General features: G+C 71.2%; 97 protein-coding genes and 3 pseudogenes. 50 read left to right on the top strand and 50 right to left on the bottom strand.

The window, feature by feature from the left end:
- Nucleotides 1–124 precede the first annotated feature (124 nt).
- Both ABE488_RS11385 and ABE488_RS11390 read right to left on the bottom strand, forming a co-directional pair.
- On the bottom strand, nucleotides 125–1,150 hold the full coding sequence (locus tag ABE488_RS11385) for an NADP-dependent oxidoreductase (RefSeq protein ID WP_346444493.1): 1,026 nt from the start codon (nucleotides 1,148–1,150) through the stop codon (nucleotides 125–127).
- 75 nt (nucleotides 1,151–1,225) lie between these two features.
- A complete protein-coding gene (locus tag ABE488_RS11390) occupies nucleotides 1,226–2,176 on the bottom strand; it encodes an aldo/keto reductase (protein WP_346448451.1) in 951 nt (316 codons plus the stop codon).
- A 167-nt stretch (nucleotides 2,177–2,343) separates the two neighbouring features.
- Between ABE488_RS11390 and ABE488_RS11395 the strand changes: the two genes are divergently transcribed.
- From ABE488_RS11395 to ABE488_RS11405, 3 genes are all read left to right on the top strand, one after another.
- Nucleotides 2,344–3,195, top strand: a complete 852-nt coding sequence (locus ABE488_RS11395) for a methyltransferase (protein ID WP_346448453.1) — start codon at nucleotides 2,344–2,346, stop codon at nucleotides 3,193–3,195.
- A gap of 101 nt (nucleotides 3,196–3,296) precedes the next feature.
- The gene (locus ABE488_RS11400; RefSeq protein ID WP_346444497.1) at nucleotides 3,297–3,839 is read left to right on the top strand and encodes a pseudouridine synthase; all 543 of its coding nucleotides are present in this window, start codon (nucleotides 3,297–3,299) and stop codon (nucleotides 3,837–3,839) included.
- A gap of 118 nt (nucleotides 3,840–3,957) precedes the next feature.
- Nucleotides 3,958–5,109, top strand: coding sequence for a HAMP domain-containing sensor histidine kinase (locus ABE488_RS11405; RefSeq protein ID WP_346448455.1), 1,152 nt, complete (start codon nucleotides 3,958–3,960; stop codon nucleotides 5,107–5,109).
- Between the two features lie 69 nt (nucleotides 5,110–5,178).
- On the opposite strand, the gene ABE488_RS11410 is transcribed toward ABE488_RS11405, so the two are convergent.
- Entirely contained in the window at nucleotides 5,179–6,852 is a 1,674-nt protein-coding gene (locus tag ABE488_RS11410; protein ID WP_346448457.1) for a M28 family peptidase, read from the bottom strand.
- A 90-nt stretch (nucleotides 6,853–6,942) separates the two neighbouring features.
- On the opposite strand from ABE488_RS11410, the gene ABE488_RS11415 reads away from it, so the two are divergent.
- Complete coding sequence (locus tag ABE488_RS11415; protein ID WP_346444502.1) at nucleotides 6,943–7,683, top strand: ABC transporter ATP-binding protein; 741 nt, start codon at nucleotides 6,943–6,945, stop codon at nucleotides 7,681–7,683.
- A gap of 23 nt (nucleotides 7,684–7,706) precedes the next feature.
- Nucleotides 7,707–9,164, top strand: coding sequence for a glycine betaine ABC transporter substrate-binding protein (locus tag ABE488_RS11420; protein ID WP_346448554.1), 1,458 nt, complete (start codon nucleotides 7,707–7,709; stop codon nucleotides 9,162–9,164).
- 3 nt (nucleotides 9,165–9,167) lie between these two features.
- Here ABE488_RS11420 and ABE488_RS11425 read toward each other — a convergent pair whose 3' ends face one another.
- Nucleotides 9,168–9,767 (bottom strand): hypothetical protein, encoded by a 600-nt coding sequence (locus tag ABE488_RS11425; protein ID WP_346448459.1) that lies wholly within the window; start codon nucleotides 9,765–9,767, stop codon nucleotides 9,168–9,170.
- A 43-nt stretch (nucleotides 9,768–9,810) separates the two neighbouring features.
- Nucleotides 9,811–10,425 (bottom strand): hypothetical protein, encoded by a 615-nt coding sequence (locus tag ABE488_RS11430; RefSeq protein WP_346448460.1) that lies wholly within the window; start codon nucleotides 10,423–10,425, stop codon nucleotides 9,811–9,813.
- 358 nt (nucleotides 10,426–10,783) lie between these two features.
- Between ABE488_RS11430 and ABE488_RS11435 the strand changes: the two genes are divergently transcribed.
- Together ABE488_RS11435 and ABE488_RS11440 are read left to right on the top strand one after the other, a co-directional pair.
- On the top strand, nucleotides 10,784–12,079 hold the full coding sequence (locus ABE488_RS11435) for a HipA domain-containing protein (RefSeq protein ID WP_346448462.1): 1,296 nt from the start codon (nucleotides 10,784–10,786) through the stop codon (nucleotides 12,077–12,079).
- Entirely contained in the window at nucleotides 12,060–12,386 is a 327-nt protein-coding gene (locus tag ABE488_RS11440; RefSeq protein ID WP_346448463.1) for a helix-turn-helix transcriptional regulator, read from the top strand. Before ABE488_RS11435 ends, ABE488_RS11440 begins: the two co-directional genes overlap by 20 nt.
- 22 nt (nucleotides 12,387–12,408) lie before the next feature.
- Here the strand turns inward: ABE488_RS11440 and ABE488_RS11445 are convergent, their stop codons facing one another.
- From ABE488_RS11445 to ABE488_RS11455, 3 genes are all read right to left on the bottom strand, one after another.
- The gene (locus ABE488_RS11445) at nucleotides 12,409–13,215 is read right to left on the bottom strand and encodes a rhomboid family intramembrane serine protease (RefSeq protein ID WP_346446298.1); all 807 of its coding nucleotides are present in this window, start codon (nucleotides 13,213–13,215) and stop codon (nucleotides 12,409–12,411) included.
- 723 nt (nucleotides 13,216–13,938) lie between these two features.
- A complete protein-coding gene (mnmG, locus tag ABE488_RS11450; RefSeq protein ID WP_346448465.1) occupies nucleotides 13,939–15,837 on the bottom strand; it encodes a tRNA uridine-5-carboxymethylaminomethyl(34) synthesis enzyme MnmG in 1,899 nt (632 codons plus the stop codon).
- A 552-nt stretch (nucleotides 15,838–16,389) separates the two neighbouring features.
- A complete protein-coding gene (locus tag ABE488_RS11455; RefSeq protein ID WP_346448466.1) occupies nucleotides 16,390–17,049 on the bottom strand; it encodes a hypothetical protein in 660 nt (219 codons plus the stop codon).
- Nucleotides 17,050–17,182: 133 nt separating this feature from the next.
- On the opposite strand from ABE488_RS11455, the gene ABE488_RS11460 reads away from it, so the two are divergent.
- The 4 genes from ABE488_RS11460 to ABE488_RS11475 all read left to right on the top strand — a co-directional run bounded on the left by ABE488_RS11460 (nucleotide 17,183) and on the right by ABE488_RS11475 (nucleotide 20,264).
- A complete protein-coding gene (locus ABE488_RS11460) occupies nucleotides 17,183–18,163 on the top strand; it encodes a pyridoxal-phosphate dependent enzyme (protein WP_346448468.1) in 981 nt (326 codons plus the stop codon).
- Nucleotides 18,160–18,783: a YdcF family protein gene (locus ABE488_RS11465; RefSeq protein WP_346441889.1), complete on the top strand. Its 624-nt coding sequence runs from the start codon at nucleotides 18,160–18,162 to the stop codon at nucleotides 18,781–18,783. Before ABE488_RS11460 ends, ABE488_RS11465 begins: the two co-directional genes overlap by 4 nt.
- Before the next feature lie 267 nt (nucleotides 18,784–19,050).
- Nucleotides 19,051–19,662 carry a TetR/AcrR family transcriptional regulator gene (locus ABE488_RS11470; protein ID WP_346448470.1) on the top strand — a complete coding sequence of 204 codons (612 nt, stop codon included), beginning with the start codon at nucleotides 19,051–19,053 and terminating at the stop codon, nucleotides 19,660–19,662.
- Nucleotides 19,662–20,264, top strand: coding sequence for a cytochrome b (locus ABE488_RS11475; protein ID WP_346441891.1), 603 nt, complete (start codon nucleotides 19,662–19,664; stop codon nucleotides 20,262–20,264). Before ABE488_RS11470 ends, ABE488_RS11475 begins: the two co-directional genes overlap by 1 nt.
- Nucleotides 20,265–20,317: 53 nt before the next feature.
- On the opposite strand, the gene ABE488_RS11480 is transcribed toward ABE488_RS11475, so the two are convergent.
- Nucleotides 20,318–20,923: a hypothetical protein gene (locus ABE488_RS11480; RefSeq protein ID WP_346448472.1), complete on the bottom strand. Its 606-nt coding sequence runs from the start codon at nucleotides 20,921–20,923 to the stop codon at nucleotides 20,318–20,320.
- Between the two features lie 72 nt (nucleotides 20,924–20,995).
- Nucleotides 20,996–21,628 carry a YitT family protein gene (locus ABE488_RS11485; RefSeq protein ID WP_346448556.1) on the bottom strand — a complete coding sequence of 211 codons (633 nt, stop codon included), beginning with the start codon at nucleotides 21,626–21,628 and terminating at the stop codon, nucleotides 20,996–20,998.
- Between the two features lie 151 nt (nucleotides 21,629–21,779).
- Between ABE488_RS11485 and ABE488_RS11490 the strand changes: the two genes are divergently transcribed.
- The gene (locus ABE488_RS11490) at nucleotides 21,780–22,145 is read left to right on the top strand and encodes an SDR family NAD(P)-dependent oxidoreductase (RefSeq protein WP_346448474.1); all 366 of its coding nucleotides are present in this window, start codon (nucleotides 21,780–21,782) and stop codon (nucleotides 22,143–22,145) included.
- Between the two features lie 21 nt (nucleotides 22,146–22,166).
- Here the strand turns inward: ABE488_RS11490 and bioC are convergent, their stop codons facing one another.
- From bioC to bioB, 5 genes are all read right to left on the bottom strand, one after another.
- Nucleotides 22,167–23,066: a malonyl-ACP O-methyltransferase BioC gene (gene bioC, locus ABE488_RS11495; RefSeq protein ID WP_346448476.1), complete on the bottom strand. Its 900-nt coding sequence runs from the start codon at nucleotides 23,064–23,066 to the stop codon at nucleotides 22,167–22,169.
- Nucleotides 23,067–23,102: 36 nt separating this feature from the next.
- Nucleotides 23,103–23,870, bottom strand: a complete 768-nt coding sequence (bioH, locus tag ABE488_RS11500; protein WP_346448558.1) for a pimeloyl-ACP methyl ester esterase BioH — start codon at nucleotides 23,868–23,870, stop codon at nucleotides 23,103–23,105.
- Between the two features lie 68 nt (nucleotides 23,871–23,938).
- Nucleotides 23,939–24,943, bottom strand: coding sequence for a multidrug resistance efflux transporter family protein (locus ABE488_RS11505; RefSeq protein WP_346441896.1), 1,005 nt, complete (start codon nucleotides 24,941–24,943; stop codon nucleotides 23,939–23,941).
- Entirely contained in the window at nucleotides 24,940–26,148 is a 1,209-nt protein-coding gene (bioF, locus tag ABE488_RS11510; protein WP_346448478.1) for an 8-amino-7-oxononanoate synthase, read from the bottom strand. Before bioF ends, ABE488_RS11505 begins: the two co-directional genes overlap by 4 nt.
- Before the next feature lie 27 nt (nucleotides 26,149–26,175).
- Nucleotides 26,176–27,249, bottom strand: a complete 1,074-nt coding sequence (gene bioB / locus ABE488_RS11515; RefSeq protein WP_346441898.1) for a biotin synthase BioB — start codon at nucleotides 27,247–27,249, stop codon at nucleotides 26,176–26,178.
- Between the two features lie 49 nt (nucleotides 27,250–27,298).
- Between bioB and ABE488_RS11520 the strand changes: the two genes are divergently transcribed.
- Together ABE488_RS11520 and ABE488_RS11525 are read left to right on the top strand one after the other, a co-directional pair.
- A complete protein-coding gene (locus ABE488_RS11520; RefSeq protein ID WP_346448480.1) occupies nucleotides 27,299–28,030 on the top strand; it encodes a double zinc ribbon domain-containing protein in 732 nt (243 codons plus the stop codon).
- A 44-nt stretch (nucleotides 28,031–28,074) separates the two neighbouring features.
- A complete protein-coding gene (locus ABE488_RS11525) occupies nucleotides 28,075–28,563 on the top strand; it encodes a hypothetical protein (RefSeq protein ID WP_346441900.1) in 489 nt (162 codons plus the stop codon).
- Nucleotides 28,564–28,750: 187 nt separating this feature from the next.
- Here ABE488_RS11525 and fghA read toward each other — a convergent pair whose 3' ends face one another.
- From fghA to frmR, 4 genes are read right to left on the bottom strand one after another with little or no spacing between them, the layout of a single operon-like run.
- A complete protein-coding gene (gene fghA / locus ABE488_RS11530; RefSeq protein WP_346448481.1) occupies nucleotides 28,751–29,581 on the bottom strand; it encodes an S-formylglutathione hydrolase in 831 nt (276 codons plus the stop codon).
- Between the two features lie 23 nt (nucleotides 29,582–29,604).
- Nucleotides 29,605–29,949 (bottom strand): YqcC family protein, encoded by a 345-nt coding sequence (locus ABE488_RS11535; protein WP_346448483.1) that lies wholly within the window; start codon nucleotides 29,947–29,949, stop codon nucleotides 29,605–29,607.
- A gap of 9 nt (nucleotides 29,950–29,958) precedes the next feature.
- The gene (locus ABE488_RS11540; RefSeq protein WP_346448485.1) at nucleotides 29,959–31,068 is read right to left on the bottom strand and encodes an S-(hydroxymethyl)glutathione dehydrogenase/class III alcohol dehydrogenase; all 1,110 of its coding nucleotides are present in this window, start codon (nucleotides 31,066–31,068) and stop codon (nucleotides 29,959–29,961) included.
- 51 nt (nucleotides 31,069–31,119) lie between these two features.
- Entirely contained in the window at nucleotides 31,120–31,392 is a 273-nt protein-coding gene (frmR, locus tag ABE488_RS11545; RefSeq protein WP_183424976.1) for a formaldehyde-responsive transcriptional repressor FrmR, read from the bottom strand.
- A gap of 246 nt (nucleotides 31,393–31,638) precedes the next feature.
- Between frmR and ABE488_RS11550 the strand changes: the two genes are divergently transcribed.
- Entirely contained in the window at nucleotides 31,639–32,154 is a 516-nt protein-coding gene (locus ABE488_RS11550) for a nucleotidyltransferase domain-containing protein (RefSeq protein WP_346448487.1), read from the top strand.
- The gene (locus ABE488_RS11555; protein ID WP_346448488.1) at nucleotides 32,144–32,581 is read left to right on the top strand and encodes a DUF86 domain-containing protein; all 438 of its coding nucleotides are present in this window, start codon (nucleotides 32,144–32,146) and stop codon (nucleotides 32,579–32,581) included. The genes ABE488_RS11550 and ABE488_RS11555 overlap by 11 nt, the downstream gene beginning before the upstream one ends.
- Nucleotides 32,582–32,614: 33 nt before the next feature.
- Here the strand turns inward: ABE488_RS11555 and ppc are convergent, their stop codons facing one another.
- Together ppc and ABE488_RS11565 are read right to left on the bottom strand one after the other, a co-directional pair.
- On the bottom strand, nucleotides 32,615–35,344 hold the full coding sequence (gene ppc, locus ABE488_RS11560) for a phosphoenolpyruvate carboxylase (RefSeq protein ID WP_346448490.1): 2,730 nt from the start codon (nucleotides 35,342–35,344) through the stop codon (nucleotides 32,615–32,617).
- Between the two features lie 47 nt (nucleotides 35,345–35,391).
- Nucleotides 35,392–36,756 carry a glutamate--cysteine ligase gene (locus ABE488_RS11565; protein ID WP_346441905.1) on the bottom strand — a complete coding sequence of 455 codons (1,365 nt, stop codon included), beginning with the start codon at nucleotides 36,754–36,756 and terminating at the stop codon, nucleotides 35,392–35,394.
- Nucleotides 36,757–37,315: 559 nt separating this feature from the next.
- Between ABE488_RS11565 and ABE488_RS11570 the strand changes: the two genes are divergently transcribed.
- Nucleotides 37,316–38,305 carry a trypsin-like serine protease gene (locus ABE488_RS11570; protein WP_346448491.1) on the top strand — a complete coding sequence of 330 codons (990 nt, stop codon included), beginning with the start codon at nucleotides 37,316–37,318 and terminating at the stop codon, nucleotides 38,303–38,305.
- An 89-nt stretch (nucleotides 38,306–38,394) separates the two neighbouring features.
- Complete coding sequence (locus ABE488_RS11575) at nucleotides 38,395–38,688, top strand: hypothetical protein (RefSeq protein ID WP_346441907.1); 294 nt, start codon at nucleotides 38,395–38,397, stop codon at nucleotides 38,686–38,688.
- Between the two features lie 36 nt (nucleotides 38,689–38,724).
- On the opposite strand, the gene yihA is transcribed toward ABE488_RS11575, so the two are convergent.
- Entirely contained in the window at nucleotides 38,725–39,354 is a 630-nt protein-coding gene (gene yihA, locus ABE488_RS11580) for a ribosome biogenesis GTP-binding protein YihA/YsxC (protein WP_346448493.1), read from the bottom strand.
- 132 nt (nucleotides 39,355–39,486) lie between these two features.
- On the opposite strand from yihA, the pseudogene ABE488_RS11585 reads away from it, so the two are divergent.
- The 6 genes and pseudogenes from ABE488_RS11585 to ABE488_RS11610 form a co-directional block, all read left to right on the top strand.
- Nucleotides 39,487–40,257: pseudogene (locus ABE488_RS11585) on the top strand (cytochrome c4); the annotation flags it as partial.
- A gap of 346 nt (nucleotides 40,258–40,603) precedes the next feature.
- Nucleotides 40,604–41,263, top strand: a complete 660-nt coding sequence (locus ABE488_RS11590) for a thiol:disulfide interchange protein DsbA/DsbL (RefSeq protein WP_346448495.1) — start codon at nucleotides 40,604–40,606, stop codon at nucleotides 41,261–41,263.
- 67 nt (nucleotides 41,264–41,330) lie between these two features.
- The gene (locus ABE488_RS11595) at nucleotides 41,331–42,131 is read left to right on the top strand and encodes a thiol:disulfide interchange protein DsbA/DsbL (protein WP_346441910.1); all 801 of its coding nucleotides are present in this window, start codon (nucleotides 41,331–41,333) and stop codon (nucleotides 42,129–42,131) included.
- Nucleotides 42,132–42,136: 5 nt separating this feature from the next.
- Nucleotides 42,137–42,934, top strand: a complete 798-nt coding sequence (locus ABE488_RS11600) for an endonuclease/exonuclease/phosphatase family protein (protein WP_346448497.1) — start codon at nucleotides 42,137–42,139, stop codon at nucleotides 42,932–42,934.
- Between the two features lie 54 nt (nucleotides 42,935–42,988).
- The gene (locus ABE488_RS11605) at nucleotides 42,989–44,161 is read left to right on the top strand and encodes a class I SAM-dependent rRNA methyltransferase (protein WP_346448499.1); all 1,173 of its coding nucleotides are present in this window, start codon (nucleotides 42,989–42,991) and stop codon (nucleotides 44,159–44,161) included.
- Nucleotide 44,162: 1 nt separating this feature from the next.
- Nucleotides 44,163–46,256 carry an SMP-30/gluconolactonase/LRE family protein gene (locus tag ABE488_RS11610; RefSeq protein ID WP_346448501.1) on the top strand — a complete coding sequence of 698 codons (2,094 nt, stop codon included), beginning with the start codon at nucleotides 44,163–44,165 and terminating at the stop codon, nucleotides 46,254–46,256.
- A 19-nt stretch (nucleotides 46,257–46,275) separates the two neighbouring features.
- Here ABE488_RS11610 and ABE488_RS11615 read toward each other — a convergent pair whose 3' ends face one another.
- Nucleotides 46,276–46,767, bottom strand: a complete 492-nt coding sequence (locus ABE488_RS11615) for an Lrp/AsnC family transcriptional regulator (RefSeq protein ID WP_346441914.1) — start codon at nucleotides 46,765–46,767, stop codon at nucleotides 46,276–46,278.
- A 302-nt stretch (nucleotides 46,768–47,069) separates the two neighbouring features.
- Between ABE488_RS11615 and ABE488_RS11620 the strand changes: the two genes are divergently transcribed.
- The 6 genes from ABE488_RS11620 (at nucleotide 47,070) to ABE488_RS11645 (ending at nucleotide 55,684) form a co-directional block, all read left to right on the top strand.
- A complete protein-coding gene (locus tag ABE488_RS11620) occupies nucleotides 47,070–49,316 on the top strand; it encodes a TonB-dependent receptor (protein WP_346448502.1) in 2,247 nt (748 codons plus the stop codon).
- A gap of 78 nt (nucleotides 49,317–49,394) precedes the next feature.
- Nucleotides 49,395–50,849 carry an amidase family protein gene (locus ABE488_RS11625; RefSeq protein WP_346448504.1) on the top strand — a complete coding sequence of 485 codons (1,455 nt, stop codon included), beginning with the start codon at nucleotides 49,395–49,397 and terminating at the stop codon, nucleotides 50,847–50,849.
- Nucleotides 50,849–51,481 carry an FMN-binding negative transcriptional regulator gene (locus tag ABE488_RS11630; RefSeq protein ID WP_346448506.1) on the top strand — a complete coding sequence of 211 codons (633 nt, stop codon included), beginning with the start codon at nucleotides 50,849–50,851 and terminating at the stop codon, nucleotides 51,479–51,481. Before ABE488_RS11625 ends, ABE488_RS11630 begins: the two co-directional genes overlap by 1 nt.
- A complete protein-coding gene (locus ABE488_RS11635) occupies nucleotides 51,478–52,458 on the top strand; it encodes an alpha/beta hydrolase fold domain-containing protein (RefSeq protein ID WP_346448508.1) in 981 nt (326 codons plus the stop codon). Before ABE488_RS11630 ends, ABE488_RS11635 begins: the two co-directional genes overlap by 4 nt.
- Nucleotides 52,455–54,419: a S9 family peptidase gene (locus tag ABE488_RS11640; protein ID WP_346448509.1), complete on the top strand. Its 1,965-nt coding sequence runs from the start codon at nucleotides 52,455–52,457 to the stop codon at nucleotides 54,417–54,419. Before ABE488_RS11635 ends, ABE488_RS11640 begins: the two co-directional genes overlap by 4 nt.
- A 116-nt stretch (nucleotides 54,420–54,535) precedes the next feature.
- Complete coding sequence (locus ABE488_RS11645) at nucleotides 54,536–55,684, top strand: aldo/keto reductase (protein WP_346448511.1); 1,149 nt, start codon at nucleotides 54,536–54,538, stop codon at nucleotides 55,682–55,684.
- Nucleotides 55,685–55,702: 18 nt separating this feature from the next.
- On the opposite strand, the gene ABE488_RS11650 is transcribed toward ABE488_RS11645, so the two are convergent.
- Entirely contained in the window at nucleotides 55,703–55,843 is a 141-nt protein-coding gene (locus ABE488_RS11650; RefSeq protein WP_346448512.1) for a hypothetical protein, read from the bottom strand.
- A gap of 135 nt (nucleotides 55,844–55,978) precedes the next feature.
- Here ABE488_RS11650 and rmuC point away from each other — a divergent pair, with 135 nt between their 5' ends.
- Nucleotides 55,979–57,415: a DNA recombination protein RmuC gene (gene rmuC / locus ABE488_RS11655; RefSeq protein WP_346441921.1), complete on the top strand. Its 1,437-nt coding sequence runs from the start codon at nucleotides 55,979–55,981 to the stop codon at nucleotides 57,413–57,415.
- Nucleotides 57,416–57,491: 76 nt separating this feature from the next.
- On the top strand, nucleotides 57,492–58,037 hold the full coding sequence (locus ABE488_RS11660; RefSeq protein WP_346448514.1) for a glutathione peroxidase: 546 nt from the start codon (nucleotides 57,492–57,494) through the stop codon (nucleotides 58,035–58,037).
- A 57-nt stretch (nucleotides 58,038–58,094) separates the two neighbouring features.
- Here the strand turns inward: ABE488_RS11660 and ABE488_RS11665 are convergent, their stop codons facing one another.
- The 8 genes from ABE488_RS11665 to ABE488_RS11700 form a co-directional block, all read right to left on the bottom strand.
- Nucleotides 58,095–59,177, bottom strand: coding sequence for an MlaA family lipoprotein (locus tag ABE488_RS11665; RefSeq protein ID WP_346448516.1), 1,083 nt, complete (start codon nucleotides 59,175–59,177; stop codon nucleotides 58,095–58,097).
- Nucleotides 59,178–59,358: 181 nt separating this feature from the next.
- Nucleotides 59,359–59,649: an STAS domain-containing protein gene (locus ABE488_RS11670; RefSeq protein ID WP_346441924.1), complete on the bottom strand. Its 291-nt coding sequence runs from the start codon at nucleotides 59,647–59,649 to the stop codon at nucleotides 59,359–59,361.
- The gene (locus ABE488_RS11675) at nucleotides 59,646–60,311 is read right to left on the bottom strand and encodes an ABC transporter substrate-binding protein (protein WP_346448559.1); all 666 of its coding nucleotides are present in this window, start codon (nucleotides 60,309–60,311) and stop codon (nucleotides 59,646–59,648) included. Before ABE488_RS11675 ends, ABE488_RS11670 begins: the two co-directional genes overlap by 4 nt.
- A gap of 5 nt (nucleotides 60,312–60,316) precedes the next feature.
- On the bottom strand, nucleotides 60,317–60,862 hold the full coding sequence (gene mlaD / locus ABE488_RS11680; RefSeq protein ID WP_346441925.1) for an outer membrane lipid asymmetry maintenance protein MlaD: 546 nt from the start codon (nucleotides 60,860–60,862) through the stop codon (nucleotides 60,317–60,319).
- A 67-nt stretch (nucleotides 60,863–60,929) separates the two neighbouring features.
- Complete coding sequence (locus ABE488_RS11685; RefSeq protein ID WP_346441926.1) at nucleotides 60,930–61,673, bottom strand: MlaE family lipid ABC transporter permease subunit; 744 nt, start codon at nucleotides 61,671–61,673, stop codon at nucleotides 60,930–60,932.
- Between the two features lie 52 nt (nucleotides 61,674–61,725).
- Nucleotides 61,726–62,502, bottom strand: coding sequence for an ATP-binding cassette domain-containing protein (locus tag ABE488_RS11690; RefSeq protein ID WP_346442081.1), 777 nt, complete (start codon nucleotides 62,500–62,502; stop codon nucleotides 61,726–61,728).
- Between the two features lie 265 nt (nucleotides 62,503–62,767).
- Nucleotides 62,768–64,780 (bottom strand): alpha/beta fold hydrolase, encoded by a 2,013-nt coding sequence (locus ABE488_RS11695; protein WP_346448518.1) that lies wholly within the window; start codon nucleotides 64,778–64,780, stop codon nucleotides 62,768–62,770.
- Nucleotides 64,777–65,766 (bottom strand): DUF4105 domain-containing protein, encoded by a 990-nt coding sequence (locus ABE488_RS11700; protein WP_346448520.1) that lies wholly within the window; start codon nucleotides 65,764–65,766, stop codon nucleotides 64,777–64,779. Before ABE488_RS11700 ends, ABE488_RS11695 begins: the two co-directional genes overlap by 4 nt.
- 355 nt (nucleotides 65,767–66,121) lie before the next feature.
- Here ABE488_RS11700 and ABE488_RS11705 point away from each other — a divergent pair, with 355 nt between their 5' ends.
- The gene (locus tag ABE488_RS11705; protein ID WP_346448522.1) at nucleotides 66,122–66,433 is read left to right on the top strand and encodes a hypothetical protein; all 312 of its coding nucleotides are present in this window, start codon (nucleotides 66,122–66,124) and stop codon (nucleotides 66,431–66,433) included.
- Between the two features lie 181 nt (nucleotides 66,434–66,614).
- Here the strand turns inward: ABE488_RS11705 and ABE488_RS11710 are convergent, their stop codons facing one another.
- Nucleotides 66,615–68,336: a M28 family metallopeptidase gene (locus tag ABE488_RS11710; RefSeq protein ID WP_346448523.1), complete on the bottom strand. Its 1,722-nt coding sequence runs from the start codon at nucleotides 68,334–68,336 to the stop codon at nucleotides 66,615–66,617.
- 103 nt (nucleotides 68,337–68,439) lie between these two features.
- On the opposite strand from ABE488_RS11710, the gene ABE488_RS11715 reads away from it, so the two are divergent.
- Nucleotides 68,440–68,859, top strand: coding sequence for an I78 family peptidase inhibitor (locus ABE488_RS11715; RefSeq protein ID WP_346441931.1), 420 nt, complete (start codon nucleotides 68,440–68,442; stop codon nucleotides 68,857–68,859).
- 51 nt (nucleotides 68,860–68,910) lie between these two features.
- Here ABE488_RS11715 and ABE488_RS11720 read toward each other — a convergent pair whose 3' ends face one another.
- The 4 genes from ABE488_RS11720 to ABE488_RS11735 all read right to left on the bottom strand — a co-directional run bounded on the left by ABE488_RS11720 (nucleotide 68,911) and on the right by ABE488_RS11735 (nucleotide 74,309).
- Nucleotides 68,911–71,988: an efflux RND transporter permease subunit gene (locus ABE488_RS11720; protein ID WP_346441933.1), complete on the bottom strand. Its 3,078-nt coding sequence runs from the start codon at nucleotides 71,986–71,988 to the stop codon at nucleotides 68,911–68,913.
- A complete protein-coding gene (locus ABE488_RS11725) occupies nucleotides 71,985–73,079 on the bottom strand; it encodes an efflux RND transporter periplasmic adaptor subunit (protein WP_346448525.1) in 1,095 nt (364 codons plus the stop codon). Before ABE488_RS11725 ends, ABE488_RS11720 begins: the two co-directional genes overlap by 4 nt.
- A 61-nt stretch (nucleotides 73,080–73,140) precedes the next feature.
- Nucleotides 73,141–73,773, bottom strand: a complete 633-nt coding sequence (locus tag ABE488_RS11730; protein WP_346441935.1) for a TetR/AcrR family transcriptional regulator C-terminal domain-containing protein — start codon at nucleotides 73,771–73,773, stop codon at nucleotides 73,141–73,143.
- Nucleotides 73,774–74,084: 311 nt separating this feature from the next.
- Nucleotides 74,085–74,309: a hypothetical protein gene (locus ABE488_RS11735; protein ID WP_346448527.1), complete on the bottom strand. Its 225-nt coding sequence runs from the start codon at nucleotides 74,307–74,309 to the stop codon at nucleotides 74,085–74,087.
- Between the two features lie 254 nt (nucleotides 74,310–74,563).
- Between ABE488_RS11735 and ABE488_RS11740 the strand changes: the two genes are divergently transcribed.
- Complete coding sequence (locus ABE488_RS11740) at nucleotides 74,564–75,649, top strand: LysM peptidoglycan-binding domain-containing protein (RefSeq protein ID WP_346448528.1); 1,086 nt, start codon at nucleotides 74,564–74,566, stop codon at nucleotides 75,647–75,649.
- 61 nt (nucleotides 75,650–75,710) lie between these two features.
- Nucleotides 75,711–76,256, top strand: coding sequence for a hypothetical protein (locus ABE488_RS11745; RefSeq protein ID WP_346448529.1), 546 nt, complete (start codon nucleotides 75,711–75,713; stop codon nucleotides 76,254–76,256).
- Nucleotides 76,257–76,315: 59 nt separating this feature from the next.
- Here ABE488_RS11745 and ABE488_RS11750 read toward each other — a convergent pair whose 3' ends face one another.
- The 3 genes from ABE488_RS11750 to radC all read right to left on the bottom strand — a co-directional run bounded on the left by ABE488_RS11750 (nucleotide 76,316) and on the right by radC (nucleotide 78,804).
- Complete coding sequence (locus tag ABE488_RS11750) at nucleotides 76,316–77,539, bottom strand: lytic murein transglycosylase (protein ID WP_346448531.1); 1,224 nt, start codon at nucleotides 77,537–77,539, stop codon at nucleotides 76,316–76,318.
- A 139-nt stretch (nucleotides 77,540–77,678) separates the two neighbouring features.
- A complete protein-coding gene (locus tag ABE488_RS11755) occupies nucleotides 77,679–78,077 on the bottom strand; it encodes a YchJ family metal-binding protein (RefSeq protein WP_346441942.1) in 399 nt (132 codons plus the stop codon).
- Nucleotides 78,078–78,129: 52 nt separating this feature from the next.
- Nucleotides 78,130–78,804 carry a DNA repair protein RadC gene (gene radC, locus ABE488_RS11760; RefSeq protein WP_346441943.1) on the bottom strand — a complete coding sequence of 225 codons (675 nt, stop codon included), beginning with the start codon at nucleotides 78,802–78,804 and terminating at the stop codon, nucleotides 78,130–78,132.
- A gap of 177 nt (nucleotides 78,805–78,981) precedes the next feature.
- Between radC and coaBC the strand changes: the two are divergent.
- The 4 genes and pseudogenes from coaBC (at nucleotide 78,982) to ABE488_RS11780 (ending at nucleotide 84,068) form a co-directional block, all read left to right on the top strand.
- Nucleotides 78,982–80,198 (top strand): annotated as a pseudogene (gene coaBC, locus ABE488_RS11765) (bifunctional phosphopantothenoylcysteine decarboxylase/phosphopantothenate--cysteine ligase CoaBC).
- Nucleotides 80,195–80,653 (top strand): dUTP diphosphatase, encoded by a 459-nt coding sequence (gene dut, locus ABE488_RS11770; RefSeq protein WP_337243592.1) that lies wholly within the window; start codon nucleotides 80,195–80,197, stop codon nucleotides 80,651–80,653. Before coaBC ends, dut begins: the two are co-directional and overlap by 4 nt.
- Nucleotides 80,654–80,664: 11 nt before the next feature.
- Nucleotides 80,665–82,968, top strand: coding sequence for a phosphomannomutase/phosphoglucomutase (locus tag ABE488_RS11775; protein WP_346448533.1), 2,304 nt, complete (start codon nucleotides 80,665–80,667; stop codon nucleotides 82,966–82,968).
- Nucleotides 82,969–83,159: 191 nt separating this feature from the next.
- Nucleotides 83,160–84,068, top strand: a complete 909-nt coding sequence (locus ABE488_RS11780; RefSeq protein WP_346441945.1) for a DNA ligase — start codon at nucleotides 83,160–83,162, stop codon at nucleotides 84,066–84,068.
- Nucleotides 84,069–84,139: 71 nt separating this feature from the next.
- Here ABE488_RS11780 and ABE488_RS11785 read toward each other — a convergent pair whose 3' ends face one another.
- The 4 genes from ABE488_RS11785 to hrpB form a co-directional block, all read right to left on the bottom strand.
- Entirely contained in the window at nucleotides 84,140–85,762 is a 1,623-nt protein-coding gene (locus ABE488_RS11785) for a mechanosensitive ion channel (protein ID WP_346441946.1), read from the bottom strand.
- Between the two features lie 345 nt (nucleotides 85,763–86,107).
- Nucleotides 86,108–87,157, bottom strand: coding sequence for a patatin-like phospholipase family protein (locus tag ABE488_RS11790; RefSeq protein WP_346441947.1), 1,050 nt, complete (start codon nucleotides 87,155–87,157; stop codon nucleotides 86,108–86,110).
- 201 nt (nucleotides 87,158–87,358) lie between these two features.
- Complete coding sequence (locus tag ABE488_RS11795) at nucleotides 87,359–87,724, bottom strand: hypothetical protein (protein ID WP_346441948.1); 366 nt, start codon at nucleotides 87,722–87,724, stop codon at nucleotides 87,359–87,361.
- 230 nt (nucleotides 87,725–87,954) lie between these two features.
- Nucleotides 87,955–90,588 (bottom strand): ATP-dependent helicase HrpB, encoded by a 2,634-nt coding sequence (gene hrpB, locus ABE488_RS11800; RefSeq protein ID WP_346448534.1) that lies wholly within the window; start codon nucleotides 90,586–90,588, stop codon nucleotides 87,955–87,957.
- A gap of 43 nt (nucleotides 90,589–90,631) precedes the next feature.
- Here hrpB and ABE488_RS11805 point away from each other — a divergent pair, with 43 nt between their 5' ends.
- From ABE488_RS11805 to ABE488_RS11815, 3 genes are all read left to right on the top strand, one after another.
- Nucleotides 90,632–92,398, top strand: coding sequence for an endonuclease (locus ABE488_RS11805; protein WP_346448536.1), 1,767 nt, complete (start codon nucleotides 90,632–90,634; stop codon nucleotides 92,396–92,398).
- Between the two features lie 105 nt (nucleotides 92,399–92,503).
- On the top strand, nucleotides 92,504–93,313 hold the full coding sequence (locus ABE488_RS11810) for a TatD family hydrolase (protein ID WP_346448538.1): 810 nt from the start codon (nucleotides 92,504–92,506) through the stop codon (nucleotides 93,311–93,313).
- 127 nt (nucleotides 93,314–93,440) lie between these two features.
- On the top strand, nucleotides 93,441–94,337 hold the full coding sequence (locus tag ABE488_RS11815; RefSeq protein WP_346448540.1) for a pirin family protein: 897 nt from the start codon (nucleotides 93,441–93,443) through the stop codon (nucleotides 94,335–94,337).
- Nucleotides 94,338–94,371: 34 nt separating this feature from the next.
- Here ABE488_RS11815 and ubiB read toward each other — a convergent pair whose 3' ends face one another.
- From ubiB to oleD, 4 genes are all read right to left on the bottom strand, one after another.
- Nucleotides 94,372–96,054 (bottom strand): ubiquinone biosynthesis regulatory protein kinase UbiB, encoded by a 1,683-nt coding sequence (ubiB, locus tag ABE488_RS11820; protein ID WP_346448541.1) that lies wholly within the window; start codon nucleotides 96,052–96,054, stop codon nucleotides 94,372–94,374.
- Nucleotides 96,051–96,695, bottom strand: a complete 645-nt coding sequence (locus tag ABE488_RS11825) for an SCP2 sterol-binding domain-containing protein (protein WP_346448543.1) — start codon at nucleotides 96,693–96,695, stop codon at nucleotides 96,051–96,053. Before ABE488_RS11825 ends, ubiB begins: the two co-directional genes overlap by 4 nt.
- A gap of 107 nt (nucleotides 96,696–96,802) precedes the next feature.
- Nucleotides 96,803–96,961 (bottom strand): DUF1328 domain-containing protein, encoded by a 159-nt coding sequence (locus ABE488_RS11830; protein ID WP_047137175.1) that lies wholly within the window; start codon nucleotides 96,959–96,961, stop codon nucleotides 96,803–96,805.
- 68 nt (nucleotides 96,962–97,029) lie between these two features.
- Nucleotides 97,030–98,037: a 2-alkyl-3-oxoalkanoate reductase gene (oleD, locus tag ABE488_RS11835; protein ID WP_346448545.1), complete on the bottom strand. Its 1,008-nt coding sequence runs from the start codon at nucleotides 98,035–98,037 to the stop codon at nucleotides 97,030–97,032.
- A gap of 358 nt (nucleotides 98,038–98,395) precedes the next feature.
- On the opposite strand from oleD, the pseudogene ABE488_RS11840 reads away from it, so the two are divergent.
- Nucleotides 98,396–99,313 (top strand): annotated as a pseudogene (locus ABE488_RS11840) (serine hydrolase).
- Here ABE488_RS11840 and ABE488_RS11845 read toward each other — a convergent pair.
- On the bottom strand, nucleotides 99,297–100,889 hold the full coding sequence (locus tag ABE488_RS11845) for a winged helix-turn-helix domain-containing protein (RefSeq protein ID WP_346448547.1): 1,593 nt from the start codon (nucleotides 100,887–100,889) through the stop codon (nucleotides 99,297–99,299). The pseudogene ABE488_RS11840 and the gene ABE488_RS11845 overlap by 17 nt on opposite strands.
- A complete protein-coding gene (gene oleC / locus ABE488_RS11850) occupies nucleotides 100,882–102,549 on the bottom strand; it encodes an olefin beta-lactone synthetase (protein WP_346441958.1) in 1,668 nt (555 codons plus the stop codon). The genes ABE488_RS11845 and oleC overlap by 8 nt, the downstream gene beginning before the upstream one ends.
- 85 nt (nucleotides 102,550–102,634) lie before the next feature.
- Here oleC and ABE488_RS11855 point away from each other — a divergent pair, with 85 nt between their 5' ends.
- The 6 genes from ABE488_RS11855 to ABE488_RS11880 all read left to right on the top strand — a co-directional run bounded on the left by ABE488_RS11855 (nucleotide 102,635) and on the right by ABE488_RS11880 (nucleotide 106,082).
- Nucleotides 102,635–103,066 carry a hypothetical protein gene (locus tag ABE488_RS11855; RefSeq protein WP_346441959.1) on the top strand — a complete coding sequence of 144 codons (432 nt, stop codon included), beginning with the start codon at nucleotides 102,635–102,637 and terminating at the stop codon, nucleotides 103,064–103,066.
- A gap of 100 nt (nucleotides 103,067–103,166) precedes the next feature.
- Nucleotides 103,167–103,604 carry a rhodanese-like domain-containing protein gene (locus tag ABE488_RS11860; RefSeq protein WP_346441960.1) on the top strand — a complete coding sequence of 146 codons (438 nt, stop codon included), beginning with the start codon at nucleotides 103,167–103,169 and terminating at the stop codon, nucleotides 103,602–103,604.
- A gap of 71 nt (nucleotides 103,605–103,675) precedes the next feature.
- The gene (secB, locus tag ABE488_RS11865) at nucleotides 103,676–104,206 is read left to right on the top strand and encodes a protein-export chaperone SecB (RefSeq protein ID WP_346441961.1); all 531 of its coding nucleotides are present in this window, start codon (nucleotides 103,676–103,678) and stop codon (nucleotides 104,204–104,206) included.
- Nucleotides 104,207–104,208: 2 nt separating this feature from the next.
- Nucleotides 104,209–105,231, top strand: coding sequence for an NAD(P)H-dependent glycerol-3-phosphate dehydrogenase (locus ABE488_RS11870; protein ID WP_346448548.1), 1,023 nt, complete (start codon nucleotides 104,209–104,211; stop codon nucleotides 105,229–105,231).
- Between the two features lie 32 nt (nucleotides 105,232–105,263).
- Nucleotides 105,264–105,632 carry a hypothetical protein gene (locus ABE488_RS11875; protein ID WP_346448550.1) on the top strand — a complete coding sequence of 123 codons (369 nt, stop codon included), beginning with the start codon at nucleotides 105,264–105,266 and terminating at the stop codon, nucleotides 105,630–105,632.
- A 159-nt stretch (nucleotides 105,633–105,791) separates the two neighbouring features.
- Nucleotides 105,792–106,082 (top strand): hypothetical protein, encoded by a 291-nt coding sequence (locus ABE488_RS11880; RefSeq protein WP_346448552.1) that lies wholly within the window; start codon nucleotides 105,792–105,794, stop codon nucleotides 106,080–106,082.
- Nucleotides 106,083–106,353 lie beyond the last annotated feature (271 nt).

A 106,353-nucleotide genomic window follows, 5' to 3' on the forward strand; every position in this document is an offset into this window, starting at 1 on the left:
GCCCTCCCCCGCAGGCGGGGGAGGGAGAAAAGCGCAGGCCGCTGCTCGGAATGGGGCTGTCATTGGCCCCACCTCGCGCGCGCGGGGGGAACTTCGGCGCGCGTGGGGGCGGTCAGACGCAGCCTCAGTCGGTGAGCTTCACGACGAGCTTGCCGAAGTTGCGGCCTTCGAGCATGCCGATGAAGGCGTCGGGCGCGTTCTCCAGGCCGTCGACGACGTCCTCGCGCCAGCGGATGCGACCGTCGCGCAGCCAGCCGCCCATCTCGCGCAGAAACTCCGGGTACAACGCGATGAAATCGCGCTGGACGAAGCCGCGCACGGTCAGGTGTCGCGACAGGATCAGGCTCATCAACTGCGAAAGGCGATCGGGGCCGGGCGGTGGCGTGCTGTCGTTGTAGTGCGCCACGAGGCCGCAGACCGGCACGCGGGCGAAGTCGTTGAGCAGCGGCAGCACGGCGTCGAGCACCTTGCCGCCCACGTTCTCGAAGTAGACGTCGATGCCGTCCGGGCACGCCGCCTGCAACTGCGCGGCGAAGTCGTCGGCGCGGTGGTCGAGGGCGACGTCGAAGCCCAGGTCGTCGCGCACATGCGCGACCTTGTCGGGGCCACCGGCGATGCCGACCACGCGGGCGCCCTGGAGCTTGGCGATCTGCCCGACGGTTGCACCGACCGGGCCGCTGGCTGCGGCCACGACCAGGGTCTCACCATTCGCCGGCTTGCCGATCTCGCGCAGGCCGGCGTAGGCGGTGAAGCCCGGCATGCCGTAGACGCCCAGCGCCAGCGACGGCGCCGGGCCGTCCCGGTCGATCTTGCGGCGCAGGCCCTCGCCGTCGACCACGGCATGGGTCTGCCAGCCGGCGTGCGCGAGCACCAGGTCGCCGGGCGACCAGGCCGGATGCAGCGACTCGACCACTTCCGAGACGGTGCCGCCATCCATGACCTCGCCGACTTCGATCGGGGCGACATAGGAGCGGCCGGCATTCATGCGGCCACGCATGTAGGGGTCGAGCGAGAGCCAGCGGTTGCGCAGCAGCACCTGGCCGTTGCGCGGGGCCGGCAGTGGGGCCTGCTCGATGCGGAAGTTGGCAGCGGTCGGCGCGCCTTCGGGGCGCGCGGCCAGAACGATGCGGGTGGTGGTGGTGGGCTTCATCGGCGCATACCTCTGGATGGAAGGGGGTGTCATACCGCATCGGGGCGGTATGCCCCGTCGAGACGATGGAACGGCTCAGCCGGCGCTGGCGCCGTCGAGTGCAGCGATGTCGGCCTTGGACAGCAGCAACGTGCGCGCGGCCGCCAGTTCGCGCAGTTGCGCGAGGCTGGTGGCGCTGACGATCGGTGCGGTGATGCCAGGGCGCGCGATCAGCCAAGCCAGGGCGACCTGGGCGACGGTCGCCGCATGGCGGCAGGCGACATCGTCGAGCGCGCCGAGGATGCGCTTGCCGCGCGGGTTGAGGTACTGCTGGACCACCTGCACGCCGCGCGCGCTGGACTTGGCGGCGTCGGCCTCGCTGCGGTACTTGCCGCTGAGGAAGCCGCTGGCCAATGCGTAGTAGCTGATCACGCCCAGGCCGTGCTCGCGCACCAGCGGCTCGAGCTCGCGCTCGTAGCCGGCGCGATCGACCAGGTTGTACTGCGGTTGCAGCGTCTCGTAGCGCGGCAGCCCGTGCCGGCGCGAGATCGCCAGCGCTTCGGCCAGACGCGGCGCGGTGTAGTTCGAGGCGCCGATCGCGCGCACCTTGCCCTGCTCGATCAGCCGCGAGAACGCGCCGAGGGTGTCCTCCAGCGGCACCGTGGGGTCGTCCTCGTGGGCCTGGTAGAGGTCGATGACGTCGGTGCCGAGCCGGCGCAGCGAGTCGTCGCACGCGGCCTGGATGTTGGCCGGCGACAGGCCCGGGCGCTGCGCCCACTTGGCGACCTTGGTCGCGATGGTCACCGCCTGGCGTTTGCCGCTGCGCTGCAGCCACTTGCCGATCAGCGTTTCCGATTCGCCGCCGGCGTTACCCTCGGCCCAAGCGGAGTAGACGTCGGCGGTGTCGATCAGGTCGATCCCCAGCGCGACGCATTCGTCGAGCAATGCGAACGAGGTCGCCTCGTCCGCGCTCCAGCCGAACACATTGCCGCCGAACGCCAGCGGCGAAATGCGCAGTCCGGACTGTCCGAGTTCGCGTTCGGCCATGGTCGAATTTCATCCAGAGAAGAGGTTGCCAGCATAGGCAGCGCGCGGCGACGTGCGCGTCCATGCGCTGCAAAGCAGTGTTCCGGCCACGTGTGTCCGGACCGTGCGGGCCCGCAGCGGCGCGGCTTGTGGCACGCTGGCGGCACCTGTCCACCGGAGTTCCACCCATGCAACGCAGCTTGTCGTTGTGCGCCGCCGTCCTGCTCGCGCTGACTGCCTGCGGCGGTGCGCAGATCCGGGCCGATACCTCGGCCGACCTCGACGCCGCCAACGTGGCGCGCTTGGACGCGGCGATCGCCGGCGACGGGCGCACGCCCGAGAACGCCGCGCGCGATGGCGCCCGCCACCCGCGCGAGACGCTGCAGTTTTTCGGTGTCCGTCCGGGCCAGACCGTGATCGAGATCACGCCCGGCAGCGGCGCCTGGTACAGCGAGATCCTGGCGCCGTACCTGCGCGGCAGCGGCCGCTATGTCGCGGCGATGGTCGACCCGGCGGCGGTGCCCGCCGGCCGCGGGCGCGACTACCAGCAGGCCCAGCGCGACGGCCTGCAGGCACGCTTCGCGCGTGATCCGGCGCACTTCGACCGGGCGCAGATCGTGAGCTACGACCCGGCGGCGCCGCAGCTGGGGCCGTCCGGCTCGGCCGACGTCGTGCTGACGTTCCGCAACGTCCACAACTGGCGCAGCAGCGGCCAGGCCGAGGGCATGTTCAAGGCGTTCTTCGATGTATTGCGCCCCGGCGGCGTGCTGGGTGTGGTCGAGCATCGCGCGGCCGGCGATGTGCCCACCGACGACCGCAGCGGCTACGTCGGCCAGGCGCAGGTCATCGCGCTGGCCCAGGCGGCCGGCTTCCGGGTCGACGGCAGCAGCGAGATCAACGCCAACCCGCGCGACACCCGCGACCATCCCGACGGCGTGTGGACCCTGCCTCCGACCAACCGCCACGAGCCGGGCGATGCGGCCCGCTATACGGCGATCGGCGAAAGCGACCGGATGACGCTGCGCTTCGTGAAGCCCTGATCGACCGGGATTGAGGCTCGGCATTGACATTAGGGATGCGTAGCCGCGCGTCCCGCCGTCCGCCTGCCGTGCCCCCGCCCAAGTTCCGACCCTTCGTTTCCATGCTGATCGCCTTCAACAAGCCTTTCAACGTGCTGTGCCAGTTCACCGACCGCAGCGTGCCGCCGCGGGCGACGCTGGCCGGGTTCGGGTTGCCGGCCGGGGTGTATCCGGCCGGGAGGCTGGACCACGACAGCGAAGGTCTGCTGCTGTTGACCGACGACGGGCCGCTGGCGCACCGGATCACCGACCCGCGGCACAAGCTGCCCAAGACCTACCGGGTGCAGGTCGAAGGCGCGCCGACGGCCGCGCAACTGCAGGCGCTGCGCGACGGCGTGACGCTCAAGGACGGGCCCACCCGGCCGGCGCAGGTGGCCTTGCTCGATCCACCGCCCGCACTGTGGCCGCGCGATCCGCCGGTGCGCTTCCGCAAGTCCGTGCCCGACGCCTGGCTGGAGTTGACGATCCGCGAGGGACGAAACCGCCAGGTCCGTCGGATGACCGCTGCGGTCGGGCTGCCGACGCTGCGGCTGGTGCGCGTCGCGATCGGTCCCTGGCAACTGGCCGAGCTGCCTCCGGGCGGATGGCGAGCGGAAGCGGGCTGAACGACGCCGCCCCTGTACCGGCGCCCATCACGTCACCTGCATTTCTGTTAACGTCTGGGTCGTTTTCGGCGTGAACTTGCACGCGTCCCCGACCCGCCAGGCTTTTCCACGGAGCTCCATGCCGTACTCCAGTCCCGTCAGCGGCCGCATCCTGGTGGTCGACGATCAGCCGGCGAACCTGCGCGTGGTCAGTTCGTTGCTGAGCCGTCACGGCTACGAGGTGACGACCGCGGCCGATGGGGCCGAAGCGCTGGCGCTGCTGTCGGACCTGCGTCCGGACCTGCTGCTGCTTGACATGCTGATGCCGAACATGGACGGCTTCGCGCTGCTGGGCGAGATCAAGCAGATCCCCGAGTTGCTGCGGCTGCCGGTGGTGTTTCTGACCGTCGCCCAGGACCGCGACCTGTTGTTGCGCGCATTCGATGCCGGCGCGGTGGACTACGTCACCAAGCCGTTCATGCCCGAGGAACTGTTGGCGCGCGTGAATGCCCACGTCGGCCTGAAGCAGACCCGCGACCGGCTCGAGCGCATCGCCCGCGAACGCCAGGAGCTGGTGAACCTGGTCGCGCACGACCTGAAGAACCCGTTGTCGAGCATCTGGTTCGCCAGCGACATGCTGCTCAAGGGCGAAACCAAGCCCGAGCGCGTGCCGCGCTACCACCGGATGATCCACGACAGCGCCGAGGACGCGCTGGGCTACATCCGGCGTTACCTCGAGACCCAGGACACCTCGCGCAAGGGTGAGGCGGCCGACAGTGCCACCGCACTGCGCGAGGTCGTCGACTGGCTGGTCGACCGCTACGCGCTGCAGTTCGAGGACCGCGGGGTGTCCTTGCAGACCCGGCTGCCGTCGGCCTCGCCGATGGTCGCGGTCGATACGCTGGTGCTGCGCCAGGTGGCCGAGAACCTGATCACCAACGCGATCAAGTACGCGCCCTCGAGCAGCGTCGACATCTCGCTGCGCGGCGGCGGTCCGGGGTTCTGGCAACTGTTGATCGAAGACCGCGGGCCGGGCATCGCCCGCGACCTGCAGCACGCGCTGTTCCGGCCGTTCCAGCGGCTGGCCCACGCGGGCAAGGACGACGGGCGCTCCAGCGGGTTGGGGCTATCGCTGGCCAAGCAGATCATCGTCAACCTCGGCGGGCAGCTGTGGTACGAGGACCGCGAAGGCGGCGGTGCGCGCTTCATCATCGAGCTACCCGAAGTCGCCGCCGAGCGCGCGCTGCCGAGCGCCGCCAACGACGACGCGCCGTCGCGCACGCGCGGCTGAGGCCCTCGCACAAACCGGGGTCAGAGTGCAATTTCGCCTTGCGAAATTGCACTCTGACCCCGGTTTTGTTCATTTTTCATCCCCACGCGATGTCGCAAAACGCGTACCGAACACATCGCCCTCGTTCCACCGCGGCGGCGTGTCGTCGTCGCCGATCAGGCGCGTGATCGCGGCGCTCACCCGCGCCAGGCGGGCGGCATCGCCGTACTGGATCGGCAGGTCGACGTTGTCGCAGGGCCGGTGATAGCAGTTGCGCAGGAACCAGGTCGCCGCGACCCGCGGGTCCTGGCCCGCACTGGCCGACGTGACGCCGCCGTCGAGGTACAGCGCCGGCACGCCGGCGCGCACGAAGGCGTACTGGTCGCTGCGCACGAACGTCGCCTCCTCCGGGAACGGATCGGGCGACAGCGTGACGCCGACCTCCGCCGCCGCGCGCTCGGCCGCTGCCTTCAGGCTCGAATGCTCGACGCCGATGGCCACGATGTCGCGCGTGGGCGCGGTGAGGATCGGCATGTCGATGTTGAGATTGGCGACCGCACGGCCGGCAGCCGGCGGCGGTCGGCGCGCCAGCCAGGTGGCGCCAAGCAGGCCCTGCTCCTCACCGGTCACCGCGGCGAACACGGTCGAGCGCCGTGGCGGCCGGCCGTTGTGCGCCAGTTCGTGCGCGGCCTCGAGCATGATCGCAACCCCCAGTGCGTTGTCGAGCGCGCCGTTGTGGATGCCCTCGCCGTCCGCGCTGGCTCCCAGGTGATCGAGGTGCGCGGTGTGTACGACGCTCTCGCCGGCCAGCGCCGGATCGCGGCCCGGCAGCCGACCGACGACGTTGTGGCCCTCGCGCGTGTCGATGCGCGTGCGCGCGGCCAAGGTCAGCGTGCCGGGCAATGCGAACGGCGTCGCGGTGCCGGCGCGCGCGGCGTCGGCCAGTTCGGCCGCGGTGCGCGGGCCGTCGGCGAACACCAGGTCGGCGGCGGCCGCGGACACCACCGCCATCGCACGCAGTGGCGGGCCGTCGTCGAAGGCGCGGCCGTCGTCGCCGCGCAAGCGCATCGCCGGCTGCAGCCCGCGCTCGAGCGTGCGCGCCCAGGGCGTGCCGGCCTCGTCGGCGGCGGTGTGCACCAGCACCAGCGCGATCGCGCCGTGGGCGGCGACCGCCTCGACCTTGCTGCGCAGGCTGCCGTAATGCGCGGCCTGGGTGCCCGGGAAGCGGGCGGGCGCGCCGCCGAATGCGACTGCGATGCGCCCGCGCAGGTCGACGCCGCGAAAGTCGTCGTGGTCGAGCTCGGGGGCGTCGATCGCCTGGCCGACGAAGACCGCCGGCGCGCTGGCTTCGCTGCGCGGCGCGGCGAAATCGGGCAGCGGCAGGAACTGCTCGAACGGCCGCAGCGCGATGCGCCGCCCGCTGCGCTCGACCTCGAGCCGCGCACCGTCGCGCTCGACGCTGGCGCGCAGCAACGGCACGCGTTGCTGCCAACCACCGTCGTCTCCCGCCGGTTCCAGGCCAATCTGGGCAAAGCGCGCGGCGACATGCTCGGCAGCCCGCGCATAGCCCGCGCTGCCGGTGAAGCGGCCTTCCATGCGGTCGTCGGCCAGGATGCGCACGTCGGCCTCGATGCGCTGGCCGGCCGGCGTGTCGTTGGCGACCGCGGCGGTGGCGGGCATCGCCTCGGCCGAGGCCGGGGCCGGCTCGCGTCCGCAGCCGGGCAGCAGTGCGAGCAGGCAGACGAGCAGCGCGAAACGGGGCATGACACGGGTCCGAGCGGGCGAGGCCGGACCGTAGCACAGGCCGCCGGCGCGGCCGCGAGGCCTGCACATCGGGCTTGCTAGCCTGCCGCGATGTACGACCTCGATCAGGTACACCGGCGCTACGGCGCGACCACCGCGCTCGACGGCGTCGACCTGCAGATCGCGCCCGGCGCGACCACCGCGCTGATCGGGCCCAGCGGCGCGGGCAAGTCGACGCTGCTGCGGATGCTCGTCGGCCTGGAATGGCCCGATGCGGGCGAGGTGCGTTTCGACGGCGCGCCGCTGCGCCGCGACACGTTGCCGGCGCTGCGCCGACGGATCGGCTACGTGATCCAGGAGGGCGGGCTGTTCCCGCATCTCGATGCCGCCGGCAACGTCGCACTGCTGGCGCGCACGCTGGGCTGGTCGCGGGCGCGGATCGAGGCGCGCATGACCGAGCTCGCCGCGCTGTGCCAGCTGCCGGCCGATGCGCTGCGACGCTATCCGGCGGAGCTGTCGGGCGGGCAGCGCCAGCGTGTGGGGCTGATCCGTGCGCTGATGCTCGATCCCGACGTGCTGCTGCTCGACGAACCGCTGGGCGCGCTCGACCCGATCGTGCGCCACGACCTGCAGGCGCAGATGCGCGCGCTGTTCGCGCGCCTGGGCAAGACCGTGGTGCTGGTGACCCACGACATCGCCGAGGCGGTGTGGTTCGCCGACACGGTGGTGCTGCTGCGTGCCGGCCGCATCGTGCAGCAGGGCCCGCCGCGCGCATTGCTCGACGCGCCCGCGGACGATTTCGTGCAGGCCTTCATGCGCGCCCAGCGCAGCGTCGACGAGGCGGCACGGTGAGCGCGCGGCGCACGCTGTTCGCGATGCTGGCACTGCTGGTCGGTCTGTTGCTGCCGATCGTGGCCGCCGCGCAGGCCGCCACGATCGGCTCGAAGAACTTCACCGAAGGCGTCGTGCTGGGCGAGATCGCCACGCTGGCGGCGCGGCAGGCCGGCGCCGAGGTCACCCATCGCCGTCAGCTCGGCGGGAGCCGGATCCTGTGGCGCGCGCTGCTCGAAGGCGAGATCGACGCCTACGCCGAGTACACCGGCACGCTGGCCGACGAACTGCTGCGCATGCCGCGTGCGCAGCGCGCCGAATTGGACGCCGCGCTGGCCGAACGCGGACTGGCGATGACCGCGCCGCTGGGGTTCGACAACAGCTACGCGATCGGCATGCGCCGGCAGCAGGCCGCGCAATTGGGGATTGCGCGGCTGTCGGACCTGGCCGGGCACCCGCAGTTGCGGCTGGGCCTGAGCAACGAGTTCATGTCGCGCGGCGACGGCTGGCCGGGGCTGCGCACCGCCTACGCGCTGCCCCAACGCCCCGATGGGCTCGACCATGATCTTGCGTATCGGGCGCTGGCCAGCGGGGCGATCGACGCCACCGACCTGTACGCGACCGACGCCGAGATTCCGCACTACGACCTGGTCGTGCTCGACGACGACCGCGACTACTTTCCGTCGTATGCCGCGGTCTATCTGTACCGGGCGGACCTGGGCACGCGCGCACCGGCGGTGCTGGCCGCGCTGCGCGGGCTGGAAGGTCGGATCGATGCGGCGACGATGCAACGGCTCAATGCGCGGGTGAAGCTCGACGGCGTGCGCGAGGCGATGGTCGCGGCCGACTGGCTCGGGGTTGCGCCGAGCGCGGGCGACGGCCGCGTGGCGCGCATCGCCCAGCGCACCGGCGAGCATCTGGCGCTGGTCGGCATCTCGCTGGGCGCGGCGCTACTGGTCGCACTGCCGCTGGGCGTGGTCGCCGCGCGGCGGCCGCGGCTGGGCCAGGGCGTGCTGGCACTGACCGGCGTGCTGCAGACGCTGCCGTCGCTGGCGGTGTTCGTGTTCATGATCCCGCTGTTTGGCATCGGCGCGGGGCCGGCGATCGCCGCGCTGTTCCTCTACAGCCTGCTGCCAATCGTGCGCAACACGCACGCCGGACTGACCGGCATCGCGCGCGAGTTGCGCGAGACCGCGGCGGCGATCGGGCTGCCACCGGCGACCCGGCTGCTGCGGGTGGAACTGCCGCTGGCCTTGCCGACGATCCTGGCCGGCATCAAGACCGCGGCGGTGATCAATGTCGGCACCGCGACGCTCGGTGCCCTGATCGGCGCGGGCGGCTACGGCCAGCCGATCCTCACCGGCATCCGGCTCGACGACCTGGGCTTGATCCTCGAAGGCGCGGTGCCCGCTGCGTTGCTGGCACTGGCGGTGCAGGGCGTGTTCGAACTGGCCGAGCGCGCGCTGGTGCCGCGCGGCCTGCGGCTGGCCGCGCGGCGCTGAGCCTCAACCCGCGCGCAGGCGGAAGACGATGACAGTCGCGATCGCGACCACCGACACGCCGCCCACGATCCAGAGCAGGTTGTAGAGCGTGAAGCGCCGGTTGCGCAGCGCCTGCGGGTCGCCGCAGGCGGCGTTGGCGGCCAGTTGCAGCCGGACCAGGCTGGCGCAGGCCAGCGGCATCAGCGCGATCCCCGACCAGTCCATCCACGGCGTCGTCGCCGGCCAGCGCTCGGCCACCGACGGACCGACGAACGCGGTGCCCCAGGACACCGCCTCGCACAGCGCAAACACACTCGCCACCGCCATCGGCCACCAGCGCCGCGCACTGCCCGACGCGCGCAGCGCCTCGTCGATCCGACGCGCCAGCGCATGCACGGTCAGCCACGCGAACAACGCGCGCACGACCGGGCGCAGCTTGACGCGATGCACGGCCTGCCAGCGGCTCCAGTGCCGGTAGAACCAGTACATCTGGTAGAGCCCGAACGTCGCGACGTAGAGCACCACCAGTTTCAGCGGCGAGACCACGTAGAACGCATCGCCCGTCACTGCGGGTGCGCGCACGTCGGACTGCGGCGGGGCGAACGGATCGTCCGGCGCGTGCATGCCGGTCAGCCGCCGCCGGCGCGCGTCGCGCGCAGCATCGGGTTCATTGCGACAGATCCACGACGAAGGCCGGCAGCAGGATCGCCGCGCCGGCCAAGGCCCAGATCAGGCCGAAGATCACGATCCACGCCCCGTTGGCCCAGGTGAAGCGCCGGTTGCCCGCGCCGTCGGGATCGCCGCAGGCGGCATTCGCGGCGCGCTGCATCGCCAACATCGACAGCGCGATCGGCACCAGCGCCAGCAGCGAGATGTAATCGGTGATCGGCACGCCGATCCCGCCATCGGCCAATAGCGAGGTCACCGTGCTGCCGATCTGACACACGACGTAAACGGTCGCCGCCAGCGCCGGCGACCAGGCGCGCACGATGCCGAGCGCGCGCAGGCGCTGATCGATGCGCCGGGCCAGCGCATGGGCAAAGAAGATCGAGAACAGCGCGCGCGCCACCGGCCACACGGTCTCGTTGTGGGCGCGTCCCCACCGGCGCCAGTGGACGTAGAACCAGTACAGGACGTAGAGGCCGAAGGTGACGAAGAACAGCACGCAGAACTTCGTCGCCGAGACGACGTAGAACGGTTGCGCGTCGGCGGCGGTGGCCGGCATCGGCGCCACGTCCGCGGTGGGGGGCGCGTACAGATTGTCCGCAGATGCATCCTGCATCGGTGATGTCCTGTTTCGAGGCGTCGCGCATGGTAACGCGAGCACCTGAGGACGCTGTCCGCCGCGAGGGCTCGGCAGCGCACTCGGGCTGGCACCCATAGCGGGTCGGGGGGCGGACGCGCGCTGGGTGTGGCGCCGCGTCCCTTCGAGGCGCCCGGGTACGACACCTGGCGCGATCTACCGGTGCGACCCCATGCGCAGTCGACAACTGGCCGGTCAGGCGCGAGCTGGGCGGAAAGGCTGGTCGAGGCTATGACGCCACATCAAGGCGCACCATTGAGCAATTTGGACTACTTAGATGTTCCATTTACTGCCAAACTAGCTTGAAATGTCTACTTTGATAGACCATTATCGACCGATGGACAGCGCCATCGAGCTCTATATCAACGGCACATGGCACTGCGCTGCCCGTATCGCGGTGAACGAACGCGCCGTGCGCTTTGAGTACCTGCCCGACTATGTCTTCGGCCACCTTGAGCACGCGCCGCCCGTGGCGCTTTCGCTCCCGGTCAGTATGGAGATCCACACCTGGTCGGGCGCTTCGCAGACGCCTCTGGCCTTCCTGTGGGATCTGGTGCCGCAAGGGCGCGGCCGCGAGCACCTGGCCGGCCTGCTGGGGGTTTCGGCCCAGGACGCCACACAGGATTTTTTCCTGGCCCAACACGGCGCCTTTGCGCCCATTGGACGTCTTCGTCTCGACACCGCCGTCGAGTTCTACCAGCGTCAGACCGGCGGCGCTCCGGCGGAGGGCTTCACGACGCGAGACATCAGCGAACGAACCGATGCATTTCTTGCGCAGCTCGCGTTGCACAACATGCTTGCGGCCGGCACACCCGGCGTGCAGGGCGTGGCCCCGAAGTTTCTGCTGACTCAGGACGAAGAAGGGCGTTGGTATCCCGATGCAGCGCTGCCCGATGCGCGGGCACGTGAGCACTGGATCATCAAGCTGCCGCGAGGCCGGGACCCGAGCGATCAGCGGATTCTTCGCCACGAATCCATCTATCTGCAGGCCGTTGGCGCCTGTGGCCTGCGTACGATCGACACGCCCGTCTTCAAGGACGGCATGCTGTTCCTTCGCCGGTTCGACCGACAGGTCGGCCCCGATGGTGTCGTCCATCGTCTCCATCAGGAGACGCTGTCGGCACTGGCCGGGTTACCGGGCTTCGGCCGCAACGCATCGCTCTTTGCGCTCACCGAACGATTGGCGGACATGGCGTCGAATCCGGCCCAGGCCGTCGCGGAATTCCTGTGCCGGGACGTCCTCAACCGGGCGCTGCGCAACCCGGACAACCACGTGCGCAACACCTCCGTGCAGCAATGTCCGGACGGGACCGTGCAACTGACCCCGCTGTACGACATCGGCCCGATGTATCTCGATCGCGAGCTGATCACCCGCACCTGCGACTGGCGTCTGCCCGAGGGCAGGATCACCGACGATTGGAACGTGATCCTGGAGCGATTGGCGCTGCACGACGACGTCAAAGTGAAAGTCGCCATCGCGCTCAAGACCTTCGGCGAGGAACACCTGCCGAAACTCGCCCAGGAACTGCGCATGCGAGATGCCGATGCGGATATCGTCGAGGCGTGCGAGACCGCGATCGGATTTCAGATCACCAAGCTTCAGGCCATTGCCCATGCAACGCCGACGCCCTGACAGCCAGACGGTCCGCCTGCTCAGAGACGCGCTGGCGGTCGACATTGCCTACGGTCGTCTCGACCTTGCGCAAGCCGTCAAGCGCATGCGCAAGATCAGCGGATTGACCCAGGTGCAGTTCGCCAAACATCGCGGCATGAGTCTACTGACGCTCAAGCGTATCGAGAGCGGTAAAGGAAACCCGACGGTCGAGACGCTCGAAAGCATCGGACATCTCTTCGGGCTTCGCGTCGCCTTCGTGCATGCGGATCCCAAAACGACCGCCCATTGGCTCGAACACGAAGACGCGCGCGACAACGATCGTTGAGCGCTGGCAGAACGGGGCGCGCCTAACGCGACGCGGGCGGCGTGTCGTCGTCAAGGTCGCGCGCCCGGGGGCGCGCCGGGAACGGCAGCACGACGCCGCGCGTGTCATCGGCCGGCGGGCGCTGCCACAGCACCGGCACATCGTGCGGGGCTGGCGGCTCCAGCGTTTCGGCCTGCAGGCACGCAGCGCGTTCGGCCTCCGCCTCCTCGATCTCCCAGCTGTAGCGGCGGCGCGGCGGCTGCGGGTCGGCACGGCGGAACCAGAACGCCGCCAGCACGCCACCCAGTGCGCCGCCCAGGTGCGACTGCCACGACACGCCCGGCTCCTGCGGCAGGATCGTCAGCAACATGCCGCCGTAGAACAGGAAGGCGATCATGCCGGCGGCGACCGACGGCCGGTCGCGGCGCAGCAGGCCGAGCACGAAGATGAGGAACATCAGGCCGTGGGTCACGCCGCTGGCGCCCAGGTGGTGCGACCCCGGATCGCCGAGCAGCCAGGCGCCCAGCCCCGAGCCCAGCCACATCAGCGGCAGCCCGCGCAGCGTGGCCTTGGGATACACCGCGAGCGCCAGCGTGCCGAGCACCAGCAGCGCGCTGGCGTTGGCGATCAGGTGGCCCGGCGAGCCGTGCAGCAGCGGCGCACCGAGCAGGCCCATGAGGCCGGCCCATTCGCCGGGGCGCACCGCCAGCGCGCGCCAGTCGGCCATTGCCTGGATGCCGAAGGCGATGACCAGCAGCAGCACGAAGCCGATGCTGGCCTGCAGCGCGCGCGACAGCCGCTGCCGGTCGCGCGCGCGCTGGGCGGGCGAATCCTCGGGCGCTTCGGGCATGTCCAGATGCATCGCTCCAAGGTGGCGACAGATCGCGAGAACGCAAGCGATGGAAGCGATCGCGACAGAGGCCGCGTCCGACGAGCGCGCGGCAGCGGAGCGGAGACGACGCCGCGAGCGCGCTGGATGCTTGCTCGCGCCAGGCCCGTGCCCCCTCCCGACGCCTGCGGCGTCGACCTCCCCCGCGCTGCGGAGGAAGTGGTCCCGTCTGCGCTGCGAAGGAAGTGGCGCGTCCGCGCTACGCGCGCGAATCGCGCGGCTTATCTCCCTCCCCCGCATTGCGGGGGAGGGCTGGGGTGGGGGCGCTGTTCGCGGCAAGCCCAGCCCCCACCCGACGCCTGCGGCGTCGACCTCCCCGCGCTGCAGAGGAAGTGGCCCCGTCTGCGCTGCGAAGGAAGTGGCGCGTCCGCGCTACGCGCGCGAATCGCGCGGCTTATCTCCCTCCCTCGCATCGCGGGGGAGGGCTGGGGTGGGGGCGCTGTTCACGGCAAGCCCAACCCCACCCAACGCCTGCGGCGTCGACCTCCCCCGCGCTGCGGAGGAGGTGGCCCCGTCTGCGCTGCGAAGGAAGTGGCGCGTCCGCGCTACGCGCGCGAGTCGCGCGGCTTATCTCCCTCCCCCGCATCGCGGGGGAGGGCTGGGGTGGGGGCGCTGTTCGCGGCAAGCCCAGCCTCACCCGATGCCTGCGGCGTCGACCTCCCCCCAGGTGACGCGCGCGCGCCGTTACGCTGCGCCGGCCACGCGCCCGCGCCGCGCGCGTTCGAGGTGCACCAGCAGCAGCGAGATCGCCGCTGGGGTCATGCCCGGGATGCGCTGGGCCTGACCGACAGTCAACGGCCGCACCTGGCCGAGCTTCTGCACGATCTCCGCCGACAGCCCACGCACACCCGCATAGTCGAAGCCGTCCGGGATCGCCGTGCCTTCCTGACGCTGTTGACGTTCGATCTCCACGCGCTGGCGCTCCAGATAGCCGGAGTACGTCGCCTCGATCTCCACCTGCTCGGCGATCTGCGCATCCATCACGCCGGGCCCGATGCCCGCCACGCGCATCAGCGTCGGGTAATCGAGCCCGGGGCGGCGCAGCAGGTCGATCGCGTTGCTCTCCCGGCGCAGCTCGATGCCCAACGTCTCGACGGCGGCCCGGCCCAACGCGTTGTGCGGCGATGCCCACAGCCCGCGCAGGCGCGCGGTCTCGCGCTCGAGCCCCTCGCGCCGGGCGTCGAAGCGTCGCATGCGCGCATCGTCCACCACGCCCAGCTCGCGGCCGATGCCGGTCAGGCGCAGGTCGGCATTGTCCTCGCGCAGCTGCAGCCGGTACTCGGCGCGGCTGGTGAACATGCGGTACGGCTCCTTCGTGCCGTGGGTGATCAGGTCGTCGATCAGCACGCCGATGTAGGCCTGGTCGCGGCGCGGGGTCCAGGCATCGAGGCCCCGCACCTGGCGCGCGGCGTTGACGCCGGCAATCAGGCCCTGCGCGGCGGCTTCTTCATAGCCGGTGGTGCCGTTGATCTGCCCGGCGAAGAACAGCCCCGCCACCGCGCGCGTTTCCAGCGACGCCCGCAGCCCGCGCGGGTCGAAGAAGTCGTACTCGATCGCGTAGCCGGCGCGGGTGATGTGCGCCTGCTCGAAGCCGACGATGCTGCGCACCAGCGCCAACTGCACGTCGAACGGCAAGGACGTCGAAATGCCGTTGGGATAGATCTCGGCGACGTCCAGGCCCTCGGGCTCGACGAAGATCTGGTGGCTGTCCTTGTCGGCGAAGCGCACCACCTTGTCCTCGATCGACGGGCAGTAGCGCGGTCCGATGCCTTCGATCTGGCCCGAGAACATCGGCGAGCGATGCAGCGCGCCGCGGATGATTTGGTGAGTGCGCTCGGTGGTGCGGGTGATCCAGCACGGCACCTGGCGCGGGTGGTCGGCCTGCGAGCCGAGGAACGAGAACACCGGGCGCGGATCGTCGCCGGGCTGGATCGCCATCGCGTCGTAGTCGAGCGTGCGGCCGTCGATGCGCGGCGGGGTGCCGGTCTTGAGCCGATCGACGACGAACGGGCGCTCGCGCAGGCGCTGGGCGAGCGTGGTCGCCGGCGGATCGCCCGCACGCCCGCCCGCCGACTGGGCTTCGCCGACATGGATGCGACCGCCAAGAAACGTGCCGGCCGTCAGCACCACGGCCGGCGCGTCGAAGCGCAGGCCGGTCTGGGTGATGGCACCGCGGACCGCGTCGCCCTCGATGACGAGGTCGTCGACGGCCGACTGGAAGATCGTCAGGTTCGGCTGCGTCTCGACGGCCCGACGCACGAACGCACGGTAGAGATTGCGGTCGGCCTGGCAGCGGGTGGCGCGCACCGCCGGACCCTTGGAGGCGTTGAGCCGCCGCCACTGGATGCCGGCAGCGTCGGCGGCGCGGGCCATGACCCCGCCCAGGGCGTCGATCTCGCGCACCAGGTGGCCCTTGCCGATGCCGCCGATCGCTGGGTTGCAGCTCATCACGCCGATGGTCTCGACGTTGTGGGTCAGCAGCAGGGTGCGGGCGCCGGCACGCGCGGACGCGAGCGCCGCTTCGGTGCCGGCGTGGCCGCCGCCGACGACGATGACGTCGTAGCTATGGAAGTCGTTGGGCATCGACGGATTATCCGGCAGGTCGGCCGGCGCCGGCGAGCCGGTGCTTGGCACGATTTCTGCGTACGTTAGAACTGCACCCGGGACGGCGAGCGTCTGAAAGGGGGGCGCGGCTGGAGATTGGAACAGGGCCGGCCATGCACGTCCCGGGGAAGCGCGGGGCCGGATGTCGGGGGACATCCGGCCCCTTTTTCATTGGCTCGTCGCGCTACACACGCATCGTGCGCGGCAGAGCGAAGAGCCGACGCCCGGCGGAGGGCGGAACAGGGGGGATCCGAGAGTCCCCCGCCGGGCATCGACAGTCGTATGACCTTTTCGTCGCAAACCGACGCAATCGGTCAGGCGGGGCCAAGCTTCGCCCGGGAATGCCAAAGGCGCAAGCCCCAATGCGGGCCGACTTCCCGGAATGGGCCGGAGTTCACGAAAGCCGCCAAGCGCAGCAAAACCGGGAGGACCGGGAAAACCGGGGTCAGAGTCGCTTTTCGCGCATGCGTTGCTGACGACATGGCGCGATGTCTAGGCGAAAAGCGACTCTGACCCCGGTTTTTGGGCCGATCAGGGGACGCGCTGGTCGGGGCGGCGGTAGCCGGCACGCTCGCGTGGGGCCGGGCGCGGGGTGTCGCTGCTTGGCGGACGGCTTTGCGGCGGACGGCTCGGGGGACGCTGCTCCGGCGGGCGCGCCTGCGGTGGCGGGCGGTAGCCCGGACGCGGGCCGCTGTGGCCGGGACGGCCGTCGCCGCCGCCGGGGCGGCCGCCCCAGTGCCCACCCGGGCGACCCGGGCGATCGGTGTCGGGGCGTCCGGGCCGATCCGGGCGGCCGACACCGGGTCGGCCATCGCCCCAGCCCGGGCGGCCAGGCCCGTGGCCGTGCGGCGGCCGGTATCCGGGTCGTCCGTGTCCGTGTCCGTATCCAGGGCGACCGGGCACGACCGGGCGCACGATCACCGGCGGCGGCCGGTAGTAGCCGCCGCCGTAGCCATACCCGTAGGGCCGGGTGCCGTAGGGCCGGGTGCCGTAGTACGGCGCGCCGTACCCCGCACCGCCGTACCAGCCCGAATAGCGGCCATAGCCGACGCTGCCATAGGGCGCGCCATAGCTGCGATACACCGTGCCGGGCGCGCCGTAGTAGTAGTCGCCGCTACCGCCGCGGTAGCCATAACTGGCGCAACCGGCGAGGGTGAGACAGGCGACGAGGATCAATCCCTTGCGGATCATGGCGGTCCCCCGGTCGATAAGGGGTCCAGCTTCGGCCGCGCCCATTGAATCGGCCCTTAAGGGCGCCGGTCCGCCACGCGACACGGTCAGGTTGGATCGTGAATCCGCAAGGCCGCTCGGCTACGCTGTCGCGATGCATGCCGCCCTGCCCTTGCCCGACGCCAACGCCCTGCTCGCCGCAGCTGCCCGGCTCGCGCCGGTCGCCCATCTCACACCGGTGCTGCGCAGCCGGGTGATCGATGCAGCCGCCGGTTGCGCGCTGCATTTCAAGGCCGAACATCTGCAGCGCGCAGGCGCGTTCAAGTTCCGCGGCGCCTGCAATGCGGTGCTGGCGCTGGACCCTTCGATCGCGGTGCGCGGGGTGGTCACCCATTCGTCCGGCAATCACGGCGCAGCACTCGCCCTGGCCGCGCATCTGCGCGGCATCGCCTGCCATGTCGTGGTGCCCGAGGGTGCGGTGGCGACCAAGCTGGCGGCGATCGCCAGCTACGGCGCGGTGTTGCACCACTGCGCGCCGACGCTGGCCGACCGCGAGCGCACCTGCGAACAGGTCCGCGCGCAGACCGGCGCCACACTCGTGCATCCGTATGCCGATACGCAGGTGATCGCGGGCCAGGGCACGGCCGCACTCGAACTGCTGCATGCGGCCGGGCCACTCGACGATCTGGTGGTGCCGGTCGGCGGCGGCGGGCTGGCGGCCGGTACCGCGTTGGCGATCGCGCACGCCGCGCCGCAGACCCGGCTGGTGCTGGCCGAGCCGCGCGGCGCCGACGACACCCTGCGCTCGCTGCAGCAGGGCACGCGTGTGCACGACCTGGTGCCCGATACGGTCTGTGACGGCCTGCGCGGGCTGCTGGGCGCGCCGAACTTCGAGATCCTCTCGCGCCACGGCATCGAGCGCGGCCAGCCGGTCGAGGTGCTGGCGGTCGACGATGCCGACACCGTGGCCGCCGCGCGGCGGATCGCCGTGCACACCAAGCAGCTGGTCGAGCCGTCGTCGGCCATCGCGCTGGCCGCGGTGCTGGGCGCGCCGGCACGCTTCGCCGGCCGTCGCGTCGGCATCGTGCTCAGCGGCGGCAACGTCGATCCGGACCGGCTGCCGTGGCGGCCATGAGCCAGCGGCGTCGACGTCGCCCGCTGCTGCGCCTGTGCGTCTGGATCGCGCTGCTGCTGGTCGCCTGGCTGGCCGGCGTCGCGGGCTGGATCGTGCATGTGGGCAGCCGCGACGAGGCCGGGCCGGCGGACGCGATCGTGGTGCTGGGCGCGGCCGCCTATGACGCGGTGCCCTCGCCGGTGTTCGAGGCGCGCATCGACCATGGCCTGGATCTCTACCGCGCCGGCCATGCGCCGGTGCTGATCTTCACCGGCGGCTACGGCGGCGCCAAGGCGCGGTTCTCCGAGGCGCAGGTCGCACGCCGCTATGCGTTGCGCCGCGATATCCCGGCCTCGGCGATCCTGACCGAGTCGCGCTCGCGCACCACGGTCGAGAACCTGGTCGAAGCGCAGCGGCTGATGCGCGAGCACGACCTGCATCGGGTCATCGTGGTGAGCGACCCGCTGCACATGGCGCGCGCCCTGCGCGCCAGCCGCCGACTCGGCATCGACGCGCTCGGTTCGCCGACCCCGTCGACGCGTTTTCGCACCTTCCGCACCCAACGCGAGTTCCTGCTGCGCGAGGTGTACTTCTTCCACCGCGATCTCTACGAGTCGATCGTTCGCAAGCTAGCTGCATGACCGAAACCCATTCGGCCGCGGTACTCGCGCTGGTTGAAGGCAGCGACAACTCGAGCACCGGCGCGCAGATCGTCTGAGGCGCGACGCACAGGCGCGCTCCACGCACCGGGCGTTGTGGGTCAATCGCCGGCTTCGCTGTGGCCCGCAGATGCGTGTCGATCGACCGCGCCGCCGCTGAACGTCACGCGCGAGGATCGGCGCCGCCCCTTTGACATACGCAACGTATGTGAAAGATGATCCGCATCCCAATCCCACTGACCCGTCGCGATGCCGCGCCAGACCCGCCAGGCCATGATGGCGCAGACCCGTGCACTGCTGATTGCCAGCGCGCGTCAGGCGTTCGCACAGGTCGGCTATGCGCAGACCTCAATGGATGCGTTCACCGCCAAGGCAGGCCTGACGCGGGGCGCGCTCTATCACCACTTCGGCAGCAAGGAAGGGTTGCTGCGCGCGGTGGTCGAGCAAATCGAGGGCGAGGTCGCGCTGCGCCTGGAGGCCATCGGTGCAGCCGCCGGCACGCCCCTGGAGGGGTTCCGGCGCCGGTGCTGCGCTTACCTGGAATTCGCACTCGAACCGGAGATCCGACGAATCGTGCTGCAGGACACCCGCGCAGTCTTTGGCGATGTCCCGGCGGCCGCGCAATCGGCGGCCATCCTCACGCTCGAAACGGCGCTGCATACGCTGGTGGACGCGGGCACCGTAGCGCCCGTGGCGGCCCCCGCCGCGGCGCGAATGATCTACGGCGCGGTCACTGAAGCTGCGTTCTGGATCGCCGAGTCAGACGACGCCCAGGCAGACCGCCTGGCGGAGGCGCTGCGAACACTCCATCGCGTGCTCGACGCGATCCTTCTCCCCCCGCCCCAAGGGCCGATTCGATGATGCAATGGTCGAACACCGCGACGCGCTTCGGCGCGATCGCCAAGCTGTTCCACTGGACCACCGCGGCCGCGTTCATCGGCGCCTACCTTGTGGTGTACGTCGTGATCTGGTGCATGGACGACACCTCGCCGGCCTCGTTGCCCGTCCTCAACATCCACTGGGCGCTCGGCTTGCTCGTCGGCTTCCTGGTCCTCCCTCGCTTGCTGTGGCGGGCGTGCAATGTCACGCCCGCCCCACCGGCGGCCTCGCGGGCCGAGCACTGGCTTGCCGAAACCGCGCACTGGCTGCTCTACGCCTGCATGATCGTCATGCCGCTCACCGGTTATCTCGGCACCGGGGCGCCGACCGACTTCGGCTTGTTCGTGGTGCCTGGCTTCAACGAGACCGCCGCTTTCCAGTGGCTGTCATCGACATGGCAGCTGTCGTGGGAGGCCTTCGAGGCGCCGATCGACGTGATCCACCACGCGCTGGGCAAGTGGGTGGTCTGGGTGATCGTGCTCGGCCATGTCGCAGCCGCCCTGCATCACCACTGGATCCGCCGCGACGACGTGCTGTTGCGCATGTGGCCCGGTGCTCGTAGCGGACGCGCGACGCGCCGCTGACCCGTCCCGCGTCGGCGCACCGTCGATGGCGAAGCAGGCCGCCGCTGCGGGCGTCAGCGTGCAGGCTGGCCGTCGGCCACCAGGGTCAGGCCCTCGGCCAGCAGCCAGCGGGTCGCGAGCACGCGCTGGGGCTGCGGCTGGTCCTTGAGCACGTCGACCATCTGCCGGAATGCGCGGCAGCGCCCTGCCCGGCTGGCCTCGTCGGTCCCGGTCGAAGTGAGCCCGAGCATGAAGCCGTCGTGCAGCAGCGTCGCGGTCACCGCCGCGGCGCGCAGCACCTGTTGCGCGGCGGCCGGATCGAAGGCCTGCGGCTGACCTTGGAGGCCGGTCAGCGCGACGTTGGTGAAGGCATTGGCGAAGCGATTGCGGCTGGCCGGTCCGAGCCGGTCGACGGTGCGCTGGAACGCGGCCAGGTCGCGCGCAGCGTCGGGCTCGAACAGATCGCACAACGCCCGCGCTTCGCCGGGTTCGCGCGAGGCGTGCAGGACCGCCTGGAACAGCCCGTCGATGGCCTCGGGCGCGGCGCGCCGCAGGACATCGCTGCCCGTCGACAGCACCGCGGCAGCATCGATCTGCGACAGGTCGATCTCGTACTGCTGCGCGGACGCCGGCAGCCACAACGCGGTCAACAGCAGCACAGCGGTCGGGCGCCAGCGCATCAAGGCATCCACGTAGCGGGAAGGAGGCGCCGAGTCTAGGCGGTGGCGCGCGGCGGCGGATGAACGCCGCGCTCAGGCGCCCATGTAGCGCCCGGGCCGATGGTTGAACAGCAGCACCAAGTTGAGCACCAGCACGCCGAGCGCCGAGTACAGCACTTTGGAGGGCGGCAGTACGGTCAGCGAGACCAGCATCAGCACCGCGTCGAAGCCCAGCTGCAGCTTGCCCGCACTCCAGCCGCGGCTGCGCTGCAGCCAGACCACCACGATGCCCACGCCGCCCAGGCTGGCGCGGTGGCGGATGAACGACAGGATCCCCATGCCGACCAGCGCACCGCCAAACACCGCCGAGAACAGCGGCGTCATCGAGTCGAACGGTGCCATGCGCGGGATCAGGTCGGCGACGACGCCGGTCACGCCGACCGCGAGGAAGGTCTTGAGGGTGAACTCCCAGCCCATGCGCCGCACCGCGATCCAATAGAACGGCAGGTTGAGCAGCACGAACAACAGGCCGAAATGCGCGCCGGTCGCGTAGTGCGCCAACAACGCCATGCCGGCCACGCCCCCGACCATCAGGCCGCCGGTGGCCAGGATCGACATCCCCAGCGCACTGACCAGGCTGGCCAGGATCAGGCCCTGCACATCTTCGGCGACGGTATGGCGCTGCGGCAGCGGCGCCGGGGCGGCCACGGCCACGGCCGCGGCCACCTCGGCAGCGTCGGGCACGGGGTCGAACGCGCCAGGGCGGGAATTGGCGGACACAGAAGGGAGATCCGGATATTGTTGCAGCGCAGCATAACGCCTGCGGGCCATCGCCGTCATTGCGCGCGGCACCCCGCCCGCGTCGTGGTCAACGTCAGTGACGCTGCGGCCGCTGCCGCTGTTGGGCGTCTATCGCGCCAGCAAGGCAGCGGTCGAGGCGATGACCGAATCGCTGGCCGTCGAGGTCGAACCACTGGGCATCCGCGTGCGGCTGGTCCTGCCCGGCCGGGCACCGGAGACGCGCTTCGGCGAGAACGCACGCGCGCACCTGCGCGGCGTCGACCATCCCGCATACGGGCCGCTGGTCGAACGCGTGCTCACCGGCTTCCGCGAGACCGACGGCCCGGTCACCCAGGCCTTGGACGTGGCCGAGGCGATCTGGCGGGCGACGACCGAGCCCGGGACACCGATGCGGATCGCGGCCGGCGCCGACGCCGAGGCCTGGATGGCCGAGGCCGGTTGAGCCTGCGCCGGCGGCGCGGCGTCAGTCGCGTCGCCGGCGGACCGGGATCGCGCTGGCCGGGAATCGCGCGAGTTCCTCGCCGCCGTCGCGGATCGGCGCCCCCGGCTGCGGCGCCCAGGCCATCGCGGTGATCCATTCCCAACTCGCCGGCAGGCCGTCGGCCTCGCGGAACTGTTCGTAGTGCGCCGCGGCCGCGGCGAAGCGCGCGCGTCCGGTCAACGCACGACGACGACCGGCCAGCGCGTTGGTCGCACCGACCGCGCGCAGCTCGCGCATCAGCGCGGCCATGTCGGGGTGATGGTGGACGGCGACCTCGCGGTCGAGCACCGGATTGCGGAAGCCGGCCTGCATCAGCGCGTCGCCAAACTCGGCGATCGACGCGAACGGGCTGACGTGCGGCACCTCGTCGGCATGGCCGAAGGCCTCGCGCAGTTCGATCAGCGTCTGCGGGCCGAAGGTCGAACACAGCAGCAGGCCGTCGGGGCGCAGCACCCGACGAAAGCCGGCAAACGCGGCCGCCAGGTCCTCGACCCATTGCAGCGACAGGTTGCAGAACAGCACGTCGACGCTGTCCTCGGCGATCGGCAGTGCGCGCAGATCGGCGCAGACCCGGTCGACGGGGCGCTGCAGGCCGAGGCGGTCGCGCCAGCCGGCGCGCACCGGCGCCTGCTGCAGCATCGGCAAGGCCAGGTCCACCGCCACGATGCGCGCCTTGGGCCAGCGCGCGCGCATCGCCAGCGCGGCATGCGCCGGGCCGCTGCCGACATCGAGCACGCAGCCGGGCACGCGGTCGTCGAGATAGTCCAGCGACTCGAGCAGATGCGCCTCGACCTGCCGTTGCAGAGCGGCGGCGCCGGCGTAGCTCGACGAGGCGCGCGAAAACGCCCGGCGGACGTGGGTGCGATCGAAGATGGCGGTCATGGGGTCGGCGATTCGGGGGCGGGGAAACGGTGCGCGCTAGGCCGCGACCGTGGACAGGAACGCGAGCAGATGCTCGGCCACGGCATCGGCGTGGGTCAAAAACGGCGCGTGGCCGGCGTGCGCGATCGTGTGCGCCTGCGCGCCGGGGGCCTGCGCAGCGGCCGCGTGCATCGCCTGCGGGTCCACCAGCCGGTCGCGCCGACCGGCCAGCCACAGGCTCGGCACGGTGAGCCCGGGCAGTGCCGCACGCAGGTCGACGCTGCGCAGCAGCTGCAGCCCGTCGACGAGCGCATGCGCGGCCGGCTCGCCGCGGGCGAAGACTTCAGCGCGCAGCGCGCGCACCTCGCCGCGCGCATCGTCCGAGCCGAAGGCTTCCAGCGCGATGAAGCGGTCGAGCGTGCCGCGGTAGTCCTCGCGCAGGCCGCGCGCGAAGTCGCGGAAGACCTCCGACGCCATGCCGTGGGCCCAGTCTTCGCCGCGCACGAAGCGCGGACTGGCGCACAGCACGGCCAGTGCGGTCGCCGTGCCCGGGCGGCTCGCCGCAGCCTGTAGCGCGAACAGTCCACCGAGCGACCAGCCCAGCCACGGCGCTGGCGGCAACCGCGACGCAAGCGCATCGACCACCGGGGCGAGCGCCAGCGGCACGGTGGCCTCGCGGCTGCGTCCATGACCCGGCAGGTCCACGCAGTAGACGGTGCGGTGGGCGCGCAGGCGCGCGACCAGCGGCGCGAACACGCCGCCGTGCATCGCCCAGCCGTGCAACAGCACCAGCGGCGGCCCGTCGCCGCAGACCTCGATGTGCAGGCCACTGCCCTCGTCGGGCAGCGTGGTCGCGGGGGGCATGTCGTGCATCGTCGGTGTGCCTTCGTGGGTCATGCGCCCTTGTCCCCGCGCAGCGCGCGTGTGCGGCGCGGGCTGCTGGCCGCCGGGCGTGCGACCAGCAGCGCGAACGCGACGATGCCGCCGGTCACCACCAGCGCGCCGATCAGCGCCCGGCCCTGCGGCCAGGCCTCGTGCAGGAACAGCGCGCCCAGCAGCGCGGCGAACAGCAGTTCGGCCGCCTGCATCGCTTCGGCCGCGCCGAGCGCGACCGGGTTGTGCCGGACCATGCCGGTGGCCTGGAAGAACAGGATCGTTGCGATCACGCCGGCGCTCAGCGCCACGCCCGCCGCCAGCCAGACCTGCGACAGCGCGGGCGGGCCGGCCTGGTGCCAGGCGAAGGCCGCCACCACCAGCCACAACGGCTGGCTGGCCAGCGTCAGACCGAACACGCGCTGGGTCGCGCTGAGGTCCTCGCCGGTGCGCTCCAGGTGCAGCAACAACAGGCGGTTGCCCAGGGGATAGGCGATCGCCGCGGTCAGCACGCAGGCCAGCGCGATCCAGCCCGCCGCATCCAGGCCCGCGCCGCCGTGGCCGAACTGCATCAGCAGCACGCCGACCAGGATCGCCGCCGCCACCGCCAGCGCGGCCGGCGGCACGCGGCGACGGGCGTCGCGATAGAGCAGCGGCGCGCACAACATGCCGGCGATCACGGTGAACTGGAAGCTGCCCGCCACCAGCCACGCCGGGCCGCTGGACGCGGCGAACGACAGCATGCAATAGAACACCAGGAAGCCGATCGCGCTGCAGCGCAGCCACGCCCACGGATGCGCGGCGATCGCACGCAGGACCGGCGCGGTGCCACCCTGCCACGGCATCAGCGGCAGCAGCAGCGGCAGGGTGATGAAGTAGCGCAGGCAGGCGGTCCACGCCCAGTGGCCGCCGCCGCTGGCGCTGGCGCGGTTGAGCACATAGGTCAGCGTGAAGAACAGCGCCGAAGCGAGTGCGATCGCCACCGCCAGCAATGCGCGGCGGGTGTCTTGGGGCTGCGTGCTCATGCCGGGATCGCAGACGCTGTCGGTGCCAGCGCATCGCGCGCGGCGGCGAGCGCATCGACCAGCGCGTCGATCTGGGCGTCCTCGTGGGTCGCGGCGAGCGTGATGCGCAGTCGTGCCTGGCCCTCGGGCACGGTCGGCGGGCGGATCGCCGCGACCCAGAAGCCGGCGGCATCGAGTGCCTGCGACAGCGCGAGCGCGGTCGCGTTGTCGCCGCAGCGCAGTGGCTGGATCGGTGTGTCGGACGGCATCAGGTCCAGGCCCGCGCGCGCGGCGCGTTCGCGCAAGCGCTGCACCAGCGCGCCCAGCCGCTCGCGGCGCCAGTGCTCGTGGCGCGCCAGCCGCACCGCGGCCAGCGTCGCGGCGGCCTGCGCCGGCGGCAGTGCGGTGGTGTAGACGTAGGGCCGCGCGGTTTCGGCCAGGTGCGCGACGAGGTCGGTATCGCCGGCCACCACCGCGCCGTAGCCGCCGAGCGCCTTGCCCAGCGTCAGCAACTGCAGCGGCACCGCGTCGACACCGAGGCCGGCCTGGGCGACGCTGCCGCGGCCATCGGGCCCGCACACGCCGATGCCGTGCGCGTCGTCGACGTACAGCAGCGCCTGCTGCGCCTGCGCGACCGCGGCCAGTGCACGCAATGGCGCGATGTCGCCGTCCATGCTGAAAACGCCGTCAGTGGCCACCAGCGCCGCGCCGCCCGGCAGGCCCTGCAACTGGCGCAGCGCGCCTTGCGCGTCGCCGTGCGGGTAGCGGCGCAGCCGGCAACCGGCCAGCCGTGCAGCGTCGATCAGGCTGGCGTGGTTGAGCCGGTCCTGCACGCAGGCATCGTCCTCGCCCAGCAGCGCCTGCAGCACCGCGAGGTTGGCCGCAAAGCCGCTGCCCAGCAGCAACGCCGCCGGCACCTGCAGCCAGTCGGCGACCTCGCGCTCGAGCGCGACATGGCGGGCGTGATGACCGCAGACCAGGTGTGAGCCGCCACTGCCGACGCCGTCCTCAGACGCCGCATCGCGCAGCGCCGCCGCCACGCCCGGATGCTGGGCCAGGCCGAGGTAGTCGTTGCCACAGAAGTTCAGCAGCCAGCGGCCATCGACCTCGCAGCGCATGCCGTCGCGGCGCGCGACCGTGCGCCGCCGCCGGCGGGCGTGGCGGGCCTCGCGCGCCAGCCGCGCCGCGCGCGCGCGTTCGCGCAGGTCGGGCCGCTCAGGCGACATCGCCGCCCGCGTCCGCGCGCGCCGGCTTCATGCCGCGCAGCTCGCCGGGTGCTGCGGCAGTTCGATGATGTCGGCGTGCACGGTGCCCGGGTGGTCGTGATCGGCGGCATCGACCATCACCTGCATCGGCCGCAGGCCCAGCCGCGCGAACAGCGCCAGGTCGCGCTCGGTGTCGGGGTTGCCGGTGGTCAGCAGCTGCTCGCCGTAGAAGATCGAGTTCGCGCCGGCCAAAAAGCACATCGCCTGCAGCTCGTCGCTCATGTCCTGGCGCCCGGCCGACAGCCGCACCATCGAGCGCGGCATCAGGATCCGCGCGACCGCGATCGTGCGCACGAAGTCGAATGGGTCGATCTGCTCGGTGCCATGCAGCGGGGTGCCTTCGACCTGCACCAGCCGGTTGATCGGCACCGAGTCGGGATGCGCCGGCAGGTTGGCCAGCGTGCGCAGCAGACCGGCGCGCTGGCGGCCGCTCTCGCCCATGCCGACGATGCCGCCGCAGCAGGTCTTCAGGCCCGCCTCGCGCACGTGCTCGAGGGTGTCGAAGCGGTCCTGCAACTCGCGCGTGCGGATGATCGCGTCGTAGTACTCGGGGTCGGTGTCGATGTTGTGGTTGTAGTAGTCCAGGCCCGCGTCCTTGAGCGCGCGCGCCTGCTCGCCGCTGAGCATGCCCAGCGTGGCGCAGGTCTCCAGGCCCAGCGCTTTGACCTCGCGGATCATCGCCGCGACCTTCGGGATGTCGCGGTCCTTGGGCGAGCGCCACGCCGCGCCCATGCAGAAGCGGGTCGCGCCGGCGGCCTTGGCCTGGCGCGCCTTCTCCAGCACCGCCTCGGTGGCCATCAGCTTGGTCGCATCGACGCCGGTGTGGTAACGCTGGGCCTGCGGGCAGTAGGCGCAGTCCTCCGGGCAGCCGCCGGTCTTGACCGACAGCAGCGTGCTGACCTGGACCTCGGCCGGATCGAAGTGCTCACGATGCACCTGCGCGGCGCGGAACAGCAGCTCGGTCAGCGGCAGCGCGAACAGCGCCTCGACCTCCGAACGGCTCCAGTCGTGACGCAGGATGGGCTGGCCGGCGGTATCGCGGGCGTGGCTGACAACGGACATGGCGGTTTTCCGACGGTCGCGGCGGGATAGGGCCGGCAGTCTGGAAAGCATGACGCAGGCTGTCAACCAGACGCCGGCCTCGCTGGTTGACGAGCGCCGTGCCCATCGCTGGCTGCGGCGGCTGTTCGCGGCGCGCTGCCTGGTATGCGAGGCACGCGGCGACGACGGCCGCGCGCTGTGCGCGGCCTGCGCGGCGGCGCTGCCGTGGACCGGGCCGGCCTGCGCGCGCTGCGCCGTCCCGCTGGCGGCCGGCGACACGCTATGCGGTGGTTGCCTGCGTCGCCCGCCGCCGCTCGATGCGACCTACGCGGCCTTCGTCTACGGCTTCCCGGTCGACCGCCTGCTGCCGCGGCTGAAGTTCCATCACGACCTCGCCGCCGGTGCCCTGCTCTCGGCATCGATGGCGCGGGCGCTGGCCGCGCGGCCGCGGCCCGACGCGCTGGTGCCGGTGCCGCTGCATCCGGCGCGGCTGCGCGCCCGCGGCTACGACCAGGCGCTCGAACTGGCGCGTCCGCTGGCCCGCGCGTTGGCGCTGCCGCTGCGTGCCGACCTGTTGCGCCGGTCCCGGGCGACCGCGCCGCAGTCCCGCCTCGATGCGCCGGGCCGGCGCCGCAATGTCCGGGGCGCATTCGTGGCCACGGCCCGTGGCCCGCTGCCCGCGCACATCGCGCTGGTCGACGACGTCATGACCACCGGCGCGACCCTGCATGCCGCGGCGTGGGCGCTGCGCCGGCTCGGCGTCGCCCGCGTCGACGCCTGGGTCTGCGCGCGGGTGCCGTGAGCGCGGCAGGTAGGATGGGCCGACGTCCCCACACGGTCCTGCCCATGTCGAGAGCACGCCTGCTGCCCCTCCTGCTTGCCCTGTCCGCGCTCGGCGCGCTGTCCGGTTGCGTCGAGCGACCCGCCGAGTCCGCGGTTTCCGAGCGCTATGTCGACATTGAATTGCACCTGGAGCCCGCGCGCGATGCGCCGCCGGGCAGCGAGACGACCCGCGCCTGGACCACCGACGACGGCCGGACACTTCACCTGCGCCACGTCGATACGATCCCCGGCGCCGATGTCCGCTCGGTCCGCGCCGAGGTTCTCGGCGATCGTCCCGCGATCGTGGTCGAACTCACCCCGCCAGGCGCCGCCCGACTCAAAGCACTGACCACCAACCATATCGCCCGGCAGCTGGGCCTGGTCGCCAACGACAGACTGCTGATCACCGCACGTATCGCCGGCCCGTTCTCTGACGGCTTCCAGGTGTCGACCGACACGCTCGAGGACGCCGAACGCCTGCGTCGCGCGTTGGTGGTCGGCGACGACCGGTAGCTGCCCCCACCCCAGCCCTCCCCCGCAGGCGGGGGAGGGAGCGAAGCGCGCGCACTTTGGGAAAGCGCTCGATTGGGTGAGGAGGACTGGATGGCGTGCGCAATGCTCGCGCATTGCTCCCTCCCCCGCCTGCGGGGGAGGGCTGGGGTGGGGGCGACCGCACGGCCCCGCCGCCAACGCCCGGCCGTCAACCGCGCAGCGCGCGGGCGTGGTGGGCGATGTGGTCGCCGATGAAGCTGGCGATGAAGTAGTAGCTGTGGTCGTAGCCGGGCTGCATGCGCAGCTCGAGCGGATGGCCGGCGGCGGCGCAGGCGGCCTGCAGCAGGTGCGGGCGCAGTTGGCCGTCGAGGAACTCGTCGGCCTCGCCCTGGTCGATCAACAGCGGCAGGCGCTCGCGCGCGGTGGCCACCAGCGCGGTCGCGTCCCAGGCCTGCCAGGCGGCGCGGTCGTCGCCGAGATACGCCGAGAACGCCTTCTCGCCCCACGGCACCTGGCTGGGCGCGACGATCGGCGAGAACGCCGACACGCTGCGGTAGCGCCCGGGGTGCTTGAGCGCGATCACCAGCGCGCCGTGGCCGCCCATCGAATGCCCGCTGATCGCGCGCGCATCGGTGGTCGGGAACTGGGCTTCGATCAGCGCCGGCAGTTCGCGCGCGATGTAGTCGTGCATGCGGTAGTGCGCTGCCCACGGCGCCTGCGTGGCATCGACGTAGAAGCCGGCGCCCTGACCGAGGTCGTAGCCCTCGGCGTCGGCCACGCCCTCGCCGCGCGGGCTGGTGTCAGGCGCAACGACGATCACGCCATGCTCGGCGGCATAGCGCTGCGCACCGGCCTTGGTGATGAAGTTCTGCTCGTTGCAGGTCAGGCCGCTGAGCCAGTACAGCACCGGCAGCGGGCCGCGCTCGGCCTGCGGCGGCAGATAGACTGCGAACCGCATCGTGCAGCCGAGTGTGTCGGAGGCGTGTTCGTAGACGTCCTGCCAGCCGCCGAAGCTGGCGCGATGTTCGATGCGTTGCATGAGGCGCTCCTGCATGCCGGCCTTTAGCCGGCCCGTGTATTGATCAGTGCATCGAGCTGCGAGAGAAGGCGCAGCAGCGGTTGGGTATCGGGCTGCCCGTCGAGATTGCGATGGGCGGCCACTGCCACGTCACTGCGCGGTGGCCATTGGCCACCGGCGCGTGCCTCGTGCAGGCGTGGCAGGAACACCTGCGCCAACCAATGCTCGAACGGCATCTCGTCGAGGCCGAACGGTGAATCCACTGCGCGCGGCGCGCCCACCTCGCCTTCGACCCAGCCCAGCGCGCGCAGCGCCTGCTCGATCGGCTCGACCAGGGCCGCGCGCGGATCGACCTCACGCGGTCTACGCCGGGCGTCGAACCAGCCCACGGCCGCGACTCAGTAATGGACCACTGAGCGGATGGACTTGCCTTCATGCATCAGGTCGAAGGCGTCGTTGATCGCGTCCAGATCCATGGTGTGGGTCACGAACGGCGCGAGTTCGATCTCGCCCTTCATCGCGTCCTCGACCATGCCCGGCAGCTGCGAGCGGCCCTTGACCCCACCGAACGCGGTGCCGAGCCACTTGCGCCCGGTGACCAGCTGGAACGGCCGCGTGCTGATCTCCTGGCCCGCGCCGGCGACGCCGATGATCACGCTCTGGCCCCAGCCGCGGTGCGCACATTCGAGCGCGGCGCGCATCACGTTGACGTTGCCGATGCACTCGAACGAATGGTCCACGCCCCAGCCGGTCATTTCGACGATCACCTGCTGGATCGGCTGCTCGAAGTCCTTCGGGTTGACGCAGTCGGTGGCACCGAACTCGCGCGCCAGCTCGAACTTCGACGGATTGGTGTCGATGGCGATGATGCGCCCGGCCTTGGCCTGGCGCGCGCCCTGGATCACCGCCAGGCCGATACCGCCCAGGCCGAACACGGCCACACTGTCGCCTTCCTGCACCTTGGCGGTGTTGTGCACCGCGCCGATGCCGGTGGTCACGCCGCAGCCGAGCAGGCAGACATGTTCGGGGTTGGCGTCGGGATTGATCTTCGCCAGCGAGACCTCGGCGACGACGGTGTACTCACTGAACGTCGAACAGCCCATGTAGTGGTAGATCGGCTCGCCGTTGTACGAGAAGCGCGTGGTGCCGTCGGGCATCACGCCCTTGCCCTGCGTGGCGCGCACGGCGACACACAGGTTGGTCTTGCCCGACTTGCAGAACAAGCACTCGCCGCACTCTGCGGTGTAGAGCGGAATCACGTGATCGCCCGGCTTGACCGAGGTCACGCCCTCGCCCACTTCGACGACGATGCCCGCGCCCTCATGGCCGAGCACCGCGGGGAACAGCCCTTCCGGATCGTCGCCCGACAGCGTGAACGCGTCGGTGTGGCAGACACCGGTGTGGGTGATCTTCACCAGCACCTCGCCCGCCTTGGGCGGCGCGACGTCGATCTCGACGATCTTCAGCGGTTGCCCGGGGGCGAAGGCGACAGCAGCACGGGATTTCATGGCGATGACTCCAGGGAACGTCAGAAAAGGAACACGCAGGCGATGGGCCGCTCAGCGCAGGTAGGAGCGGACCAGCGCGATGGCGTCGTCGATCGAGGCCTGCCGCCGGTCGGCACTGCTGGCCCCGGCGAGCTCTTCGCGCAGGTGACTTTCGAGCACACCGGCCATCAGGCCGTTGACCGCGCCGCGGATCGCGGCGAGCTGCTGGAGCACCGGCGCGCAATCGGCCCCGGCTTCGAGCGCGCGCTCGAGCGCGTCGAGCTGGCCGCGCATGCGGCGCACACGGGCGAGCACACGCTTCTTTTCCTCGGGCGAATGGGGCATGGTCGGCCTGCGGGCTTGGTACTGGGGTGGAGTATATCGCGAAGCCGACAGGCGCGTGCAAGCCGCCCTGGCATGCATGCCTCTGGCCACCTCAGGCCGTGCGACTGCACGTGGCCGAGAGGCTGTAGCGCCGCCATCGATAGGACTGCTTGCGGCACGAACTTCTTCGCCTCGATGTCGTGGCTTCGCCCCAGACGTGCATTGTTCACAACGACAAGCCCTCGCCCAATGCGTCGACCATGCTTGATGTTCATCGAACTCACGCGGCTTCGACCGCATGGTCGACCCCTGGACCGCTCGCAGCGCCGTAACCCCCGCTTACAGACCGGCTTGTTTACACTGGTGCCCCGCTCCTCGTACCACAGCATGGACAAGCAATCGATCATCGAGACGCTTCGACGTCGCGTGCCGGGTCTGCTCGGCATCTATGCCTTCGGTAGCCGGGTCAACGGACAGGCGGAGTCGCACAGCGACCTGGACCTCGCCGTCCTGGTCGAGGGCTATGCCGAGCCGGTGGCCTTGTGGCAGTTGGCAGGCGATCTGGCCGGGACGGTCGGCTGCGATGTGGATCTGTTGGACCTGCGACGTGCATCGACGGTCATGCAGCACCAGGTGCTGACCCGCGGCGAACGGTGGTGGGCCTCGGATGTACGTGCGGGTCTGTTCGAATGCGCCGTCCTCGGCGAGAAACTGGAGCTCGATCGCGCGCGCGCCGGGTTGCTGTCGGACATCCGCAGGGAGGGACGCATTCATGGCCGATGACGTGCTGTTGAACAAGGCGGCGACGATCGAGCGCTGCGTCCGCAGGGCGCGCGAAGAGTACGCGCACAATCCCGCGACGTTCGGTGACGACTACACGCGCCAAGATGCCGCGATCCTGAACATCCAGCGCGCCTGCGAGGCGGCGCTGGACATGGGTCAGCACGTGATCCGGCGCGAACGCATCGGCATCCCCCAGAGCGCTCGCGATGTCTTCGCCCTACTCGCAGCCGCGAACTGGATTGATGGCGATCTCGCCAGCGCGCTTCAACGCATGGTGGGCTACCGCAATATTGCAGTTCACGAATACCAGACGTTGCAACTTCCGATCACGATCGCGGTCATCACCCGCCATTTGGTCGAGTTCGAGGACTACGCCAAGGCACTGCTGTTGCGCGATGCACAGACCGAAGGCGGCGCGTCGAACTGACCACGGCAGGCGCATGCACCGCAAACAGCCGGCTCACCCGGTGTTCTGGATGCCCGCCGCGATGCCGTTGACGGTCGAGATCAACGCACGCAGCAGGTCGTCGTCCTCGCGGTTGGCCGCGCGCCAGCGGCGCAGCAGTTCGACCTGCAGCAGGCTGATCGGATCGACGTAGGGGTTGCGCAGGCGGATCGACAGCTGCAGGCGATAGTCGTCGGCCAGCAGCGTGTCCTGGTCCTTGAGCAGCAGGATCGCGTCGCGGGTGCGGCAGAACTCCGCCGCGATCTCGGGGAAGAACACCGCATGGGCATCGCCGGCCAACTGCGAGTAGCGCTCGAAGATATCGATGTCGCTCTTGGCCAGCAGCATCTCGACATCGTCGAGCGCAGCGCGGAAGAACGGCCAGTCGCGCGCCATCTCCCTCATCGCTTCGCGACCGTGGCGCTCGATGCCGTGCATGAGCGCGGTCCCCAGGCCGTACCAGCCGGTCAGGCCGGAACGGTTCTGCGCCCAGGCGAACACCCAGGGAATCGCGCGCAGGTTGGCGATGCCGCCTTCGCGTCGGCGCGAGGGCCGCGAGCCGATCTGCAGCCGTTCGATGACATCGATCGGCGTGGCGGCACGGAAGTAGTCGGGGAAGTCCTGGCGTTCGTGCACCAGCGCGCGGTAGTGCGTGCGCGACACTTCGGCCAGGTCGCCGGCCAGGTCCCGCCAGGCGTCCTCGCGCGGGTCGGCCGGGCGTGGTCGCAGTGTGGCCTGCAGCACCGCGGCGGCGGTCTGTTCGAGATTGCGCAGCGCCAGCGCGCGGATGCCGTACTTGCGGTGGATCACTTCGCCCTGCTCGGTCACCCGCAGCACGCCGTCGACCGAGCCGCGCGGCGCGGCATGGATCGCGCGTCCGGTCTTGCCGCCGCCGCGGCTGACCGAGCCGCCGCGGCCGTGGAAGAACGCGATGCGCACCCCGGCGGCCTGGGCCAGTGCGGTCAGTTCGACCTGGGTGCGCTGCAGTGCCCAGCGCGAGGCCAGCAGGCCGCCGTCCTTGGCGCTGTCCGAATAGCCGAGCATCACCGTCTGGCGATTGCCGCGCGTAGTCAGGTGCGCCCGATAGCGGGGATCGTCGAACAGCGCGCGCATGACGGCCGGCGCCGCCTCCAGGTCGTCGACGGTCTCGAACAACGGCGCGACGTCGAGCGGCACGTCGCCGTTCTCGACGCAGCCGGCGATGCGCGCCAGCGCCAGCACCGCCAGCGCATCGGCGGCGCTGCGCGCCATCGAGATGATGTACAGCCCGGTCGCGGATTCACCATGACTGCGGCGCAGATCGGTGACCGCGTCGAACACGCCCAGCGTCGAGGCGACGGTCGCGTTGGACAGCGCGCCGTTGGCCTTCGGGGGCGCATCGAGCATGGCGTGCAGACGCTCGACGCGCGCCTCGACCTCGAGCGCGGACCAGTCGCTGTCGTCGATGCGGCCGAGCACCTCGTCGTGCACGGCCGAATCCTGGCGCAGATCGAGCGCGGCGAGATGGAAGCCGAACGTACGCACACGCCACAGCAGGCGTTCGAGCGCGAACAGGCCGGCGTGATCGCCACGGTTGCCGCGCAGGCTCGTATCCATCAACACCAGATCGGCGAGGAACGCGTCGGCATCCGCGTAGCCGGCGCGGTGATCGGCATCGGTCAGGCGCAGTCGCAGCTGCATCAGATCGAGCAGGCGCCGGTACGGCATGTCGGCATGGCGCGGGTTGAGTGCGGCCTCGGCGTCGGGCAGGCGGCGCCGGTAGTCGTCGACTCGCGCCATGATCGATTCGTCGATCGTGGCGCGGCCCAGTGTTTGCGTGAGCACATTGCCGAGCCCGCGCAGGTCGCGGCGGTACTGCGCCAGCGCCTGGCTGCGCTGGGCGCCGAGCGCGGCGCGCATGGTGTCGGCGTTGACGTTGGGATTGCCGTCCATGTCGCCGCCGACCCAGGTCCCGAAGCGCAGCACCTGCGGCAGCGCCGGACGCGTGCCGTAGACGCGTTCGATCGCGTCGCCGAGCGCTTCGTAGAACACCGGCAGTACACGGTAGAGCACATTCGACAGATAGAACCCGACGTGATCGACCTCGTCGGCGACGGTGGGCTTGCGCGCGGGCGACTCGGAGGTCTGCCAGGCAGACGCCAGTGCCAGCCCGATCCGGGCATCGTCGGCCCGGCGTTCGGTCGGGGTGCGTTCGCGGTCGATGTCGGCGATCAGCCGCTCGACGATCGTGCGCTCCTTTTCCAGCAGCACCCGGCGCACCGCCTCGGTGGGGTGCGCGGTGAACACCGGCTCGACGTGCAACCGTGAAAGGCAGGCCTGCAGGTCGTCGAGCGTCACGCCATCGTCGTGCAGTGCGCGCACCGCCGCCTCCAAGCCACCGGGCTGCGGCGCGTCGCTGGCGCGCTGGTAGTCGCGGCGACGGCGGATGCGGTGCACGCGCTCGGCGAGGTTGACCGCACCGAAATAGGCGGCGAACGCGCGCACCAGCGCCTCGGCATCGTCGGTGGCGACCTGCGACAGCCCCTCGGCCAGCGCATCGACCGGCGTACCGGACTCGCGCCGTGCGATCGCCGCGCGCCGCAGCGCCTCGACGCGCTCGAGCAGCGCCGGCGAGGCTTGTTCGGCGAGCATGTCGCCGACCATCGCGCCGAGTCGGCGGACATCGTCGCGCAGCAGAGTATCGGTACGCGCGAACTCGACTTCGCGCAGCGGCAGGGCGGACTCTCGGGTGGCGTCTGGCGTCATCCCGACAACTTACACAAGCCGGGCCCGTGGTGGGTGACGGCCGCGCGTCAGTAGGCGAACTCGCGGAACACGCGATCGATGTCGCCCTGCCAGGGGCCGTGGTAGAGCGCGAGCTTCTGCTCGGCCGGGGTCTGCCCCGACTCGGCGATCTCGATCAGCGTGTCCAGGAACACGCGCTCGTCTTGGCCGTCGCCGTTGTGGCGGGCGCGACGCTGCAGGCCGGCGGCGGAGATCTTCAGCGCCTCGACCGCGAGATCGCGCAGCGTGCCCGTGCGCCACGGCGTGGCGAGCGCCTGCCGGGGCACCGCGTCGCGCAGCGCGTTGCGCTCGGTGAGCGTGAGGTCGCGCACCAGATCCCAGGCGGCATCGAGCGCGGTGTCGTCGTAGAGCAGGCCAACCCAGAACGCGGGCAACGCGCACAACCGGCTCCAGGGGCCGCCGTCGGCGCCGCGCATCTCCAGGTACTTCTTGAGCCGCACCTCCGGGAACGCGGTGGTCATGTGATCGGACCAGTCGCGCAGCGTCGGCAGCTGACCGGGCAGCGCCGGCAGCCGGCCGCGCAGGAAGTCGCGGAAACTCTGACCGCTGGCGTCGTGGTAAACCCCATCGCGATAGGAGAAGTACATCGGCACGTCGAGCAGGTAGTCGACGTAGCGCTCGTAGCCGAAGCCGTCCTCGAACACGAAGTCCAGCATGCCGGTGCGATCGGCGTCAGTGTCGGTCCAGATGTGCGAGCGGTAGCTGAGAAAGCCGTTGGGCTTGCCTTCGGTGAACGGCGAATCGGCAAACAGCGCGGTCGCCACCGGCTGCAGCGCCAGCGACACGCGGAACTTCTTGACCATGTCCGCTTCGGACGCGTAGTCCAGGTTGACCTGCACCGTGCAGGTGCGGGTCATCATGTCCAGGCCGAGCGTGCCGACCTTGGGCATGTAGTCGCGCATGATCCGGTAGCGGCCCTTGGGCATCCACGGCATCTCGTCGCGCCGCCACTTGGGCTGGAAGCCCATGCCCAGAAAGCCCAGGCCGAGCGCTTCGGCGACCGCGCGCACCTCGCGCAGGTGCGTGTGCACCTCGCTGCAGGTGGCGTGGATGTCGATCAGCGGCGCGCCCGACAGCTCCAGCTGTCCGGCCGGCTCGAGCGTCACCGACGCACCGTCCTTGAGCAAGGCGACAGTGCGGCCGTTCTCGTCGACCGGCGCCCAGCCGAAGCGAGTGAGCCCGGTCAGCAGCGCCTCGATGCCCTGCGGTCCATCGAAGGTCGGCGGGCGCAGGTCGGACAGGCGGAAGCCGAACTTCTCGTGTTCGGTGCCGATGCGCCAGTCGGCGGCCGGCTTCTCGCCCGAGGCCAGCACCTCCACCAGTGCGTTGCGGTCGGTGATCGGCGTATCGGCGACGTGGCTGGGGCTGGACAAGGCGATGATGCTCGGCGGAAATGGCGGGGACAGCCGCAGGCCAGCCGCGGAATCCGCGCACTATACCGGTTGCTTCGGCGGCAATCGTTGAGCGGATCGGGCCGCAGATTTCCGCCGATGCAGCGCTCGCCCCGGCGACGCTGGACGCCTGCCGGGGCGACCGCACGATGCCCGGCGCGTGGCGCGGTCGTATTCACGTCCAGATGAATGTGGGCAGGCGCAGGCGCGTCCGATCATCCGTGACTCCAATCACAGCCAGGCACCGGGTTTGCGCCCATAGTGGTCGCTCGCGATCGCTGCGACATCGTGTCGCACCGCGCTGTCGCACGCCGTATCGGCTGGATGCCAGTCGCCGCATGTCGCGACGCAGGACAGGGAGGTGCTCCGAGGTCATTGCTGTATCGACGCATCGCATTGGCTGCGCGTCGACCGGCATCGATGCCGCATCGCCTTCGACGCCATGCCGGACCGCACCGCCGGGCGGCCCGGGGTACTTGCGACACGCTCTTTCCGGCGCATTCCCTCTCGAGGACCATCCATCGACACAAGGAGTTTTACGATGAAGCATGTGACCGTACTGGGGTTGACCCTCGCGCTGGGCGCACTGAGCGCCAGCGTCGCGAGCGCCGAGCCCTTGAAGTTCGAAAGGTTGGGCGAGAAGGCCCGGTTCATCCACGGCGACGACCTGGTGACGGGCATCCAGCCCGAGAACGCCACCGCCGGCCGGCCTCCGACCCTGTTGCAGAAGGCCGCGGGCCTGACCACGATCATGGCCACGCGCGAGGGCGACCAGTTCATCGCGACGATGGACCCGCGCGACGTCGCACTGTTCGAGCAGGCGATCGAGGCCTTGGAGGTCCTGGGCCGCACCCCCGCCGCAACGCCCGGGATGCCCCCCTCGCTGCCCCGGACCGACGGCCTGCCGACGGTTTCGCCCAAGGTCGTCATCGGCGCCGACAATCGCGTGCAGGTGACCAACACCACCGTTGCACCGTTCTACAACATCGGCCGCATCGGCATCGGCTGCACCGGCACGCTGATCGGGCCGAAGCATGTGCTCACCGCCGGGCATTGCGTCTCCAACGGGGCGGGCAGTTTCTATTCCAGCCTCAACTTCACTGTGGCGCAGAACGGCAGCTACCAGCCCTGGGGCACGACGTCCTGGAGCCGGGTCATGACGACCGCCGAATACCACAACGGCGGCAACACCAACTACGACTACGCGCTGATCGTGCTCAGCGCGCCTGCGCACGGCGGCTACGCGGCCTGGGGCACCTACGGCGGCGGCACGCACACCATCACCGGCTACCCGGGCGACAAGCCGTTCGGCACGATGTGGCGGCACTCGGGCACGGTCAACACCAGCGGCTCGTTCCGACTCTGCTATACGATCGACACCGCCGGCGGCAACAGCGGCAGCGGCATCTACGACAGCGGCTATGTCGTGCGCGGTGTGCACACGACCGGCTCGTCGAGCCAGAACTGCGGGACACGGATCACTGCCACAGTGCAGAACACGGTGCAGAACTGGATCTCCGCCAACCCCTGACCGGCGCGTTGCCGTTGCAGGCCGACAACCGCCATGGCGTCCCGAGCACGGGCGCCATGGCGTTCCTTCCAGACGCCACGGGAGACGCCATGAAATCGATGCTTGCCGCCCTCGCCCTGCCGGTGCTGCTGACCGCCTGCGGCGCCACGCCCCCGTCCACCCAGCGCGCACCGCTGGAAGCGGCGACGATCGCGGGCAGCGCCGAATCGCCCGATCCGGTGCTCGAGCGGGTCCAGGCGCTGGAACGGCGCGGCGTCGTCAAGGACGTCGTGATACAGGAATCGTTCCCGGTGCAGATCCGCCTGCGCGCGCCGCGCGAGGTGATCGACGAACTCGAAGCGATGCCGCGGGTCGGCGTGGCGCGTCCGACCGCGCCGCAGTAACGCACCGGGCGCCTCGCACCGGGCGCCTCGCACCGGCTAGTCGGCGCCGGCAGCGGGTGCGCCGATCTCCATCCAGCGCGCGACCACCGCGCGCAGTTCGTCGACGCCGGCCTTGGACTCCGACGAGAAGGTCTGCACGCTGACCTGATCGCCGTGCTGGGCCTGCAGTTCGCGGCGCACCGCCTGCAAGGTGTTGCCTGCCGCGCCGCGGCCGAGCTTGTCGGCCTTGGTCAGCAGCGCGTGCGCCGGCGTGCCGTTGCGGACCGCGAACTCGATCATCTGCCGGTCGTAGTCCTTGAGCGGGTGGCGGATATCCATGACCACCACCAGGCCGCGCAGCGCCTGGCGCTGGGCGAAGTAGTCGGCGATGAACGCCTGCCAGTGCGCTTGCAGTTCGCGCGGCACCTTGGCGTAGCCGTAACCCGGCAGGTCGACCAGGAACCGGCGCTCGTGCGGCGGCAGCTCGAAATACACCAGCTGCTGGGTGCGGCCCGGGGTCTTGGACACGCGCGCCAGGGCGTTCTGCCGGCACAGTGCATTGAGCGCGCTGGACTTGCCGGCGTTGGAGCGACCGGCGAATGCGACCTCGAAGCCGTCGTCGGGCGGAAGCTGGCGCGGAACGTGCGCGGCGAGCAAGTACGCGGCGCGATTGAAAGGATTGGCCATCGGCATAGCTTGGCACACCGCCCCTGCGGCGTCCGGTCGCGGTTTGACCGCTTCGGGTCCGCCACACATAATTTCAACCCTCGCGAGCCGCATTCCGCCGGCCGCAGCGTCGAGAATTCTCGGAGCCCAGCCATGCGCCACGCTCGCGTCTTTGCTATCGCCGGCCTTGCCGCCCTCGTGGTCGGCGCGGTCGCGTTCGCCCAGTCCACCGTGGCGCCGCTGCCCGATGCCCCCGAGGTGGAGGCCGTCGACCTGGACAGCCATCCCGACGTCAACGCGGTCGCCGCGCTGGCCAAGGCGCGTCCGGGCGATGCGCAGAAGGGCGGCCAGTTGGCCGGCACCTGCGCCGCCTGCCATGGCGTGGACGGCAATGCCGATGCCGCGCCGACGGTCTATCCGCGCATCGCCGGACAGGGCGAGCGCTACATCGCCCGCCAACTCGCGCTGTTCAAGAGCGGCGAGCGCATGAGCCCGATCATGCAGCCGTTCGCCGCGATGCTCAGCGCGCAGGACATGCGCGACCTGGGCGCGCACTACGCGCTGCAGAAGAGCGGTGCGGGCATCGCCGACGATGCGGTCGTCGAAGGCGGGCCCTACGACGGCATGAAGTTCTACGAGATCGGCCAGACGCTGTTCCGCAGCGGCGACGCCAAGCGCGGCATCCCGGCATGCATGGCCTGCCACGGCCCGGCGGGCAGCGGCAACCCGGGCCCGGCATATCCGCACGTCGGCGGCCAGCAGGCCTGGTACAGCGCCGCGCGCCTGCAGGCCTACCGTGCCGGCGAGACCCACGAGGCCGACCGCCATCTGTTCGACATCATGGCCACGGTCGCCAAGCCCCTGACCGACCAGGAAATCGAGGCACTCGCCAGCTACATGCAGGGCCTGCACCAACGCCCCGACCCGAAGATGCTGGCCGCGATCGAGGCCCAGGCCGCGGCGATGCCGGCACCGGCCACGCCGCCGGCCGAGCAGCCGGTCCCGCCGACCGACGAGACTGCCGACCAGGCCCAACAGGGCGACGGCGCCGCCGATACGGCCCCGGCTGCCGACGCGCCCGCCGAGCCGGCGCCCGCGACCGAGTGAGTGCGCCGCCGGGCGGGGGCCATGCACGGTCCCGCCCGATCCCGTATTGTCCGCAACGCCGGCCGGGCTTCCCGCGCCGGCGTTCGCGTGTCTGTCCCACCCTGTGTCCATCCCCGTGTTCCCGGCCGGCCTGCGCCGCGCCGCTCCAGGAGTCCACGCCGCCATGTCCGTCTCCCGCTCCGTTTCCGCCTGGTGCCGCTGGCTGGCCTGCGCGCTGCTCGCGCTGGCGGCCGCCCTGCCCGCCGCCGCGCAGTCGCCCGCGCCGGTGGAGAACGTCGACTACGCCGTGATCGAGGGCGGCACGCCATGGCAGCCGCTCGATGGTCACATCGAGGTGGTCGAGGTGTTCTCCTACGGCTGCATCCACTGCTTCCATTTCCAGCCGATGATCGACGCGTGGCTGGCCCGGCAGCCGCGCGATGTGCGCTTCACCTATCTGCCGGCGGTGTTCACCGCGGGCGACCCGTTCGCGCGGGCGTTCTTCGCCGCGCAATCGCTCGGCATCGACAAGCGCACGCATGCCGCGGTGTTCGACGCCGTCCACAAGACCGGCCAGCTGCCGCGCAGCGGTGCGAGCCTCGATGCGCTGGCGGCGTTCTACGCCGCGCACGGCGCGCCGTCACAGGCCGCGTTCAAGACCGCGATGACCAGCGCACAGACCGACGAGCGACTGAACGCGGCGCAGGCCTTCGCGCAGCGCAGTGGCCTGCAGGGCACGCCGACGCTCATCATCAATGGCCGCTACCGGGTCCAGGCGCGTACCCTCGAGGGCGCGCTGACGATCGCCGACCAGCTCATCGCCCGGGAACGCGTCCGGCCCTGAGCCGACGCGCCGCCGCCACACCGGCGACCGGGCCCCCGTACCGACCGCTCACATCGAGAGACCGTCCATGAAGATCCGCCATTCCCTGCTGGTGCTGCTCGCCCCCGTCCTGATCGCCGCCTGCGGGCAGCAGCCCGACCCGGCCGCCACGCCCGACGCCGCGCCGACCGCGCCGGCCAGCGCCCCCGCAAGCGAGCAGACGCCCGCGCCCGACGCGACCCAGCCGCCGGCCGCCGAGCCGAGCCCCGGGGCAGAGGCCGCCGCACCGGCCCCCAACCACAATCCGGTCGTCGCGCCCGAGGGCCCGGCCCCGGTCGCCGGCACCGACTACGTCGTGATCGACAACGGCCAGCCGTTCGCGCAGACCGCCGGCAAGATCGAGGTCGCCGAAGTGTTCGCGTACTGGTGCGGCCATTGCGCGGCGTTCGAGCCGCTGCTCAACGCCTGGAAGGCCAAGCTGCCCGACGACGTGCATTTCGTCGCCGTGCCGGCGACGTTCGACGATCGCGACCAGTTCCCGCGTGCGTTCTATGCCTCCGAGGCGATGGGCACGCTGGCGCGCACCCACGATGCGACGTTCAACGCCGTCCACATCGAACGCAAGCTGCGTCAGAACGCCGATGCCGACAGCATCGTGGCGTTCTACGGCAGCCTGGGTGTGGACCCGCAGCGCTTCCGCAGCACGATGCAGAGCTTCGCGGTCAATGCGAACCTGGGCCGGGCACGGCAGTTCGCGATGCGCAGTGGCGTCGACGCCACGCCGACGATCATCATCGACGGCAAGTACCGCGTGATCGGCGGCCGCTCGCTCGAGGACGTCCTGCGCATTGCCGATCACCTGATCGCAACGGAGCGTGCCGCACGCTAGGGCCGATGTCGCAGCCCGACCCCACGCCCGCCCCAGTGTCCGAACCCGCACCGCAGCGCCTGCGGCTGCTCAGCGCCAACATCCAGGCCGGTTCGAGTACGCGCCGCTACAGCGACTATGCGACCCGCAGCTGGTCGCACGTACTGCCGGCCGGCAAGCGCACCGCGCTCGACGCGATCGCGGCGCTGGCCGGCCGTCACGACATCGTCGGCCTGCAGGAGGCCGACCCAGGCAGTTGGCGCTCGGGCTTCACCAACCAGACCCACTACCTCGCCGAGCGCGGCGGCTTCGCGTTCTGGAGCCACCAGCCCAACCGCCGCGTCGGCGCGGTCGCCTCCAGCGCCAACGGGTTGCTGAGCCGGCTCGAGCCGGTCGAGGTCATCAACCACGCCCTGCCCGGCCGGATCGGCGGCCGCGGCGTGCTGCTGAGCCGGTTCGGCGAGGGCACCGAAGGCCTGGTGGTCGCCATCGCGCATCTGTCGCTGGGGGCACAGTCGCGACGCGCGCAGCTGGCCTTCATCTCCGAGGTGCTGCAGGACTATCCCAACGCGGTGCTGATGGGCGACTTCAACTGCACCTGGGACCGCCCAGAGATGGACGTGCTCTACCGCGGCACCGAGCTGCAACCACCGGCCTGCGCCGTGCATACCTTCCCCAGTTGGCGACCGCAGCGCGCGATCGACCACATCCTCGCCACGCGCACACTGCAGTGCACGAACATGCAGGCGTTGCCGGCGGCGTTCTCCGATCACCTGGCGCTGTCGACCGAACTGGTGGTACCGGCCGACGCGCTGCGCCGCTGAGTCGCGCGCCCTTCTGCGAGCGGCCGCTGCGCGGCGAGCGCGTAGAATGCCGCGATGACCAACACGCCCAACCCCGTCGTCCATCTCAAGAACGCCTGGCGTTCGAGTCATCCCTGGATCTTTCAGCGCCTGGTCGACAAGCCCGCGCAGCGGCCCAAGCCCGGCAGCATCGTCGAGGTCGTCGGCGTCGACGGCGAATGGATCGGCCGCGGCTTCTACAACGGCCATTCGCGCATCGCCGTGCGCATTCTCGAAACCCATCCCGATGTCCCGGTCGACGCGGGCTGGTTCTCGCGCAAGATCGCCGACGCGGTCGCGCTGCGCCGCGAGGTACTCGGGCTCGACGCCGTCTCCGACGCCTGGCGCGTGGTGCACAGCGAAGGCGACGGCATCAGCGGCCTGGTCGTCGACCGCTATGGCGACCTGCTGGTGGTCGAGTTCTTCAGCGCCGGCGCGTTCCGCCACCGCGACTGGATCTTCGAGGCGCTGCGCGAGCAGTTCCCCGGCTGCCGGTTCCACAGCTTCGCCGACGAGCATGTGCAGAAGCAGGAGAGCTTCGACTTCCGCGGCAGCACGCCCGCCGAGCCTGCGATCATCACCGAGCACGGCGTGCGCTTCCGCGCCGACCCGGCCGGGGCGCACAAGACCGGCTTCTTCGCCGACCAGCGCGAGAACCGCGAATGGCTCAGCCGCCAGGTCGCGGGCAAGCGCATGCTCGACCTGTGCTGCAACACCGGCGGCTTCGGTGTCTACGCAGCCGTGCGTGGCGCCAGCGAAGTGGTCGGTGTGGACATCGACGAGGACGTGATCGAGATCGCCAAGGGCAATGCCCGCCTCAACGATGTGCGCATCCGCTTCGTGCAGGCCGACATCTTCCCGTGGCTGCGTGATGCGGGGAACGCGGGCGACGCCTACGACGTCGTCGTGCTCGACCCGGCCAAGATGACCCGCGATCGCGACCAGGTGATCCCGGCGCTGAAGAAGTACCTGGACATGAACAAGCTGGCACTCGGCGTGGTGAAGCCGGGCGGCCTGCTGGCGACGTTCTCGTGCACCGGGCTGGTCAGCGAGGAGCAGTTCCTGGACATGCTGCGCCGCGCGGCGTTCTACGCCGGCCGCACGATCCAGGTGCTGAAGGTCGCCGGCGCCGGCCCCGATCACCCGTTCCTGGCGCACGTGCAGGAATCGCGCTATCTCAAGGCGGTGTTCTGCCGCGTGCTCGACTAGGGTGACGGCGCGGCTGCGGCCCGGCGCACGCCGGGCGCTGTGGGGCGTGGCGGCACTGACGCTCGCCGCGCTCGCGGGCAGCGTCTGGTGGGAGCGTCGGCACAGCGAACCGCCACCGCTCGGTCCGCCACCGGCGGGCCTGCCGACACGCGTTGAACTGGCGGCCGGCGACGGGCATCGCGGCGCGGTCGACGGCGATCGTATCCAGGCGCGCTTCGACGACCCTTACGGCATCGTCGTCGCGGCCGACGGCACGGCGTTCGTCGCCGAGGGCGGCGCATCCAACCGCATCCGGCGGATCGGCGCCGACGGCCGCGTCGACACCCTCGCCGGCGGCGCGGAGGGATTCACCGACGGCCGCGGCGCGCAGGCGCGCTTCCACACGCCCTCGGGTCTGGCGATCGACGCCGCCGGCACGCTGCTGGTCGCCGACACCGGCAACCACGCGATCCGCGCCGTCGCGCCCGACGGCACGGTGACGACCCTCGCCGGCACCGGCGAGGCCGGTTTTGCCGACGGCCCGGCGAGCCAAGCGCGCTTCCATGCGCCGACCGGCGTTGCAGTCGACACGTCCGGCCGGATCTTCGTGGCCGATGGCTTCAACGACCGCATCCGTGTGATCGAGCACGGCCAGGTGCGCACGCTGGCCGGCGACGGCCGGCCGGGTTTCGCCGACGGCAGCGGGATGCAGGCGCGCTTCGACACACCGAGCGGAATCGCCGTCGACGCCGACGGCCGCGTGTGGGTCGCCGATACCGGCAACCACGCGCTGCGGCGCATCGCGCCAGACGGCAGCACGACGACGCCGCTCCTGCAGGGCGACGCGCCCTCGGCGCCGATCTCGGTCGCGATCGATGCCCAAGGCCGGCTCTACCTCGGCGAACTCGCGCGCGGGCGCGTGCTGCAAGTCGCGCCCGATGAGCAGACGCACGTGCTGACCGGCCGCGACATGGCCCAGCGCCTGGCGCGACCGGCCGGGCTCGCGTTCGATGCCTGGAGCCGGCTGTGGGTCGCCGACGCGGCCGCGCATCGCGTGCACCGCATCGTGCAGGTGCGCCCGCAACGCGCCAAGCAGAACCTCACCAATGCCGCCGTCGGTCCGGCACCCGACATCGCGCTGCCCGACACCCGCGGCCGCTGGCCGCTGGCGCCGCAGGACGGCTGGCACGAGGTCGTCGGCACGCTCGGCGAGGTCCGCGGCAACTTCCGCGGCGAGTCGCGCAACCACCTGCATGCGGGGTTCGACGTGCGTGGCGATGTCGGCACCCCGGTGCTGGTGATCGCCGACGCCAAGGTCGCCAGCCCGTTCGCCGCCGCCGGATTCGGCGACCAGGCCGAGCATCTGGTCCTCGACGAGCTGACCTACATGCACATGTGCGTGGGCCGCACGCCGCGCGGCGAGGCGCTCGACCCGCGCTTTCAACTGATCGCGGGCGACGACGGGCGCACCGCGCGCGTGCGCATCCCGCGCGGCACGCGGCTGCGCGCCGGCGATGCGATCGGCACGATCAACGCGCAGGCGCATGTGCACCTCATGGTCGGCCCCCCCGGCTATCAGCGCAATGCGATCGGGCTGCGCTTCCGCAACTTCGTCGACACCGTCGCGCCGCGCATCGATGACCTCGCCCTGCTCGACGCCAGCGACCAGCCGATCGTCGCGCGCGAAGACGGCCGGCTGCGCGTGCCGCGCGCGGGCGGTGGCGTGCAGATCGTCGTCGAGGCCTGGGACCAGGTCGACGGCAACCTGGCGCGCCGGCGCCTGGGCCTGCACGCGCTGGGCTGGCAACTGCTGACGGCCGACGGCACGCCGCTGCCCGGCTTCGAGACCCCGGTGATGACGATCGACTTCGACCGCATGCCGCCGCATCGCGAGGCGGTGCGCGTGGCCTACGCGGCCGACAGCGGCATCACCGTGCACGGCGCCTCACGCACGCGCTTCCGCTATGCGGTCAACAACGTGGTGCGCGACGGCCGCCTCGAACCGGCGCTGTGGGATCCGGCGACGCTGACGGCCGGCGACTATGTGCTGCGCGCAGTGGTGCGCGATGCCAGCGGCAACACCGCCACGCGCGCGCTGCCGCTGCGGCTGCATTGAGGCGCGTGCGGCGCCCCAATCAGCGCAGCGCCGGCGCGTCGTCGGTCAACGGATAGCCGGCGAAGGCCTTGACCTCGTCCATCAGGAAGTGCGAGACGATCTTCTCCACGCCGTCGTCGCCGCTGAGCAGCGCGCGGGCGACGTCCTTCCAGTGGTGCACATCGCGGACGATGACCCGCAGCATGTAGTCGTAGGGACCGGACACGCGACTGGCCTCGACGATCTCCGGCATCGCCAGGATGCGCCGGTCGAACTCGGTGAACCCCTCGAGCGCATGCTGGCGGAAGCTGACCTGCGCCATGACGATCGTCGCCGAGCGGATGCGATCGACCGCGACCTGGGCGCGGTAGCTGCGGATCAGGCCGCGCTGCTCCAGCGCACGCACCCGCGCCAGACACGCGCTGGGCGACAGCGCGACGCGCTCGGCCAGCGCATGGTTGGTGATGCGCGCGTCCTGCTGCAGCACGTCGAGGATTCTCAGGTCGGTGCGGTCGGGCGGACGGATCGTCATGACGGCATGGGCGGGACGATGGGGTGGTGTCGGGACAATGGACGGTACAACGTACCGAATTTTGGTGGTCGGGACGCAGATTCTGCGAAATTGGCCGCCCCATACCGTCGCATATGCGGTGCGGACCCGCACCCTCCCATTTGGATTCAATGACTTGGCCGATGATTGGCGGCCGTGGAATCTGCTGGACGCGGTCGCGCACGTCTTCTAATACTCGAAACGCGTCGCAGCGCGCCGGGAAGGGGACGCCCAGCCGCGCCACGGACGTATCCGTGTCCAGCCACCGCCAAACGGGGATTCCCATGCAGCCGCCTACCGTCTCACGCCTGACCCGCGCCGTTCATCTGGCCTGTCTGTGTACGCCGTTGCTGACGGCCCCGGCCGTGGCCCTGGCACAGGACGCCGCAGCAACCGGACCCTCGACCACCGAGCTCGACACCATCGTCGTCACCGCCGGCAAACGCCAGGAGTCGGTGCGCGAGATCGCCGGCTCGGTGTCGGCGGTCACCGGGCAGCAGCTCGAGGATCTCGGCGCACAGTCGCTGGGCGACTACATCCAGCGCACGCCCGGCGTGGTGTTCAACAACTACCAGCCGGGCGTCTCGCATGTGGTCATGCGCGGCATCGCGACCAGCTCGGGCAACGTGCAGGGGCAGACCACGACCGGCTACTTCCTCAACGAAGTGCCGCTGACCGAGCCGGGCTGGACGATCGTCGTCCCCGACATCGACGCCTTCGACATCAATCGCGTCGAAGTGCTGCGCGGACCGCAGGGCACCTTGTTCGGTTCGGCGTCGATGGGCGGGGCGATCAACTACGTCGCCAACCTCGCCGATGCCTCGGGCTTCGACGCCGCCGCCGAACTCACCGCCAGCCAGACCCGCAATGCCGATGTCGGCTTCGGCGCCAAGGCGATGGTCAACCTGCCGATCGCGCAGGATGTGCTCGCGGTGCGCGCCGTCGCGCAGCTGCGCGAGGACCCGGGCTACCTCGACAACATCGGCCTGGGCCGCGACGGCAGCAACGACAGCCGGACCGCCGGCGGCCGACTGTCGGTCACGCTGACGCCATCGCAGGCCACCACACTGAGCTGGTTGAGCCTGTGGCAGAACACCGATGCCGACGACAACAGCTACCGCATCGCCGGGCTCGGCGAGTTCGAGCGCAATACCGCGATTCCCGAGTTCACCGACACGCGGGTCGCGGTGCACAGCCTGCGGCTGGACCAGGACCTGGGCTTTGCGACCCTGACCGCGCTGCTCGCCCAGCAGGACAAGCGCCAGGACTGGCAGTTCGACTACACCCCGATCCGCGGCGCCTACAACGCCGACCTCGGGCTCGATCTCGACACCCCGCTGTACATCGCATCTGGCGGCGAAAGCACCGGACGCAGCCTGGAACTGCGGCTGGCCTCGTCTGGTGCGCAACGGCTCGAGTGGCTGGTGGGGGGCATGGTGTTCCAGACCGACAAGGCCACCTACGAAGCGCTCGGCGCGCAGGGGGCGGCCGGGGCGTTCGACCGCTCGCCGCTGTTCGGACCGGGCAGCGGCGCGGTCATCGCGCCGGACGACGCGATCTTCAACGCGTTCTACAGCCATCTCGACGGCACCGAACTGGCGGTCTTCGGCGAGGGCACGTTCCATTTCAACGACCAGTGGAAAGCCACGCTCGGCGGCCGCTTCTTCCGCACCCGCGTCGAGTCGCGCAGCACCCAGGTCGGGTTCTCCACCTGGCCCGGCGCCCCGGTCGTCACCCGGGCGCGCACCGACGAGGACGGCTTCAATCCGAAGGCCTCGCTGACCTGGACACCGTCTCAGGACCTGATGGTCTACGCGCTGGTGTCGGAAGGTTTCCGCTTCGGCGAACCCAATACAGGGGGCCTGAGCGCCTACCCGATTCCCGCCGGCTCGCGCAGCGACAGCCTGGTCAACTACGAGCTCGGCGCACGCAGCAGCTTCGCCGACGGCCGCTGGCTGGTCGACGCCACGCTGTTCTACGTCGACTGGAAGGACATCCAACTGCGCCTGCAAACGCCCGACTTCTACAACTACGCCAGCAACGGCGGCCAGGCCTACAGCCGCGGCGTCGAACTGGCGACCACCTGGCGACCGGTCGCCGGCTTCGACTGGCAGTTGGCCGCGACCTGGCAACAGGCCCGACTGGACGAGGACCTGGAGATCCTCTGGGCCGGCACCGCGCCGGCAGGTGCGCAGCTGCCAGGCTCGGCCGACTGGACCGTCAGCAACGTGCTCAATTACCAGTTCGACGCGCGCTTCGCGCCGACGCTGACGCTCGCCCACCAGTACGTCGGCAGCGGCATCAGCGACCTGGCATCGGCCGTGCCCGGTGCGGTCCGTCACACCCAGGGCAACTACAACACCGTCGACCTGCGCTATCGCATGACCTTCGGCAGCACCGACCTGACCCTGTTCGGCAGCAACCTGGGCGACGTGCGCGGCATCACCCGCAGCGTGTCCGAGGTCAACGGCATCGGCCAGGGCCTGGTGCGGCCGCGCACGTTCGGCGTGACGGTGCACTGGCGCTACTGATCCGACGCGGCTGCGCCGCGTCGCAATTCTTCATGCCGGCCCAACCCGGGCACGGCGCGACAGGAGATGCACGAGTCCATGACGTCATTCGATTCCCCGGCCGGGCGCGCCGATGCGCTGGCGCTGGGCCGGCTGGACGCGCACGCGCAGGCCGCGCTGCGCAGCAGCGGCAAGGTGTCCGCGCTCGAACTCACCGAGGCGGCGATCGTCCGCGCGCAACTGATCGATCCCGCGCTCGGCGCGTTGAGCCATCCGGCATTCGACGATGCCCGGCGCCGCGCGCGCGCACTAGATGCCGCAGGCCCGGACCCGGCCGCGCCGCTGGCCGGTGTCCCATGGCTGGCGAAGGATTCGCTGCGCGTACCGGGCATGCCCACGCGCGGCGGCTCGCGCAGCCGTAGCAGTGAACCGGCGACCGAGGCGCCGCCGTTCGTGCAGCGCTTCGACACTGCGGGCCTGGTGGCGATCGGCAAGAGCGCGATGCCCGAGTTCGGCCTGATGGGCTCGACCGAACCGCTGCTCGGCCCGGTCACGCGCAACCCGTGGTCGCGCGCGCATTCGCCGGGCGGCTCCAGCGGCGGCGCCGGAGCCGCACTCGCGGCCGGCATCGTGCCGCTGGCGCACGGCAGCGACGGTGCAGGCTCGATCCGCATTCCGGCCTCGGCCTGCGGCGTCGTCGGGCTCAAGCCCGGGCGTGGGGCCTGCGTGCAGGTGCGCGGCCGCCATGCGATCGAGGACCTGATCGTCGCCGACAGCCTGATGTCGCGCAGTGTTCGCGACACCGCCTGGGCCTTCGCCACCGCGCATCCCGACCGCCCGGCCGCGGTGACCGGGCCGGATCGGCAACGCCTGCGCATCGGACTGGTGCTCGAATCGCTGCCAGGGCTGGCGCCCGCTCCCGAGGTCGCGGCGGCGACGCAGTCGGCCGCGCAGCTGTGCGTATCGCTGGGCCATGCGGTCGAGGCGGTGACCTGGCCTCTGGACGGCGAGGCGGTCTGGGCGGCGTTGCACACCTTGTGGTCGCGGCTGGGCGTGGACGCGGTCGAACTGGCGACCGCCCAGGGCGGCGCCGCATTCGCGCAGCGCACACTCGAGCCGTGGACGCAGGGCCTGGCGCAGTGGCACGAGGCGCACTGCGGGGTCGCCGAGCTCGAACGCGCCTGGACGACCATGGCCGCGCTGCCGGACCTGTTCTCGCGCTTCCACGCGCACTACGACGTGCTGCTGTGTCCGACCCTGCGCACGCCGCCACCGACCCTGGGCACGCTGGCGCCCGACCGCGACTTCGCCGCGCTGTTGCCGGCGATGTTCGAATGGATCTCCTACACGCCGCTGCAGAACCTTGCCGGCACCCCTGCGATCTCGCTGCCGCTGGCGCACAGCGACAGCGGCCTGCCGATCGGGGTGCAGTTCGCGGCCGACCGCGGCCGCGAAGCCCTGCTGCTGGCGCTGGCCTACGAACTGGAGGCGGCCGCACCCTGGCAAGATCGCTGGCCACCGACGTCGGTGGCCAACCACGAGGACACACGCTGATGGGTCACGCCCGCGACACCCGCTATGCGCCCCGCCACGACGGCGACATCGTGCGCCTGGTCCAGGCGCAACCCTTCGCCTGGCTGGTGTCGCCCGGCGGCGACGATGCGGCGTTCACCCCGCTGCCGCTGCGCGTGGAATGCGATGCCCAGGGGCGGCTGGTCGCACTGCGCGGCCACCTGGCACGACGCAACCCGCACGTGGCCAGGCTGCAACGCGATCCGCGGGCCCATGCCCTGGTCATCGGTCCGCACGCCTACGTGTCGCCGAGCTGGCTCGACGACCGCACCCAGGCCCCGAGCTGGAACTACGCCGCGGCTGCGTTCACGCTGGACGTCGCCTGCAGCGACAGCCAGGCCGACATCGCCGACGAGCTCGATGCGCTGGTGACGTCGATGGAAGCGGGCCGCCCGGCTGCCTGGTCGATGCAGGAAATGGGCGAACGCTACGCCCGGCTGGCGAGCGGAGTGACCGCGATCCGCGGCCACATCGTCGCCACCCGCGCCACGTTCAAGCTCGGCCAGGACGAAGCGCCGCACGACTTCGCGCAGTTGCTCGCGGGCCTGACCCGCGGCGGCGAACACATGCTGGTCGACTGGATGCGCGACTTCGCCGCGGACCACGACGCATGAGCGCCGCGCCCGACGCGCTGGACCCGATGCTGCGCGGCTTCGTGACCGCGATCTGCAGCGAAGGCGCCCGCCTGGCCGGCGGCCGCACGCTCGACTGGCCGCAGCGGCGTGCGATCGCCGAGACCGTACGGACGCCGTGGCGCGCGGGTGGGCCGACGATGGCGCAGACCACCACGCATCGCATCGACAGCGCGGCGGGCGCCTTCGACGTGCGCGTCTACCGTCCGGCGGGCGCGAGCCACCCGGCTCCGGCACTGGTCTACGTACACGGCGGCGGCTGGTGTCTCTTCAGCCTCGACACCCACGACCGGCTGATGCGCGAACTCGCTGCGCGCGCGGGCATCGTCGTGGTCGGGATCGACTACGCGCTTGCGCCCGAGCATCCCTATCCGACCGCACTGCGGCAATGTGTGGATGCGGTGCGTGCGTTACGCGCGCGCGCCGACGACTTCGGCCTCGATGCCACGCGACTGGCGATCGGCGGCGACTCGGCCGGGGCGAATCTCGCACTCGCCAGCGCACTGCAATTGCGCGACGCGGACGGGCAGACGGGACTCGCCGGCTTGCTGCTGCACTACGGTGCGTTCGACACCGCGATCGACGCCGACTCGGCGACGACGCTGGGCGGCGCCGATGCGATGCTCGGCGCGGACGAGATGGCCGATTACTGGCGCGCCTATCTCGGTGAGGCGGCGGACCGCTGCCGCGACCCCGCGGCCGTGCCCGCGCATGCCGCACTGCACGGCCTGCCCGCGACGCTGCTGCTGTGGGGCGAACGCGACGTGCTCGCGGCGCAGAATGCGGCGATGGCGGCGCGCCTGCGTGCGAGCGGCGTCGAGGTAGAAGCGCAGGCGTATGCCGGGGCGCCGCACAGCTTCCTGGAGGCCATGTCGGTGTCCGACATCGCGCGCGATGCGCTGGCGCGCGGCGCCGGCTGGCTGCGCACGCGGCTGGCGCCTGCCGGAGCGGGCGCATGATCCGCCGTCTGGCGCTGGGCGTGCTGCTGTTACCCGGACTGGCGTCCGCGCACGTCCCTGCGCACGGCCACCTGCCGACCCCCGAGGACATCGCCGCGCTGGCCGCCGTCGACGATCCGCAGATCGCGCCCGACGGACGCCGCATCGCCTACACCGTCGGCACGCCGCAGCCCGGCGGCGCAGCGCCACGCACGCAGGTCTGGCGCGTGGCGTTCGACGGCGACACTGCGCCGCGTGCCCTGCCCGTGCCGGACGACGCCCAGGACCGCCAGCCGCGCTGGTCGCGTGACGGCCGGCAGTTGTTGTTCCTGTCCGACCGTCGGCCACCGGGCGCCGACGCCACCGGCCCGACCCAGGTCTGGCGCGTCGACGCCGACGGTGATGCGGCGACACCGCTCACCGATACGCCCGCCGATGTGACCGCGTTCGACCTGTCGCCCGACGGCACCCGGCTCGCCTGGCTGCAGACCGATCCACCCTCGCCCGATGAGGCCGCGCGCCTGGCGGCCAAGGACGATGCCGTCGTGGTCGAGCAGCCGACACGTTTCTCGCGCGTGTGGCTGCGTGCGCTGCCCGATGGCGCGGCACGCGCGCTCACGCCGGTCGGGCTGCAGGTCCACGACCTGGCGTGGTCGCCCGACGGCCGCACGCTGGCGCTGCGCACGTCTTCGGGCACCACGCTCAACGACTACTGGTACGACTCGGCAGTGGTCTTGCTCGACGTCGCCAGCGGACGCATCGGTGCGCCGCTAGAACCGCATGCCTCGGCGCATCCGCTGCAGTGGTCGCCCGACGGCACCCGGCTACTGTACGGCCGCCTGGGCACGCACGGCATGGTCGCCACACCGATCGTGCACGACATCGCTCGCGACACCCGCGTCGCGCTTGGCGAACACTGGCCGGGCACGCTGTGGCTGGCGCGCTGGCAGGATGACGCGACCCTGCTCGGCCAGGGCCAGCGCGGCATCCGCGGCGCCTTGGTGCAGCTCAATGCGGCGACCGGCGCGGCGACCGAGCGCGCGCGGCCGCAGATTCCGTTCCGCGGTTTCACCGTCGCCGCCGATGGCCGCGCCGCCTACCTCGGCCTGCGCGACGACAGCCCCGGCAATGTCTGGACCTTCGACGGCACGCGGCTGGCGCAACGCAGCGACCATCACCGGCAGGTCGCCGGCTGGCGGCTGGGTCGGGTGCGCGAACTCGAATGGCCCGCCTCGCGTGATGGCCGTTTGATCAGCGCCCTGCTGGTCACCCCGCCCGACTGGGATGGTGCGACGCGGCTGCCGACGCTGGTGCAGATCCACGGCGGGCCGGGTTGGGCCTGGTGGTCGGGCTGGCAGGGCTCGTGGCACGAATGGGCGCAGCTGCTCGCCGCACGCGGCTACGCCGTGTTGCTGCCCAACCCGCGCGGCTCGGAAGGGCACGGCAGCGAATTCGCCGAACTCGCCCGTGGCGACTGGGGCGACGGCCCGTTGCAGGACGTGCTCGACGGCCTCGACCTGCTCGAGCGCGACGGCATCGCCGATCCGGCGCGCGTCGCGATCGGTGGCTGGAGCTATGGCGGCTACCTGTCGGCCTGGGCGGTCGCACGCAGCGACCGGTTCCGCACTGCGATCGTCGGCGCCGGCGTGCTCGACCTGGCGAGCGCGGCGCTGACCAACGACGTGCCCGACTACCTGCCCGGCTACTTCGGCGATCCGCTGCGCGAGCGCGCGACCTACGACGCGCAATCGCCGGTGCATCACGCGCGCGACATCCACGTCCCGGTCCTGATCCTGCATGGCGAGGCCGACGCGCGCGTGCCACTGTCGCAGGCGCAGATGCTCCATCGCGCGCTTCGCTTCAACGGCACGCCGGTCGAGCTGGTCACCTATCCGCGCGGCCCGCACTGGTTCCACGAACAGGCCCACGAGATCGATCTGCAGCAGCGCGTGCTCAACTGGCTCGATCGCACGCTGCGCTGAACCGGCTCGGTTCACGGTCCGCAGCCGCGCGGGCTGGCAGGGTGCGGGATCACGGCATCGCCTCGGCGCCCGCGCGCGGGGCGGTGCTGCCCGTTCCCCGCACGATGGAGCCCGCCATGTCCTCCCGACGCGCTTTCCTGTCCGCCGCCGCCCTCGGCGCCGCCACCCTCGCCGCCGCGCCGCTGGCCGCGCGCGCCCAGACCGCCCCCGGTGATGTCCTGCCGACGCAGGGCCGTCGCCGGTCCGCTGCGCTGCCGACCAATCCCGCGAGCAGCGGCAGATACCGCCCGCGCGCGCGCGTCGGGCTGGGCGGCGCGCCACTGGGCAACAACTGGGCGGTCGTCACCGAGGACGACGCGCAGGCCACACTGGAGGCCGCGTGGGACGGCGGCATGCGCCTGTTCGACACCTCGCCCTGGTATGGCCTGGGCCGCTCCGAGCGTCGCTTCGGCCACGTGTTGGGACAGAAGCCGCGCGCCGAGTACGTCATCTCCAGCAAGGTCGGCCGCCTGCTGACCGCGACGAAGGAAACGCCGAAGGTCGGCTGGAAGGACCCGCCGCCGTTCGATTACCGCTACGACTACAGCGCGGCCGGCACGCGCCGCTCGATCGAGGACAGCCTGCAACGCCTGGGGATCGATGCGATCGACATCGTGCTGATCCACGACCTGTCGCCCGACAACGGCGACATGAAGGAACGCTGGACCGAGTACTTCGAGCAGGCCCGCACCGGCGCCTTCGTCGAGCTGACCAAGATGCGCGAAGAAGGCCTGATCAAGGCCTGGGGAATGGGCGTCAACACGCCAGACCCGGCGCTGCGGGCGATCGAGGTGGCCGACCCGGATCTCTTCCTGCTCGCCTGCCAGTACTCGTTGCTCGACCACCAGCGCGCGCTCGACGACACCTTCCCCAAGCTCGCCGCGAAGGACATCTCGGTGATCGTCGGCTCACCGCTGCTGGCCGGCTTTTTGACCGGTCGCGACCGCTACCTGTACGGGTCGCAGCCGGTGCCGGCCGATGCCCAGCAAAGACGCGCGAAAGCCGAAGAGATCGTGCGTGCGCATGGCGTCGACCTGCGCACTGTCGCCCTGCAGTTCGCCAATGCACCCGAGGTCGTCTCGGCGATCGTGCCCGGCGCACGCAACGCGCGGCAGGTGCAGGAAAACATCGCCTCGATGTCGGTGGCGATTCCCGGCGGCGTCTGGGACGACCTGCGGCGCGCCGGCATCGTCGCTGCGAACGCGCCGGTGCCTGCAGCGGGCTGATGCAGCCCGCCCCCGGCGCTACGGCGTCGAGTGCGAGGCCGCCAGCCGGGCGCGCACGGCCGCGATCAACGCCGGCAGGGTCTCCACGCGCGGCACGCCGTAGCGCGCGGCGGTGATGTCCAGGTCGCCCTTGCGGAAGTAACCGGCCGGCGCCGCCAACAGCCGCTTGCCCGAGCGCGAGCAAGGTTCGACGCATCGTGGCCATACCTGCACAGGCCCGCCCTGATCGCAGACGCGCGGCCATCGCCACCGCCGACGCACCGCATGCGACCGGGCTGGCTACACTTGGCGCCAATGAACCCGCATGTCGTTCTGCTCGCCTTGATCCTCGTCCTCGTCGCGGTCGCGACGGGCCTGCTCGTGTTGTTGCTGTTGCGTCGTCCCGGCGCGGGCGGCGAGGCGCTGGAGCGCGCGCTGCGCGAGGAACAGCGCGCGGGCCGGACGGAGCTGCGCCAGCAGCTCGATGGCTTCGCCACTGCCCAGGCGCAGCGCATCGACGCGTTCGGCGCGCAGCTGCAGGCGGTCGCCGCACGCACCGACCAGCGGCTGGATGAGTTCACCGTGCGCACCGATGCACGGCTCGACGCATTCACCCGCACCACCGACGAACGCCTCGACGTGCTGCGCGCGGCGCTGGGCGAGGACGCGCGCAAGGCCCGCACCGAGGGCGCGGACCAGCAGCAGCGGTTCGCCGATGCGCTGGGCGCGCGCCTGAACGAACTGACCCAGCGCAATGAGCAGCGCATCGGTGAGATGCGCGCCACGCTCGAGCAGCAGCTGCGCGCCTTGCAGGCCGACAACGCCGCCAAGCTCGAGCAGATGCGCGCGACCGTCGACGAGAAGCTGCAGACCACGCTCGAGGCGCGCCTGGGCGCGTCGTTCAAGCTGGTGTCCGAGCGGCTCGAGCAGGTGCAGCGCGGCCTGGGCGAGATGCAGCAGTTGGCGACCGGCGTGGGCGACCTCAAGCGCGTGCTGAGCAACGTCAAGAACCGCGGCGGCTGGGGCGAGGTGCAGCTGGACAACATCCTCGAGCAGACGCTGACCCAGGAGCAGTATGGCCGTGGCGTGCGGGTCAAGCCGGGCGGTGCGGAAGTCGTGGATTTCGCGATCCGCCTGCCGGGCCGTGGGGATGCCGACGCCGTCGTGTGGCTGCCGGTCGATGCGAAGTTCCCGCGCGAGGATTACGAGCGCCTGCTCGATGCGCAGGAACAAGGCGACGCGGAGGCCGTGAAGACCGCGGTCGCCCAGCTCGAACGCGCAATCCGGGTGCAGGCCAAATCGATCTGCGACAAATACGTGTGCCCGCCGCACACCACCGATTTCGCGGTGATGTTCCTGCCGACCGAAGGGCTCTACGCCGAGGTCATCCGCCGCGCCGGCCTGGTCGATCTGCTGCAGCGCGAGCACCGCATCGTGGTCGCCGGGCCGACGACGATCACCGCGCTGCTCAACAGCCTGCAGATGGGCTTCCGCACGCTGGCGATCGAGCAGCGTTCGAGCGAGGTGTGGCAGGTGCTGGGCGCGGTCAAGACCGAGTTCGGCAAGTTCGCGACCGTGCTCGAGCGGGCGACCAGCCAGCTCGACACCGTGCAGAACAGCATCAAGGCGGCGGGTGTGCGCACGCGTGCGATCGAGCGCCAGCTGCGCGGCGTCGAGTCGCTGCCCGGCCCGGACGCGCAGGCGCTGCTGGGCGATGCGCTCGACGACAGCGTCGACGGCGCGCAGGACTGACCGGCGCCCACATCGCCGCCGCCATGACGGCGCGGCGGTGGCATGATCGGCGCTCCCCCACCTGCCGACGCCTGCCATGACCGCAGCACTGACCGACATCCCGCTCACGACCATCGATGGCGAGACCACGACACTCGGCGCCTACGCCGGCAAGGCGCTGCTGGTGGTCAACGTGGCCTCCAAGTGCGGGCTGACCCCGCAGTACGCCGGACTCGAAGCGCTGTATCGCGACAAGCACGCGGCGGGGCTGGAGATCTTGGGCTTTCCGGCCAACGACTTCGCCGGCCAAGAGCCGGGCAGCGACGCGGAGATCCAGCAGTTCTGCACGCTCCACTACGACGTGGGATTTCCGTTGTTCTCCAAGATCGCGGTCACCGGGCCAAACGCGCATCCGCTGTATGCCGCGCTGACCGCGGCGCAGCCGCAGGCGACCGGCGAGGGTCCGATGCGCGAACGCCTGCGCGGCCACGGCATGACCCCCAACCCGGCGCCGGGCGTGCTGTGGAATTTCGAGAAGTTCCTGATCGACCGCCACGGTCGCGTCGTCGACCGCTTCGCGCCGGACGTGACCGCCGACGATCCGCGGCTGCGCGCGGCGGTCGAGGCCGCGCTGGCGGGCTGAGCGGGTTCGCCCCGCCCACACGATCGACGGCGGGACCGCATGCGGCCCCGCTGTGACTCAGGGGTTGGAGATGCCCGGCACGACTGGGATCGCATCGACCGGCACGGTCGGCATCGCGTCGTCTTCGTAGAGGTAATCGGGCAGGTCGTCGTCGTCGCTGCGATGGCGGCGCACCGACTCGATCTGATAGGCGCGGCGCTGCATCCAGGCATCGCGGATCAGCGCGTACTCGTCTGTCGCGCCCTCGCGCATGCTGTCGACCACGAACAGCCGCGTACGCAGGTCGACCAGTTGCAGACCCTGCAGGCCATAGCGCCAAGTGTCGTCGCTGAGCTGGCGCAGCGGCGACAGCGGCGCGTCGCCGACCATGCCGAACCCGTCGCGCAGCGTGCGCGGGCCGAACAGCGGCAGCTCGACATAGCGCGAGTTCTGCCAGCCCCACACGCCCAGCGTCTGGCCGAAATCGGCATCGCGATGCGGGATGTCGGCGTCGGTGGCCGGGTCGAAGATGCCGCCGATGCCCAGCGTACTGTTGACGACGAACCGGCCCAGCGACTGGCCGGCGTCCTTCGGCCGCCCCTGCAGCAGCGCATTGAGCGCCGACACAGGCTGGCGGAGGTTGCTGAAGAAGTTGGTCACGCCCAGCCGCACTGGCCGCGGCACGATCTTCGCGTAGACCTTGGCCAGCGGCTTGGCGACGCCGCGGTCGACCGCGCTGTTGAACGCGAACATCTTGCGGTTGAACGGTTCCCACGGGTCGTAGCTGCGCGGCATCTGCGCGGCCGCCGGCAGCGTCGGGTCGGCGACCGGGTCGTAGACCTGCTCACCGTAGAGCGCGGCGTAATCGAGCTCAGCCTGGGTCGGCATGTCGGCGACCGGCGTGCCATCCGCGGGCGTGGCATCGCCGGCGATGCGCGCAGCCTCGTCGAAGGCCGCCACGACCGTGGCCTGATCGGGCGCGACCGGCTGCTCGGACGCATCGGCCTGGGCCGCGTCGGGCACACCGGTCGGGGCAGGCGCATCGACCGCGACCGGCGAGGGAACCCGATCGCGCGGCGCGCCGGTCCCGGCGCAGGCGACGAGCGTGGCCGCGGCGAGCAGCGGCAGGATCGGGCGGAACGTACGAAGCGGTGTCGACATCGGAGAAGTCCGGTGGGGGGGCCGATGGAACATCAAGAAACCCTGGATCGAAGGGGCGCCGGTGGTCTCGCCGTCGTCCCCCCGGGGTCCGGCGCCGATGCCGCGCGCAGGCGCGACCTCAGGGCAGAACCGACCGCGTCGGCGACGACGACGATACACCCGCCGTCCTGCACGCCGCGCGTCACGCGCGCACGTAGGCCAGCGCCGGGGTCAGCCGGTAGGCGCTGCGCAGCTCGGCCAGGCCCGGCGGTTCGCCGTGGACCGTGAGCGCACCGTCCCCGGCCAGTTCGGCCAGCAACGCGAGCCCGGCGCTGTCGACGGCAGTGACCGTGGTCAGGTCGAGACGGCTGGCGCCGGCGCGCAGCGGCTGCACGCGCGGCCACAGCGCCGGCACCGTCACCGCCGACAACGCGCCGGCGAACGCCAGGGCATCGCCGTCGCGCCGGACCGAGGCTGCGGCGGGCGCGCTCATCGGCCGGTGTCGGCCTGGATCTGGCCGGCGCGCAGTTCGCGGGCGACCTGCTGGATCGACTTGCGCTGCAGCTCGGGGTCGAACTGCTCGCGGAACGTGCGCACGAACGACACGCCCTCGACCATGACGTCGAACACCTTCCAGGTGCCGCCGCTCTGGCGCATCAGATAATCCACCGGGACCGGCTCGCCGCCGCTGCGCAGCAGCTCGCTGGACACACGCACGCCGAGGCCGCGCGGCAGGGGCGCCTCGGACTTGATGCGCACGCGCAGCTGGGTGTTGAAATCGAGCAGCGAGGAGCCGTAGCGGCGCATCAGGTTCTCGGCCAGCGCATCGCCGAATGCCTTGACGTCGGCATCCGAGGCGCCGCGCCCATGCCGTCCGAGCACCTGCCGCGCGGCGTAGTCGCGGTCGAACATGGTGTCGAACTCGCCGGTGATGAAGCGCTGCAGCGCCGCGCGGTCACGGCTGAACTCGGCGCGCCGGGCCTCGATCGTCTTGAGCACGCGTTCGCTGTTGGCCAGCACCAACTGGCTCGGCGAGCCGGCCTGGGCGTCGGCGGCCGGCGCGGCGGCCGGACGGGCCTGCGCGGACACGGTCGCGACCGGCAGGGCGAGTGCGGCGGCCAGCGCCAGCGGCAGCACACGGCGGATCAGGGGCATGCGGATCATGGGAGCACTCCTTCGTCACGGGGGGACGCGTCGGGGGACGCGGCGGCGGGCGGGTCGTCCGCCGGCGGCGCGGCATCGCCGCCACCGCTGAACATGTACTTGCCGACCATCTGGATCAGATCGACCGCCGGCGAGGTGAACGCGATCTCCTCGCCGGGCTGCAGCGATTCGAGGTCGCCGCCAGGCGACAGGCCGACGTAGCTCTCGCCCAGCAGGCCGCCGGTGAGGATCGCGGCCGAGGTGTCGGCCGGAATCTCGGCGTAGCGGTCCTCGATCGCCAGGGTCGCGATCGAATCGAACTTCACCGGGTCCAGGTCGATCCTGTCGACCCGGCCGATGGTCACGCCACCGATCTTCACCGGGGCGTTGGGGCGCAACTGGCCGAGATTGCTGAAACGCGCGGTGAGTTCGTATGTGCCGCCACGGCCGAAGCCGAACTTGCCGTTGGTCGAGGCGATCGCCAGCACCAGCAGCGAGCCGAGCGCCAGCAGCAGGAACGCGCCGACGGCGAACTCGAGACGGGGACCACGGGCGCTTGTCATGGGTGTCACCTTTGCAGCGGGCCGCCTGCGCGGCGGTGAAGGAAAAGACCGGACGCCGGATCGGGCATCAACGGAACAGGAATGCGGACATCACGAAGTTGAACATCAGCACCAGCAGCGAGGCGTTGACCACCGCCCGCGTGGTGGCGACCGAGGTGCCCTCGATCGTCGGCTCGGCATGGAAGCCCACATAGGAGGCGACCAGCGCCGCGGTGCCGCCGAACACCGCCGACTTCAGGAACGCGGTCAGAAAATCGCCGCGGAAGTCGACCGCATCCTGCATCGTCTGCCAGAACATGCCGTTGTCGATGCCCAGCACCTGGACCGCCTGGAACCAGCTTGCCGACAGCGCCAGGCTGCAGAAGAACGCGGTCAGCAGCGGCACGCAGATCACCGCCGCCCAGAACCGCGGCGCGACCGCCTTGGCGACCGGGTCGATCGCCATCAGGCCCAGCGCGGTGATCTGGTCGGTGGCCCGCATCAGACCCAGCTCGGCGGCGATCGAACTGCCGGCACGGCCCACGAACAGCAGCGCAGTCAGCACCGGCGCCAGTTCCCGGTACAGGCCCAGGCCGATCAGCACGCTGACCTGGTTGCTGGCGCCGTAGGTCTCCAGCGCGCGGTAACCCAGCAGCGTCAGCGACAGGCCGACGAAGGCGCCGCCCACGGCGATGATCGGCAACGAACGGCCGCCGATCTTGTAGACCTCGCGCAGCAACTCGGCGAAGAAGTCGGCAGTCGGCCGGGAGGCGCGCAGCACCGACAACGAGAACAGCCCGGCACGGCCGAGCGAACGGATGGCGGCGGTCATCGGCGGCATCCCGGGCAGCGATGGCGGGCGGTACACGGACGGATCGCGCGCGTCATGCCGCCTCCGTCCGGACGAGGTCGGCACGGTCGAACGCGATCGGCCCATCGGGCTCGCCGCGCAGGAACTGCCGCACCAGCGGGTCCTCGGAGGCCTCGAGCGCGGCTGGGGTGCCGGCGAACACGATCCGGCCATTGGCGATCACCACCGCGCGATCGGCGACCGGCAGCGTCTCGTGGACATGGTGGGTCACCACGATGCTGGTCAACCCCAGGCTGGCATTGAGCCGCGCGATCAGGCTCATGATCACGCCCGAGGCGATCGGATCCAGGCCGGTCAGCGGCTCGTCGTAGATCATCAGCGGCGGGTCGAGCGCCAGCGCGCGGGCCAACGCGACCCGCCGCGCCATGCCGCCCGACAGCTCGCGCGGATACAGATCGGCGGCCGCGCGCAGGCCTACCGCCTGCAGCTTCATGTCGACCAGTCGCGCGATCACCGGCTTGGGCAGGTCGGTGTGGATGCGCAGCGGCAGCGCGATGTTCTCGGCCGCCGTGAGATCGGTCAGCAGGCCGTTGCCCTGCAGCAGTACCCCGATGCCCTTGCGCATCTCCAACAGCGCGCGCTGGCGCTGCGGCACCGGACGCCCGAACACCTCGACCTTGCCGGCGGCGGGCACCAGCTCGCCGGTCAGCGCCGAGAGCAGCGTCGACTTGCCGCTCCCCGACGGGCCCAGCACCGCGGTCACGCTGCCGCGCGGCACCGTCAGGTCGATGTCCGCGAGCACGGTCCGGCCGCTGCGGTCGAGACGGACCCGGTCGAGACGGACGGCGATGTCGGGAGCGGGATCGAAGGACACGCAAGCAGCCGAAGTTAAAAACCCGTCAAGGTTGGCGGAATGCAACTGAACACAGGCGGAGTGACTGAACCGAATAGTACAGTAATTCGTGCCTCCCTGAACGCCTTGGCGGCGAGACGCAGCGCCTCGCGCGCCGCCCGATCGCCCGATCGCCCGATGTGGGACGCGGTGCGCCCGTCACTGGCTGGGCCGGACGCGGGGTCGGATCGGGTGTCGTGCCGACGACCGATCCGGGCGCGCGTCACGCGCCTGGATCGACGATCGCTTCGTGGCCGGGCCGCACCGGCGTGGCGTCCGGGCGCCCCGCCATGTCCTGGTGCAGGATCCGGCGGATCTCCAGGACCGCCGGTGCGGTCTCCTGCACGCTGTGCCCGGACACGATGACCTTTTCCGACAGCGCGTTCGGCAAGTGCGCGCTGCGGTACGGCACCAGACCATCGTCGCTGTCGGCCAAGTCGCCCTCGGCGCTGCGCCGCGCGACGATCGAGTGCAGCCGCACCGCGGGCGAGATCGGCAACTGCGCCGCCGCGCGCACGAACGGATCGTCCTTGGACAGGTTGTCGATGCTGTTGGGCGAGCGCGTCGCGTCGCTGTCCGCATCGTGGCCGGCCAAGGCCTGGATCACGTCGCCGAAGCCCTCGAGCAAGGTCAGTGGCAATCGCACCAGGCCCGATATCCAACGCCCGAGCCGGGTCCCGGCGACCTCGGTGCCGCGGTGCGGCGCGGCGATGAACACCGCACGGCCGACCTGCGGCATCGGCTCGAAGCGCAGCATCGGTTCGAGCCTGGGGCGGATCCGCGCCAGCCGCGCCGGTTCGATCTCGCGCGCCTCGACGACTGCGTCCCACAGCGCATCGCCTGACGACGACACCAGCAGCCGTGCGATCACCCCACCCATGCTGTGGCCGATCAGCACGATGTCGCGCGAAGCGGGGGCCTGTCCGTCGGGATCGACGTGCGCGAGCGCATCGATCACCAGGCGCCGGATCGCCGCCTGATTGAGCGCGATCGGCATGTTGGTCGGGTAATAGACCTGCCAGACCTGGTAGTTCCGGCGCAGCGCCTCGTCGCCCATGATTTCGTTGGCGACGTTGACCCACGCCTCAGGACTGCTGGCCAGGCCATGGATCATCAACACGATGCGCCGCTGCGGATCGTAGGGCTGCATCATGTACAGGTGCGGGCGCTCGATTCCGCGCTCGCGGCCCAGCAAGGTGCGCAGCGACTGCACGGCGAAGCCCGAGCGCGCCAGCCACAGCCCGTAACCGGCGCTGAAGTTCGCGGCCAGAGGCACCGGCTGGCCGCGCAGCACGACGGTGTCCTCGATGTAGGGGTCGTGCGCGCTGGCCAGCACCTCGCGCGTGGCCAGCACTTGGGCCGCATCCTCACCCGGAAAGCGGAACAGCAGGGTCAGGCTCGGCGAGGGCATCTCGCTCCACGCCGGCACGGCGGGGCCGTGCCCGGCGCGCGCTTGGGGCGCGGCCGCAGCGGCGGCGGCCACCGGGTCGTCCATCACTGCCACCATCTCGGCGCCGAACCCATCGCGACGGTAGATGCTGCGCAGGCCCTTGAACGACAGCGATGCGGCCGGCAGCAATTCCTGCGGCATGTCCGTGCCGCCGGGCAGGCGCACGCCGGTCACGTCCATATGCAGCGTCCAGCCAGCGACCTCGATGCGGTCGGCCGCCGGCGCGCTGCGCAATCGGGTATCGAACAGCTGCGTCGCCGCCGCCTGGACGGCATGGTTGTACCAGTCCCGGACCTGGGTCTGGCGATCCTCGAACGCACGCTCCCCCGGCAAGCGCGCGGTGTAGAACAGGTAGACGTAGGCATGGCGCGCGGCTTCGAACAGCGCCTGCAGCCGGGCGTCCGCGCTTGCCGCGTCGACCGGCTTTCCAGGCACCGGCGAGGCCAGCGCCAGGGCGTGCTGCAGCCACAGTTCCGACACCGCCGATTGCAAGCGCTCGTCCGCGATCCCCTCCACCCCCGGCAACGCGTCGATGCACGCGATCGACGGCTGCGCGCAGGCGGCGGTGTCGAGGCCGGCGACGCGGATCGTCTGCGCCGTGGCGGCGCTGAGACGACCGGTGGTCAGGATGTCGCCGCGTTGCAGCGCGATGGTCTCGCCGGGCGTCATCGGCTCGACGGCGACCGAGGGGCCGAACTCACGCAGGATCGCGCAGCCGCCGAGCAAGGCCACCAGCAGCGCGACGACGATCGCCCGCCGCAGCCGCCGGTACAGGCCGCCGGTCATGGCGCGGCGGCAGGCGCGCTCGGCACGCCTTCGCGGATTGCGCGCGGGAAATCGGCGGCCGGCCCGTCGAAAGCGCGGGCGCGCGCGGTGATGCGCCCGGCTGTCCGCAGCGTGTCCAGGTCGTAGCCGGGCATCAGCCCAGCGTGGTCGTAGGCGTAGCCGTCGAAGTGCCCCGACAGCAGCAGCCGGTAGTCGAGCGGCAGCGCCGGCGCGATGCGCCGCGCGAGCGCGAACACGATGGTCGTGCAGTTGCTGGTCAGCGTGTTGTAGAAGCGGGGCTTGCGACGCAGCCGCGCCGCCTCGTCCAGATAGCCCAGGAACACCTCGCGCAGTTCCGCCGGCGGCACGTCGAGCCGGTACAGATACACGTCCTCGCCGCGGACATTGCTGCGCACGCGCACGATGTCGTGCTCGTCGGCCGCCACCAATACGGTCTCGAACTGGCGGAAGAAACCGCCGACCGCCGAGAACGACTCGTCGCGCTCTTTGCGGATCTCCAGTGAGAACACCAGCTGCCGGCCATCGTCGAAGCCGAACGAGATCAGCGTGTGGGCGATGTGCGGCCCCATCCAGTACGACAGGATCAGATCGGCCGACACCAGGTGATCGAGGTCATAGGTGCGCGTCTCCCAGCGCACGGTGTAGTCCTGGTCGCTGCGCCAGTCGAAGTTGCGGACATTGCGCAGCGTGACCCGACTGCCATCGACATCGGCGTCGAGCAATCGCGCGACATCGTCCGCCCACAGGCGCGCGTGCGAGGGCATCAAGGTCTGCCACCAGCCGAGCAGCATCAGCAACGCGATCCCGCCGACGACCGGCGCGATACGACCCCGCGCCCGACGCGGCCGTGGCGGCAGGGACACCAGTACGGCCACCGCAACCGACAACCAGGCCGCGATCAATGGCCATCGCCAGGGCGCCGGCGCCTGGTACCCCAACGCGAACGCCCCCCACACGGCGACAGGCACGACCGCCAGCGCGGCCATGGCGGCACCGAGCCAGCGCCGGGCCGGGTTGCCGGATGTCGTTGGAGGGGGATCTGAACGGAAATCGGGCGCCATGGTCGCGGTTCGAGCCGGGCCTGCAATAGGCAGGACGCGTTCATCCTAGCAATATTTGAACCAGCAAGTACACTATTTAAGTCCGCCCTCCGAGCCTGCCCGCACGCGGCCCATGGCCGTCCGGCGTGTCGCCGGACGCATCTCACGGCATGCTGCGACCCTGAACCGCATGCGTGCCGGAGGCGGGACACTCACACAATTTGAGCCAAATCACGACACCCCCGCCACACCCGGCGCGGAAGACTGGGCGCGTCACTTCCGACCGACCCAGGAGTTTTCCATGCGTCGTATCGTGCTTCCTCTTGCGGCCGTCGCCGCCCTCGCGCTGTCTGCGTGCAACAACCACGACACGCCCGCCACCGGCCCTGCGTCCACGACCGATCCGGCGACGGCGCCGCCGCCGATGGACTCGCAGACGCCACCGGCCAGCGACCCGATGATGCCGCCGCCGACCGACCCGACGCTGCCGACCAACGACCCGGTCGACCCCAGCATGCCGCCGCCGACCGATCCCACGATGCAGCCACCCACCGATCCGACGACCACGCCGCCGGCACCCCCGACGGGTCAGGACGGAACGACCGGCACCTGATCGTCGCGTTCCGATCGCGCTCCTCTGCCCGGTTCGACACGCGGCAGGCGCGACACGCGCTCCAACCGACAAGCCGCCCGTGTGTTCGCGGGCGGCTTTTTGTTGGCTTACTGGCGCATTCGGCTCGACCATCGAACATGCCATCCACCCGAGGATGGCGGCACCGGCGCAACCAGGTGCTTCAGCGCGACGGGTTGCGCCGGGCCTCGTCACTGACGGTTCGACGCGCGCGGAACTCGCTGTCCTCGTTCCACTGCGGCCAGTCGCCCGTGTTGGCGAGCGCCGCCGCCAGGCGGTAGACCGTGCGCGTATCGGCTGTGGGGCCGGCCATGTCCCAGCTGTCGTCGAAGGCGTCGCCGGGCTGGTGATAGCGATGCGCGAAGTAGTCCGCGCGCGCCGCTTTGCCGCCTTCGACGCCGCCATCGAGCTGGTCCATGCCCGGACCGATCGTCAGCGCCGGCACCCCGGCCTGGGCGAACGCGAAATGGTCGGCGCGGTAGAACAGCCCCGCTTCGAGATTGGGATCGGGCGACCAAGTGCGGCCGTCGATGGCCGCCGCCGCGGCCAGGTCGCGCTCGAGCGAGACGCGGCCGTTGCCCCAGGACGAGATGTCGCGGGTTTCGCCGTCCGGGCTCCACATTTCCATGTTCAGCACCGCGGCCGTGGTCTCGAGCGGACGCAGCGGATTGGCCGCGTAATAGGTCGCACCGAGCAGGCCGTTCTCCTCGGCCGTCAATGCGATGAACTGCAAGGTACGCGCCGGGCGCGGACCGGCGGCGAACACGCGCGCCAGTTCGATCAGCGACGCGATCGCGGTCGCGTTGTCGACCGCGCCGTTGATGATCGCATCGCCACTGGCATCGGGCTGGCCGACACCGAAACTGTCCCAGTGGCCCGACAGCACGACCGTCTCGTCGGGACGCGACGCGCCCGGCAGCACGCCGACCACGTTGTGGCTGGTCACGCGCTCGCGCTGCACGTCGAAGGCGATGTCCAGGCGCGCATCGCCGAGCGCGCTGCCGCGAAAGCCCGTCTGCTGCGCCCGGCGCTTTTCGGCCTCGAAATCGAGCCCGGCATCGGCGAACAGACGCACCGCGACCTCGCGCTGCATCCAGCCACGCATCGGCAGGTGATGGGTCTGGGCGTCGGCGCGGACGATGTCGTACTGCGGCCCGGCGCGACCGTTGCGCACCGTCGCCCACGGGTAGGACGCCGGCTCGGTCTCATGGACGATCAGCACGCCGGCCGCGCCGCGTCGCGCGGCCTCTTCGTACTTGTAGGTCCAGCGGCCGTACCAGGTCAGCGCGCGCCCGCCGAAGCGACCCGGCGCCTCGGCCTCGAAATCGGGATCGTTGATCAGGACCACGACCAGCTTGCCGGCGACGTCGAGACCCGCGTAGTCGTCCCAGTCGAGTTCCGGCGCGGTGATGCCGTAGCCGGCGAACACCACCGGCAGGTCGGACAGCGCCACGCGCGCGCCCGGCCGCAGGGTCTCGACCGCGATGTCCTCGCCATTGGCGAGCGCGCGCGTCTGGCCGCCGACATGCAGCCGCGCCTCGACCGGGCCGACGATCGCACTGCGCTCAAGGACGACCGCCTGGGTCCAGCCACCGTCGTCGCCGCCCGGCGACAGTCCGGCCTGCGCGAACTGTTCGGCGATATAGGCAATGGTCTTGCGCTCGCCCTCGGTCGTTGGCGCGCGCCCTTCGAAGGCATCCGAGGCAAGCACCGACAGGTGACGGGCGAGATTGTCGGCGACGATCCCGCCGCCCGGCACATCGGCCGTTGCGGCCGGAGCGGGGCCGCGATCGGTCCCGGCGGCGGCGGCGAATGCCGGCTCGCCGGCGAGCGACAGGGACAGCGCGGCGGACAGAAGAGCGACAGGGACAGCGCGGCGTGGCATCGGCGGATTCTTCCTCGCATGAATTCTCCCCATCATGCCGCAACTGGCCCGGGCCCCTGCCAGCGGCTAAAGTGGAAGATGGTCCCCCCGACAGGAGCACTGCATGTCACGACGCCTCCGCGTTTCGCTGCCCCGGCCCATGCTGGCCGCCTTGCTGGTGCCCGCGTTCGCACTGGCTGCCTGCGCACCTGCCCATGACGAGGGCTTCGAGGAAGAGCCGCCCGCAGCCGGCGTCGCCGATGCCGACACCGGGGCCGGCAGTGCGATCGAAACCGAAGCGGCGGCCGGCGAGCCGTCGGCCGAGGGCGCGATCGGCACCACGCCCTGCGACACCGAGGCGGTGCAGGCCATGATCGGCCAGCCCGGCAACGACGCGCTTTTCGACAAGGCTCAACAGGATGCCGGCGCCCGCACCCGTCGCGCGATCCGTCCTGGCGATGCGGTGACGATGGATTTCCGCGAAGACCGGCTGAACATCGATCTCGACGCCGAGGGCCGGATCACCGGATTCCGCTGCGGCTGATGTCGCGGCGGCCAAGGGGGCCCGGCACGCCGGTGCCAGGCCCCAGGCGCCTCATGTCGCGCCGTGCACGGCTGGGTGCGAGCCGCGATGGCGGAACCGGCGCGACAGCCAGTCGCCCAGGTCGTCGATGACCGTGAACGCGGCCGGGATCACGATCAGACTCAGCAGCGTCGAGGTGATCAAGCCGCCGATCACCGCGATCGCCATGGGCGCGCGGAAACTCGAATCGCCGGCAAAGCCCAACGCGATCGGCATCATGCCCGCGCCCATGGCCAATGTGGTCATGATGATCGGCTGGGCGCGCTTGCGGCAGGCGTCGACCAGCGCGTCGTGCTGGCTCATCCCCAACTCGTCCTCGGCGATCACCGCGTAGTCCACCAGCAGGATCGAGTTCTTGGTGGCGATGCCGATCAGCATCAGCAGGCCGATCAGCGCCGGCAGCGAGAGCATGTTCTGGGTCAGCAGCAGTGCGCCGAATGCACCGCCTGCGCTCAGTGGCACCGCCGCCAGGATCGTGACCGGCATCAAGGCGTGGTTGAACAGCAGCAACAGCACCATGTAGATGCACACAAGGCCGGCGGCCATCGCCAGCACGAAGCCCACGAACAGCTCGACGAACACCTCGGCATCGCCGCTGTTGAGGAAGCTCACGCCCGGCGGCAGCGTCTTGACGCTCGGCAACGCCTGCACCTGGGCCATGACATCGCCCATCGGACGCCCGTTGAGTTCGGCGGTCAGCGTTACGTTGCGCTGGCGCTGGTAGCGCGAGAGCTGCGACGGGCCGCTGCCGGGCCGGATCTCGGCGACCGCGGCCAGCGGCACCGGACCATCGCGACCGGGCACGCGCAACTGTCCGATCAACGCCGGGTCGGCGAGCACCGCCTCGGCGAAGCCGACCCGGATCGGCACCTGGCGGTCGGGCAGGTTGAGCTTGGCCAGGCGCTGCTCGTAGTCGCCGGCGGTGGCGATGCGGGCCGCTTCGGCGATGTCCGCCGTGGCCACGCCCAGGTCGGCGGCGCGCGCCGGCACGGGCACGATCTGCACTTCGGGTCGCAGCAGCGATGCACTGGAGGTGACGCTGCCCAGCCCTGGGATGCCGCGCAGGTCGCGCTCCAACGCGATCGCCGCCTCCTGCAGCCGCTGGGGGTCGTCGCCCGACAGCACCAGCTGCAGCAGGTTGCCCGGTTCGGAACTGACATAGCTCACGCGCACGCCCGGCAGGTCGGCCAGACGCTGCCGGGCCTCGCGTTCGAGGACCCGCTGGTCGCGATCGCGGGTATTGGCGGTGCCCCAGTCCAGCACCAGGACCGCCTTGCGCGACTCGCCGACGCCGGTCGCGCCGGGATCGCCGAGATCGAGCACCGCGCCCACCGCGGTATAGACCTGTCGAAGCTCGGGCATCTCGCCCAGCAGCCCGCGCGCGCGCTCGGCCATCGCCACGGTCTCCTGCAGGCGCGTGCCCGGCGGCAGCTCGAGGCTCAGGTTGCTGCGCCCCAGATCGGACTGCGGGATGAAGGTGGTCGGGATGAACGGCACCAGCGCCAGCGAGGCGACGAACAGGCCCGTCGCCAGCCACAGCGTGCGACCCCGGTGGCGCAGCGCCGCGTCCACCCAGCCCAGGTACCAGACCATCAGCCGGGAATCGGCCTTCTCCTCGCCGTGCGGCTTGAGTAGGTAGGCCGCCATCATCGGCGTGAGCAGGCGCGCCACCAGCAGCGAGAACAGCACCGCAGTGGCGGCGGTCCAGCCGAATTCCCGGAAGAACTTGCCGGCGATGCCGGGCATGAACGCCACCGGCACGAACACCGCGGCGAGCGTCAGCGAGGTGGCGATCACGGCATTGCCGATTTCGCCGGCGGCCTCGCGCGCCGCTTCCAGCGGCGGCTTGCCCATGCGCAGATGGCGCACGATGTTCTCGATCTCCACGATCGCGTCGTCGACCAGGATGCCCACCACCACCGACAACGCCAGCAACGTGATCAGATTCAGTGTGAATCCGAACGCATACATCACCGCGAAGGTCGGGATGATCGACAGCGGCAGCGCCAGCGCCGCCACCCAGGTCGCGCGCCAATCGCGCAGGAACAACCACACCACCAGCAGCGCCAGCAACGCGCCTTCGTAAAGCATGGTCATCGACGAGTCGTAGGACCGGTGGGTCTCGTCGATCGCGGTGGAAACCAGCCGGAAATCGACACCGGGGTGATCGGCTTTGAGGCGGTCGAGTGCGGCATGCACGCCCGCCTCGACCTTGACCTCGCTGGAGCCGCGCGTGCGCGACATCGAGAACGCGACCACGTCCTCGCCGTCGAGCAGCGCCGCCTCGGTCGGATCGGCGGCGGCGTCGGTGACCGTGGCCAGCGTCGACAGCCGGACCGCACGACCATCGGGCAATGCGACCGCGTAATCGCGCAACGCCTGCGCATCGGCGACGGTGCCCAGCGTCCGGATGGTCTGCTGCGCACCCGCGATCTCGGTCTTGCCGCCTGCGCGTTCGACCTGGATGCGGGCCAACTGCTGCGAGACATCGCCGGCCGTGATGCCCATGGACATCAACGCTCTGGGGTCGAGATCCACCCGGATCTGCCGCTGCACGCCGCCCACGCGGGTGACCCGGGCCACGCCCGGCACGCCGTACATCGCCCGGGCGATGTCGCGGTCGACGAACCAGCTGGCCTCGTCGGCGGTCATGTGCGGCGCGACCAACGCATAGGTCATCAGCGAACCGCCGATGTCGACCTTCGAGATCACCGGCTCCTGGATGTCCTGCGGCAGGTCGGTGCGGATACGGGTGATCGCATCGCGGGTGTCGTCCAGCGCCGTGGCCAGGTCGGCCTCGAGCTGGAATTCGATCGTCGTGGTGCTCACGCCCTCACTGACCGACGATATCACCCGCTTGACGTTGCTGACCGTGGCCACCGAGTCCTCGACCTTGCGAGTGACCTCGGCCTCGAGTTGACTCGGCGAGGCGCCGGGCTGGCTCACGGTCACCGTGGTCATCGGAAACGCGATGTCGGGGAAGCGCGCCACCGGCAACTGGTGGAACCCCCACAGGCCGGCCACGCACAACACGAAGAAGATCAGCAGTGCCGGCAACGGGCGCTTGATGGCCCAGGCGGAGATGTTCATCGCGCAGCCGCCCCGGTGTCGCCAACCACCCGTACGCGGTCGCCCTCACCGAGGAAGCCGGCACCGTCGAGCACGACACGGTCGCCGGCGGCCAGGCCATCGACGATCGCGGTCCGGCCGGCGACAGTCTGGCCCGTGCGCACGCGGCGTCGGGTGGCCCGCTGCTGGTCGTCGATGCCGAACACATAGCTGTGACCATCGCGCTGCACGATCGACGCGGTGGGCACAGTCAGCACCTGGCCTTCACCGGTGACGATACGGCCATCGACAAACACGCCGGCCTTCAACGGGCCGGGCGCCGGCAGGTCCGCATAGACCGTGCCGGTGCGCGTTTGCCCGTCCACACCGGGACTGACCGCGCGAATGCGGCCCTCGATCGTCTGGTCCGCGTACTGCAGCACCACGGCATTGCCGACGACGACGTCGGCCAGCTGCGCCTCCGGCAGCTCGGCCCGCCATTCCAGGCGACCGTCGCGGATCAGACGCAACAACTCGGTACCGGCCGCGACCACCTGCCCGGGTTGCACCAGGCGCTTGGAGATCAGGCCGTCGGCGGGCGCGCGCAGGTCCGCAAAATCGCGGCGTAGCTGCGCCGCGTCGCGCGCCGCCCGCGCCGTCGCGGTCTGCGCTTCGGCATTCAGACGCGCGGCACGCAGTTCGTCCAGATTGCCGGCGCTGATCAGCTGCTGCGCCGCCAGGGTCTCGCTGCGCGCGTAGTTCATCTGCGCCAGCGCCTGCGCAGCGTGCGCCTGGCGCAGCGACGCATCGGCCTGGGCCAGTTCGCTGTCCAGACTGCGGTGATCGAGCCGCAGCAGCACCTGGCCTTTCTTCACCCACTGGCCGACGTCGACCTCCAGCGCGGTGACACGTTGCCCGCTCAGTTCCACGCCCAGCTGCATGTCCTCGTACGCGCTGACCGGCCCGGACACCAGGACCGTGCGCGCCATGGTCTGGCGCTCCACGAGCGCCAGCGACACCGGCAGCGCCGAGGTCTCGGCGGTGGCGTCGGCGGTGGGCCCATCGGCGTCGCCACAAGCCGAGAGCGCTGCGACGAGCAGCAGACAGCAACAACGCAATAGTCGATCACGCATGGCGAGGGTCCCGGACCGCGGTAGCGGGGATGGAGGAGGAAGGAAGAGAGAGACGGTGAGATCAGCCGTCGCGGGCGATCCGCTGCGCGATGCCGTCGAGCATCAGGCCAAGTCCTTGCTCGAAGCGCGCGTCGAAATCGACCGCGTTCCAGGCGTCGCGGGCCTGCCAGCAGTGTGGGAACCGCGCCTCGGCCAAGGCGAGAAACGTCGCACCCAGCGCCTGCATGCTGCCGTCGCCGGGCCACGACTGTTCCTCGATGACGAAGCCCATCGTGTAGTAGACCAAGTCCATCGACGTGGTCGCGGCGAACGTCGCCGGCGCCCCGGCACCCACCAGCGCCGCGATGCTCGCCTCGCCCACGCGCAGCATGTTCTCGGTGGCCAGGAACGTGCCCACATAGACCCGGGCCCCGTCACGGCGCGCCTTGAACGCCGCCCGGAACTCGTGGGCGATCTGCAGCAGCGTTTGCCGCCAGGGCTGGCCGTCGGGCACGTTCCGCGCGACGTCGGCGAGCATCGCATCGGCCATCGCATCGAGCAGCGCCTGCTTGCTGCAGAAGTGCCAGTACAGCGACGGCGCCCGGATGCCCAGTGCACACGCCACCTTGCGCAGCGTGAGGCCCTCGAGGCCGGCGTCGTCGAGGACCTCGAATGCGGCTTGGATGATGGTGTCCCTGGCAATGGGCGTACGCACGCGACGAGGCAACCTAACTTTGTTAGGGAGAGAATCTAACAGCGTTAGTTTGACGCAGCAAGCATCGCAAACACCGCCCATGCGGCGGCCTGCTCGATCTTCTGACCGATGGAGGCGTGGCGCCTGACGGCCGGCGCGCGAGGCCTCGAGCATGCGGCGACCGGCCTGGCCGTCGTCGGGCGTGCGCCCGAGCCGACGCTGCTCGGCCTGGATCGCGCGCCCGGTGGCGGTCCAGGTCATGCCGTCGACCTCGCCGAAGTGGTGTCCGTGCGCGGAGCAGGGTCTGCAGCGCGCGGGGCGTCGGCGCGCGGTCAGCGCTCGTCGCGTCTGCCGAACTCGACCGGTGGGGCGTCGGACTTGCTGCGCCAGACCCCTTCGCGGTAACGCTCGCAGTCGCGCGACACCGGCTCGCCCGGCTGGTCGGGCCGGCTGACGCATAGCGGATTGTTGTCGACCGCGGCATTGGTATCGCGGTACTCCATCGTGCCGCAGGCGGCGAGCGGCAAGGCCGCTGCCAGGCTCCACAAGCTGCGCATGGATGCAAATTCCGTCGCGTGACGGCCTCGACAATGTCAGGGACACGCCGACTGCGCAAGCCGGCCCGGCTGACCAGGCGATGCGCAGCGCCGCGGGTCTCCCAGCCGGTATCGACGCGGCCACGTCGTGGCGATGGGATGCGCTCGACTGCGCCCGCGATGCCGGCGAGCCGTCCGCCTAGGGTCGGCCCGGGGATGCCTGCGCGATCGTCGCGCGCGACGCTGGCGCTCCCCTCTGATGACGGGAGCGCAAGGTGAACACGATCCAATCGACGACGTCGTCCGGACTTGCCGCCGAGGCCCGCCCCGGGCCGGATGAGACCGGGCGGCATCACACGGTCGAACGTGGCGACACGCTGTCGGCCATCGCCCGGCGCTACGGGACCGATATCGCCGGTTTGCTGGCCGCCAATCCCCAGATCCGAAACCCCGACGTGCTGTATCCCGGCGACACGGTCGTCGTGCCAGCAGGGCAAGGCGCCGTGGACGTGCGTGCTGGCGACACGCTGTCCGGCATCGCCGCCGCACATGGCACCACGGTGCGCGCCCTGCTCGACGCCAATCCGCAGATCCGAAATCCCGACCTGATCCACGCCGGCCAGTCGATCGCGCTGCCGGGCGACCGGGGCGCGGCGCCCGTGCCCGGGCAGCCCGCTCCGCCGACCGCCGTCGACACCCCCTCCACGCCGCCCGCCGATGCCGGCGACCATCGTCTGGGCCAGTTGTCGGAGCAATACGAGACCGGCGGCCGCGGCCCCGGCACGGTGTCGAGCGGCGTCGGCGATCCGGGGGGCGTGTCCTACGGCAGCTACCAACTGGCGACCAATCGCGGCCGTCCGCAAGAGTTCCTGGCCGAGGAAGGCAGCCGGTGGGCAGACGCGTTCGGCGGCGCCGCCCCGGGAACACCAGCCTTCAGCGCGACCTGGCGCGAGATCGCCGCGCGCGAGCCGGCGGCATTCGCCGACGCACAGCATGCCTACATCCAGCGCACGCACTACGACGTACAGACCGAACACGTGCGGACCAACACCGGTCTCGACGTCTCCGACCGCTCGGCGGCGGTGCAGGACGCGGTCTGGTCCACGGCGGTCCAACATGGGCCGGCGACGAATGCGATCACCCGCGCCGTGCGCGACGTCGAAGCGCGCGGGCTGTCGCCCGACGACGGTGTCGCATACGACCGCGCGCTGATCGATGCGATCTACGACGAGCGCGGCCGCCGCAACGCCGACGGCGCGCTGGTGTACTTCACCAGTGCACCGGCGTCCACGCAACGCAGCGTGGCCGAGCGGTTCGAGAACGAACGCGCGGACGCGTTGGCGATGCTCGACCCACCGTGATGCGCCGATGATGGCGGCCCGGGTATCGTGCGGCGCAACCACGGACGATGGAGCCGACCCCATGCAGCGCATTTCCACGCCTCGTGCCAGCCGCCTGATCGGCGTCACTTGCCTGGCCCTCGCCCTGTCGGCCTGCTCGCAGGCTGCAGCGCCGCCGGACGAGGGGTCGTCCGGCGCAGCACCATCGCGCGGCGCGGCGCATGACGCCGGCCAGCCGGCCTCCGAGCATCCCGAACGCGCAGGGCGCTATGTCCTGCGGGGCGCGCACGCAGCCGACCTGGAGTTGGCGCCTGCGGCCGCCGGTGCGCACTGGGAGGTGGTGCTGCGCGGCGGCGGCGCAGCCGCCGATGGCGCGGCCGTGGCGGCCGATTGCGAACTCCATGCCCGCGGCCCGCTGCGCGACGACCGCATCGATGCCGACGTCGTGCCGTTCGAGGGCGAACTGATGTCGGTGACTGCCGAAGACCTCAAGCGCGCACCTGCATCGGTGACGGTCCGCTTCGACGGGCCCAGCGTCGTTGTCCAGACCGACGCCGCGCTGTGCGGCAACGGCGCGGACTTCAACGGGCGCTACCAACGCAGCCAGCAATTGCAGCACGCTGGGTGACCCAAGCCGGTGTCGCCATGCGCGCACTTGAAGGCCACACGCATCGGCGAGAGCGAACGCTAACGGCCGGCCTGCAAGGCCTCGAGAATACGGCGACCCGCCCGGCCGTCGTCGGGCGTGAGCCCAAGCCGGCGCTGCTCGGCCTGGATCGCACGCCGGGTGGCGGTCCCGATCATGCCGTCCACCTCGCCGATGTCGTGCCCGCGCGCAGCGAGCAGGGTCTGCAGCGCGCGACGGTCGGCGCGCGACAGCCCAGGATCATCGGTCGGCCACGGCGTCGCCAGGCCCGTCCCGCCGCGCAGCCGGTCGGCGAGCAAGGCGATCGCCAGTGCGTAGCTCTCGGCGGCGTTGTACGAGTAGATCGCATCGTAGTTACGCAACACCAGAAACGCCGGGCCCGACGCGCCGGTCGGTGCGATCACCGCCGCGCGTGTGTCGCCGGCCGGCAGCGCGCCGCCGTCGACGCGGGTCACGCCGCGCGCGGCCCACTCGGACACCGGCCGGCGGTTCGTGCGCCCGGCCTGCGCGATCGCGAAGCCCGACGGCAACCGGACCTCATAGCCCCAGGGCTGGCCGCGGCGCCAGCCGGCGCGCGCGAGATAGTGCGCGGTCGAGGCCAGGGCGTCGGGAATGCTGTCGACGAGATCGCGGCGGCCGTCGCCATCGAAATCCACCGCGATGCGCGCGTAGGTGCTGGGCATGAACTGCGTGTGGCCGAAGGCACCGGCCCAGGAACCGGTCAGGCCCGGATCGCGCAGATCGCCGTCGTGCAGCAGCTTGAGCAGCGCCAGGAATTCGCCGCGGAAGAACGGCTGTCGACGACCGTTGCAGGCCAGCGTCGCCAGCGACACGCGCAGCGGCCGCTTGCCCGAGATGCGCCCGTAGTCGCTCTCCACGCCCCAGACCGCAACCACGGTCTCGGCATCGACGCCGTACTGCGCCGCAACTCGCGCCAGCAGGTCGCGGTGCTCGGCCAACATCGCGCGGCCATCCTCGACGCGCTGCGCATCCACCAGCCCGGCCAGGTAATCCCACAGCGGTGTGGTGAATTCGGGTTGCGCGTCGAGCAGCGGCAAGACGCTCATGTCCGGCTGCAGGTCGGACGTCAACCGGTCGAAGGCATCGCCGGGAATACCGCGCTTGGCCGCATCACCACGGATGCCGGCCAGGCACTGGGCGAACGCGGCCGGATCGGCCGGCGGTAGCGGCGGCGTGGCCGCCGACACCGTGCCGGCCGCGCCCAGCAGCGCGAAGGTCGTGAGGGTACGCAGACGGATCTTCATCGCATGGAACTCCTGGGCAAAACGGCCCTGTCACTGTGCCTGAGCAGGCGGTCAGCGGGCGCGTGCGCGGGCTCGGGTTTAACGCGCCGCTCAGGCGGCCGCGCACGAACGATGGCAGAACGCGCAGGCCGACTCGGCCTCAGCGCACGTCGCCATCGACGTAGTACCAGTGGCCGTCCTCGCGCACGAAGCGGCTGCGCTCGCGCATGCGCACGACGCTGCCGCCGCCGATGCGATAGCGCGCGACGAACTCGACCTCGGCGCGATCGTCGTCCAGCACGTCGAACGCACGCACGTCCAGGCCCAGCCACGTGGGCTGCGGCCCGCGCAGATCGAGATCCGGCGGGCAGGTGCGCGGATGCCAGCTCGTCCGCAGGTAGTCGACATCGCCGCGCACATAGGCGCTGTAGCGCGCACGCATCAGGGTCTGGGCATCCGGCGCCGGCATGCCGGCGTGGATGCGACCGCAGCAGTCGTCGAACGACAGGTGGCGGCCACAGGGACAGGCGGTCACGGAGGACGTATCGGAAGCGGACATCCGGGCATTGTGCAAGCACCGCGGCGCGATCGCGAGCGTGGGCGGGGCGCGCTCACAGAAAGCCCGTCGCCGCCAGCGACACTGCCTCGCCCTCGCCGATGACGAAGTGATCGAGCACACGCACGTCGACCAGCGACAACGCCTGCCGGATCATGCTGGTGACTGTGCGGTCGGCGCCGCTCGGGCGATTGCTGCCGCTGGGATGGTTGTGGCCGACGATGATCGCCGCAGCGTTGTGGGCGAGCGCGCGCCGTGCCAGTTCGCGCGGATACACCTGCGCGTTGTCGATCGTGCCCTGGAACACCTCCTCGAAGGCCAATGCGCGATGTCGGGCGTCCAGGTAGAGCACGGCGAAGACTTCATGGGGAAGGCCGCGCAGGCGCTGGGTGAAGTAGCGACCGGCCGTGCCGGGGTCGGTGATTGCCTCGCCACGTTCGAGCGTCTGGGCCAGCACCCGGTTGCCCACTTCGAGTGCGGCGCTCAGGCAACTGGCGCGCGCCATGCCCAGGCCCGGCAGTTGGGTGAGTTCTTGCGGCCCGCGCTCGAGCAATGCGCGCAGCGAGCCGTGGTCCTTGAGCAGGTGGCGGCCGGTCGCCACCGCGTCCATGCCGCGCAGGCCCGAGCCCAGGAAGATCGCCAGCAACTCCGCGTCCGACAGCGCGCCCGCGCCCCGGGCGAAGAGTTTCTCGCGCGGCCGCTCGCTCTTGGGCCATTTCGATATGTGCATCGCCGCCTCCGTTGGGGGAGCCGGCACCGGCGCGACGCGACGGGGAGGACGTCGGACGCGCATCGCCGGTGCCGGCGGGACCTGTATTGCAGCGCGTCCGCCGGTCCCCGCGCAGCCAGCGGTCCACACCGCTTCGGGTAAGCTGTCGGTCGATTTTCCGGTAGGGCTTCCCCGACCATGGCTGGCGCGTCGACCTCGCTGCATGGGCAGCGCATTCTGCTGTGCGTGTGCGGCGGCATCGCCGCCTACAAGGCCGCCGACCTCGTGCGGCGTCTGCGTGATGCCGGCGCCCAGGTGCGCGTGGTGATGACCGACAGCGCGCTGCACTTCGTCTCGGCCGCGACCTTCCAGGCGGTGTCGGGCGAACCGGTGCGCACCACCTTGTGGGACCCGGGCGCCGAGGCCGCGATGGGCCATATCGAGCTGGCACGGTGGGCCACGCGCGTGGTCGTGGCGCCAGCGACCGCGAACACGCTGGCCAAGCTCGCGCACGGTTTCGCCGACAACCTGGTCACCACGCTGTGCCTGGCGACGACCGCGCCGCTGACCGTGTGCCCGGCGATGAACCACCGCATGTGGCTGCACCCGGCCACGCAGGCCAACCTCGCGCTGCTGCGCGAGCGCGGCGCGCAGGTCGTGGGGCCGGAGGACGGCCCGCTGGCCGAAGGCGAATCGGGCCCCGGACGACTGGCCGAGCCGACCGCGATCGTCGCGGCGCTGCCGGTATGAGCGGGCCGCTGGCCGGCCGACGCGTGATCGTCAGTGCCGGACCGACGTACGAGGACCTCGATCCGGTGCGGTTCCTGGGCAACCGCAGCAGCGGCAAGATGGGCTTCGCGGTCGCCGCGGCCGCCGCCCAGGCCGGTGCCGAGGTGCGGCTGGTGGCCGGCCCCGTGCACCTGTCCACGCCCGACGGCGTGACGCGTGTCGATGTGCGCTCGGCCGCGCAGATGCACGCCGCGGTGTTCGCGGCCCTGCCCGCCGACGTCTACGTCGGGGCCGCTGCGGTCGCGGACTTCACACCGGCCCAGGTCGCCACGTCGAAGATCAAGAAGCGTGCCGGCGAGGCCGGCCTGACCCTCGAATTGGTCCGCACCCGCGACATCCTCGCCGAGCTCGCCGCCGACCCGCGCCGGCCTCGGCTGGTGGTCGGCTTCGCCGCCGAGACTGACGACGTCGACGGCAACGCCCGCCACAAGCTCGCCACCAAGCGCGTCGATCTGATCGCGGCCAACCGTGTCGGTGTCGTCGGCAGTGGGTTCGAGGGCGACGACAACCTGCTGGTGGTGCACGATGCCGCCGGCCAGCACCCGCTGGGCCCCGGCCCCAAGACCGCGATCGCGGCCGACCTGGTCGCGCTGATCGCCCACCGCCTCGATCCGGATCCGCCATGAACCACATCCTCGATGTCCGCGTGCTCGATGCGCGCTTCGGCCAGCAGTGGCCGCTGCCGGCGTACGCCACCGAAGGCAGCGCCGGTCTCGACCTGCGCGCGGCGCTCGACGAGCCGCTGGCGCTGTTGCCCGGCGACGTCGCGCTGGTGCCCTCGGGCCTGGCGATCCATATCGGCGACCCGGGCCTGTGCGCGGTCGTGTTGCCGCGTTCGGGGCTCGGCCACAAGCACGGCATCGTGCTCGGCAACGGCACCGGCCTGATCGACGCCGACTACCAGGGCCCGCTGATGATCAGCGTCTGGCACCGCGGCAAGGACGCCTTCACCATCGAACCGGGCGACCGCATCGCACAGCTGGTGCTGCTGCCGGTGGTGCGCGCGACGCTCAACGTGGTGGATACTTTCGTCGACACCGCACGTGGGGCCGGGGGATTCGGGCACTCGGGCGTCCGCTGACGGGGAAGGCCATGGGCGAGAAGGATCCGCATCGCACACGCGAACTGACGACGCAGCTGGCTCGCGTCGCGCCGGTGCTCGCCGTGGTGCTGGCGCTGCTGGCCCTGTGGTGCGCCTGGCAAGGCGTCCGCCAGTGGCAGGCCGGACAGCGCAGCGCCAGCGTGGCGCAGGCGCGCGATGCCGCGATCGATGCGACCGGGCAGGCGCTGCAGGCCGAACTGCGGCGGATGGGCGAACGCCTGGCCAGCGCGCCGGTGCAGCGCGCGCTGCAGGACGGCCGCCTGGATGCCGCCGGCGTCGAACTCGGCCGCGACTGGTCCGGCGCGACCGGCGTCGCGGTGGTGCCGCGCGACCTGCGCGGCGAGTACGACGCCCTGGGCCCGGGCCACTTCGGCCGACTCGCGGCCCTCGAAAGCGCACTCGCCGCCGGCGAGCCGGTGCTGATGGTGGCCGGCGGCCCCGCCGGTCCGCAGATACTGGTCACCGCCCCCGCGCGCGCCGGCGAACGACCGGTGGGCGTGGCGATCGCCGCGCTCCCGCTCGAGCGCGCGACCGCCGGCCTGGCTGCGGCCGACGTCGACCCGGCGACCTACGTCGCGCTGCGGCAGGGGGGCCAGACGCTGCTGGCGCGCGGCGAGCAGGCGCTGTCGAACGTCGCCGAGCGCCTGGGCCGACAGGTGCCGGGCACGCAGTTGCGGATCGTCGCCGCAACCCCGCACGTCGGTCCCCCGCCGCTGGGACTGTCGGCAGTGCCGTTGCTCGTGCTCGCCGCGACGCTGCTGGCCCCGGCGGTCGTGGCGTGGCGACTCGCTCGGCGGCGCTCGCCTGCCGGCAGCGCACCCGATGCGGCGCCCACGCTCGCCCAGTCGCTGGCAACAGCCGACGCGGGGCGCCCGGCCCCCCGTCCGGCGCCGGCAACGGCGCCCAAGCCAGTGGCGGCACGGCTCGATCCGGCGATCTTCCGCGCCTACGACATCCGGGGCGTCGTCGGGCGCACACTCGATGCCGCGATCGCCGAGTCGATCGGGCGCGCGATCGGCACGCTGATGCACGAGCAGGGGCTCGAGGAGATCGTGGTCGGTCGCGACGGCCGGCTCTCGGGCCCGGACCTGGTCGCCGGCCTCGTCGCCGGTCTGCGCGCGAGCGGGCGCAATGTCGTCGACATCGGCCTGGTGCCCACTCCGCTGAGCTACTTCGCGGCCTACCACCTGCGCACCGGCTGCTGCGTCTCGGTCACCGGCAGCCACAATCCGCCCGAGTACAACGGGTTCAAGATCGTCGTCGGCGGCGAGACGCTGTCGGGCGAGGCCATCGCCGATCTGCATGCGCGCATCACGGGCGAGCGCCTGTACGCTGCGCCGGCGCCGGGCGGGCTGGTCGAGCGCGACCTCGCCGACGACTACATCCGCCGCATCGCCGACGACATCCAGATCGCACGACCGCTGAAGGTCGTCGTCGATGCCGGCAACGGCGCGGCGGGCGCGCTGGGCCCGCGCGTGCTGGAAGCGATCGGCGCCGACGTGATTCCGCTGCATTGCGAGATCGACGGCACCTTCCCGCATCACCATCCCGATCCGAGCGAGCCGCGCAACCTGGCCGACCTGATCGACGTCGTCAAGCGCATGGGCGCCGACCTGGGCGTGGCCTTCGACGGCGACGGCGACCGGCTGGGCGTGGTCGCCGCCGATGGCGCCATCATCGAGGCCGATCGCGTGTTGATGCTGTTCGCCGCCGACCTGCTCGAACGCAATCCCGGCGCGTTGATCATCCACGACGTCAAATGCACCGGCCGCTTGACCGGCCATGTGCTGCGCCACGGCGGCAGCCCGCTGATGTGGAAGACCGGTCACTCGCTGATCAAGGCCAAGATGCGCGAGACCGGCGCCGAGCTGGCCGGCGAGATGAGCGGCCATTTCTTCTTCGCTGAGCGCTGGTTCGGTTTCGACGACGGGCTCTATGCCGCCGCGCGGCTGCTGGAGATCCTCGCGCTGGAAGCCGACCCCACCGCCGCGCTCCATGCGCTGCCGGTCGGCGTGTCGACGCCCGAGCTCAAGGTCGAGGTGCCCGGCGGCGACCCGCACGCATTCGTCGCGAGATTCCTCGCGCAGGCCGCATTCGACGGCGCACGGCTGTCGACGATCGACGGGCTGCGTGCCGACTGGCCCGACGGCTGGGGACTGGTGCGCGCGTCGAACACGACGCCGGTGCTCGTACTGCGCTTCGATGCCGACGATGCACAGGCGCTGGCACGGATCCAGGGATTGTTCCGCGAGCGCCTGCTCGCGATCGAACCGGGACTGACGCTGCCGTTCTGAGGTGCGCATCGCCTGCGACCTGCACGCCGCGCGCCCTCGCGCTGGCGTGTGGCCACCGGGATCATGGAAAGCACCGCGCACCGCCCGACCCGCGCTCGCGGGCACGTCCGACATCGGCACGGGCAACAGGCCGATGTCACGCATCGACGCACTGACCGAGGCTGACGGCACACCTTCATCGGAGTGCCGCCATGTCGATGCCGATCCGTTTGTCCTGCCTGCTGTGGCTGTGCACCGGCCTGGCGCCGATGCCGGTGCCTGCGCAGCCAACCCCCGATGCGCTCATGCTGGCCACCGACCTGCGCGGCGAGATCGACGTCGGCGCCTACTACGTCAGCGAGAAACTCGACGGCGTGCGCGGGCGCTGGGACGGTCAGGCGCTGTGGACGCGCGGCGGCCACCGCATCGCGGTCCCGGCAGGCTTCACCCTGGGCTGGCCCGACGGCTCGATGGACGGCGAGTTGTGGCTCGGGCGCGGCCGGTTCGACGAGACCAGCGCGCTCGTGCGTGGCGCCGATCCGACCGATCCGCGCTGGCGGCAACTGCGGTTCCTGGTCTTCGACCTGCCCGACCACGCCGGCCCGTTTTCCGAGCGCATGGCCGCGATGCAAGTGCTGACCTCAGGCACGGCGCATCCACAGTTGGCCATGATCGCGCAGACGCGCCTGCCGTCGCGGGCCGCGCTCGACACCCGGCTGGCGGAGGTCGTGGACGGCGGCGGCGAGGGATTGATGCTGCACCACCGCGACGCGCGCTACGCCGCCGGCCGCAGTCCCGCGCTGCGCAAGCTCAAGCCGTTCGACGATGCCGAAGCGCGGGTCGTGGGTTACCTGCCGGGCAAGGGCAAGTACGCCGGTCTGGTGGGCGCGCTGGTGGTCGAGCATGCCGACGGACGCCGGTTCCGGATCGGCAGCGGACTGCGCGACGCACAGCGGCGCGACCCGCCCGCGATCGGCAGCCTGGTCACCTACCGCCACAACGGCGTGACCGCCAACGGCCTGCCGCGTTTCGCCCGGTTCCTGCGCGTCCGCGACGACGAACCCAACGCCTCGCCCCCTGGTGACGGCAAGCCGCCTGAGAGGCCCTCGCCGCGATCGTGATGCCGGCACCCCGGCCGGTCCTCCGGCAGGCGCACCCGAAACCGGGCGCGCCCGCCGGGACCGCTGGCAGGTTAAGGCGAGGGACCGTCGTCGCGGCGACGGTCCAGGTAGGCCTGCGCCCACCGGTCGGCCACCTTGCCGGCCGCTGTGCGCCCGCCCAGGCCGAAGGCCAATGCGACCGCCACCGCCACTGCACCGAGCACCAGGCCGAACGCGAGATTGACGATGTCATCGGCGATGCCCATCGCGCGCAGCCCCATCGCGATCACCAGCCCCAGGATCGCGACGCGGGCGATGCGCGACAGGCCGACGCCGCCGCCGGGATTGGCGCGCTGGATCGCGCGCGCGGCCAGGTCGGCCAGCCAGTAGCCCACGACCAGGATCACGCCGCCCAGCAGGATGTCGCCACCGAAGGCGATGAAGGTCGCCAACAGGTCGCGCACGCCGGTGAAGCCCAGTCGATGCGCGGCTTCGACCGTCGCAAACAGCAGGATGAAGAACAGCGCCACGCGGCCAACGCACACCGAAAGGCCGGTACCGGCAGGCGGCGCCGACGTTGCGGAGGCCGGGGCCACCGGTGTGGTCTTAAGCGGCAGGCCAGGCTCCGGCGTGCCGGCGGCGGCAACCGGATCGGCGGTCGCGAGCGCCGTGTCCACCGGCGCCGGCCCGGTCGGCGTCGTGCCGAACACGCCCCCCAATCCAAGGCGCTCGGGCAGGCGGTCGAAGCCGAGATTCTCCAGCAGGCGCGTCAGCAGCCCGGAGACGAACCGGCCCAGGTACCAGGCCACCAGCAGAATCAGCGCAGCGGCCAGGATGTTGGGCACCGCGGTCAGGAACAATCCCAGCATCTCGCCGGCCGGCTCGGAGATCGCGCGGATCGCAAGCGCGTCGAGCGCGGCGATCAGCGTCGGCACGATGACCAGCACGAACGCCAGCGTGCCGCCCAGTTGCGACAGGCGCACGCCCGCACCGGCCTGCCCGTGATCGCCGAAGCGGTCGATGCCGGTCGCCGCGAGCAGGTTGCTCACCAGCCCGCGCAGCACCTTGGCGATGAGCCAGCCGACCAGCCCGATCACCACGGCGGCAAAGACATTGGGCAGCATCGACGTGACCTGCGCGGTCATCTGCGACAACGGTGCCATGAGGCCTTCCACGCGCAGGGCTGCAACGATCGCCGGCAGGAACAGCAACAGCACCAGCCAGTAGACGACATCGCCGAGCACCGCCGAGATCGGCCGCACCCCGGCCGATGCCGACAGTTTCTCGTCCCAACGCCCGGCGGCCATCAGCCGGTTGACGCCCGCGCGCAGCGCCGTGGCCAGCAGCCAGGCGACCAGGGCGAGCACGCCGGCCAGAATGATCCGCGGCAGATACAGCATGACTTCGGCCACCAGCGCCGAGAACGGGCCGTACAGGCCATCGAAGCGCAGTACGCTGAACACGCCGATCAACGCGACGATGATCACGAACCAGAACGCGACCGACGCCGCCACCCGGACGACATCGATACTGGACGCGGTCTGGGCGTTCACCCGTTCGTTGAGGCGCAGACGGGTCAGCCCGCTGCGGACCAGGCCGCGCACGAACAGCGCGACGATCAGTCCGACGACCAGGACGGCGACCGCCGCCAGGACGGTCGGCAAATAGTGGCCCAGGCTCAGTTGAAGTTGCCGGGCGAGCGTATCGGGTTGCATGGGGCGTCTCTCCTCGCAGGGATGCGGATCCACCGCATCGCGTCGATGGCGCCGGCAGCGCGGGCGGCAGTGCCGACGGCGGAAGGCGCGCGGCGGCATCGGGATCGCACCGTCATGCGACGGTCGAGCAGAATCGATCCCCATGCCGGGGCGATGACGGTGACCGCATCGCCGGAACCGGGCGAGGTCCAGTCTGGTGATGACGATGTCGGCTCAGAGTGAACGGAACGTAACGCCCGTATCGTGCAGGCAACGCCATCAAGCGCCGTCCGGCGCGATGCCGCGCCCCCGGCCCCACGGCTCGCGGGTCAATTCACCGGTCAAGCATGACGCCGCCGGCGCGTCTCAGCAGGCGCGTTCCCGGGCGAAGGGATTGAGCCTGCGCACCCAGCTGTCGCCGCAGTCGATATCCACCGGCTCGGGCTCGACCGGCTTGGCGGGCGCACGCGCCGCCGCGCGCGCGCGCTCGAGTTCGGCGCGCTTCTCGCGGATGCGCGGCAGCGCGGCCAGCGCGGCGCGCTCGCCCTGCAGGATCGCCGCATTGCGCTGTTCAAAACTGGCCGGCCCGATGTCGTTGACCTGTGGGCGGATCACCACGTCCGCGCGGGCGAGTTCCTGCCGGCCGAGGTTCTGGCCCATGATCGCGATCGACTGGTTGACGATGCCCAGCATGCTGCCGGGCGTGCTACCGCTGGCCTTGCTGGAGATATCGACCGCGATCACCAAGTCGGCGCCGAGTTGGCGGGCCGCATCCACTGGCACCGGGCTGACGACCCCGCCGTCGACATAATGGCGGTCGCCGATCTTCACCGGTTCGAACACACCCGGCACGCTGCTCGAGGCGCGCACGGCCTGGCCGGTGTTGCCGCGGACGAACACGATGCGATCGCCGGTCTCCAGGCGCGTGGCAACGGCTGCGAACGGGATCGGCAGACGGTCGATCGTGCGATTGCCGACTTCGCGATTGACGTAGTCCTGCAGCGCGACGCCCTGCACCAGCCCGCCGGAGAACAACCGCACGTCACGGATGCTCGATTCGTCGAGCGCAACCGCCCGCTCCTGCATCCGGAACGGATCCATGCCGCTGGCGTAGAGCGCACCGACCACGCTACCGGCGCTGGTCCCGGCGACGACATCGGCCTTGATGCCATTGGCTTCGAGCATCTTGATCACGCCGATGTGCGCGAAGCCCTTGGCCGCACCGCCGCCGAGCGCCAGGCCGATCCGGACCGGAGGCGTCCTGGTCGCGGGCGCCGCGGACGTCTGGGCGGGGGCGACCGGCACGGGTTTGACGTTGTCGCGTCCGCAACCGGCCACGAGCAACGCCAACGCGCACAGCACGAGCGCCAGCGGGACGCGGCGCGAGACGGGAAACGGCGGGGAACATGGACGCATGGCGGTGGCATCGAAGGGGCGAGGCGCGAGGATACCGAGGCAGGCCCCGCACGGGCAGACACCGGCGACATGGCGCAACACGCGGGCGCATGACGCGCGATGGGCGTCGCATCGGCACGACGAAAAGCGGCCGACCCTGTCAGGATCGGCCGCTTCTTCGACGCTTGGAGACGACGCCGCGACGCGACGCCCGGGGGCGGCTCAGTCCTGGCCGGCGTCGTCCGACGCGGTCTGTCCACGTGCCGCGTTGACCGAGCGCTTGCGTGCGGCGGCGTTGCCGGCCTCGATGCGACGTGAGTTGCCCTGGATGGTGCCGTTGGCCTGCTTCTTGCGGTACTGCCGCGCGGCCACCCAGACCAGGCCCAGGCCGATGGCGCTGGCGGCCACGATCGCCGGGTTGCGACGCAGGAACCCGCCCGCGACCTTCGCGCCAGTGCGCGCGGCACCCACGGTCAGGCCGGTCTTGAGCCACTTTTCCGCCGTGCCCGGAATCGCGTGGCGCAGGCTGTCGCCTGCCTGGCCGACCAGCGACACGGCCTTGTCGGACAGCGCTTCGAACTTGCTCATCGGGGGCTCCTGGAAAATGACCATGGGGAAAGGCCGTCAGTGTGCGGCCGCGACCGTCGATCCAGCGTGAGCGCAGGCCCGGCGCGCCTTGGCGTTCAACCCCCGTTGTGCACGCCACGCCGCGCCGCGCCGCGCCGCGCCACACACCACCAACCCCCGCAGCCGCGCCACGCACGCCCGACCGCCGCGGCAAAGTCCCACCGTCGCCACGGGTCCAGAGCCCCACGTCGCTAAGTACCGCGCGGTTTGGCCCGATGTGTTGCAGGGGCATTCCAAGGATCCTCCGGCCACGGATGTTTCGGATACCGCCCCTTCATCTCCTTGCGCACCTCGGGGTACGTCCGTGCCCAGAACCCCTGCAGGTCGCGGGTGACCTGCAACGGCCGACCGGCCGGCGACAGCAGGTGGATCGTCAGCGCGACGCGGCCATCGGCGATCGTCGGCGTGTCCCCCAGGCCGAACAGCTCCTGCAGCTTGACCGCGAGCACCGGCGGGCGCGGCGTGCCGTCGGCCTCGAGGCCGTACTCGATCGCGCGCATCTGACCGGATGGCACGGCGATCCGCACCGGTGCCAGGCGGTCGAGCTGCTGGCGCTGCGCCCAGTCGAGCCGGCCCTGCAAGGCCTGCGCGAAGGTGTCGGCGTCCAGCGCGTCGAGCCGCGTGCAGCCGGCGAACGCCGGCGCCAGCCAGCCCTCGCGGGTGGCCAGCAGCGCGGCATCGGACAGGTCGGGCAGGCCCAGCTCGGGCATCCACATCCGCAGCCCCTCGACACGCGCCTGCCACTGGCGCAGTCCGTCGCGCCACGGCAGCACGTCGAGTCCGAGTTCACCGACCGCGTCGCTGAGCGCGCGTGCAGCCTGCGCCGGGTCGACCCGGCCGTTGGGCCGGGCATCGAGCACGATGCGGTCGAAACGCTGCACGCGCAGGCCCACCAGCGCGCGCTTGCCGGCATCCCAGTGCGTTTCGTCGGCGACGACGAAACGCGCAGGCCAGGCCCGCCGCAGCTGCGCCTCATCCACCGGTGCGCCGCGCAGCAGCAGCGCGTCGCGCGCCTCGAAGCGCAGGTCGCTGGCGACGATCCAGGGCTCACCGAGCAAGGCGCTGTCGTCGAACAGCCGGGCCATGCGTCCGTTGCTCAGGCCGTAGCGTCGCGCGTCGCGGGCATGGCGATGCCCGATCCGGTCCGGGAACGCATGCGCCAGCAGGTCACCGAGCGCATGCGCTGGCACGCTCGACGGCGGCGCGACCTCGACCCGCAGGCGCCGCCGCCATTGCCGGGCCGCCGCATCGATTGCGGCCAGCGCAGAACGCGCGGCATCGGCCGGCACGCGTCCGGCGCGAAACGCGGCCAGCGCCTGCCACCGCACCGCCAGGGCGTCCGAACGCGCCGCGGCGCGCATCGGATCACGCGCCTCGATCAGCGCGCACAGGTCGCAGGCCAGTGCACGCGCGGCCGGCGCGTCGGCGGCCAGCAGCATCGCTGCCAACCGCGGATGGGTGCCCAGGGCGAGCATGCGTCGGCCGAGCGGCGTGATCGTGTCCCCCGCATCGAGCGCGTCGAGCCGGCGCAGCAGATCGCGCGCGGCCGCCAGCGCCCCGATCGGCGGCGCATCGGGGAACGCGAGCGCGTTGTCACCCCAGGCCGCCAGTTCGAGCGCGAGCGCCGCCAGTTCGACCTGCGCGATCTCGGGACGAAGCTGCGGCTCGAGCCGTTGCGATTCGGGCCACAGCCGCAGCGCCACGCCCGGTGCCACGCGGCCGGCGCGCCCGGCGCGCTGGTCGGCCGAGGCCTGACTGACCGTCACCACGTCCAGCCGCGAGAACCCGCTGTTGGGATCGAAGCGCGGTTCGCGCGCCAGTCCGCTGTCGATCACGATGCGCACGCCCGGCAACGTGACGCTGCTCTCGGCGACATTGGTCGCCAGCACGATCCGGCGCCGGCCGTGGGCGTCCGGCTGCAGCACGTGCGTCTGCGCCTCGACCGGCAGCTCGCCGTGCAGTGCGAGCACCTCGGGCGTGCCGCTCGCGTCCAGCCGCTGGACATCGCCCTCCAGCAGCGCCTGCACGCGCGCGATCTCGCGCTGGCCGGGCAGGAACACCAGCACGTCGCCCGGATACGCGGCGAGCGCGTCCACCAGCACGCGGCGGACCTGCTGCGCCAGCGCTTCGTCGCGGCGCGGCGGTGCGTGAGAGATCTCCACCGGGAAGCTGCGGCCGGCGCTCGACAGGCGCGGCGCATCCAGCCACTGCGCGACGCGCGCCCCATCGAGCGTGGCCGACATCACCACGATGCGCAGGTCCTCGCGCAAGCCCGCCTGCACCTCGCGCGCCAGCGCCAGCCCCAGGTCACCGGCCAGGTGTCGCTCGTGGAATTCGTCGAACAGCAGCGCGCCGACGCCGGTCGGCCCCATGCCGCCGAGCTCGGGGTCGTCCTGCAGCATCCGGGTCAGAATCCCTTCGGTCACCACCTCGATGCGCGTGCGCGCCGAGACCCGGTGTTCGAAGCGGATGCGGTAGCCAACCGTGCCGCCGACCTCTTCGCCGAGTTGGCGGGCCATGAACGTCGCGGCCGAACGCGCCGCGACCCGGCGCGGTTCGAGCATCACGATGCGGCGACCGGCGAGCCAGGGCGCGTCGAGCAGCGCCAGCGGCACCTGTGTGGTCTTGCCGGCACCGGGCGGCGCCTCGAGCACCAGCCGCGGGTGCGCGGCCAGGCTGGCGAGGAGCTCGGGCAGCAACGGGGCGATCGGGAAGTCGGGAGCAGCGGCGGTCGTCACGGCGCACAGGCTAGCGGGCCGGTCGGCCGCGCGATAGCTGTGGCGCGCGCCCGACCGCTTAGGGTTGTCCCGGGTGGCAACCGTCATCTGCGCCGCTTAAGGTCGGCACGTCTCCGAGCCCGGAACCGCCATGTCCCGTCGCCCTGCCCGTCCCGCCCGCACCGCGGCGTGGCTGCTCGCCCTGCTCGTCGCCCCGGCTGCCCACGCCGAGGTGTTCGTCAACGAACTGCACTACGACAATGCCGGCGCCGATGCCGGCGAGGCAGTCGAGATTGTCGCCACCGCCGGCGAAGACCTCGCCGGTTACCGACTGTGGCTCTACAACGGCAGCAACGCACCAAATGCAGCGACGACCTACGCCAATGTGGCGGTGCCCGCCGGCCAGGCACGCAACTGCGGCGCGGCGGTGTCGATCGCGACGGTGACTTTCCCGCGCGACGGCTTGCAGAACGGCCCCAACGACGGCATCGCCCTCGTCGACGCGGCCGGCTCGGTCGTGCAGTTCATCAGCTACGAAGGCACGATCGTCGCCGGAAACGGCCCGGCCGCCGGGCTGTCGAGCCACAACCTGCCGGTGTCCGAAAGCGCGTCGGCGCCGGTCGGCACCTCGCTGCAGTTGACCGGCAGCGGCGCGACCGCCGGCGACTTCGACTGGGCGCCGTCGGCGTCGCAGACCTTCGGGGCCTGCAACACCGGCCAGACCTTCGCAGGCACCGGCGGTGGCACGGGCACGCCGCCGGCGGTGGTCGCGACCATCCCGGTGGCCGGTGCCGGCGATTTCCCGGCCGCCGGCGATCTGTCGGTGGACTTCAGCGAAGCGGTCACGCTGTCGACGGGCGCGTTCGCGCTGCAATGCGCGACGTCGGGCACGATCGCGCTCGACCATGCGACCAGCGGCACGCATTTCGCATTGTCGACCGGCACCGCGCTGCATGGTGGCGAGTCCTGCACATTGACCATCACGGCCGCCGCGGTCCACGACGCCGACGGACGGCAGCCGGCCAGCGATGCCAGCGTCGCGTTCACCGTTGCCAGCGGCGGCACCGGCGGCGGCGACTACTACGCCCGCGTCAACACCAGCAGCGCCGCGCAACTGCGCTGCTCGCTGCACGCCACGATCCGCGGCCACACCGCGTATCCCTACAGCGGCAGCGGCACCAACACCTGGACGATCCTGGAGATCGCCGACGAGGACCCCAGCGATCCGGGTCGCATCCTCGACGCCTATCGCAACCGCAGCTACCCCAAGGTGTCGGGCCGCGCAGGCACCGACAGCGGCCTGACCTACAACCGCGAGCACACCTGGCCCAAGTCGCTGGGCTTTTCGAGTGCGACCGGCGACAAGGGCCTGCCCAATGCGCCGCACACCGACGCGCACATGCTCTATCTCACCGACACCGACCACAACGCCGCGCGCGGCAACAAGCCGTTCGCCGACTGCAGCGCGCAGGCCAGCTGCAGCGAGCGCGCGACCGAGGCCAACCACGGCATCGGCGGCGGCACCGGCACGTTCCCGGGCAATTCGAACTGGACCGACAACGCCGGCTTCCAGGTCTGGCGCCATCGCAAGGGCGACATGGCGCGCGCGGTGCTGTACATGGCGATCCGCTACGAGGGCGGCACGCACCCGTCGACCGGCCAGTCCGAGCCCGACCTGGAGCTGACCGACGACCGCAGCCGCATCGTCGGCACGTCGGCCTCGCCCGCGTACATGGGCCTGCTGTCGACGCTGCTGGCCTGGCACCAGGCCGACCCGCCGGATGCGGCCGAGCGCGCGCGCAACGAGGTCGTCTACAGCTTCCAGGGCAATCGCAATCCGTTCGTCGACCATCCCCAGTGGGCGACCCGTGCCTTGTTCGAGAGCAGCCAGCCGGCCAGCTGCCAGTTGGCGAACTGAAAGATCCCGCGCCCGTCCGGCACGCATGGCGTGCCGGGCGCGACGCGCCACGTGTCCGTCGACCCACGGCCTACAATGCGCAGCCCGTTCCCAAGGTGCTCGCGCGTGACCCCGCCCCTGATCGACATCGGCGCCAATCTCACCCACGACAGCTTCGACCGCGACCGCGACGCCGTGCTGGCGCGCGCGCGCGATGCCGGCGTGACCCGGATGATCGTCACCGGCGCCAGCCGCGAGCACTCGCCCAAGGCGCTCGAGCTCGCGCGCCAGCACCCCGGCGTGCTGTACGCGACCGCCGGCGTGCATCCGCACCACGCGGCCGAGTACACCGAGGAATGCGACGCCGAACTGCGCGCGCTGCATGCGCACGCCGAGGTGGTGGCGGTGGGCGAATGCGGGCTCGACTACTTCCGCGACTTCTCGCCGCGGCCGGCGCAACGCCGCGCCTTCGAGCGCCAGTTGCAGATCGCGGCCGATCTCGCCGCCGCCGGCACGCCCAAGCCGCTGTTCCTGCACCAGCGCGACGCACACGAGGACTTCGTCGCGATCATGAAGGACTTCGAGGGCCGCATCGGGCCGGCGGTCGTGCACTGCTTCACCGCCGGCCAGCGCGAACTGTTCGATTGCCTGGATCGCGACTGGCACATCGGCATCACCGGCTGGCTGTGCGACGAGCGGCGTGGCCGCCACCTGCGCGAACTGGTGCCCAACATCCCCGCCCACCGGTTGATGGTCGAGACCGACGCCCCGTACCTGCTGCCGCGCACGCTCGACCCGATGCCCAAGGACCGCCGCAACGAGCCGGCATTCCTGCCGCACATCGTCGCCGAGCTCGCGCGCGACCGCGGCCAGACGCCCGAGGCCGTGGCCGCGGCCACCACGACCACGGCAGCTGCGTTCTTCGGTCTGGATTGATCGCAGGTCTGCGCAGCATCGCGATGCTGGTGATCCGGGCACACGGCCCGGCATCCGCACAAGCGGCGCGAAGCACCGCAGGGGGCGAGCATGCGATGCTCGCCACTCTGCCATCAGGATAGATCGCATGATCGAGATGATCATTCCGCAGCGCCGCCACGACCTGGGGGGCGGCTTCTCGGTCGGCCGGGTGCTGCCGTTCGCCAAGCGACGCATGATCGGGCCCTTCGTGTTCTTCGACCACATGGGGCCGGTCGATCTGCCCGCCGGCATCGATCGCAGCGTCGATGTCCGTCCCCATCCGCACATCGGGCTGTCGACCGTGAGCTATCTGTTCTCCGGCCAGATCATGCACCGCGACAGCCTCGGCTACGCCCAGGCGGTCAAGCCGCACGAGGTGAACTGGATGACCGCCGGCAGCGGCATCACCCACAGTGAGCGCTTCGACCACGCGCGCCAGCACGGCGACTGTGTGCACGGCATCCAGGCCTGGGTGGCGTTGCCCGATGGGCAGGAGGAGATCGCGCCCTCGTTCTCGCATCACGCCGGGCACGAACTGCCGCAATGGGACGAGGCGGGCGTCACCGGGCATCTCATCGCCGGCAGCGCCTACGGACTGAGCGCGGGCGCCAAGACGCTCTCGCCGCTGTTCTACGCCCATCTCGAACTCGCCCCCGGCGCGGTCGCGGAGATTCCAGGCGGTCACCGGGAACGCGGCCTCTATGTCGCCACCGGCGCGGTGGAACTGGACGGCGCGCGCTACGGCGCCGGGACGATGCTGGTGCTGGACGCGGTAGCCTCTCGCGTGCGCGCCGCCGAGCAGGCCACAGTGATGGTGCTGGGCGGGGAACCGATCGGCGAACGCTTCATCTACTGGAACTTCGTCTCGTCCTCGCGCGAGCGCCTGGCGCAAGCGGCGGCGGACTGGAAAGCCGGCCGGATGAAACTGCCGGACGCCGACGATGCGGAGTTCATTCCGCTTCCCGACAACATGCCGTTTCCGGCGCCCCCGGCGATGTCGTAACGCGGGCGGCGTACGACCTCACCCGCGGGCACAGCTACCGCAACAGGCGTCCGCGCCGCGGCCAGGCCGCGAGCAAGGCCCAGACGCCGCCGATGCCCGCGACCCAGGTCGCGACCGGCAGGCCGCCCACCCGCGGGCCGCCGGCCTCGAGCGCGTAGAGCACCGCCGCGACGATCAGCAGGCCCACGCCGAGGATCGCCGCGACCACGCGCCGCTGCATACCCTGCATCGTGGTGGTCAGCAGCGCCAGGTCGTCGGAGCGCATGCGCAACTCGTGCCGGCCCTCGACCTGCTGCTTGAGCCAGGCGTGCAGCAGCTGCGGCATCTCCGGCGCGCGCGTGACCAGTTCGGGCAGGCGGTCGCGGAACTCGCGCAGCAGCCGCGGCGGGCTGTAGCGCTCGATGAGGATGCGCTCGAGCACCGGGCGGGCAACGGCCCAGATATCGATCTTCGGGTCGAGCAGCCGGCCGATGCCCTCGATGCTCAGCAGGGTCTTCTGCAGCAGGATCAGCTGCGGCTGCAATGTCAGCTCGTAGCGCTGCGCGGTGCGGAACAGCTTGCCCAGCACCTCGCCCAGCGAGATCTCCGACAGCGGCCTGGTGAAGTACGGCTCGCAGACCGCACGCACCGCCGCCTCGAGCTCGTCGATGCGCAGATGCGCGGGCATCCAGCCCGCCTGCACGTGCAGCTCGGCGATGCGGCGGTAATCGCGGCGGAAGATCGCCATGAAGTTCTCGGCGAGGTAGTACTGATCCTCGCGCGAGAGCTGGCCCATGATGCCGAAGTCGAGCGCGATGAAGCGCGGATTGGTCGTGCGCTCGGGATCGACCCAGATGTTGCCCGCGTGCGCGTCGGCGTGAAAGAAGTTGTCGCGGAAGACCTGGGTGTAGAACACCCGCACGCCCTTGGCCGCCAGCGCGGACCGGTCGATGCCGGCCGCGTCGAGCGCGGCGATGTCGTCGCTGGGAATGCCGTACACGCGCTCGAGCGTGAGCACGCGCTGGGCGGTGCGCTCCCAGACCGGCGCCGGCACGTAAAGATCGCTCGATTGCGCCCAGAAGCGCCGCAGCACCGAGGCGTTGGCGCCTTCGCGCTGCAGATCGAGCTCGGCGGCGAGGGTGTTCTCGATCTCGGCCACGACTTCGCGCGGGCGGATCTTGTCGGCGTTGGGATGGGTGCGCGCGACCAGCGCGGCGAGATTGCGCAGCAGCGCGACGTCGGCGGCGATCTGCTTCTCGATGCCCGGACGCAGCACCTTGACCACGACCTCGCGCGGCGGGCCGTCGGCAGTGCCGGGCAGCATCGCCGCGTGCACCTGGGCGATCGATGCCGAGGCCAGCGGCACCGGGTCGAAGGCGACGAAGGCCTGCGCGATCGGCATCGCCAGTTCGCGCTCGACGATCGCCTGCGCCAATGCGCCGTCGAACGGCGCCACCCGGTCCTGCAGCAGCGCCAGGTCGTCGACGATGTCGGGCGGCACGATGTCGCGACGGGTCGAGAGGATCTGTCCGAACTTCACGAAGATCGGACCGAGTTCCTGCAACGCCAGCCGCAGCCGGGCGCCGCGCGACTGCGCCGCGATCGCGGCTGAGGCCCGCGGCACGAATGGCCGCGCCAGCCGCAGCCAGCGTTCGGCCGGCGTGCCGTCGAGCAGGTCGTCGAGCCGGTAACGCAGCAGCACCCGGCCGATGCGCGAAGCGCGCAGCAGGCCCTTCATGCGGCGGTCCCGCGACCGAGCCGCGCCACCCGCACCGCGAGCCGCTCGATATCGTCGCGCAGGCCGTCGACATCGTCATAGAAGGCCTCGAGCTCGGCGCGCGGCACCACATCGCGCGACTCCTCGGTCACGTACTCGGCCGCGCTCTCGGCCAGGTTGCGGCCGACCTCCTGCGCCTGGCGCAGCGCCGTGGCGAAGGCGTTGGCGACCTGCACGCCGACCACCTCGCCGAGCACGGCGACGAACGGCCGCTGCCAGTCGGGGTCGAAGCCCGCGGCCAGGCGTTGCAGCCGGCGCGCGAGCTCGGCATCGCCCGAGACCCGGACCTGGCCGATCGGCGGCGCATCGCCGCGACGCAGGAACGGCAGCTGGCCGAGCGCGCCGGCCAGCGTGGTCCGCACCGACAGGTCGGCCTCGACCTCGGGATCGGGCGGGCCCACGCGCAAGCGCTCGCCGTCCACGCGCAACGTCAACGCCAGCGGCGGCGCACTCAGCGCGAGCGCGATCTGCTGGCCGTCGAGCGCGCGCAGCGCCGCCCCGGTGTCGGCATCGAGCGCGATCGCGCGGTTGAGCGCAGTCTCCAGCGCGCGGCCGGCCATCGGCTTGAGCACGGAGAACGGAGAGAACGGAAGGTCGGCCATGACGCGATTGTAGCGTCGGGCCTAGGCCAGGGCGCTTGCCCAACCCAACGCAAAAAGGCCCGCCGGTGGCGGGCCCTTTGCGTCATCGCGACGGTGCGGTCGGGGCGTCAGACCCCTCGTCCGCGCAGCATCGAGATCACGGCCAGGATCAGGAACACCACGAACAGGATCCAGGCGATATTGGTGGCGGCACCGGCCACGCCGCTGAAGCCGAGGACACCGGCGATGATGGCGACGACGAGGAAGATGACGGCATATCTGAGCATGGTGGTCTCCTGGTGGGCTTCGGCCAGTAGCGGCTGCGGGACCCACCGTATGCCCGCTCAGGTCGCGATCAGGTGATGGCTGAGCAGGACTTCCACGAATCTTTCAGTCGAATGAGACCGTCGTGAAGGGAGACCGCGGGCCGGTAGCCGAAATCCCGCATCGCCGGCGCCATGTCGTACCAATGCGTGGTGCTCAACTGCTCGGCGAGGAAACGCGTCATCGGCGGCTCGCCGGACAGGCGCAGCAGTGGCCAGAGCGTTTCGCACACCGCGCCTGCCGCATAGGCCGCGCGGAATGGGATCGTCTTGTGCACCGGCGGGGCTCCGGCCGCCTCGAGCAGCGCGTTGACGATCCAGCGCACCGTCGTCGGCTCGCCATTGCTGATGAAGTACGCGCGTCCGGCGCAGGCCGCGCCCGGCGCCAAATGCGCGAGGGCGTCGAAGTGCGCCTGCGCGGCATTGTCGATGTAGGTGGTGTCGATGCGATTCTCGCCGTCGCCGACGAAGCGCAGCCGGCCGGCACGGGCCCGCTCGACCAGGCGAGGCAACAGTTGTTGATCGCCCGGCCCCCAGATCAGCCGAGGTCGCAGCGCGACCGTCGCCAGGTCCGGGCCGTTGGCCGCCAGCACCGCACGCTCGGCGATCGCCTTGGTCGCCGCGTACGGCGCCTTGAACCCCTCGCCGTAGGGCGCGGTGTCGGCGGTGCCGCCCTCGACCGGATGCGTGGCGCGATGGGTGACGCTCGGCGTGGACGTGTACACGAGCCGTCCGATGCCGTGCGCGCGGCAGGCGTCGAGCACGTGCTGGGTACCGACGACGTTGGCCTGGTGGTAGCTGTCGTAGTCCCCCCACGCGCCCGCCTTGGCGGCGTTGTGGAACACCGCGTCCATGCCGGCCGTCGCCGCGCGCACGGCGTCGCGGTCGGCGAGATCGCCGCGGATCTGGCGCACGCCCAGGGCTTCGAGTTCGGGATAGTGGCCGCGATTGAAGCTGGCGACCGTGTGGCCGCGCGCGACCAGGCCGCGGCACAGCGCCTGCCCGAGGAAGCCGCCGCCGCCGGTGACCAGGATCTGCATGTCGCGCTCCACGCTTGAGGAGCGCACACGATAGCGGGCGCCTGCCGGGCTGGCGACGCAGGCGCGCGCAAGCGCTTGATCGGCAAGCCCTTCAGAAACCTTCATCCCACCACCGGGCACTTCATCCGCCGCTTTGGTGGGCTGGCCACTTCCCCAACGGAGTGCCGACGATGTCCATCCTCCCGCGCCTGCTTCTGCTGGCCGCCCTCGCCTGCCCGCTGTCCGTCGCCACCGCATCCCCCCGGCGCTGGACGACGGCTGGCCAGTGGCCGATCCCGCCCGGCTGGGCTGGGACGCCGCACAACTGGCGGCGCTCGATGCCGCGATCCAAGCAGGCGCGGCGCCCGACGCCACCAGCGTGCTGGTCGTCCACCGCGGCGCCTTGATCCACGAGGCCTACTTCGACGGCGCCGAGCGCGGCACGCTGCACGACACCCGCTCGCTGACCAAGAGCGTGACCGCGCTGCTGGTGGGCGCGGCGCTCGATCGCGGCCTGATCGCCGATGTCCGAGCGCCGGTGCTGGGCTTCTTTCCCGACCGCCGGCCGGCCCATCCCGGCGCGTTCAAGGACGCGACGACCGTCGAGGACCTGCTGACGATGAGCGCGCAGTGAGAGTGCGACGACAACAACACGTTCTCCAGCGGCCACGAAGAACGCATGTACGTGAGCGCGGACTGGACGGGTTTTGCGCTCGACCTGCCCGAGCGCGGCTACGCGCCGTGGCAGACGCGGCCGGCCGACAGTCCGTATGGGCGGGCGTTCGCCTACTGCACCGCCAACAGCCTGCTGCTGGGCGCGATCGTCGAGCGCGTCAGCGGCAGGCCGCTGGCCGACTTCGCGCGCGACGCGCTGGAGCGACCGCTGGGCATCGCGGAGGCCACGTGGAAGCGCGCGCCAGAAGGCACCGGCATGGGTGGCGGCGGCACTGGATACCGCAGCCGGGATCTCGCCCGGCTTGGCCAGTTGCTGGCCGATGGCGGACGCTGGCAAGGCCGCAGCATCCTGTCGGCGGCGTGGATCGACGCGATGCTGCAGCCGCGCGCACGCACGCCGTTCGACGCCGACTACGGGTATCAGCTGTGGCGCTTCGATGTCGCCGCGGGCGCGCGGCGGTGGCAGGTCTGGACGATGTCGGGCAATGGCGGCAACGCGGTCTTCGTCATCCCCGAAGGCCAGTTGGTCGTGGTCGTGACCCGGACCCACTACAACCGGCCGGGGATGCACACGCAGACCCGGGCCTTGTTGTCGGACTACGTGCTCAGCGCGCTGCCGTGACCGCGACCGCGTCGGCCGGCAGGCGCCCGGCGGCGCGCACGCGCGCCCGCTCGTGCGCGATGCCGGCATCGATCCGCGCCAGCACTGCGGCGAAGCCCGGCGCGCCGCGCAGGTCGGCGAACAGCGGCGAGACCCGAAGGTAGTCCGCATCGCGGTGGCCGGCCGTGACCGCGGCGTCCAACGCCTCGAGCGCCGCGGCGCGGTCGCCGGCCAGCGACGCCAGCGACGCCAGCAGCGCAGCATCGAGTCCATCCAGCGGATCGGCGCCGGCGGCCAGCCCCGTGCGCAGCGCGGCGCTGCGTGCGCGCAGTGCCGGCGCCGCGGGCCGCGGCTCGGCCCCGACGATCCAGGCGACCGTCGCTGGCAGGCTCGCGTGCGGCTTGAGCGCACGCGCGCGCTGCGCCGCGTGCCGCGCGGCATCGAGATCGCCGCGCTGCAAGGCCAACTCGGCGGCCAGCAGCTGCAAGCCAGCGTGGTCGGTGCCGCGCGACAAGGCTTCGTCCAGCGCCGCCCGCGCCTCGACGTCGCGCCCGTGGCGGTGCAGGAAGCTCGGCCAGGCAAGGTTGGAGAACACCTTGTCGGGGTAGAGCTGGAAACTGCGGCGGTAGCGTCCTTCGGCCGCATCGGCATAGCCGAGCAGGTCGCGGTCGGCGGCGATCTGCAGCGCCAGGAACCGCGCGTCCTCGGGACGGTGCATGGCCAGGTTGGCCGCCAGCGCATCGGCCAGCCGGCCCTGGCGCGCGTACAGATAAGCGGCCGACGCCCGCGCGGCATCGTCGTCGGGGTCCAGCGCCACTGCGCGTTCGTAGCCGGCCAGCGCCGTGGCCACCTCACCCCGGCAGTCGTGGGCATAGGCCAACGCGGCGTGCGCGGCCGCCAGGCGCGGCTGGCGCGCGAGCACGTGTTCGGCCAGCGCCTGCGCGCGGTCGGCATCGGCGGGGTCGCCGCCATACAGGCACAGCCGCGCGGCATGCGCGCGGGCCAGGCCCAACGCGGCCTGCACGTCGTCGGGCGCTTCTTGCAGGCGCTGCCGGTACAGCGCGAGCGCACGCGCGTTGTTCTCGCGCTGGCCGATGCGGGCGTAGTAGTCGGCACGCTGCAGCAGCGGCGACAGCGCCTGCGCGGCCGGCCTCGGCCACGACCACCAGCCGATCGCGGCGATCACCGGCAGCAGCGCCAGCACCGCGCCGGCAACGAGCCGCCTGCGGCGAACGCCGGGCACGCGCAGCGCATCGTCGTCCGGATGTGGCGGGCTGCACAGCTGATAACCGCAGCCCCGCACCGAGCGCAGGTAACGCGCCCGGCGCCCGTCGTCGCCGAGCGCCTGGCGCAGCAGGCGCACGCGCTGGGTGACGGTGTCCTCGCCGACCAGCGCCGGCGCCCAGACCTGTGCGATCAGTTCGTCGAAGCCAACGACCCGCGTGCCCTGCTTCAACAGGTAGTGCAGCAGGCGGAAGCTGAGCCCGGCCACCTCCAGCACCTGGCCGTCGTCGCGCACCACCCGCTGCCGGGCCACGTCGATGCGCAGATCGTCGAGACGATAGTGCGCAGGCGACGCGGCGGCGGGCTCAGACACGGGCGGCGGCCCAGGCGGCCAGCGTCTCGCGGCCGATCTTGGCGTTGTGGCGGATATCGACCGGGAAGCGCGGGTGGAACAGCACCGTCGCGATGCCGGCGGTGTGCACGAAGCCGGCACCGATATGGCGCAATTCGTCGGCGATGCGCGCGTGCTCGGTCTTGCCCACGCCCGGCCGCGGCTCCACGCACAGCACTGGGGTCTGGCGACCGGCGGGGCCCACGCCGACCAGGGCGGTGCGTGCGACATCGGGGTGGACGTTGAACACCGGCTCGACCTGCTCGGTGCACAACGTGGCGTCGCCGGTCACGACGCGATGGCCCTTGCGCCCGCAGAACCACAGCCGGCCCTCGCTGTCGAAATAGCCCAGGTCGCCCATGCGGTGGACGATGCGCACGCTGCCGTCGGGCCGCGTCTCGGCGATCTTCGCCAACCGGGTCTGCGCCTCGCGGCCGAAGTAGGTGTCGGTCGCGGTGGGTCCGGCGACGGTGATCTCGCCGATCTGTCCGCGCGGCACCTCCAGCGCATCGGACCACGTGGCGATCGCGGCATCGTCGACGCCGATGATTCGCACCTCGTTGGGCGGCACCGGCCGGCCGACACAGGTACCTGCACCCTGCTCGGTGCGGCTGCGCAATGCCAGCAGTTCGCGTCCCTCCACGACCGCGACCGGCAGGCATTCGGTGGCGCCGTACGGCGTCCACAGCGAGGCCTGCGGCGGTAGCAGCGCGAGCATCGTCGCCACCACGTCCGGCGGCACCGGCGCCCCGGCCGAGGTGACCCGGCGTATGCCAGGCAGCGGCGCGCCATGCGTGGCGAGCACCCGCATCAGCGCCGGCGAGCCGAACAGCTGGTCGACACCGAAGCGCGCGATCGCCGAGTGCAGTTTGTGCGGGTCGGCGCGCGCCGGGCGGGTCGGGTCCATGTCCGGGACGATCGAGGTCAGCCCCAGCGCCGGATCGAACAGGGCGAACGGCGGGAACGTCGGCAGGTCGACGCCACCGGGTGGGATGCCGAACGCGTCGCGCAGCATCGCGATCTGCGCGACGAAATGGCGGTGCCGGTACACCACCCCCTTGGGCACGCCGGTCGAGCCGCTGGTGAACAGGATCGCGGCGACCTCGTCGGCGGCCGTGGCCGCCAACTGCGGCCCGGCGCCGGCGCCGGTACGTTCGACCTGCGCCAGGGTCGCGTCGGCCAGCACGGCGCGGTGGCCAGTGGTGATGCGGATCGCCGCCGAACGCGCCCAGCCCAGCAACACGCGCGCGAACTGGGCCAGCGGAATGCCGATGAAGGCCTGCGCCTGCGCCTCGTCCAGGCACTGCCGCAGGGCGCGCCGGTCGATGCCCGGATCGACCAGCACCGGCACCGCGCCGGCCTTGAACAGCGCGAACATCAGCAGGAAGAACTCGGGACTGGGCCGCACCATCAGCACCGTGCGGGTGCCGCGGACGATGCCGCGCGCGGCCAGGCCGGCGGCGATCGCGTCGCTGCGTGCATCGAGCGCGGCGTAGCTGAGTGCATGCGCATCGCGATAGCGCCCGTCCGGGCCGGGGCAGCGCAGTGCGATCTGGGTGGGGCGCTCGCGCGCCAGACGCGGCAACGCGGCCGCGATGTTGACCGCCTCGACGGCGGGGCTGGGGGCATCAGGGTGCGTCATCGGCGACAGGATACCGGCGTGCCGGGCCCGGCCGGCAGGCGTTGCGGCTACGATGCGCGCACGCCCGTTGCCCTGGACACTGCCGATGCGCGCGATCCGCCGCTCCTCCCTGCCGCTGCTGGTCCTGATCGCCGCCCTGGTGTTGACGATCGGCGGCTGCGCCAGCAGCAGCCAGCAACGCAACGCGCTGGAACGGGTACAGACCGCCTGGGCGAGCGCGATGCGCTGGAACGACATCGAGGGCGCCTGGCAGTTGGTCGACCCGGAGGTGCGCGCCGAGCGGCCGATGGGCGAGCTGGCGTTCGCTCGCTACGGGCAGTTGCAGGTCACCGGCTACCGCGCGCTCGGCGGCCAGGCCGGACCGGACGAGGCCCTGCGCGAGATCGAGATCCGGGTGGTCAACCGCCATTCGATGGCCGAACGCACGCTGCGCCACACCGAGCGCTGGCGCTGGGACCCGGACGCCGGCACCTGGTGGAATGTCAGCGGCCTGCCGGATTTCTGGGAAGGCGAATAGCCGGCCCGGGCGGCGGCCCTGCCCCCGGTCGGGGCCCCGGGTGGTGCGCTCGGCGCGGTGTGCGACAATCGCCGCCCGCTGACGCTGCGCGAATCGTGTCGTGAACTTCGAAGAACTGCTGGCCTTCCTGGGCCGAAACCAGATGATGTCGCTGATCCTCGCCGTGCTGACGGTGGCGATCGTCTTCAATGAGATCTCGCGGCTGTTCCGTGGCTTCAAGGCTTTGCGGCCTGCCGAGCTGACCGCGCTTGTGAACCGCGACAACGCGCTGGTCGTCGACCTGCGCCCGAGCGCCGACTTCGGCAAGGGCCACATCCCCGGCTCCAAGAACGTGCAGATGAGCCAGTTCGACCCGGAGAGCAAGCAGCTCGTCGCGGCCAAGGCGTTGCCGGTCGTGCTGGTGTGCAAGACCGGCAGCACTGCCGGCGACGCCGCCAAGCGCCTGAAGAAGGCCGGCTTCCAGAACGTCTACGTGCTCGATGGCGGCATCGCCGGCTGGCAGCAGGCCGATCTGCCGCTGGTCAAGGGCCGCGGCTGAAGGCCGACCGCCCTCCGCGGGTGCCATAATCGGCGATCCGCTTCATCCACATCATCGCTGGAGTCGATCCCATGTCCGAAGAACAGGCCAACAACGGCGCCAACGGCGCAGCCCCGGCACAGCCGGCCGGCGCGCAGTTCAGCGTCGAGAAGATCTACGTCAAGGACGTCTCGTTCGAGTCGCCCAAGGCCCCGCAGATCTTCAACGAGCAGGCCCAGCCGCAGCTCAACATGAACCTCAACCAGAGCGTGCAGCGCGTGGGCGACAACGCCTACGAAGTCGTGCTGGCGATCACCCTGACCTGCACGATCGGCGAAGACGACAACAACACCGTCTACGTCGCCGAGGTCAAGCAGGCCGGCGTCTTCGGTCTGGCCGGTTTCGACAGCGGCACGCTCGACGCGCTGCTGGGCACGCAGTGCCCGAACGTGCTCTACCCCTACGCGCGCCAGCTGATCGGTGACCTGATCCAGGCCGGCGGCTTCCCGCCCTTCCTGCTGCAGCCGATCAACTTCGACGCGCTGTACGCCGAGGGTCTGCGCCAGCGCGGTAGCCAGCAGCCGGCCGGCCAGCCGACCACCGACCAGATCGGCAACGCCTGAGCGTGACCGACCGCGCGACTGCCGTCGCGGTGCTGGGCGCGGGCTCCTGGGGCACCGCGCTCGCTTCGCTGATCGCCCGCAACGGCCACCCCACCACGCTGTGGGGCCGGGACGCGGCGACGGTCGAAGCGATCGACCAGCGCCACGAAAACCCGCGCTACCTGCCCGGCATTCCGTTGCCGGAACGGTTGCGCGCGACCACCGACTTGGCGCGCGCGCTCGACGGCGCCGGGCTGATCCTGGTCGTGGTGCCCTCGCACGCGTTCCGCGAGACGCTCGCCGACCTGGCGCCGCTGCGCCCGTCCGGCGTCGGCATTTCGTGGGCGACCAAGGGCTTCGAGCCGGGTTCGGGCCGGTTCCTGCACGAGGTCGCCGGCGCGTTGGTCGGCGACGACGTGCCGCTGGCCGTGGTCACCGGGCCGTCGTTCGCCAAGGAGGTCGCGTCCGGGCTGCCGACTGCGGTGACGGTGCAGTCCGAGGACGAGGATTTCGCCCGCAGCGTCGCCGATGTGCTGCACGGGCCGAGCTTCCGGGCCTACACCGGCACCGACATGCGCGGCGCCGAGCTCGGTGGTGCGATGAAGAACGTGTTGGCGGTCGCCACGGGCGCGGCTGACGGCATGGAATTGGGCCTCAACGCCCGCACGGGCCTGATCACCCGTGGCCTCAACGAGATGCTGCGCTTGAACCGCGCGATCGGCGGTCGCCCGGAAACGCTGATGGGACTGGCTGGCCTGGGCGATCTGGTGCTGACGTGTTCGGGCGATCTGTCGCGCAATCGCCGGCTGGGCCTGGCCCTGGGCCGGGGCGAACGGCTCGAGGATGCGGTGCGCGCGATCGGCCAGGTGGTCGAGTCGGTGCAGACGGCCGATGAAGTCATGCGGCTGGCGAACCGCCACGAGATCGAATTGCCGATCTCGAGCAATGTCCAGGCTGTGCTGCACGGCGAGATCAGCCCTGCCGAGGGCCTCGCCCGGCTGATGGCCCGCGAGCGCAAGCCCGAGTACACCGGGGCGCTGTTCTAGGCGGCGTTGCCGGCTGGCGAAGATGCGCGGCGATGCCCGCAGCTGCGATGCTGGACCCGCAACCGCGGTCAAGATCGGTTGACGGTGCGGGCATCGTGCCGGACCCGATAGCGATCGCGCCTGCCTTCGGAGCCCCAGCCGCGATTTTCAGGAACGCCGAGATCGAAACGCGTGTGCCCCTGAGCGAAGACGAAAGGCGAGCCATCCCTCGGGGCACCGACGCAAGGGGCGTGGTGTGCATGGTCGGCCTTGCAATCGCCGCGGTGCTTGCCGGCTGCTTCTTCGTACTGTCGCTGGACTGGACCGACTACGTCTTCATCCTTGGCATCATCGCACTCGGGGTTCTCGTGCTCGTGGCGATCGTCAGCGTCATGAACGCCGACATGCGGCGCGATCCATGAGGCGATCTACGCAAGGCTGCAGGTCTACGAGAACGTGGAAGTGAGTTGTCTGCCCTACTCGCGGATCCTCCTGAGCCTACGCACGCGCCATGTGCGATGGTCGCTGCAGGACGATGCCAGACGGTCGGCCGGATGATGCCCACTCCGCCCTCCCGCGCCATGGCGCGGTACTACGGCGCCAGCCTGGTGCTCAGCGTGCTTGCGCTGTCGGTCTGGGCAGTCTGGTTGCTGCACTACCAACCGCCGCGTGCTGTCGATGGCAATGGCCCCGACCCGGTCGGCCTGCTGCTGTTCTTCGGCGCCTGGCCCTTGGGCCTGTTGCTGGTGCACTCGGCGCTGCTGGCCTGGCGCCTGCAGCGGCGACGCCCTGCAACGATTCTCGCCGGTCGGCACGGGCTGGCGATCCATGCCGTGCTGATCTGCCTCTTCATCGCCTGCCTGCTGCGCTGAGCGACATCTCGGGCTGGCGACCACGCCCGATCTGCCATGACGCCCTCCCACGTGCAGCGGTCTCGAGCGCACGGCAACCCGCCACACGACGGGGCGAGGCCACCGCACATTCACGTGGACTGCTCCCCATCCAACGGGGTCCGGCACGGCTTGTCCCGCCCGATCCGGGCGAGCACTCCGCCTGGCGCACCAAAACCGGGGTCAGAGTGGAAATTGGCGCGGCGCAAATGCACAAAGACCCCCGGTTTGTGTTTTAACCCCCAGTGCGACG

This window comes from Luteimonas sp. TWI662 (genome assembly GCF_039673825.1).
Classification (GTDB): domain Bacteria; phylum Pseudomonadota; class Gammaproteobacteria; order Xanthomonadales; family Xanthomonadaceae; genus Luteimonas.

Coding starts and splice junctions, on each gene's coding strand:
- ABE488_RS11475 (WP_346441891.1), top strand. CDS start 19,662: ATGCAATGGTCGAACACCGCGACGCGCTTCGGCGCGATCGCCAAGCTG.
- mnmG (WP_346448465.1), bottom strand. CDS start 15,837: ATGCCCAACGACTTCCATAGCTACGACGTCATCGTCGTCGGCGGCGGC.
- ABE488_RS11675 (WP_346448559.1), bottom strand. CDS start 60,311: ATGCCCCTGATCCGCCGTGTGCTGCCGCTGGCGCTGGCCGCCGCACTC.
- ABE488_RS11880 (WP_346448552.1), top strand. CDS start 105,792: ATGGCGCGGTACTACGGCGCCAGCCTGGTGCTCAGCGTGCTTGCGCTG.
- ABE488_RS11480 (WP_346448472.1), bottom strand. CDS start 20,923: ATGCGCTGGCGCCCGACCGCTGTGCTGCTGTTGACCGCGTTGTGGCTG.
- ABE488_RS11665 (WP_346448516.1), bottom strand. CDS start 59,177: ATGTCGACACCGCTTCGTACGTTCCGCCCGATCCTGCCGCTGCTCGCC.
- dut (WP_337243592.1), top strand. CDS start 80,195: ATGAACCACATCCTCGATGTCCGCGTGCTCGATGCGCGCTTCGGCCAG.
- ABE488_RS11705 (WP_346448522.1), top strand. CDS start 66,122: ATGCGTCGTATCGTGCTTCCTCTTGCGGCCGTCGCCGCCCTCGCGCTG.
- ABE488_RS11670 (WP_346441924.1), bottom strand. CDS start 59,649: ATGAGCGCGCCCGCCGCAGCCTCGGTCCGGCGCGACGGCGATGCCCTG.
- ABE488_RS11575 (WP_346441907.1), top strand. CDS start 38,395: ATGAAATCGATGCTTGCCGCCCTCGCCCTGCCGGTGCTGCTGACCGCC.
- ABE488_RS11620 (WP_346448502.1), top strand. CDS start 47,070: ATGCAGCCGCCTACCGTCTCACGCCTGACCCGCGCCGTTCATCTGGCC.
- ABE488_RS11685 (WP_346441926.1), bottom strand. CDS start 61,673: ATGACCGCCGCCATCCGTTCGCTCGGCCGTGCCGGGCTGTTCTCGTTG.
- ABE488_RS11795 (WP_346441948.1), bottom strand. CDS start 87,724: ATGAGCAAGTTCGAAGCGCTGTCCGACAAGGCCGTGTCGCTGGTCGGC.
- ABE488_RS11420 (WP_346448554.1), top strand. CDS start 7,707: ATGCTGGCACTGCTGGTCGGTCTGTTGCTGCCGATCGTGGCCGCCGCG.
- ABE488_RS11710 (WP_346448523.1), bottom strand. CDS start 68,336: ATGCCACGCCGCGCTGTCCCTGTCGCTCTTCTGTCCGCCGCGCTGTCC.
- ABE488_RS11625 (WP_346448504.1), top strand. CDS start 49,395: ATGACGTCATTCGATTCCCCGGCCGGGCGCGCCGATGCGCTGGCGCTG.
- ABE488_RS11455 (WP_346448466.1), bottom strand. CDS start 17,049: ATGATCCGCAAGGGATTGATCCTCGTCGCCTGTCTCACCCTCGCCGGT.
- radC (WP_346441943.1), bottom strand. CDS start 78,804: ATGCACATATCGAAATGGCCCAAGAGCGAGCGGCCGCGCGAGAAACTC.
- ABE488_RS11695 (WP_346448518.1), bottom strand. CDS start 64,780: ATGACCGGCGGCCTGTACCGGCGGCTGCGGCGGGCGATCGTCGTCGCG.
- ABE488_RS11660 (WP_346448514.1), top strand. CDS start 57,492: ATGACCGCAGCACTGACCGACATCCCGCTCACGACCATCGATGGCGAG.
- ABE488_RS11745 (WP_346448529.1), top strand. CDS start 75,711: ATGCAGCGCATTTCCACGCCTCGTGCCAGCCGCCTGATCGGCGTCACT.
- ABE488_RS11395 (WP_346448453.1), top strand. CDS start 2,344: ATGCAACGCAGCTTGTCGTTGTGCGCCGCCGTCCTGCTCGCGCTGACT.
- frmR (WP_183424976.1), bottom strand. CDS start 31,392: ATGCCCCATTCGCCCGAGGAAAAGAAGCGTGTGCTCGCCCGTGTGCGC.
- ABE488_RS11525 (WP_346441900.1), top strand. CDS start 28,075: ATGTCGAGAGCACGCCTGCTGCCCCTCCTGCTTGCCCTGTCCGCGCTC.
- ABE488_RS11825 (WP_346448543.1), bottom strand. CDS start 96,695: ATGGCCGACCTTCCGTTCTCTCCGTTCTCCGTGCTCAAGCCGATGGCC.
- ABE488_RS11635 (WP_346448508.1), top strand. CDS start 51,478: ATGAGCGCCGCGCCCGACGCGCTGGACCCGATGCTGCGCGGCTTCGTG.
- ABE488_RS11505 (WP_346441896.1), bottom strand. CDS start 24,943: ATGAGCACGCAGCCCCAAGACACCCGCCGCGCATTGCTGGCGGTGGCG.
- ABE488_RS11410 (WP_346448457.1), bottom strand. CDS start 6,852: ATGCCCCGTTTCGCGCTGCTCGTCTGCCTGCTCGCACTGCTGCCCGGC.
- rmuC (WP_346441921.1), top strand. CDS start 55,979: ATGAACCCGCATGTCGTTCTGCTCGCCTTGATCCTCGTCCTCGTCGCG.
- ABE488_RS11700 (WP_346448520.1), bottom strand. CDS start 65,766: ATGGCCGCGCTGGCGGTCGTGCCTGTCGCCGTGTGGGGGGCGTTCGCG.
- ABE488_RS11645 (WP_346448511.1), top strand. CDS start 54,536: ATGTCCTCCCGACGCGCTTTCCTGTCCGCCGCCGCCCTCGGCGCCGCC.
- ABE488_RS11400 (WP_346444497.1), top strand. CDS start 3,297: ATGCTGATCGCCTTCAACAAGCCTTTCAACGTGCTGTGCCAGTTCACC.
- ABE488_RS11785 (WP_346441946.1), bottom strand. CDS start 85,762: ATGCAACCCGATACGCTCGCCCGGCAACTTCAACTGAGCCTGGGCCAC.
- ABE488_RS11830 (WP_047137175.1), bottom strand. CDS start 96,961: ATGCTCAGATATGCCGTCATCTTCCTCGTCGTCGCCATCATCGCCGGT.
- ABE488_RS11875 (WP_346448550.1), top strand. CDS start 105,264: ATGCCCGCAGCTGCGATGCTGGACCCGCAACCGCGGTCAAGATCGGTT.
- ABE488_RS11570 (WP_346448491.1), top strand. CDS start 37,316: ATGAAGCATGTGACCGTACTGGGGTTGACCCTCGCGCTGGGCGCACTG.
- ABE488_RS11435 (WP_346448462.1), top strand. CDS start 10,784: ATGGACAGCGCCATCGAGCTCTATATCAACGGCACATGGCACTGCGCT.
- ABE488_RS11540 (WP_346448485.1), bottom strand. CDS start 31,068: ATGAAATCCCGTGCTGCTGTCGCCTTCGCCCCCGGGCAACCGCTGAAG.
- secB (WP_346441961.1), top strand. CDS start 103,676: ATGTCCGAAGAACAGGCCAACAACGGCGCCAACGGCGCAGCCCCGGCA.
- hrpB (WP_346448534.1), bottom strand. CDS start 90,588: ATGACGGTTGCCACCCGGGACAACCCTAAGCGGTCGGGCGCGCGCCAC.
- ABE488_RS11630 (WP_346448506.1), top strand. CDS start 50,849: ATGGGTCACGCCCGCGACACCCGCTATGCGCCCCGCCACGACGGCGAC.
- ABE488_RS11600 (WP_346448497.1), top strand. CDS start 42,137: ATGTCGCAGCCCGACCCCACGCCCGCCCCAGTGTCCGAACCCGCACCG.
- fghA (WP_346448481.1), bottom strand. CDS start 29,581: ATGCAACGCATCGAACATCGCGCCAGCTTCGGCGGCTGGCAGGACGTC.
- ABE488_RS11640 (WP_346448509.1), top strand. CDS start 52,455: ATGATCCGCCGTCTGGCGCTGGGCGTGCTGCTGTTACCCGGACTGGCG.
- bioF (WP_346448478.1), bottom strand. CDS start 26,148: ATGTCGCCTGAGCGGCCCGACCTGCGCGAACGCGCGCGCGCGGCGCGG.
- mlaD (WP_346441925.1), bottom strand. CDS start 60,862: ATGACAAGCGCCCGTGGTCCCCGTCTCGAGTTCGCCGTCGGCGCGTTC.
- ubiB (WP_346448541.1), bottom strand. CDS start 96,054: ATGAAGGGCCTGCTGCGCGCTTCGCGCATCGGCCGGGTGCTGCTGCGT.
- ABE488_RS11755 (WP_346441942.1), bottom strand. CDS start 78,077: ATGTCCGCTTCCGATACGTCCTCCGTGACCGCCTGTCCCTGTGGCCGC.
- ABE488_RS11780 (WP_346441945.1), top strand. CDS start 83,160: ATGTCGATGCCGATCCGTTTGTCCTGCCTGCTGTGGCTGTGCACCGGC.
- ABE488_RS11460 (WP_346448468.1), top strand. CDS start 17,183: ATGCATGCCGCCCTGCCCTTGCCCGACGCCAACGCCCTGCTCGCCGCA.
- ABE488_RS11440 (WP_346448463.1), top strand. CDS start 12,060: ATGCAACGCCGACGCCCTGACAGCCAGACGGTCCGCCTGCTCAGAGAC.
- ABE488_RS11855 (WP_346441959.1), top strand. CDS start 102,635: ATGCGCGCGATCCGCCGCTCCTCCCTGCCGCTGCTGGTCCTGATCGCC.
- ABE488_RS11445 (WP_346446298.1), bottom strand. CDS start 13,215: ATGCCCGAAGCGCCCGAGGATTCGCCCGCCCAGCGCGCGCGCGACCGG.
- ABE488_RS11425 (WP_346448459.1), bottom strand. CDS start 9,767: ATGCACGCGCCGGACGATCCGTTCGCCCCGCCGCAGTCCGACGTGCGC.
- ABE488_RS11720 (WP_346441933.1), bottom strand. CDS start 71,988: ATGAACATCTCCGCCTGGGCCATCAAGCGCCCGTTGCCGGCACTGCTG.
- ABE488_RS11805 (WP_346448536.1), top strand. CDS start 90,632: ATGTCCCGTCGCCCTGCCCGTCCCGCCCGCACCGCGGCGTGGCTGCTC.
- bioC (WP_346448476.1), bottom strand. CDS start 23,066: ATGACCGCCATCTTCGATCGCACCCACGTCCGCCGGGCGTTTTCGCGC.
- ABE488_RS11430 (WP_346448460.1), bottom strand. CDS start 10,425: ATGCAGGATGCATCTGCGGACAATCTGTACGCGCCCCCCACCGCGGAC.
- ABE488_RS11735 (WP_346448527.1), bottom strand. CDS start 74,309: ATGCGCAGCTTGTGGAGCCTGGCAGCGGCCTTGCCGCTCGCCGCCTGC.
- ABE488_RS11555 (WP_346448488.1), top strand. CDS start 32,144: ATGGCCGATGACGTGCTGTTGAACAAGGCGGCGACGATCGAGCGCTGC.
- bioB (WP_346441898.1), bottom strand. CDS start 27,249: ATGTCCGTTGTCAGCCACGCCCGCGATACCGCCGGCCAGCCCATCCTG.
- ABE488_RS11590 (WP_346448495.1), top strand. CDS start 40,604: ATGTCCGTCTCCCGCTCCGTTTCCGCCTGGTGCCGCTGGCTGGCCTGC.
- ABE488_RS11385 (WP_346444493.1), bottom strand. CDS start 1,150: ATGAAGCCCACCACCACCACCCGCATCGTTCTGGCCGCGCGCCCCGAA.
- ABE488_RS11750 (WP_346448531.1), bottom strand. CDS start 77,539: ATGAAGATCCGTCTGCGTACCCTCACGACCTTCGCGCTGCTGGGCGCG.
- ABE488_RS11595 (WP_346441910.1), top strand. CDS start 41,331: ATGAAGATCCGCCATTCCCTGCTGGTGCTGCTCGCCCCCGTCCTGATC.
- yihA (WP_346448493.1), bottom strand. CDS start 39,354: ATGGCCAATCCTTTCAATCGCGCCGCGTACTTGCTCGCCGCGCACGTT.
- ABE488_RS11615 (WP_346441914.1), bottom strand. CDS start 46,767: ATGACGATCCGTCCGCCCGACCGCACCGACCTGAGAATCCTCGACGTG.
- ABE488_RS11605 (WP_346448499.1), top strand. CDS start 42,989: ATGACCAACACGCCCAACCCCGTCGTCCATCTCAAGAACGCCTGGCGT.
- ABE488_RS11790 (WP_346441947.1), bottom strand. CDS start 87,157: ATGCGTCCATGTTCCCCGCCGTTTCCCGTCTCGCGCCGCGTCCCGCTG.
- ABE488_RS11520 (WP_346448480.1), top strand. CDS start 27,299: ATGACGCAGGCTGTCAACCAGACGCCGGCCTCGCTGGTTGACGAGCGC.
- ABE488_RS11725 (WP_346448525.1), bottom strand. CDS start 73,079: ATGCGTGATCGACTATTGCGTTGTTGCTGTCTGCTGCTCGTCGCAGCG.
- ABE488_RS11390 (WP_346448451.1), bottom strand. CDS start 2,176: ATGGCCGAACGCGAACTCGGACAGTCCGGACTGCGCATTTCGCCGCTG.
- ABE488_RS11775 (WP_346448533.1), top strand. CDS start 80,665: ATGGGCGAGAAGGATCCGCATCGCACACGCGAACTGACGACGCAGCTG.
- ABE488_RS11815 (WP_346448540.1), top strand. CDS start 93,441: ATGATCGAGATGATCATTCCGCAGCGCCGCCACGACCTGGGGGGCGGC.
- ABE488_RS11470 (WP_346448470.1), top strand. CDS start 19,051: ATGCCGCGCCAGACCCGCCAGGCCATGATGGCGCAGACCCGTGCACTG.
- oleC (WP_346441958.1), bottom strand. CDS start 102,549: ATGACGCACCCTGATGCCCCCAGCCCCGCCGTCGAGGCGGTCAACATC.
- ABE488_RS11715 (WP_346441931.1), top strand. CDS start 68,440: ATGTCACGACGCCTCCGCGTTTCGCTGCCCCGGCCCATGCTGGCCGCC.
- oleD (WP_346448545.1), bottom strand. CDS start 98,037: ATGCAGATCCTGGTCACCGGCGGCGGCGGCTTCCTCGGGCAGGCGCTG.
- ABE488_RS11405 (WP_346448455.1), top strand. CDS start 3,958: ATGCCGTACTCCAGTCCCGTCAGCGGCCGCATCCTGGTGGTCGACGAT.
- ABE488_RS11550 (WP_346448487.1), top strand. CDS start 31,639: ATGTTCATCGAACTCACGCGGCTTCGACCGCATGGTCGACCCCTGGAC.
- ABE488_RS11415 (WP_346444502.1), top strand. CDS start 6,943: ATGTACGACCTCGATCAGGTACACCGGCGCTACGGCGCGACCACCGCG.
- ppc (WP_346448490.1), bottom strand. CDS start 35,344: ATGACGCCAGACGCCACCCGAGAGTCCGCCCTGCCGCTGCGCGAAGTC.
- ABE488_RS11465 (WP_346441889.1), top strand. CDS start 18,160: ATGAGCCAGCGGCGTCGACGTCGCCCGCTGCTGCGCCTGTGCGTCTGG.